This is a genomic window from Arthrobacter sp. Edens01, assembly GCF_001307035.1.
Taxonomy (GTDB): Bacteria; Actinomycetota; Actinomycetes; order Actinomycetales; family Micrococcaceae; genus Arthrobacter_B.
Genome location: NZ_LKIU01000006.1, coordinates 248398 through 363484 on the forward strand (window position 1 = coordinate 248398; position 115087 = coordinate 363484).

Genomic DNA, 115087 nt, shown 5'->3' on the forward strand with positions numbered 1-115087 from the left:
CAAACCAGCCGTAACTGGCCTCTCGCGTAAGTTGGGCAGTGGGCGCATCAGCCAATCGTCTGCCGGATCACACGAATCTTTGGCATGCTTGGATTTATGTCTAACCGAGCCGGAACACCCGCCCAGCCATCCGACCTTGTCGACCTCACCGCGCTTCTGGACGCCTATTACGACGTCGCGCCCGACACCGCTGATCCCGGCCAGCGTGTGGCCTTCGGGACTTCCGGACACCGCGGCAGCTCCCTGAAGGGCTCTTTCAATGAGCCCCACATCGCCGCCATCACGCAGGCGATCGTCGAATACCGGACAGGCGCCGGCATCACCGGACCGCTGTTTATGGGCAAGGACACCCACGCTCTTTCAGAACCTGCGCAGAACACCGCCCTCGAAGTTCTCGCTGGCAACGGGGTCAATGTCCTGATCGACTCCCGCACCGGTTTCACGCCGACCCCGGCGCTGAGCCATGCCATCCTCACGCACAACGCGACCCGCACCGACCAGGCTGACGGAATCGTGATCACCCCGTCCCACAACCCGCCTGCCGACGGCGGGTTCAAGTACAACCCGCCCTCCGGCGGACCTGCAGATTCGGAAACCACGGCCTGGATCGCCAACCGGGCCAACGAACTGCTGGAGAACGGGCTGCGCGGCGTCCAGCGTATTCCGCTGGGTGAAGCACGGCTGGCGGAGTCCGTGGGCGCCTATGACTTCCTGCAGCACTACGTGGGCGACCTCGGCTCAGTGCTGAACATGGATGCCATCAAGGCCTCCGGACTGCACATCGGGGCCGACCCCATGGGCGGCGCATCCGTTGACTACTGGGGTGCAATCGGCGAGCAGTACGGCCTGAACCTGACCGTAGTGAATCCCAGCGTGGACCCCCAGTTCGGGTTTATGACCCTGGACTGGGATGAGAAGATCCGCATGGACTGTTCCTCCCCCGACGCGATGGCATCTCTGATTGCCCAGGCCGGGCGGTACGACATCGCCACGGGCAACGACGCCGATGCCGACCGCCACGGCATCATCACCCCCGACGCCGGGCTGATGAACCCGAACCATTACCTCGCTGCTGCCATTGAGTACCTGTACGCCAACCGCACCGGCTGGCGCGGTGACGCGATGGTCGGCAAGACACTGGTCTCCTCCTCCATGATTGACCGTGTCACATCCAGCCTGGACCGCCGGCTCATGGAGGTTCCCGTGGGCTTCAAGTGGTTCGTCCCGGGCCTGTTGTCCGGCGAAGTGGCCTTTGGCGGCGAGGAATCCGCGGGTGCGTCCTTCCTGCGGCTGGACGGCTCGGTGTGGACTACCGACAAGGACGGCATCCTGCTGGCCCTGCTGGCGTCCGAGATCACGGCCGTCACGCAGAAGACGCCTTCACAGCACTACCGGGAGCTTACCGGCCGCTTCGGAGACCCGGTCTACGCGCGGGTTGATGCCCCGGCCACGCGCGAACAGAAGGCTGTATTGTCCAAGCTCTCGCCGTCGGACGTCACCGCCACCACGCTGGCAGGCGAGGAAATCACCGCCCGGCTTACCGAAGCCCCGGGCAACGGCGCACCCGTGGGCGGGCTGAAGGTCACCACCGAGAACGCCTGGTTCGCGGCCCGTCCCTCCGGTACCGAAGACGTGTACAAGATCTACGCCGAATCCTTCAAGGGCGCCGAGCACCTCAGCGAAGTCCAGGCCGAGGCGAAGGCCATTGTGGACTCCGTAATCTCCTAGCCCGTTCCTCCAACGACTTAAACGAGATGACAGAAACTGCCCGTATGAGCGTTCATACGGGCAGTTTCTGTCATCTCGAAGTTAGAGAAGGCGGCGGAGGATCCGCGCCTTGAACCCGTTGTACGGCGGGTAGGCCACGCGCAGGGTGTCCAGCAGTGTTGACTTTGAGAAGACCGGGCGTGCCTGGCTGAACGTGTCGAAGGACTGTTTGCCGTGATACGCGCCCATGCCGCTGGCACCCGCCCCGCCGAACGGCAGCTCCGGCACGGCCAGCTGCACAATTGCGGCGTTGTGGTTCACGCTTCCGGCACGGACGCCCTGCTCGAACTTCCGCTGCCGGGAGGCTGAGGACGTGAAGAGATAGGACGCCAGCGGCGCGGGGCGGGCGTTGATGATCTCCATTGCCTGGTCCAGGTCGCGGACGGTGACAACCGGAAGGATGGGCCCGAAGATCTCTTCCTGCATCACCGGAGCATCCAGGGAAACGCCGGTCAGCACTGTGGGCTCGAAATAGAGGTCCTCGCGGCTGGTACGTCCGCCCGACACTACGGTGCCGTCCGCCAGGTAGCCGGTGAGCCGGTCGAAGTGCCCCTCGTTGACGATCCGCCCGAAGTTGGCGCTGCGGGACGGATCCCGGCCCACAAACTCGCGGATCACCTTGCCGAGCGCCTTGAGGAGTTTGGGCGCTGCATCCTCGGTGACCAGCACATAGTCCGGCGCCACGCACGTCTGGCCTGCATTGATCAGCTTGCCGTAGGCCAGCCGGCGGGCAATGGCGGTCAGGTTCCCGTCCAGTACGACGGCGGGAGACTTGCCTCCCAGCTCCAGCGTTACCGGGGTGAGGTGCTCGGCGGCGGCACGCATGACAATCTTGCCCACCCGCTCACCACCGGTGTAGAAGATGTGGTCGAACTGCTGGGCCAGCAGCGCCTGGGACGCTTCCTGGGCACCCTCAACCACCACCACGGCCTCCGGGTCCAGGTACTCGGGCAGGATCCGGGCGACGGCGGCAGAGGTGGCCGGCGCCAGCTCGCTGGGCTTGAGCACGGCCGCGTTTCCTGCGGCAAGCGCGCCGATCAGCGGGGCGAGGAGCAGCTGCACGGGATAGTTCCAGGGCGCGATAATCAGCACCACGCCCAGCGGCTGCGGTTCAATACGGGCCGACGCCGGCTGCAGGCCCAGCGGCACCGGCACCTTGGTGCTCCTGGTCCAGTCGGTCAGGTGTTTCAGCGCGTGGCCTGCTTCGGACCGGGTGATGGAGATTTCGGTGAGGTAGGCCTCCAGCGGGTTCTTGCCCAGGTCTTCTCGCAGGGCTGCGGCGAACTCCTTCTCCCGTTCGGAGAGCATCCGCATCAGGGACTTCAGCTGTTCTTTCCGCCATGCCAGGGGCCGGGTGCGCCCGCTTTCATAAACCTTGCGGACCGCGGCAACCTGTGCCGGAATACTGCCCGCCGGGGACGCTGTCCGGATATCGGAGCTCATGCCCGGTTACCGCTTTCCTGTACAGGCTTCTCCGCTGCCTGGGCGGGACGCCCGGTGAAGTGGTCCATGGACTGGTAAACCTTGAAGACCTTTCCCGCCACAACGTCCCAGGCAGGCTGCGGCAGCAGGCCACGCAGCGCGCTGCCCAGCGGGACGGTCCAGGGCAGCTGGACCCGGGCCCTGCCTTCCAGCAGCGCCTTCCACGCCTTGTCCACGACGTATTCGGGTTCCATCAGCGGTGTCATCAGCGGACCGCGGGCACCTTCGAACATGCCGGTCTTGATGTAGCTGGGGATCAGGGTGGTGACCTGGACGTGGCCGTGCCCGGCTTCCTCCAGCTCCAGGCGAAGTGAATCGCTCCAGCCGATCACTGCCCATTTGGAGGCGGTGTAGACGCTCATCTTGGGTACAGACAGCGTCCCGGAGGCAGAGGCGACATTCAGGATCCGGGCCGGGGTGCGCCGCTCGATCATGCCGGGCAGGAACGCGCGGGTGATGTGCATCGGGGCCAGAGTATTCACGTCCATGACGGCGTCAATATCCGTTCCGGAGTGTTCCCAGAAGTACTTGCCGCGGACGATGCCGGCATTGTTGATCAGCACGTCCGGCGCACCGAGTTCCGCCAGTACGGCTTCGGCGTTTTCTGCCACTTCAGCCGCAGAGGAGACATCCAGCGTGTAGGGGCGGATCTCCGCGGATCCGAGACCGCGCAGCCGCTGCGCAGCAGCCTCCAGCGCCTCGGCATTCCGGTCCCACAGCACAACGGCCCGTGCGCCTTCGCGCACCGCCCGTTCGGCGTACAGGAGCCCCATGCCCATGGCCGCTCCGGTGATGAGTACTGTCCGTCCAGAAACTGAGATTCCCACGTATGATCCGTCCGTCACAGGCCGCCTTCGGCCCAACTGCTTTCCCGGTAAAATTCCAAGTGCGTGCAACATAGCGTGGCACAGTCGCCCCGCCGGTAACATTCTCCACGAATCAATCCCCCTTTGTCCTTTGGAAGGCACACGCATGAGCAGGTTCGGCACAGACTGGAAAATCCACGGGAACGGCAGGACAGTCACTCCCGGCTCATACGTCGCACCGGATGAGCGGCTGAGCTGGCCGCGGACCATTGGCATCGGCGCCCAGCACGTCGTCGCGATGTTCGGCGCCACCTTCCTGGTTCCGCTGCTAACCGGTTTCCCGCCCGCCACCACGCTGTTCTTCTCCGGCGTCGGCACCATCCTCTTCCTGATCATCACTGCCGGAAAGGTGCCCAGCTACCTGGGCTCCTCCTTCGCCTTCATCGCGCCGATCAGCGCTGCAGTAAACCAGCACGGTCCGGGCGGAGCCCTCGGCGGCATCATCATGGCCGGTGCCACCCTGTTCCTGATCGGGCTCGCCGCACAGCTGGCCGGAACCCGCTGGATCCAGGTCCTCATGCCGCCGACGGTCACCGGCGCAATCGTGGCGCTGATCGGGCTGAACCTGGCCCCCACCACACGCACCAACTACGAAGCCGGCCCCATCACGGCCACGGTCACCGTCGTCGTGATCCTGCTGACCACTGTCCTGTTCAAGGGACTCATCGGCCGCCTTTCCATCCTGGTAGGCGTCCTGGCCGGTTACGTCGCCGCCATCATTCAGGGCGAAGTGGACTTCTCCACCATCAGTGACGCAGCCTGGTTCGGCCTGCCCCAGTTCACCGCCCCGACCTTCCACTTCAACGTCATTGGGCTGTTCGTGCCGGTTGTCCTGGTACTCGTGGCAGAGAACATCGGCCACGTGAAATCCGTGGCCGCCATGACCGGGCGGGACCTGGATCCCTACACCGGCCGGGCGCTGATGGCTGACGGCGTGGCCACAATGCTGGCCGGCTCCGGCGGCGGCTCCGGAACCACCACGTACGCCGAGAACATTGGCGTCATGGCGGCCTCCCGGGTGTACTCCACTGCCGCGTACTGGGTCGCCGGCATCACCGCGGTGCTGCTGAGCCTCTTCCCCAAGTTTGGTGCCATGATCGCCACCATTCCCCCGGGTGTGCTGGGTGGTGCCGGAGTGGTGCTGTACGGCATGATCGGCATCCTCGGCGTCCGGATCTGGGTGGATAACCGGGTGAACTTCTCCAACCCGATCAACCTCTCCGTGGCCGGAGTTGCGCTGGTGGTTGGCATCGCGAACTACACCTGGAACGTTGGCGGCCTGACCTTCGAGGGCATCGCCCTGGGCACCGCTGCCACTCTGGTGATCTACCACGGCATGATGGCCATCGCCCGCTGGCGCGGCACCATGCCGGATGAACCCCAGGAAGACGTCGGCGCCACGCCGTCCAGCCTGGGCTAGGAACCTAGGCCCCTTCCAGGGCCGCCTGGGTGGCACGGGCAACGTAGAACGCTGCCCGTGCCATCGCATCCTCCGGGCTCTGGGCAAGGTCCAGGACGCTCACCGCTGCCTCAACCCCGTACTCAGCCAGGACCTTCGGGCCCAGCGTGATGGCCCCGGCCACCAGCACCACCGGAATACCCCGGTCAGCGGCCAACCGGGCTACCTCCAGGGGAGCCTTGCCGAAGCGTGACTGCTCGTCAATGGACCCTTCGCCGGAGAGAACCAGGTCTGCCCGCGAAAGAGCCGGCTCCAGGCCCACCAGTGCGGCAATGAGCTCAAAACCGGGCTCGATTCCGGCATCGGTGAACGCCAGGAAGGCTGAGGGGAATCCGCCGGCGGCCCCTGCCCCGGGGATATCGACGTCGATGCCCGTTGCCTCTTGAAGCAGGCGCGCCCAGTTTGCCAGGGCTTCATCCAGCAGCAGCCGTGCCGAGGAATCCGCTCCCTTCTGTCCGCCGAAAACGTGGGCTGCACCGTTGTGCCCGGTGAGCGGGTTGGTCACGTCCGCGGCAATCCGGATCCGGGTGTCCTTGAGCCGGGGGTCCAGTCCGGATGCATCGACAGCTGCTGCCAGGGCCAGCCCGGCCCCGCCCGGGGGTACCGGCTCACCGGCAGCGTCGAGGATCCGCAGCCCCAGCGCTGTCAGTGCCCCGGAGCCGCCGTCGGTCATTGCTGATCCGCCGATGCCCAGGATGATCTCGCGTGCTCCGGCGTCCAGCGCCGCCGTGATCAGCTGCCCGCTGCCAAAGCTCGACGCCGCCAGGGACGTCTGCACTGACGGTTCCACGAGCATCAGGCCGGAGGAGCGCGCGGTTTCCAGGACCGCCGTCGTGCCGTCCATCGCCCAGACTGCGGTCACTTCGCGGCCCAACGGTCCGCGGACCCCGGTGGAGCGCTCGACGGCGCCCGCGGCGAGAGCCGCCTCCAAGGTTCCCTCGCCGCCGTCGGCCACCGGAATCCGGGTAACTTCGGCGTCGGGGTAGACCGCAAACACCCCCTGCGCCATGGCGGCAGCGGCTTCCTCAGCGGTGAGGCTGCCTTTGAACTTGTCCGGGGCTATGAGCACGCGCATGGTTCCCATCCTGCCAGCCGCCGCCGGAGCAGGACAGTTCTACGCGCCGGCTCCCTGCGGCCAGGCTCCGCGGGCGGAGAGCACCGAAGCGAGCAGGTCCGCGCGGTCCGAGACCAGTCCGTCGACTCCCAGGTCCAGCAGTCCTTCCATCAGCGGGCGGGTGTTGATGGTCCAGACGTGCACCTCGATTCCGGCGGAATGGCAGCGCCGGACAAAAGCCGGCCGCACTACCGGCACCCCGCGGAAGCTCACCGGAACCTGCACCGCCTGAAATCTTCCCAGCCGCGCAATCAGCCGTCCCAGACCCAGCGGTGAGAGGAGCAGCAGTGCAGCCGTTGAGAAGGATCCGGCAGAACTCGCGGCCGGGCTGGAGAGCCGGCGCAGGCAGTCCAGCCGGCGCCGGTCCGAGAAGGACGTCACGAGCACCCGGTCATGGGCCTGGTGCTTTTCGATCAGGGCCGCCAGAGCCGCAGCTCCGGCGGCGTCCTTGATGTCCACGTTCAGGCGAACATCAGGCCAGCGGACCAGGACGTCCTCCAGCGTGGGGATCGGCTCGGTGCCGCCCACCCGGACTCCTGCCAGCTCGCGCAGGCTGTAGGCGCTCAGAGGTCCGGTGGAATCGGTAACCCGGTCAAGGGTCTCATCGTGGAACACCATGAGGACGCCGTCGCTCGTGGTGCGGACATCCGTTTCCAGGTAGCCGAAGCCCAGGTCAACGGCGGCTTCGAAGGAGGCCATGGTGTTCTCCAGCCCGTCCGGGCTGAAACCGCGGTGGGAGAGGCCAATTGGCTCCGAAGCCCCTGACGGGTGCGCAGATGCAGGAGCGGGCGGCATGAAGTACGGCAGTTTCTGGCTCACAGGGTGTACTTTATCTCCGGTTGCCGCCCGTCTTCGGCTTCTCCCCGGTCCGCCGGTGGGGTCCCGGAACTAGACTTGCTCCACCGAGGGCGGGGGCCTTCGGTGCCGCGCCGGCAAACCCTGGAGGTGCCCATGGAGCACGGTTCCGCACGGCAGGCAGCAGGCCGTTACCTCCGCTGGCCCGTGGATGGCCTGCGCGGGACCATCACACGGTCTCCGGTCACTGTTTCTGTCCTTGTGCTGTTCTGGTTCCTGGGAATCCTGACGTCCTCCATCATCACAGGACCGGAGGGTGAGCTTCTCCCGTGGGTGAGCGTCTCGGTCACCACGCTGCCGCAGTATTGGCCTGCCCTGATCCTCTCGGCTCTGTGGGCCAACGGGCTGGCAGGCTATCTCAGCGGTACCCTCCTGGCACTGGTGGTGGGGCTGCCGGCGGAACGCCTGCTGGGAAGCCGCCGGTTCCTTGCGGCCGCCCTTGGAACGCAGCTCGCCGGCGCCCTGCTGGCGATCGGCTTCACCGCGGTAACCCGCACGGTCTTCGACGCCTGGGGGCGGGAACTCAGCACAGATACCTTCGTGGGCCCGGTGGCGCTCTTCTGCGGCGTTGCCGGAGCGGCGTCGGCCGGGCTCGGAACACTCTGGCGGCGCAGGATCCGCCTGCTGCTCTACACCCTGCTGGTGGTGCTGGCACTCTTCTCGGGTTCCCTGCGGGACGTCATGGCACTGGGCAGCGCCGTCGTTGGCGGTCTGTGGGGTCCATATCTCTTCGGCAGGCGGCCGCGGCGCCCGCAGGGCTTCGTGTCCAGCCGCCGTGAGGCCCGGATTCTGGTGGCCCTCGCCGTGGCGGCCACTGCTGCAGGGCCGGTCATCGCTGCCCTGAACGTACGTGCCGTGGGGCCGCTGGCCATCCTCGCGTACTTGTTCACCAACGCGGAAACGCTGGACCCGGCGGCCCTGGCCAGCCTCTGCGCGGATTCCGCGCGGCAGGCTGAATGCCGGGCCGCAAAGCTGGAACTGAGCGCCGGCCCGGCAGGATTCTTTCTCGCCGTGCTTCCCCAGGTGCTGCTGCTTGTTTTTGCCGTGGGCCTGCGCCGTGGCCGCCGGTTCGCGTGGATCAGCGCCCTGACCCTGCAGGGCCTCATGATTCTTGCAGCCGGCATCCGGATCATCCTGTTCCTGTCCGGTGAACTGGGCCCGGTGTTCGGATTCGGGGCCTCGGGCCAGCCGTTGCCCCTGGTCCTTCCCATGCTCCTGCCGCTGCTGGTCTTTGTGCTCCTGGCGGTAAGCGGACGCCGCCTTTTCCAGGTCAGTGCACCGCCGGGCACGTACCGAAGGCTCTTCCTGACCTGCTTCGCCGCAGCCGTGCTGCTGGCTGGGGCCTGGGTGGGAGGCGGACTGCTTCTGCGCAGCGGTTTCACGCCCGCTGCCACCCTGTCCAGCCTACTTGCGGACCTCCCGCTCCGGTTCCTCCCGGTCTCCGAACTCACGGTCGGCGCCCCGCAGCTGCTGCCCGCCTACGCGCCCGCAACCATCCTTTACGAGGGTGTGGGTGTGGTGTTCTGGATCCTCGTGTGCGTTCTGGTGCTGCGCTCCTTCAGCCTGCCCGCCTACGCGCCGTATACCGAAGCCAAGGAGCGCGCCAGGTCGCTGCTCAAGGCCACGGGCGGGAGCACCATGGCCTGGATGACTCTCTGGAGCGGGAATTCCTACTGGTTTTCACCCACCGGCAACTCCTACATTGCCTACCGGCTGGGTTCCGGCGTGGCCCTCACAGTGGGGGATCCGGTGGGCCCGCCCCAGGAACTGCAGCAAAGCGTGGACGGTTTCGCCGCCTACTGCGCTGATTCCGGGGTGACGGCCTGTTTCTACTCCGTGAACGCGGCAACCCGGGAGGCCACTGCGCGGTTGGGACATACCGATCTTCAGGTGGCCGAGGAGACGATCCTGCCGCTGGGGTCCCTGGTCTTCAAGGGCAAGCGGTTCCAGGATGTCCGCACGGCGTTCAACCGGGCTGGAAAGGCCGGGATCCGCGCCGAATGGACCACCTACAGCAAGGCCCCACTGTCCGTTCTGGACCAGATCAACGCGATTTCCGAGGAGTGGGTGGCAGACAAGCAAATGCCGGAAATGGGCTTTACGCTTGGCGGGCTTGAAGAGATCGACGACGACGGCGTGCGGCTGCTCCTGGCGGTGGACCAGGACCGCACCGTCCACGGGGTAACGTCCTGGCTCCCCATTTACCGGGACGGCAGGATTGTCGGCTGGACGCTGGACTTCATGCGCCGCCGGGGCCGCGGGTTCCCTGCTGCAATGGACTTCCTCATCGCCTCGGCAGCACTGTCCCTGCAGGACGAGGGATTCAGCCTGCTGAGCCTCTCCGGCGCCCCGCTGGCCAGAAGCGCGGCTTCGGCGGCCGGCAAGAGCGCGGAACCCGACGCCGCCGCCCCTCCTCCGGCTTTGGACTGGGTGATGAACCGGCTGGGCGCTGCGCTGGAACCGGTGTACGGCTTCCGGTCCCTGCTGGCCTACAAAGCCAAGTTCCAGCCGCAGTACGTTCCGCTGTACATGACCTACCTGGACGCCGCCACTCTTCCGGCCATTGCCAATGCGCTCACCCGCGCCTATCTTCCGCACGTGTCGGTGGGGCAGACGTTCACCATGGCTCGGAGGATCGTGGGCAGCCAGCGATGAGCCTTTCCCTCACCACGGGGCCGGTACCGGCAGTGGTGTTCCTGCTGGGCCTGGCCGGCCTGTGCTGGCTGTGCTGGGGCACGCGGCGGTACCTGACCCGGCTGGTGCCACTGGCACTGATCGGCGCGGGAGCGGGCACCATCCTGCTGTTCCTTGCCGCAGAGGTGCTGCTGGAGTGGTGGAACGCCTCATTTCCGCGTTACCTCTACCTATATTCCACAGCGGGAATATTGGCCCTCCTCCTGGTAGTTCCGCGATGGAGGGCCAGCCGGCGGGCACTGTCCCGGATCGTGACGGCCGCGGCAGCAGCAGCGGTGCTCCTCGCTGCCGTCTCCGGGGCGAACATGGCCTACTCGCAGTATCCAACCCTTGAATCCCTGGTAGTGAACCCGGGCGAATCCAGCGGCCCGCTGCCAACCCGCAGCCCCCCGGCAGGCCAGGACCCGCCGCAGCCTGCCACGGAGACGAACTGGACCCCGCCCGCGGACATGCCCGCGCAGGGAAAGGTGTATCAGACGCGGATCCCCGAATCCGGATCCGGATACCAGGCCGGATCGGGACTGGTCTATCTTCCGCCGGCTTATCTTGCCTCCCCGCCCGCACAGAACCTGCCCGTAATCCTTGCGCTCCATGGGCAGCCGGGCTCTCCCGCCGACTGGTTCACCGGGGGCCAGCTCCAGTCCGTCATGGATGACTTCGCTGCCGGGCACAAAGGCCTTGCACCAGTCGTCGTTGTGCCTGATCTCTCCGGCGGCGCCAATGCCAACTGGTCCCTGTGCCTGGACTCCAGCCAGGGACGCGGTGCAACCTATCTCGCTGAGGATGTGCCGCGCTGGGTCCGGGAAAACCTGGCGGCTGGCCTCAGCAGCTCCCGGCAATGGGCGGCGGCAGGGTATTCCTACGGCGGCACCTGCGCGCTGCAGCTGGCCGTGAACTTCCCGGATGCCTATCCAACGTTCGTGGATATTGCCGGGGAGAATGCGCCCACGGTTCCGGGCGGGATCCAGTCCCTGCTCAGCACCTACTTCGGCGGGAACTCTGCGGCCTTCACCGCACAGAACGCCCTGGACGTCCTGAAAACCGGGTCCTTCCCGGACAGTGCCGGGATTGTGGTGGTCGGCAGGGATGACAGCACCTACGCGGACCAGGGACGCCAGGTGTATGAGGCGGCCAAGGCCGCCGGCATGGACGTCACGCTTCAGGAACTCCCCGGCGGACACTCCTGGGTGGTCTGGAAAGAGGGCCTGGCCGGCAACCTGAACTGGCTGAGCCGCCGGCTTGGCATACTGGACCAATGACCGACGCCGTTTCCGCCCGGATGAAGCAGCGGCTGGCCGGCGCCATGGAGGTGCTGGGCCGTCATGGCCTGCTGCTCCTAACCCTCGCTGCGGGGCTGATCCCCGCACTGCTGCTGGCTCTGGCGGCCGGCGGCGTGTACGAGGCAGTCGTAGAAGAAGACGGCGTTGCGGGCCTGGACCAGCCGGTTCTCGACGCAGCCATTACGCTGCGTTCTCCCGGCGTCGACACCGCAGTTACCTGGCTGACCAACCTTGGCGGGACCATCGGGCTCCCCGTGCTCGCCGCTGCCGCAGTTCTGGCGCTGTGCCGGTGGCAGCGGAGCTGGACGCCGCTGATTCTTACCGCGTCCGCCGCGGCCGGATCGCTGCTGCTCACGGTGGCCGGCAAGGCCCTGGTAGGCCGCTCACGGCCTCCGCTGTCCGACGCCGTGCCGCCCTACGAGCACTCGGCATCCTTTCCCAGCGGGCACTCCCTAAACTCCGTCGTGGTGATCGGAACGCTCGCCTACCTGCTGGTCCTGTACCTGAATACCCGCCGGAGCCGTTTCCTCACCGTCCTGGCGGGGGTGGTCTTTGTCCTGGCTATTGGCCTGAGCCGGGTCTACCTGGGCCACCACTGGCTCACGGACGTGCTGGTGGCCTGGATCCTGGGGCTGGCTTGGCTGGCCATCCTGATAACGGTGCATCAGCTCCTGCACGCGCGGCGCCTCAGGAGCCTGCCCGCCGGCTAGGGCTGCCTGCCGCGCAGCAGGTCTTCCAGGACCTGCGCCACGCCGTCCTCGGCGAAGGGCGGCGCCAGGTGCCCGGCTGCGGCACGGACCGCTGGGTGTCCTGAGGCCATGGCGTAGCCGCGGCCAGCCCAGCCGAGCATTCCCAGGTCGTTGGGCATGTCTCCGAAAGCAACAACGTCGGCCGCTTCTATTCGCAGCGAGCGTGCGTACTCCGCCAGGGTCACCGATTTGTCCAGTCCCGAGGCAGACATTTCCAGCAGCGGAACGGACGGCGCGGAGTGCGTGGTGGAGACCAGGTGCGCCACTTCGGGCTTGACCTTGTCCAGGAACTCGTCCGGATGGACACCCTTCACGCGGGCCAGGAATTTCACCACACGGGCGTCCCCGCCCAGTGAGTCCTTCAGCGGTTTGGGCGTGACGGCGCCAAGCATATCCGCGCCGGCGTCCTCTATGAATCCGGGCTCCAGATGGAATCCCTCCTCCGTCTCAGCGGCGAAGTGCACGGCAGGGTAGAGACCACGGATGATGCCTGCAGCTTCGAACATCCCGTCAAGCTCAATAGGCCGGGACCAGAGGATTTCCCCGCTCTTGAGGTCGTAGAGGATCGCTCCGTTGGAGCAGATGACCGTGCCGGTATGGCCCATCTGCTCGCGCAGCGGATCCAGCCAGCGCGGCGGCCTGCCGGTGACAAACACGATGGCGATACCGGCGTCGGCACATTTGCGGAACGCATTAACGGTCCGGTCACTGATCCTGTTGTCCGGGCCCAGTATGGTCCCGTCCAGGTCACTTGCTACCAGCCGCATATCCGCCCTTCCGTCGGCCTCCAGCCTAGCCGGAATCGGGGGCGTGAAACCTCAGGCGCTAGGGTGCCGGCCGTTCGGCTGTGCCGATGATTACCCCGCGTGCCAGCGCGTGGCTGCGCAGTGCCATGGAAAGCACGCCGGGCCGGGCATCCTCGGCGACATCGAGGAACGGAATGTCCACCGCGTGGACCATGACGAAGTACCGGTGCTTCCCGTGTCCCACCGGTGGAGCTGCCCCGGTGTAGCCCGTTTCGCCAAGTTCGTTAAGCAGCTGCAGTGTGCCCTTGGGCATTCCTGACCTGGAGGCGTTTTCCGTCAGCGATGTCTCCCGCACCGGAATGTTTACGGCGGCCCAGTGCCAGAACACCCCGGGTATGGGTGCGTCCGGGTCCACCATGGTGACGGCAAAGCTCTGGGTTGCTTCCGGCCAACCGGTCCAGCTCAGCTGCGGGGAGGCATCACGCCCGCCGGGAACGGCTCCGGTGGCGTATTGCGACGCTGCCAGCGGACCGCCGGCGGCAAAGTTGGCGCTGCTCACTTCAAGGGCGGGAACCTGGGGCAGGGATTCTGTGGGGTCGTACGCTTCCACGGGCACACTTCCTTTCATCTCCCGCCCCGGACGGGACGGGACGCTGCTAGAGCAGTTCACTCCGGTAGGGCGGATCGGCGCCAGGCCGGGAAACCGTAATGGCCGCAGCGCGGGCGGCATAGGCAAGGAGTGCCTCGAGGTCCCCGACGCCAATCCTGCGGAGCTCCGGACGGCGGGCAGCGCCGTCGTAATCCCGGTCCATCAGCCCGGCAATGAGTGCTGACATAAATGAATCACCGGCGCCCACCGAATCCGCCACGGTCACGGTCACTGCGGGTACTTCGCAGGTTCCCGCGGCAGCCACTGCCCACGGGCCCTTGGACCCGCGGGTAACAACCACGACCGCGGGACCCATTTCGAGCCAGCGCCGCGCGGAGTCTTCCACCGGTTCGTCCGGGTAGAGCCAGGCCAGGTCCTCGTCCGATGCCTTGACCACGTCGGCGAGACGGACGAATTTCTCCGCCTGTTCGCGGGCATAGGACACATCGGTGATGATGGTGGGCCGGCAGTTCGGGTCAAAGGTGATGGTTGCCTGCGGGTGCGCGCGTTCAACTGCGGCGAGGACCTCATGCGCCCCCGGAGAGAGCATGGTGGCAATGGACCCGGTGTGCAGCAGCGTGGTGCCCTGCAGCAGCCGCGGCAGCGCGTCCGCCAAACCAGGCAGATCCCATTCCAGGTCGAAGGTGTACCGGGCGCCGCCGGCCGGATCGAGCACGGCCGTGGCCACGCTGGTGGGCCGGTCGTCGGCCGGCTGGGCGCTGAGGACGGAGTTGGATTTCAGGTGCTCGGCGATCAGCACCCCATAGGCATCGGTGCCGTACCGGCCAACGAACTGCACCGGCCGTCCAAGCCGGGCCACACCCACCGCTACGTTGAGCGGGCTGCCTCCCGGGTGGGACCGGCGGGGCGCGGTGTCGCTGACAACTTCGTCGATAAGGGCTTCGCCGATGACTGTGATCACGCCCTCAACCTACCGATTACGGACCGGGCGGCGCTACCCGGATGCTGTTTTGGCGGCATCTTCCAAGGCCTGGATGACCTCATCCCAGGCCTGTGTGCCCGGAGTGATCATCTCGAAATGGTCGCCGGAGATCCGGCGGAGCTCGGCAGTTCCACCAGCTGCCTTCGCCGCCCGGACATAGGACTCGGACAGGTCAGCCGGCACGGTGGTGTCATCCCTGCCGTGCAGGACGAACACAGGTACCGGAGCCGGAACCCGCTGCACCGGATCCGCTGCCCGGTAACGTTCCGGCTCCGCGTTTGGCGCTGCGCCCAGGAAGTTTTCCACCGCCCCGTCACTGAGCCGCAATTCGTGGGCGAGCAGCAGGTCCAGCACCCCGGACTGGCTGACGACGGCGTCCAGCGGCACCCGCGGGGCGTCCCGGTTGGCTGCCCATACGGCCAGGTGCCCTCCGGCGGAATGCCCCAGTGCGATGACGGGACCCCGAATCCCTTCGGTGCCGGCAAACCCTGCCAGCTCTGCCAGGGCATCGATGCCGGCGGAAATGTCCTCAAAGGTCTCCGGCCAGCCGCCCCCGTTGCCGGCCCGGCGGTATTCCAGGTTCAAGGCTGCCCATCCCCGGCCGGACAGGTCCGCTGCCAGTGGCCGTCCCAGTTCAAGGGAGTAAAGCGAACGCCAGTAGCCGCCGTGGATGATGACTGCGGTTCCGCGCGGCGGCGTGCCGGGGGGCGGCAGGGTAAGTTCTCCGAACTGTTCCGGATGGCTGCCGTAGCTGAAGCGCTGGGGCATGGAGGTCCTCAATCTTTCCTGCGGGCTGCCGCGGGCTGCACACCATGTGCCGCCCTCCGTCCTAATCTGGAGATGAGCCTAACCGCCGCCGGCCCAGCCGGTGTCCGCGGCGTGCCCTAGGCTGGCAGAAACTGCGAAAGGACAGACGTGAGCACGTGGGACACCCTGGATGACCGGCTTCGCCCGGTGGTCCAGGCCAGCACGGATGAGTATGCCCGGGTCCGCCCGGCCCTTGAATCCGTGACGGCGGAGATGGAAGCAAGCCTGCGGGCCGTGTTCACGGACAGCTCCGTGAAACCGCTGTTCATCGCTTCCCGGACCAAGTCGGTGGAGTCCTTCCGGGACAAGGCATCACGGACACTGCCGCCGGAAAACCCGGACGAGGTGCCCACCCTGCTTTTCCCCGATCCGCTGCGGAACCTCACCGATTTGGTGGGCGTGCGTGTCATCATGACGCTGCCGCACGAGGTGGATGAGGCAGCGAACCTCATCAAGCGCCAGCGGGCCGAGTTCGACTGCCGCGGCGACCGGGAGAAAGACATTGGTTCGATTGAGTCCGGGACCTACGGGTACTCCAGCCGGCACCTGATCCTGCGCACAATCCAGAATGAAACGGTGCGGGAATTCCACCGTTTGCTGGAGCCGTCGCAGAAGCCCAATGGCAGCTATCTGTTCGAAGTGCAGATACGCACCGTTCTGGCGCACGCCTGGTCGGAGATTGAGCACGACATCCGCTTTAAGGCCGGCGACCCCCGGGCCTGGAGCCCGTACTTCGACCGGCAGTTCATCGCCACGGCGGCCATGCTGGAAACCGTTGAGAACGAGTTCGCGGAGCTCCATGAGCGCTACGAAACGGTGACGGGCTTCTGGGATGAGGAGGGGGAAGGCTCCGCTCCGCTGACACCAAACCGGATCAGGCACGTCTGGATGACCCTGCTGCCCCACGTCAACCGCAAGGCCGGGGACGACTGGGGATGGGCCGCTGAGCTGCTGGCGGCGCATGGGCTGAAGACCACCATGGACCTGGCCGGGCTGCTGCAGGCTGACGCTATCACCGAGGTCCGTGCCGCCCTGGACCACCGCTACTCTCCGGGGCCCGACCGGCTGCTTGACGATCTCCTGCTGTGGCGGTTCGGCAAAGCCCATATTGACCTGACTGCGGAACCTGAGGATGCGCCGTCCAAGCCGCGGCGTGAATCCCTTGGCCGGCGCTACCGGCAGATGCAGCTCTACCGGGCGCGGGAAAACTAGGGACGGACGCCTGCTGGGCTAAGCCGAGGCCCGGCGGACGAGGGTTACCGGCGGCAGGTTCTGTTCCGGGTCCCCGGTTATCCCGCCGAAGCTGCCAGGTTCCACCAGTGACTCCGTAGCCAGCTGGGCGAACAGCACGCCGATGCGGCGGGCATGCACGCTGACCGTAGTCAGGGGAGGCACAGCCAGCCGGGCCAGCGGAATATCTTCCGCTCCGATGACGGCCAGGTCTGCCGGTGCGGACAGGTTCAGCGCGGACAATCCCGCCAGCAGGGCGAACGCGTATTCGTCGTCGAAGGCGCAGGCTGCCGTCACCGGCTCGGCCGTGCGGACCCACCGGCCAATGATCCCCGAAGCCTGCTCCGGATCAAGATCGATCCGCTCCACGGCAGGCGGCAGCAGCCCGTGCCGGTCACACGCCTCCTCGATGGCTGCCAGGCGCGCCTCGGCCCGCCATTGATAACCGGAAGCGGCGGGCAGGGCGACGCCGATTCGCCGGTGTCCCGCAGCAGCCAGGTGCTGCACCTGCAGGGCGCCGATCCCAAGATCGGGTCCCAGCGGGTCGGCATGGTCCTGTTGCAGTGACGCCATGGGCACACCGGTGGCCTCCAGGGCGTCCAGATCCTTCTCCTGCAGCGGAGTGGCGAGGATCAATGCCGCCGGAACCAGGGAACGCACCAGCGGTGCAGCAGCACCCCCGTCCGGCAGGCGGTGCGCGATCAGGCGCAGACCGGCCTGTTCCACCTGGTCCGACGCCCCGTCCAGCACCATGGCCAGTGCCCGGCCCAGCGGTTCGGGCGGCAGCAGCATCAAGACCAGATCGCTGCGCCCCCGCCGCAGGGTGCGTGCAGCGTTCGACGGCGCGTACCCCAGTTCCTGCGCGGCAGCCAGGACACGCGCCCGGGTAGCGGCCGAGATGCTCTGGCCGGGGCGCCCGTTAAGCACGTAGCTCACGGTGGCCCGGGACACCCCTGCAGCCCGCGCCACATCAGCGGACGTCACCCGAGATGCCATAAGTGCGCCTTGCCTTCCGTTCCGTCCATGCGGGCTGGCCTGCCCTGCGACAGGAGCCCGAATTTGAGCTAATCTGACCTTACACGCGCTACTTACACGTGTAACCCAAGAGCGGCTGCACCCCGGCCGCCTCCGCTCCTGAAAGGACTACCGTCTATGTCCAATGCACCCCTGACAGCCCGCAACACGATCCAGGAGTGGCTGGACCACCCCGTGGGCGGACCTGTACTTCGCGGTTTCCTTGCCCAGACAGGAAGCGACGAAGCTTCCCTCGGCCCTGCACTCGGACTCAAGCTCCAGCAGCTCGTTGACCTCAGCCAGGGACAGATGCCGCAGGCCGCGGTTGATGAAATGGTCAAGGCTGCCAACGGCGGAGTGATGCCGGAGCTCGAAGAGACAGTGCTTCCCACCGTTCCGGGCCGCTTTGAGAACAAGACCGTCATCGTCACGGGTGCCGGCTCCGGCATCGGCCGAGCCACGGCCGCCCGCATCGCCCGCGAAGGCGGCCGCGTCATTGCCGTTGATATCGCCGAAACAAAGATCAATGAACTGGCCGAAGAACTCGGCGACGCCATTGTTCCGGTGGCCGCCGACCTCACGGATCTGGCAGCTGTGGACCGGATCATCGCCGCCGCCGGCGGACAGATCGACGGCCTGGCGAACGTCGCCGGAATCAATGACGACTTCAGCCCGCTGCACGAGGTGTCCGACGCCATGTGGCAGAAGGTCTTCGCGGTGAACGTGGACGGTCTGGTCCGCCTGACCCGCGCCGTACTGCCGGGCATGCTTGAGGCACACAAGGGCGCGATCGTGAACGTCACCTCCGAGGCGGGCCTGCGCGGCTCCGCTTCCGGCGTGGCCTACACGGCGTCCAAGCACGCCGTTGTGGGCATCACCAAGAGCGCCGCGTTTATGTATGCCAAGGAAGGCATACGTGTAAATGCCGTTGCTCCGGGCGGCGTCGCCACCGGCATCCCCATGGGCGGCAAGGTCTCCGAGTACGGCGAAGCACGCCTGACCCCCGCCCGCGTGATGATCCCCGGCCTGGCTTCGGCCGAGGACCTGGCTGCGTCCATCACGTTCCTGCTCAGCGATGACTCCGTGAACATCAACGGTGCCATCATGCCGTCCGACGGCGGCTGGTCCGCAGGCTAAACAGCACCAGACACTACGACGGCGGCCGGCTTCCTTCGATATAGGGAGCCGGCCGCTGCGCTCCACCCGCTGCCGGGCGGCAGCGGGCACCTAGCCGATCTACCAGGGAGAGACCATGAAATCCGTTTACGTGACCGGCCCGGGCACCAATGAGTGGGTGGAGGTGGACCGCCCCACCGCCGGCCCCCGCGATGTGCTGCTGAAGATGAAGGCCTGTGGTATCTGCGGCTCCGACGCGATGTACAGCCACATGGGCGGCATTCCACCCCGCCAGGGTGCCACCCCGCTCGGGCATGAACCCGCCGCCGAAGTCGCCGAAGTCGGAGCTGAGGTGGATGGCTTCGCGGTGGGCGACCACGTTGTCATTGACACCATGGCCTTCACCGACGGGCTCCTGGGCAGCGGCGGTGCGCAGGGCGGGCTGTCCGAATATGTCCTGGTCCGGGACGCAGTACCCGGCCGCCAGCTGCGGGTCATTCCCCAGGAGATTCCGTGGGAGGTTGCCGCCCTGAACGAGCCCATGGCCGTTGCCTACCACGCAGTGAACCGCACCAACCCCAAGGCGGGCGACAAGGTGGTGATCTTCGGTGCAGGCCCCATCGGACTCGGCGCGGTCCTGGGTTACCGCCGGCGCGGCGTCTCCCACATCGTCGTCGTCGACATCATTCCCTCCCGCCTGGAGAAGGCACTCGAGGTTGGCGCGGATGCCGTGATCAACTCAGCCGAGGAGGACGTGGCCGCGCGGCTCGTCGAGCTGCACGGCGACGGCGCCACCATGATGGTCCGAGGCACCCGCTCCGGAACCGACATCTTCCTTGACGCAGCAGGGGCGCCCGTGGTCCCCCAGACCGTGGCCGGCGTCGCGAAGTCCGGTGCGGTGCTCGGCATCGTGGCGGTCCACAAGAAGCCCGTCGAGCTGGACTTCGGCTCCATCCTGACCACCGAGCTGACGATCGTCTTCGCGATGGGCTACCCGACGGAGATCTTCGAGGTCACCGACGACATCATCGAGAACTGGCGGAAGTACGCGCTGATCATCAGCGATGTACTGCCCTTCGACCGCGCGCTCGAGGCCCTGGAGCTGGCGCAGACCCCCGGGGCCGCTGACAAGGTCGTCGTCCGTTTCGACTGAGTCCCGTTCGAAGGACATTACGACGGCGGCCGGCCCCCTTCTTAGCGAAAGGGGCCGGCCGCCGTCGTCGTGCGAGAAGGGTTAGGAACCCGACACCGCAGCAGCGAGCTTGTTGAGCGAGCCTTCGAGCTCTTCCTTGCTGACCATCGGGAAGGAGACCTTCTTGAGGGTTTCCTTGTCCGTGACCCTGCTCCAGTCATAGGTCAGGGTCACTTCGGTTGAATCCGGGCCCATGGACGCCAGCTCCCACATCCACTCCCAGCCTGCAGGCTCGGTGCCTGCGACGGCGGTCTGCCAAGCCAGGAGCTTGTTGTGGTCGAAGCCGGTGACGTGGTTGTCCGTCTTGTAGTCGCCCATCTTGGAGTTGTTCATGTTCATGGTGAACACATCGCCGACTTTGGCGATGCGGTCGGTCTTCTCATCCGAAACCACCATTCCCGAACCGTCCAGCTCATGGTGGCGCTCGGGGTTGGAGAGCAGGTGGAAGATGTCCCCTGCCGGTGCGTCAATGACGCGGGATACGGAAATGGTCGACTGTTCGTTGGACATAGTTCTCCTTCGTGTAGACGGATCATGCCATCCCGGCGGGCGGTAGCCCGCGGGAAACCTAGTCTTGCGTGGAGCGCTGGGCCTCTTCGAGTGTCCAGCCGCTGATGTAGGGCGGGTCCTGGCCCTCATCGCGGGTGTACTGCCTGCACCGCTGGCGCTCGTCCTGCAGCCACTGCCGGAAGCCGGCCTGGGTGGACCCCAGCGACGGTACGCGGTCAAGGACGTCGATGGCCAGCTGGAACCGGTCAATCTGGTTCAGCATCGCCATGTCGAACGGCGTGGTGGTGGTGCCTTCCTCCTTGTAGCCGCGCACGTGCAGGTTGCCGTGGTTCGTCCGGCGGTACGTGAGCCGGTGGATCAGCCAGGGATAGCCGTGATAGGCGAAAATGACCGGCCGGTCCTTGGTGAAGAGGGTGTCGAAGTCCCGGTCAGAGAGCCCGTGCGGATGCTCCGTGGAGTCCTGCAGCCGCATCAGGTCCACCACGTTCACTACCCGGATCCGCAGCTCGGGAAGCTGGTTCTTCAGCAGGGCCGCGGCCGCGATGGTCTCCAGGGTGGGGACGTCTCCGGCACAGCCCAGCACGACGTCGGGATCCGGCTTGGCACCCGGGGACTCGTCTTCGCTGCCTGCGAAGTCCCACACCCCAATCCCCCGTTTCACGTGCAACTTCGCCTGTTCGGGGTCCAGCCACACCGGAGCAGGCTGCTTGCCGGAGACCACCACGTTCACCCGGTCCCGGGTCCCAAGGATGTGCTGCGTGACCGCCAGCAGGGTGTTGGCGTCCGGCGGCAGGTACACCCGGATCACGTCCGCCTTCTTGTTCACCACGTGGTCGATGAAACCCGGGTCCTGGTGGGAGAACCCATTGTGGTCCTGCTGCCAGACGTGGCTCGAGAGCAGGTAGTTCAGCGAGGCGATGGGCTGCCGCCAGGACAGCTCGCGGCTGACCTTCAGCCACTTGGCGTGCTGGTTGAACATTGAATCGACAATGTGGACGAAGGCCTCATAACAGTTGAAGACTCCGTGCCGGCCGGTCAGCAGATAGCCTTCCAACCAGCCTTCACAGAGGTGCTCGCTGAGCACCTCCACCACGCGCCCGCTCCGGGCCAGATGCTCATCCACGGCCTCAATGCGCTGCTGCCACACCTTGTCCGTGACGCCGTAGACCTCCTGCAGCCGGTTCGACGCCGTTTCGTCCGGCCCGAAAATCCGGAAGTTCTCCGGGTTCAGCCGGATGATCTCCGCCAGGTACCTGCCAAGGTTGAGCATGGGGCTGACCCGCTCACTGCCCGGTTCCCCGATGTCGACGGCGAAGTCCGCGTAGGCGGGCAGGCGCAGGTCCTGCAGCAGGCGGCCGCCGTTGGCGTACGGGGTGGCACTCATCCGCAGGTTCCCGGCTGGAGCCAGGGCCGCGATCTCCCCGCGCAGCCTCCCCTCGGCGTCGAACAGTTCCTCCGGCTGGTAGGACTGCAGCCATTCCTGGAGCTGCGCGAGGTGTTCGGGGTTGTCGTGAACTTCGGACAGCGGCACCTGGTGTGCCCGCCAGGTTCCCTCCACCGGCTTGCCGTCCACGCTGCGGGGGCCGGTCCAGCCCTTCGGGGAGCGGAAAACGATCATGGGCCAGCGTGGAGCCTGCGGATCGCTCTCGGCCGGCCGCGGCGCATCGGCAGGTGCCGCGGACTTTTCGCCGGTGCGGTAGGGCTCCTGGATGGCATGGATTTCGGCCAGACAGGTGCTCAGGGCCGCGGCGAAGTCCTCGTGCGCGGCCATCACAGCGTCCGGATCTGAAACGGTCACGAAGTGCGGACGGTAGCCGTAGCCCTCCAGGAGCTTCACCAGCTGGGATTCGGGCATCCGGGACAGCACGGTCGGGTTGGCGATTTTGTAGCCGTTCAGGTGCAGGATTGGCAGCACGGCGCCGTCGGCGGCCGGATCGAGGAAGCTGTTGGAATGCCAGCTGGCGGCCAGCGGACCGGTTTCAGCTTCGCCGTCACCAATAACGGTGGCAGCAACCAGGTCCGGGTTGTCGAACACCGCTCCGTAGGCGTGGGCCAGGGAGTAGCCCAGCTCCCCTCCCTCGTGGATGGAGCCGGGTGTTTCCGGAGCCGCATGGCTGGGGACTCCTCCGGGATAGGAGAACTGCTTGAAGAGTGCGGCCAGACCGTCCTCGTCTTCGCCGATATGGCTGTAGATCTCCGAATAGGTGCCTTCCAGCCAGGAGTTGGCCACGTTGGCAGGTCCGCCGTGGCCCGGCCCGGTGATGAACAGGAACTGCTGCCCCGTGTCATTGATCAGCCGGTTGAGGTGGGCGTAAATGAAGTTCAGTCCCGGGGTGGTCCCCCAGTGTCCCAGCAGGCGGGCCTTCACATCGCCGGCCTCCAGCGGCCGGCGCAGCAGCGGATTGTCGCGCAGGTAGATCTGGCCCGCGGACAGATAGTTCGCCGCCCGCCACCAAGCGTCCACCGCCTGGAGTTGATCTTCCGGGGGCAGGGCCGTCCCGGGCAGCCGCTCTTCAGGGGTTCGGGTGTCGGTCATCGCTCTGCGTTCCTCCCGGTTGGGGATGGTGGACGGTCTCAGGGTTGCGCTGGAATTTCCGGTACGACGTCGGAGGGCCGTTTGTCGGGCCGCAGCCCGCGCCAGACGGGGTGGCGGAGCTTGCCGGTTCCGGTCCGTTCGGCGTAGGTCACTTCACCCACCAGGACCGGGCGGACCCAGCGGGCGTCGGATGCATCGGCACGCGGCACGTCGTCCAGCGGCGGGGTTTTGCGTGCCAGTTTCTTCAGGCGGGAGCCCACCAGGGCAAGGTCTTTTTCGCTCAGGCCGGACCCCACCCGGCCGATGTACTGCAGTTCGGTCCCGTCCGGGATGGCGACCAGGAGTGAACCGACCTTGTTCGCCCGGTTTCCCTGGCCGGGGCGCCAGCCCACAATGACTACTTCCTGGGTGAACTGGTTCTTCAGCTTGATCCAGCTCCGGGACCTGGTGCCGGCTGAATAGTCCGCCGACCGGCGTTTGGCCACGACGCCTTCCAGTCCCAGCTCCTTGCTGGCCTCAACGGCGGCGTCCATATCCAGGTCCAGGGCGGGTGGAACCTGGATGTGTCCGCCGGCGTCGCTGGGTTCAACAGCCTGTTCGAGGATTTCGCGGCGCTGTTCGTAGCCGAGGTCCAGCAGGGAGTTTCCATCCAGCCACAGCAGATCAAAGACCATGAACTGCACGGGTGTCTTGGCCGCGGCAGCTTCCGCGTCCCGGGCCCGGGTGAGGTGCATCCGGGGCTGGAGCAGTCCGAAGTCGGGGCGCCCGGCCTTGTTCAACGCGACGATTTCGCCGTCCAGCACTGCACGCTCGCCGTTCAGCGCACCGCCGAGTTCCTGCAGTTCGGGGTAGGCCACCGTCATGTCATTGCCGTTGCGGCTGATCAGCCGGGTTCCCTCCGGTGTCACCTCGGCGATGGCGCGCACGCCGTCCCATTTCATCTCGAACGCCCACTCGGCGTCGTCATTGATGTCAGCCCGGGAACCGAGGGTTGCCAGCATCGGCTTTAGCGACGGCATGCCGGAGTCCCTGATGTCCTTCTTCAGCGCCGAACCGTCCGGAAGCGGCAGCGGTTCCGGACGGGATTTGGCGGCGGTCTGGGCTACTTGGACGGGACTCTCCTTTTCTTTGGGCTTGGCGGCATTCTTCGCGGCAGGTTTCGCAGATTCTCCGGCTTCCTGTCTGGCCGGCTGCTCCTTCATGAGGTGCAGCAGCCAGTTGTTCTTGCCGTCCTGCCCCCCGGTGTGGATAAAGGCGAAGCGGCGCACTGCCGAACCGTCGCGGGCCAGGCCGCCGTCTGGCTGGCCGTGCACGGTGACGATCACTTCCTTGTCCGGCCGCCACTTTTCGGTCTCATACGCGCCGTGGTCCCAGATGGTCACCTCGCCGGCACCGTATTCCCCTTTGGGAATACTTCCCTCGAAGCCCCCGTAGTCCAGCGGGTGGTCCTCGGTCTGCACGGCGAGGTTGTTCTTGTCCGGCGTGGTGGGAGGGCCTTTGGGTACCGCCCAGGACACCAGGACGCCGTCGCGCTCCAGCCGGAAGTCCCAGTGCAGGCGCCGGGCGTGGTGTTCCTGGATGACAAAGCTGTTCCCGTCCCCTTCCACCGCTTTGGGCGCTTCGTCCGGGACCGGCTCGGGAGTCTTCGCCGCATCGCGCATGCTGCGGTACTTGTGCAGTTTGTCCGTTTCGGCTGCCGATTCAATCACCTCGGCGTCGGCTTCCCCTCCGTGCATACCGGCCAGCGGATCCCCGATGTCCTCCACGCGGTCCAGTACCTGCTCATAGTCGAGCTGGGCGAGGTCCGGGTCCTCCAGCTCCTCCCAGGTCCGCGGGGCGGCGACCATTGGATGGAACCGTCCGCGGAGCGAGTACGGGCAGATGGTCGTCTTGTTGGCGTTGTTCTGGCTCCAGTCCACCAGGACCTTTCCCCTGCGCAGCGACTTCTTCATGTCGCTGACCACCAGGTCCGGATGGTCGGCCTCCAGGGCGCGGGCCAGCTCGTGGGCGACGGCGCTGACCTCATCCGAGGTCTGCCCTCCGTCCAGTGCAGCGTAGAGGTGGATGCCCTTGGAACCGCTGGTGACCGGCCGGGCGTCCAGTCCCATGTCCGTGAGGATGCTGCGCGCCTGCCGGGCAACTTCAGCACAGTCCGCAAGCGTGGCGCCCTCCCCGGGGTCCAGGTCCAGGACCAGCCGGTCCGGGTTCTGCCGCACCCCGCGGGGGCCGAATTGCCACTGCGGTACGTGGATCTCAAGGGCGGCGAGCTGGGCAAGCCAGGTCAGCGTGGCGAGGTCGTTTACCAGCGGGTAGACGTTGTTGTGGTCCTTGTGCTCAATCGTGTACCGCTTGACCCAGCTGGGTGCGGAATCGTCAATGTTCTTCTGGAAGAAAACCTGGCCGGGGTCTTTGGGAGTGCCCACTCCGTTGACCCACCGCTTGCGGGTAGCGGGGCGGTTGCGGGCGTAGGGAATCAGGGTTGGGGCAATGGCTGCGTAGTAGTGCAGCACGTCGGCCTTGGTGGTTCCGGTTTCGGGGTACAGCACCTTGTCCAGCGAGGTCAGGCGCAGCCGGTGTCCGTCCACATTGACCGTTTCCCGCTGCTTCGGGGCCGTTCCCGTTGTCGCCATGCCCTCTAGTCTTACCGGGATTGGGCAGCAATTTCCAGTAGAAATCAGCATGCTTACAAAATGTCTGAGTGTTTTTGCGAGGGTTGGCGCAACTGCCCCCGGAGCGGGCCCCCGGGTGTGTATGTTGGGGAAATGACGGACACTCAGCGGGTCTTGGTCACCGGAGCGACGGGCTATATCGGCGGTCGGCTGGTTCCGCTTCTCCTGGCGGACGGCCACACGGTGAGGGTGCTGGTCCGCTCTCCCGAGAAGCTCAATGACGTCCCCTGGCATGACGACGTCGAAATTGTGCAGGGCGACCTTTCCGATGCCGAATCTGTGGAAGGGGCCTTCCAGGACGTGGACACGGTGTACTTCCTGGTGCATTCAATGGCCTCCGGAAAGGGCTTCGCGGCCCAGGAGGAGAACATCGCCAACATCGTGGCGGATGCTGCCGAGAAGGCCGGCGTCCAGCGCATCGTGTATCTGGGCGGGCTGCATCCAAATGAAGGCGAGCTCTCCCCGCACATGGCCTCGCGGACGGCCGTCGGCGAGATCCTGCTGAACGGGCCCGTCCCGGCGGTGGTGTTCCAGGCCGGAGTGGTGATCGGCTCCGGTTCCGCGTCGTTCGAAATGATCCGGCACCTGACCGAAACGCTTCCGGTCATGCCGGCGCCCAGCTGGGTGCGCCGGCGAATTGAACCGATAGCCATCCGGGATGTTCTGCATTACCTTGTCCGTGCCACGGATCTGCCAAAGGACCTTAACCGCACCTTCGACATTGGCTCCGGAGAAGTCCTGGAATACGCGGACATCATGAACGGCTACGCCGAGGTGGCCGGCCTGCCCCGGCGGCGGATCTATGCCCTTCCGATTCCCGCTCCCAAACTGGCAGGACTCTGGGTTGCCCTGGTGACGCCGATTCCGCTTTCAATGTCCCGGCCGCTGGTCGAATCGCTCCAGCACGACGCCGTGGCCAAGGAACGGGACATCAACGACTACATTGCCGCCCCCGACGGCGGCCTGACCAACTACCACGACGCCGTTACCCGGGCCCTCGGCAAAGAGGCGCGGAACGAGGTTGAAACCACGTGGGCCAGCGCGTCGAGCGCGGCCGATCTGGCCTCCGAGCCGCTGCCATCCGATCCGAACTGGGCCGGACAAACCGTTTACGTGGACCAGCGGCGGCGCGGCTCCGACGTTGACCCGGCACACGTCTGGCAGGTCATCGAGGGCATCGGCGGAAAGAACGGCTGGTATTCACTGCCCATGGCCTGGGCCATCCGCGGTGTCCTGGACAAGACAGTGGGCGGTGCAGGGCTGACCCGCGGGCGGCGGAACCCTGCCACTCTGCTCACCGGCGACGTCGTTGACTGGTGGCGCGTAGAGTTCCTGGAACGCGGGACGCTGCTTCGGCTGCGGGCCGAGATGCGTGTCCCCGGCAAAGCCTGGCTTGAACTCCGGGTGGATCCCGACGGCGACGGCAGTGTGTACAGCCAGCGCGCCATTTACTTCCCGCGGGGGCTGCTGGGACGGCTGTACTGGTGGCTGATCTATCCGTTCCACGGGCTGATTTTCCCGTCCATGGCCAAAAACATCACCCGGCAGGCCGCGCGGATGGCGGAACTTGACGCTGTGTGAACCCCCGGGCTGACCATTCTGCCGGCACGTTCGGCAGCAGTTTTAAAAGCTGATTGGCGGGCCGCAGTATCCCCGGGCTAGATTCAATGCAGTCCCGACCATCCTGCGAAAGCGATGCATTGCCCGCGCCTAGGTCTCTCCCCGTGTCCCGCCGTGCCCGGGAGCATGCCCGGGCACAGCACCGGCCGGGTGCCTTCCGGCATGACATCGAGGGACTGCGTGCGCTGGCGGTCCTGGCAGTCCTGGCCCACCACCTGCTGGCCTGGCCCGCGGGCGGCTACGCCGGCGTCGACATCTTCTTTGTTATTTCCGGTTTCCTGATAACCACCATCCTGGTTCGGGAGATCACCTCGCCGCAGAAACTGTCCCTGCCGGACTTTTACCGCCGGCGCGTGCGCAGGCTGGTTCCCGCCGCCGCAGCAGTCCTGTCTGCGACTTCGGCGGCGGCCTTCATCATTTTTGGGCCCGGCCGTGCGGTGACGATCCTGGAAGACGCCGTCTGGTCCTTCTTCTTCCTGGGCAACTGGCGCTTCGCGGCGTCCGGAACCGACTACCTGAACGCCGGCACGGCGGTGTCTCCGCTGCAGCACTTCTGGTCCCTGGGAGTTGAAGAACAGTTTTACCTTTTCTGGCCGTGGATCCTGCTGACCGGCATTGCGGTCACCGCAGCCCTGCGCTGCACCGACCGTGGGATGCGGGTCCTGCTGCTGCTGTTCATCGGCGCCTTCTGCGCTGCCAGTTTCGCCTTCGCAGTCTGGGAGACGCTTAACCGCCCCACAACCGCCTACTTTTCGACGTTCTCGCGCGCCTGGGAGCTTGGCGCCGGGGCAATGCTGGCCGTGGCTGCTCCCTGGCTAAGCCGGATCCCGGCACTGGGGCGTGCCGTCGCCGGCTGGGCCGGCCTGGCCGGAATCGCAGCCTCCTTCGCGGTGCTCTCGGCAGACAGTCTCTTCCCCGGGCCGGCTGCCGCACTCCCCGTGGTCTCGGCGCTGCTGGTGCTGGCCGCTGGAACAGGGGCCCGTGGACGAAGCCACAACCGTGCCATGTGGCCCCTCACCAATCCGGGCAGCCGCTACATCGGACGTATTTCCTACTCGCTGTACCTGTGGCATTTCCCCGTCATCGTGTTCGCCGACGCTCTCTTCCCGGACGCCTCACCGCTGCCCGTTCTGGCACTGACCGTTTTGCTGTCGGTTCTTTCATTTCACTGGGTTGAAAATCCGGTCCGGCATTCACGATGGCTGCAGCCGCGCTACGCATACCGGGAACGTGGCCGGCGGTACCGGCGTCCGGCAATGGAACCCAGGCCTGCCCGGCTCGCAGGCCTGGCGGCAACCGGCGGCTTCCTTTCCGCGGCCCTGATCGCCGTCGCACTCCAGACCACCCTGCACACAGCTGATACCCCTGCCGCAGCGGATCCGCCCGCTCTTGACGCGCGCGCACCTTCCGCCGGGGCAGTCACGGATGGTCCCGGACCTGACCCGCTGATTGCACATACTGCTGCGCTTCGGACCGCACTCGGAAGCAGTACGTGGCCGGATCTCGATCCGGACCCCGGCGCCTTCACGGAAGGCGGCCGCAATGCCAAACCAGCCGAATGGATCCAGGACGGCTGCCTGGGCGGCAACGAAGCGCTGGATCCAAATCCGGTGGCCAACGCCGGTCACTGTGTCTACGGGGGCCCGAAGGCAGACCGGGACCTGGTCCTGTACGGCGACTCCGTGGCCATGGGATACCTCCCCGCCCTCCGGGCAGCGCTGTCCGCCGATGAATGGCGGATTCATGTCTTTACGGCTGCCGGATGTGCGCCGGCGGATGTCCCGCAGGTACGGATCGGAGGCGAACCGTACCCCGAGTGCACTGAGTTCCGGGACTGGGCGGTCCAGCGCATCGGAGAGCTTGCTCCGGACCTGCTGGTGGTTTCGTCTTTCCGGTATGACCCGGCCCTGGCCAGCCGCGCCACCGGTGAAGCCGCTGATGCCGAGTGGAGCGCCGGTACACAGCTGATCCATCAGAGGCTGGCGGGAAAGGCAGCGCGCACAGTTGTACTCAGCGCACCTCCGGAGGCAAAGGACCCGGCCCAGTGCGTCACCCGTTTCAGCTCCCCCGGTGACTGCGAAAGCGCTTTGCCGGACAATCATCAGCTCCGCGCAGACATTGAATCCTCCGCGGCAGCCGCCGGGAACCCGGAGGCGGAATGGGTGGATACCACTGCGTGGTTCTGTGTAGAGGGAGGCTGCCCTGCCTTTGCAGGCAGCACCACACTGTATGCCGATGCCTACCACCTCAGCGCCGCGGGGTCCCGCCTGCTTGCCCCGCTGGTCGCTTCAGTGCTGGAAAAAGACGGGGTGGCCGGTTAGCCGGACAGCCCAGCTAACGTAGGATGACTTCAGTCAAAGAGAGACGTAGGGGACGGACAGAGTGCAGGAAAAGAGCAGCCGCAAGCGGCGTTTTGCCCTGGCCGCAGCGGCGGGGGTATTGCTGATCGGTGGTGCGGCCGGTGTCGCGGCGGCAACCGGAGTCTTCGACACAGAAGCACCCGGCGCCCAGCAGTCCACCACTCCCACGCAGTCCCCGACGCCCAGCGAGCCGGCTGTTCCGGTAGCTTTCACGGCGGAACCCGCAGATAACGCCGCTGAGGTAAATCCTGCGTCGACGCCGGTTCTCAAGGTGCAGAACGGCACTATCGAGTCCGTCAGCCTTGCACCGAAGTCGGGCGGCGGAGACGTCGCCGGTGAGCTCTCCGCCAACGATTCCGAGTGGACGGCCTCCGAGCCGCTGGAGTTCAACACGGAGTACACGTTCGCCTTCACGCTGGCGGACACCAACGGCAATACCACCAAGGGCTCGCAGACTTTCCACACAGTCACGCCGCCAAACGAGGCCAACGCCTTTATGGCGCCCATGGACAAGTCAGTGGTCGGTGTTGGCCACCCGATCGAAATCAACTTCAGCGAGCCGGTCCTCAACAAGCCGGCGGTTGAAGCTGCCATCACGGTCACCAGCACCAGTGCCCAGACGGGTGCGTTCTACTGGATCTCGGACACCAAGGCCCGCTACCGCCCTGAGACATTCTGGGAGCCAAACAGCACCGTCACCGTGGACATGAAGCTCTTCGGCGTGGACTTCGGCAACTCCATGATCGGCAACTTCAATGAGACACGCACCTTCCAGGTGCATAACAGCAGGGTCGCCGTCGTCGACAACCTCACCAAGACCATGCAGGTGTTCATCGACGGACAGCTCACCCGTTCCTTCCCCATAACCCTGGGTGACGCGGAATGGCCTTCCCCGAGTGGCTACCAGGTTGTCATGAGCCAGCACGAAACCCTGCCGTTCCGGGCAGAGAGCATCGGCTTGAAGCCCGGAGACCCGGCCTATTACGAGCCCTTCGACGCCTCATGGGCCAGCAGGCTGACCAACAGCGGAGTGTTCGTCCATCAGGCCCTGCCCGGCGCACTGGGAGCTTTGGGCGTCATCAACGTTTCGCACGGCTGCATAGGCATGTCCCCGGAAGGGGCCAAGTACTTTTACGACACGTTCGAGCCCGGTGATCTGGTGCAGGTACTGAACACCGAAGTGGGGCCGGCCGCTGTCTGGGACGGTTACGGAGACTGGAACATGCCCTGGGCAGAATATTCAACCCAGCCCAAGGCCTAAACCCCTAGGACCGACGCCGCCCGAACACGAAGTAGCTGATCGGGCCAATGAAGTTCACGGCGCAGGCGGCGCTCCAGGCGGCTTTCGGTCCGCGGATTTCGCTGCCCGGCCGGCGCCAGATGTCAACGAGTGCGGCGCCGGCGAGCAGGAACTGCACGCTGGAGAGGATGCCCAGGCCCTTCTTCTGGCCTGCTGTCAGGTCATTGAGGGTCTTTTTCTTGGCCATGAGTGCTCCTAGGTGTGGTGCGGCGGTTGGACCGGTAACTATTTACCCATCCGCAGCCGGAAGGTCTGCATCTGCTCGATGAAGACCTGGACGACTAGCGTCAGTATCCCCAGCATAATCATGTTCGGGGCGACCCATCTCAGCTTTTGGGTCCAGGGCTCAACCGGGTACCCGCTCCAGTTCGGCTGCGTGAGCTCCGGGTCCTGGGGGAAGATCGCGTCGGCAAACATAAAGAAAATACCCAGGACTACCAGCGCAGCTGCCAGGCTCCACGCCGCGAGCCGGTACTTGCGCTGCCGCTGTTCGAGTTCAGACCAGGGCGGCTGGGTGATACCCAGCTGCTGTGGCTCGGGCGAGTCACTGATCTCCATAATGGCCGGTGCTTCATCAGCACCCCGGGAGAGCTGCATTTCGCCGCCTCCGCGCTGGTAAGCCGGATCGTACCTCGGATCAATCTCGCCCTGCCTGCCAGCCACAACTGCTCCCCCTTCACTGGGCCGCCCTCCCAATAGGGCGCGCCTTCCGGTGGAGTTACTGTAACGGACCCGGCCCTGCGCTCACAGGGCCGGGTCCGCTGCAGTTCCTGCTACGCCTCGGCCGGAACCTCTTTGGTTTCCGGCTTGGTGTCCTGTGCAACGAATGCGAGCAGTGCTTCATTCACCTCATCCGCATGGGTCCAGAGGAGTCCGTGCGGGGCCCCTTCGATCTCGACGTACTGAGCGGAGGGGAGGGCTTTCGCGAAACGCCGTCCCGTCGCGTCGATGGGAAGGATGTTGTCTGCAGTGCCGTGGACAATCAGCGCCGGAACCTCGATCTTGGGGATGTCATCCCGGAAATCGGTGAGCCACGTCGGCTGGGCGGCCACCGAAGCGATCGGACTGGCCGAAGCGGCCAGATGCCAGCCGGCGTTCACCACTTCCTGACTGAGGCGCGGGGTACCCAGGAAGTCATCCGAGTTGTAGAAGTTCTTGAAGAACTCGGTGAAGAACGCATACCGGTCCGCAGTGGCGGCTTCGAGCAGCCCATCGAAGACTTCCTGCGGCACGCCCTCGGGGTTGTCTTCAGTTTGCAGCAGGAAGGGCTCCAGGGAGCCAAGGAAAGCAGCCTTGTCCACCCGGTCCGCCCCGTAGGTGGAGAGGTAACGGGCGACTTCCCCGGTTCCCATCGAGAATCCGACCAGCACCACGGAGTGCAGGTCCAGGGTTTCCATAACGGCGTTCAGGTCCGCTGCAAACGTGTCATAGTCGTAGCCCTCCGCGGGCTTGTCCGAGCGGCCGAAACCGCGGCGGTCGTAGGTGATAACCCGGTAGCCGGCCTGCAGCAGGGCTGCTGTCTGCTTCTCCCACGATGCTCCATCAAGCGGATATCCGTGGATGAGGACTACCGGCTGTCCTTTTCCGTGGTCTTCATAGTAGAGCTCGATCGGACTGCTGTTCTCCGTGCTGACGCTGATTCGTCCCATTGCTGTCTCCTAGTATCGACTGCAGCTGAGAATGGTCGTTCTCCGCTGGATTCCCAGCGTAGGGAACGATCGTTCTCATCGCAAGTACAATGCTGTTATGACTCTTGCTGATGAACGCGGACATGTGATTGAAGTTGCCGACCGGCTCTTCTACGAGCGTGGCATCCAAGCCGTCGGCATGGCTGAACTTCGGCGCGAGGTGGGGCTGCCGCTGAAGAAGCTCTATACCCTGTTTCCCTCTAAGCAGGCCATCCTATTCGCAGTCCTTGACCGGCGCCACAGCACCTGGACCGAGCAGCTGCAGCACCGGATAGACGCCGCACCCCAGCCCCGGGAGAAACTGCTGGCTGTCTACGACTACCTCTCCGACTGGTTCACCGAGGACTCGTTCCGGGGGTGCGCCTTCATCAATGCCTTTGGGGAACTGGGCAGCCAGTCCCCCGACGTTGCAGAGCGCACCCGCGCCCACAAGGAGTCCTTCCAGCAGGTGCTGGGTGAACTGGTGGCTGCTGCCGGGGGCAGCCCGGCACTGGCTCCACAGCTGGCACTGCTTGCCGAGGGCGCACAGACGACGGCGGCCATCTCCCGTTCTGCGGAACCGGCACGCCAGGCCCGTGAGGCGGCAGAGATCCTCATTGACGCCCAGCTGGAGCGGGCTGCCACGTAGTCCGCACCCGGCAAGTACCCAGGCCGGAGCTTCCCCGAAGTCCCTGCAGCCTAGTTGTCGCCGTTCGGGACACCGAGGCGCACCAGGACATTCTCATGGATCAGTTCGGAGTCCTCTCCGAGTTCCGCTCCGTCCATATACCCGTCAACCACGAGTGACGCTTGGCCCGCACGCCCGTCCAGGGTGGTCCCCGGGGAAGTTCCCGACAGTACAAAACCCTGGGTGAGGGGACCGCTGCGGCAGAAGGCAGAATAGCTTTCGCCTGGTCCTTCCCGCACAACTACGAGGCAATAGTCCGTGCTGTTCCGGGAAACATAGTAGCGGCCGGTACCGCTGGTGGTCAGGTACCGGACCTCCTCACGGCCCGTATCCAGTTCCACCCAGTCAGGCAGCACATCCTGCTCGCCCGGTTCGGTCTCGAACACTGCGAAGGGCGGGTCCGGGACTTTGTCAGCCCGCTGGGCAGAGCAGCCGACAAGCAGCATTCCCGCTGCCGCCAGAGCGGCTGCAGACACCAGCCCGCGGTGGAAAGACGGGACGGTTGATTGATGCCGCACCACGGGCTGCCTCCATACAGGGTCAGGGGAAGAGGATTACGGCGGACAATATCAGCCATAAGTCCCGGCGGGACGCGAAACCTGCAGGTTACAGGGATCCGGTTACGAGGGAGACGGCCAGCACGATCATAAAGACTGCAATCGCGAGGTCCAGGATCTGCCATGCCCGGGGCCGTGCGAACACTGGCGCCAGCAGTCGGGCGCCGAAGCCGAGCGCACTGAACCAGACTGCGCTGGCGGCAACTCCGCCCACCGCGAAGATCCACCGGCCATCAGGACCGTGGGTGGCCGCGAGCGAACCAAGCAGCACCACCGTATCCAGATACACGTGCGGGTTCAGCCAGGTGAGGCTAAGACAGGTTATGAGCGCCGCGGCCAGGGTTCCCCGCCCTGCGTCTGCGGCCCGGAGGGACTGCGGCCTCAACGCCCTTCGCAGGGAAAGAAATGCATACGCCAGCAGGAAAGCAGCACCGGCCCAGCGGATCACATCCAGCGCCAGCGGTGCACTCTGGGTCAGCCGTCCAACTCCGGCTGTTCCCGCCAGGATCAGGACTGCATCACTGAGGATGCAGACGGCCACCACGGCAGGCAGATGCTCGCGACGGAGTCCCTGCCGCAGGACAAAAGCGTTCTGGGCACCGATGGCGATTATCAGGGCCAGTCCGCTGACAAAGCCGGTAAGAAGCGGGGTAAGGATGTCGGTGCTCATGATCCAAAGTTAGGCACAGACGATTGTGAGGTCTAGCTAATCTTTCTACAGGTTCTTTAGAATTCCTTAATATGAACTTCAATGCGGACCAGCTTCGTGCCCTTGGGGCAGTTCTTGACCACGGCAGCTTTGAAGCGGCAGGTGCAGCGCTGCACCTGACAACGTCGGCGGTAAGCCAGCGGGTGAAAGCGCTTGAAGCCCGGACCGGGTGTGTCCTCCTCCGCCGGACGCGGCCGGTCACGGCCACTGAGCCGGGGGCTGTACTGCTGCGGCTGGCACGGCAGATCGCAGCACTGGAGGACGACGCCGTCGAACGCCTTGGCCTGGACAGTGCGGCTGGACGTCCCGCCGTGCAGCTCGTGATCAACGCCGATTCCCTCTCCACCTGGGTGCTGCCGGCCCTGGCGCGGCTGGATGGCATCAGCTTTGAACTGGCATTGGAAGACCAGGATTATTCGGCGGAAAGCCTAAGGAACGGAACAGCCATGGGCGCTGTGACGTCCAGTCCCGAACCCGTGCAGGGATGTTCGGTCACACCGCTGGGAACCATGCGCTACCGTCCTGCGGCCAGTGAAACCTTTGCACGCAGGTGGTTCCCACAGGGTTGGAACGCGGCCTCAGCCGCCCAGGCACCCATGGTGGTATTCAACCGCAGGGACACACTTCAGGAACGTTTCCTGGGGGAGAATTTCGGACCGGGCATAGACCCGCCGCGGCACTATGTGCCGGCTTCCTGGGACTTCCTTCAGGCGGTGCGGCACGGCCTTGGCTGGGGCATGCTGCCGGATCTGCAGTCCCGGGACCTGCTCGCGGACGGATCCCTGGTACTCCTGGACCGCGAAAGGCACATTGACGTTCAACTGTTTTGGCAGCAGTGGAGGGTGGACCTGCCGGCGCTGGCCCGCGTGGCGGAAGCACTCAGCGGAGCCGCGGGCGACGGCCTTCTTTACTAGGGCAGTTCGAGTGCCGAGTGCGATCCGAGCCGGTGGTACGTCCGGTCGTGGTAAACCAGCGGTTCGGCTGCGGGGCCGGCATGGATCTCGAGGACGGCTGCAGCCATCAGGGTGGAGCTGCCGGCCTGCGTGCGGGAGAGGATCCGGCAGACCAGTGCCCGCGGCACACCGCCAAGCAGCGGCTCACCGCCCGGGAGCGTGCTCCAGTCAAGGTCGGGGCCAAACCGCTCCGACCCGCGGGCCGCGAAGAGGGCAGCAAGCCCGGCATTTCCGGACCCCAGCAAATGGACCACGATCGTGTCCGAGGCGGCAATCACGCCTGCAGACCCCTGCGTTGATGCGAGGGAGAACGCCAGGATGGGGGGAACGGCAGAAACCGAGCTCACCGAGGATGCAGTCAGGCCCACCGGGCCTTCCGGGCCGGAAGCGGTAATGATTGCCACGCCCGCCGGGTGGCCCCGAAACGCATCCTTGAACTCATCCACCACAGGATTCCTCGCAGCCGTTGAAGTCATATCTCCACGGTAGAACCTCAACAATAGTTGAGGTCAAATCAGGAGTCAGGCTCCAGCAGCCGCGCACCGCGGTAATCCCGGCCGGAGGCATCGTCCGGGTTCACAAACCCGCACTCAGCAAGGGACAGACAGCCGCAGCCAATGCACCCGCCCAGCCGGTCACGCAGGGCTTCGAGCTGGCCGATCCTCTCATCCAGTTCCTTCCGCCAGGCTGCACTCAGCCGCTGCCAGTCCGCCTGGTCCGGGACCCCGTCCTCCGGGAGTTCGGCGAAGACGGATGCTATGTGCGAAAGCGGAATTCCGGCGCGCTGGGCTGCGCGGATGACGGCGACGCGGCGCAGGACCGAGCGGTCAAAGCGGCGCTGGTTGCCGCCGGTGCGGCGGCTCCGAATCAGTCCCTGCCGCTCATAGAAGTGCAGGGCGGAGACAGCTACGCCGCTCCGCTGGGAAACCTGTCCCACCGTGAGTTCTTCAAGAGCCCTGGGTTGACCATCCATTGGAGCTGCTTGCCGCCTGTCCGTCTGAGGACCGGCTGTCCTTAGCCGGCCGGTATGTCCATTAAACCAACCGGCGGTACGGCATGGCCGAAACGAAAGAGGTTCTGCGGATCCCAGCTCGCCTTGGCCGATTTCAGCACTTCATAGGCGGCAGGTTCCCAGGCACGTGCACGGTCCTGTTCATCACCCGCCGGCCCGTGGAAATTGATAAGGCTTCCGGCGGCGTAAGGTTCAAGCGCGACGGCGAGCCGCGCCAGTGCTGACTCCACCTGGTCGGGTGCGGGCAGGCCGGGAACCCCCAGGACGAAAAGGTGGAACGCCGCACTCCGGCCGGAGACGGTGTCAGGGAAAGGTGGTTCCTGGGCCAGTGCGCCGCCCATGAGGCGCAGCTCCAGCATGACAACCGGAGTCCCCGACCCGGGTCCGATCTGCCGCAGGAGTTCCGCCGCGGCATCTTCATCCAGATCCGCCAGGATCATGCCGCGTTCCATGGACGGGGCCGGATCGGCCGGGTCGCCGTGCACTGCATCCACACCGAGGTAATCCATTGGTCCGGCCGTGTCGCTGACCGCAGGGAGGGAACGCATGGGTCCGAGCAGCTGGTCACCCCACTCCTCATCGCCAAAGAGTCCGAAGCGCAGAATCACCGGCGCGGTTCCGCGGATTTCCGGCGGCAGGAACGGAACGTCCGGCATGTGCATGAAGGCCAGGGATGCCGAAGCTTCGTTGGGCAGGCCGGGCGCCCAGGAACGGAATGCGTCCAGGACATCTCCTGCGGCTTCTTCGGGATAAACCAGCTGTCCGCCGTAGAAGTCTCCCAGCGGCACGGCTGCCATCCGCAGCGCCGTGACTATGCCGTAGTTGCCTTTGCCTCCCCGCAGAGCTGTGAAGAGCTGCGGCTCGGTTTCTGCATCCACGTAGCGAAGTGTTCCGTCAGGGGTAACCACGTCGAAGCTGCGGACGTGGTCCGAGGCGAATCCCAGGGCCCGGCCCATCAGCGGCAGACCGCCGCCCACTGTGTAACCAACCACCCCCACCCGCGTGCTCGACCCGTGGGGTGCAGTGAGGCCCCGGGAAACCAGCTCCCTAAGCGCGGTGTCCCAGCGGACTCCTGCACCCACACTGAAGGTTCCCGATTCGGGATCCACGTGCAGGTCCTGGAGACGGGAGGTATTCACCAGCAGGCCTTCGTCCATGGGTGCGGCTGCGTTGTGCCCGGTAGCCTGCACAGCTACTGGAATACTGCGGTGGGCAGCCCAGACAACCGCGGACCGCACGTCTTCGGCGTCGACGGCACCCAGCACGGCGTCCGGATGGTGAACCTGGGCAAGGTTGAATGCAGCGGTGTCTTCCGCGTAAGTGCCTTCTCCGGGCAGGGACACGATGCCTCGGACGGCACCTTTCAGAGATTCCAGGTCTGGTTGTTGGATCATGGGCGCTCCCGGGATAGTCAGTTGAAACCGGCCCGAGCACCGGAGAATTGTTCACAGGGTAGGCAGGAGGTCCGGCTGCCCTCAAGGCCCTCGGGAAAGACGGCCGTTCGTGCCGCCGCACCCTCCCAAACCAAAGTCTGGAGATTCACAGCCTGCTTGGTGTTCACTTGGTACATGAGAGCCATCTGGAAAGGTGCCATCGCGTTTGGGCTGGTCAACGTGCCGGTCAAGGTGTATTCCGCTACGGAAGACCATGACGTCAGCCTGCATCAGGTTCACGAGAAAGACGGCGGGCGGATCCGGTATCAGCGCCGCTGCGAGATCTGCGGCGAGGTAGTTGAGTACAAGAACATCGCCAAGGCATATGACGACGGCGAGCAGACAGTTGTCCTGACCGATGAGGACCTGGCTTCCCTGCCGGTGGAGAAGAGCCGCGAGATCGAAGTGGTGGAGTTCGTTCCGAGCGACCAGGTGGACCCGATCCTGTTTGACCGCACCTACTATTTGGAGCCGGACTCCAAGTCCACCAAGTCCTATGTGCTGCTGCGGCGGACCCTTGAAGACACGGACCGCACTGCGATTGTGCAGTTCTCCCTGCGGCAGAAAAGCCGGCTTGGTGCGCTGCGGGTCCGCGGAGACGTCCTGACCCTGCAGACCCTCCTCTGGGAGGACGAGGTCAGGGAAGCAGCCTTTCCGTCCCTGGAGGAGAGTGTCCGCATTTCCGCCAAGGAGCTGGAGATGTCTTCGGCGCTGGTTGATTCCTTCAGCTCCGATTTTGATCCCTCGGAGTTCACTGATGAATACCAGGAACAGCTTCGCACCCTGATCGAGGCGAAGCTTGAAAAGGGCGAGGCACTGGACACCCAGGAAACCTTCGGTGAGGATTCCGAGGAGGAAGGCGGCAAGGTCCTGGACCTGATGGAAGCCCTGCGCCGCAGCGTCGAGAAAAACCGGGGCAGGAAATCCGCTCCTGCCAAGGACAAGGAAGAAAAGAAACCGGCGGCGAAATCTTCCGGCCGCAAATCCAGGAAAGGCGCGTAGACGATGGGTGTTACCAGCTACTTCCGTGACCGTCGGGGCAAGCAGACGGTAGTGCTGCCGCCAAACCTTCCGCTGCTGGCCTGGGCCGGGTTTGGTGCGGCCTCAGCCATGGCGCTGACTCCGCGCTACCAGGACCTGATGCGCCGGGCCAGCCAGGGGGCGATGATGTGGTGGGCAGCCGGTGAGACGTTCCGCGGCCGGAGTCCATTCCGCCGCACGCTCGGTGCAGCAACTCTCATGCGGTCGCTGACCCGCTAGGGCCGGACGCTACTGCCGGTATCCCTCGACTTCTCCGACGGGCCGAACTTCGGCTTCATCCGGGTCCTCGCCGGCGTCCATGCGCGCCCGCCGCTGCCGGAGCAGGTCCCAGCACTGGTCCAGCTGTTCAGCGACGCTGCGCAGCTGTTCTGCGTGGGCCTCTGCGTTATCTGACGGACCGGTGTCGCGGAGCTTTTGCTCCTGTTCCACAAGCCGCTGAATCTGTTCGTGAATCTGCTCGGAGTCCATGACCCAACGCTAGCCAGCCTGCGGCCCGCACACCACAGCGGAGCCTTAGTTCAACAGCGTCTGAAGGTAGCTGGAGAACCCGTCCGGGGCGCGCCCGTCCCGCCGGCCGGAGGTCACGGCGCGAATCCAGTCGGTGGCAACCCAGGACAGCCCGGCTGCTTTGATCCGTTCAACGAGCTCCACGTCCTCGTGTGAAACACCGGGCAGGAAACCGCCCCCGGCTCTGTAGGCCCGGGCGGAGAACCCCAGGTTGGCCCCGTGAATGTAAGGGTGTCCCTCCGCCAGGACATGCCGGTCCTGCCAGAGCGCCAAATGCCCGGACCGAAGATCACGGGCGTCGGGCACCACCGTGCCCAGGACAAGTCCGTACCCGGCCTCCGCCAGTTCGGTCTGGGTCCGGAGCCAGTTCCCGGGCACCACAGTGTCGGCATCCGTGTTCGCAATCCACTCCGCATTCAATTCCAGTGCGTATGCCACGCCCTCTGCACGCGCTGAACCGACGTTCCCGGCAGAGGTTTCAAGCAGATGGAGTTCCAGGCCCAGTTCTGCGGCCGTTCCGGCTGCGGCAGCTGTTGAACCATCAGTGCAGGAATCCAGCACCAGCACCACACTGACATGCGTACCGGTCTCTTCGACGATCGCGGCAGCAGCCGCCACGGACACAAGGCAGCGCGGAAGAAGCTGTTCTTCGTCCCGGGCGGGAATGACGACGCCAAGGCGGGCAGGGGTCAACGAATGCCCTCACGGCGGGCCACCGACTGTGCCGGCGGATGCACGAGGACATCGATCCGAAAGTCCTCTTCAACATGCTCGGAAAGGAGCTCCAGACCGCTGTGCTCACGGAAGGCGTTGTGAACGTCGTCCCCGGTCAGAGGCCAGCCCTCATTGGGGTGCCGCCAGTGGCAGAGCAGCAGGACACCGTCCGGAGACAATGTTTCGGAGGCCCGCTGTACGGCAGCCTGCAGCTGGCCCGGTGCCAGGAAATATCCAATTTCGGAGATCAGCACCAGGTCGAATTCTCCGTCCGGCCAGTCGGCGGGAATGCTACCTTCCACCAGCTCGACGCCGGTGACCCCGTTCAGCCGCTCAGCCGCAAGTTCAAGTGCCCTGCGGCTGAGGTCCATGGCCACCACAGAATCCGACCGGCGTGCCAGTTCGCCGGTGAGTACGCCGATCGAGCACCCCGGTTCAAAGATCCTGGCGAAGCGGTCCCTGGGCAGCATGGCAAGCGTAAGGGCACGCTTGCGGTGTTCGTAGAAGCTGCCTTCGAAGTTCCAGGGATCGGCAGAACGGGCATAGAGCTCCTGGAAAACCTCCCGGGGGCTCAGCGGCACAGTGACAGTGAAAGCCTCGAACGGACGCTCGAAATGTGCCAGTACCTCGGCGGCGAGCAGGACTTCATCTCCGGGTTGATCCGAAAGAGGGCGCACCTGGCTGTGGTGTGCTGCCATGGCCCGGCGCTTGGCGTCCGCGGCAGAGGGGCCCAGCTCCGCAACGCGGAGCGTCCCGGGGATGTCTTCCGGCGTTCCCCAGTGCCACAGCCAGATGGGATATTCCAGCAGGGGTATACGTGCCGCAGCGGCGAAGCCGGCAGCGGTTTCACCGGCGGTGTCGTGGTCGGTGTGCCCGTCGTTCCGCCATGGTGCGGCCAGCCAAAGGCCGGTGGTGTCGTCTCCGGCAATTTCCTGCAGCGCGCCCTGCAGCTCATCCCGGTGAGCTGCCAGTTCGCCGTCGGGCAGGCCCAGGAGGTGGAGGCGGGCCTGCGGCGCAACAACCGCCACAGCCTCCCGGACTTCTCTTTCCCGAACCTCCGCCAGCTGCCGGGGTGTGTGGGTCACCGAATCCGGATGTGATGCTTCTCCAGCGGTTGCCACAATCACGTCAATGCTGGTTCCGCCGGCGGCCAGGGCTGCCATCAGGCCCCCTGCACCCAGGGTCTCGTCGTCGGGGTGTGCAGCCAGCAACACGAGCCGGGCAGGCTTGTCCGGCAGAACACTGTCCAGGGCCGGAACACCTTCCAGTGCCGCAAGCCATACTGCCTCGTCCTGCGTGGTGTCGCGGTGGGTAAAACTCACCACGGCATTGCACCCCGCCCCAGGAGCATCTCCCCCAGTGCGGCCGCATCCCGCTCGGCGTGGTGCTGGCGGACGTATACCTGCAGGTCCGCGACCCGCCTGGCATGCTCTTCCTCACTTGTAAGCGGTCCCGGGCCCAGGCCGTGGGCCGCTGCTTCGAGTACTTTCTCGACGGTGGAAGCCACAACTCCGCGCACGCGCTGGGCCAGGACGGCTCCGTTCCCGCCTCCGGCACGTCCATCGTCAATGTCCGAGGCTGCTGATGCCAGCACACTGGCTGCCGCCTGCAGGGAAAGGTCGGCTTCGCCAAGAAGCATGTGGGCTATCTGGTCGGGGGTGCGTTGCCTGCTCGCCTCAAAGAGACGCCTGGCAAGGGCAACTGCACCGCCAAACCAGCACGCCGCAACGCCGATTCCGCCCCATGCGAAGCCGTCCCGCTGCAAATACCAGTTGTCCGCGCCCAACGGAAAAGCGGGTACTTCACGAAAACCCACGGCCGAGCTGTCCACGGCCGCCAGTCCACGGCTGACCCATGTTCCGCCGCTCAGTTCGATTCCCGGATGACGAAGGTCCACGGCGAACGCGCGCCGGTTCCCGGGCGTTGTGTGGGCCGTGACAACGGCATAGTCAAGCTGGTCCGCCAGCGAACACCACGGCTTCCGCCCGGACAGCTGCCAGGCGCCGTCGTGCTCCTCTGCGCGCAGCTCCTGTCCGGGTGCCTCCGCGGCGTATACGCCCCACGTTCCGGAGGCGAAATCGATTCCGCCGGGTGGACCTGCGTGACCCGCCGGCAGCTCGCCGGCCTGGGCCAGAATTGCACGGGCATCGAGGTGGGGCTCTACTACGCGTGCGGCAGTAAGGTCAGCGGCTCCAAGGGTAGCGAGCAGCTCCAACAGCCCCAGGGTCCTTCCGGACCCGGGCAGTTCAGCGGCGTCGGCTGCCGGTTTCAGCAGCAGCAGCGACGTGACTGCCGAGCCATTCGTGTCCGCGGCCATGGCCATGAGGTCTGACAGGGCATCCCTGTGCGGATAAGGGCCGGTGCCGGAAGCCAGCAGTACCGGGCGGTTCACGATGCAGCACCGGAAGGCTTCGGGACGGGCGAAGCCAAAGAGGTCAGTTGGTCTCGGCGGAACGACACTGGCCGCACCTCCTTCCTAAGGATGCTTCCTAAATTACAGCCTCGGCAGCCCCGGCAGTGAATTGCGGGCAACTGTTTCTTCCGTGCCGGACACGGCAAAGGCACGGCCCCGGGCGGGGCCGTGCCTTTGGATGCAGCCAGTTCTAGTTGGGGATGCTCCCCTCCCCGGGTGATCCCCGGCTCGGGCCGCGGCTGGAATCCGTTGAACGGTCCTTGCCAAGGACGAGTCCAAGAACGATCATCGCGACTGCAAGGATCAGATGCAGCCAGTTGTCAGCCCAGTTGAATGGCACAAAGTTGCCTGCTCCATTCAGGGGAACAATCAGGCCGTAGATGAACAGGAGTGCATACAGAACGCCAACACCCAGCAGATATGTGCGGGCTGACGAGTTTGTCCTGGCCATCCACAACCCTGCAAATCCCAGCAGCATATGGACTGCGTTGTGCAGGATGGAGACCTGGAAGAGGCCCAAGAGCGTGGCCTCAGACGTGTAGCCGGCGAAGAGAAGAGCTTCGTAATTGGTGGTAATGCCCGGTATGAACCCGAGGACGCCAATAGCCAGGAAGATAATGCCGAAAACCAGTGCGGCTATTTGGGCGCTGGTCCGGTGAGAGGAAAGTCCTCGGCTGCTGCTTGCATATGACATGGCCAACTCCTTATCTCCGGGGAGAATCACGGACTCCGGCCATACGGAGGCCTTAAACCTACGGTTAAACTGTGGCACAGTCATCCCAACATGGGAAGCATGCTTATCAACCAGCGGCCGGGGACTCCCAAGACGTAAAAGCCCTTGACGTCCGCCACTCCAGCCTGTGGGCTGAAGGCCGGCTCCGCGGAAGGACAAACATGGAATCGCTTTGGCTAGACACCTCACCCGCCATCCCAGCAGACCCCTTCGCTCCCGGGACGGTCTATGACACCGTCGTTGTGGGTGCCGGCCTTACGGGCCTCACGACCGCCGTCATGCTCGCACGCCGCGGACAGCGGGTAGCGGTGCTTGAAGCGCGGCGGACCGGTGCGGTCACCACAGGAAACACCACGGCCAAGATCAGCCTGCTGCAGGGCAGCGTGGTTTCCGAAGTTGCCCGGCACCACGACACCGGGACGGCGGCCGCGTACGTCGCAGCCAACCGCCGCGGACAGGAATGGCTCCTGGGCTTCTGTGACGCCTCCGGGGTGGGCTACGAGATCCGGGATGCCTGGACTTACGCCGCGACCGAGCAGGGTGCGGCCGCAGTGGCACAGGAACGGGATGCCTGCCGCGCAGCGGGGCTTCCCGTGGAGAGCACAACCGAGACGGAACTGCCTTTCCCGGTTCAGGCTGCGCTCAGGCTGCCGGGACAGGCCCAGTTCCACCCGCTGGAAGCCCTTGCTGCCCTGGCATCCGAGCTGAAATCGCTTTCCGGAACACTTGTTGAAGGGGTCCGGGTGACTGAGGTGCACCATACAGACGCCGGTGTGCGGGTTGTTACCCGTCCGGGTGACGTCCTTGCGGCACAGGTTGTACTGGCCACGGGCATTCCCATCCTGGACCGCGGCGGATACTTCGCCGTCGTGAAGCCCCAGCGCTCCTACGCATCAGCGTTTCCGGTCACAGGCGACGTTCCGGAAGGAATGTACCTCTCGGTCGATTCGCCGTCCCGGTCGCTGCGGACAGTGACGGCAGGGGGCACCAAATACCTCCTGGCAGGCGGCAACGGCCACCCCGTGGGACGGGAACCGCACACTCGGGACAAGGTTAACGGCCTGCATGAGTGGACCCGGGAACACTTCGCGGTGGACGCCGCCCGGTATGACTGGTCGGCCCAGGATTACCAGCCGGCATCGGCCGTCCCCTACGTGGGTGAACTGCCGGTGCTGGGGAAGAACATCTACGCCGCTACCGGTTTCAACAAGTGGGGAATGACCAACGGCGTCGCTGCCGCAATTACCCTGGCCGCCAGGATCCTGGGTGAACCTGATCCGGGGAAGGACCTGTACAAGACCAGGGTCAGCGTTCCCGATGCGGTGACCACAGTGCAGAACAACGCAGAAGTTGGACTGCAGATGATCAGCGGCTGGGCGCAGGGAATTGCCCGAACCACAGAAGCGGATCCGCCGGAGGGACTCGGAGTGGTGGTCCGGGAAAGCGGGTCGCCGGTTGCCGTCTGTACCGTTAACGGGGTGACCACACGGCGTTCGGCAATCTGCCCCCACCTCCACGGCGTCCTGTCCTGGAACGACGCCGAAGCGTCCTGGGACTGCCCGCTGCACGGTTCACGTTTCAGCGCTGACGGCGAAGTGCTGGAGGGGCCCGCAGTGAAGGGTCTGGATCCGGCTTAACCCGCCGCCAACACAAAGCCCGGTGTCCCTCCCGTTTCGGGGAGGGGCACCGGGCTTTGTGTCCTGGTCGGAAGGAAGGGCCCTAAACGGCTGCCCGCGGCCCGCCCGACTCGGGATCATCAAGTGAGGGATCGGCTGTTGGGGCAGCCTTCAGTCCAGGGCCGCCGGTGGCTGCTGTTGGGGCAGCGTCCACGTTGCCGCGCCAGGATCCAGTCTCAGAACCCCTTGACTCAATGAATTCCTTGAACCGCTTAAGGTCGCCCTTCACACGGTGATCGTCAGCACCGACTACGGCACCGACCTTTTCAGCAAATGTCTCCGGATCCCAGTCGATCTGTACGGTCACGCGTGTCTCGGTGTCGCTGAGACGGTGGAACGTAACGACTCCTGCCTGGGATTTGCCGTCGGTGCTCTTCCAGGCAACCCGCTCGTCCGGGTGCTGCTCGGTGACCTTGGTGTCGAAGGTGCGCTCAACGCCCCCAATCTTGGTGACCCAGCGTGACTCGGTGTCGGAAGTCTGCGTTACCGACTCGACGCCCTTCATGAAGTGGGGGAAGGACTCGAACTGCGTCCACTGGTTGTAGGCAGTGGTGACGGGTACTGCAACGTCAATTGATTCTTCTACGGTGCTCATACTGTCCCTTCGGTCGCGGATTGCGCTGTTCCTGACGGAACGAACCTCCGTTAGTAAGGGGGCTTAGTCCCCTTGGCCCTCCCACGGTAACGAAGTGGACAACAGATCACAAGCTGAAGGTAAGCTTACTTATATCCGAGTTCCCGCGGCGGTCCTTAGCCGGTCATCCAACGGTTCTCGCAGTCTTGGTTCGTCAACACAGGAGGAACAATGAAGGCATCACAGCAACTCACCACCAACCTGCAGGCCGTGCTGGTCGATCTGATCGAACTCCACCTTCAGGGCAAGCAGGCGCACTGGAACGTGGTGGGGAAGAACTTCCGGGATCTGCACCTTCAGCTTGACGAGATCATTGATGATGCACGGCTCTTCGCCGACGAGCTGGCCGAACGCATGCGCGCCCTGGAGGCTGTTCCGGACGGACGCAGCACAGCCGTAGCGGAGGGCACCTCCCTGCCCCCGTTCCCGGCCGGACTCGTGGACACAAAGGACACGGTGACCCTGGTGGTCTCACTGCTGCGCGGGACTGTACAGACCATGCGCGACGTCCACGATCAGGTGGATGAGGAAGACCCGACCACGGCGGACATCCTGCACGGATTCATCGGCAAGCTGGAACAGTACGCCTGGATGGTGGATGCAGAGAACCTGCAGCCAACCGCCAAGGTGGTCACCCCGGAAGGCGCCGAAACGGCAGCCACGACCTAAGCGGTTACTCCTGGCCCAGGATGGCTTCTTCAACCTCCACCAGGAGGCCTGCCATCCGGGCCCGGGCCCCGGCCGAATCCCTGTCCGCCACAGCCGCAGCAACAGCCTCGTGTCCATCCAGTGCCTCAGGCCTGGGCCTGGCCGGCATCAGGTTCTCCCGGGTCCTGCCGGAAAGCACCTCGGCAACTACCTCGCTAAGTGCCGTAAACATTTCGTTCCCGCTGGCCTGCAGCAGCAGGGTATGGAAGGCGATGTCGGCGGCCAGGAAAGCCTCCGAATCGGCGGCGCTCTCCCTCATTTGACGGGCAAGGTCCACCAGAGACTCCCGCTGCTCCGGCGTAGCCTTCCGGGCAGCCCCGGCAGCAGCCAGGGGCTCGACGGCGATTCTGAGCTCAGTGAGGGACCTGAACTGGGTTTTCCGGCCCGGGCCGGACAGCCGCCAGCGGATAATCCTCGGATCGTAGACGTTCCAGTAGACGGGGTCCTGGACCACAATGCCGATGCGGCGTTTTGAGTACACAAGGTTCATGGCTTCCAGGATTTGCATGCAGTCCCTCACAACCGTGCGTGAGACTGCGAACCGCTCCTGGAGACCGTCCAGGGTCAGCCGGGTTCCAGGCCCGCACGTCCCGGTGGCAATCTCCCGGCCCAGGACTTCGATGATCCGGCTGTTCATCACTTCTGCGGCAGGGCGGTCCTGCTCAATGACTGTATGGTCCTGCAAGGCGTCCTTTACGTTCCGTCGGGGGCATCACCGCTGCATCAAGCGTAGTCCGCAGCCCGAACCACAGCCAGCCTATGGTGATACCTTTATTCTCCGGCGAAGTGCCAGCACTCCTTCGTCAGACAACGGCGTCAAGAGGAGCAGTACGTGAGCCATGTGCCCCGCCACCTAGTTATTATGGGCGCTGCCGGATCCGGCAAAACCACCGTCGCCACTACCCTTTCAGAACACCTTGGCTGGATAGCTGCCGAAGCTGAGAAATTTCATCCTACGGCCAATATTGAGCGGATGACCGCAGGAACCCCGCTCTGCGACGATGACCGGTGGCCCTGGCTCGAGGCGATCCGCAGCTGGATGACCACGCAGGCACTCAACGGCCGGTCCACGGTCATCGCCTGCTCTGCACTCAAGCGAAGCTACCGGGATTTGCTTTCCGGCGCAGAAGGCCGGGTGCAGTTCGTACATTTGGACGGGGCACCGGATGTACTCGCCGAACGAATGGCTTCCCGCCGGGGCCACTTCATGCCCCTCTCCCTTCTCCCCTCCCAGCTCGCAGACCTGGAACCGCTGGCCCGGGACGAAGACGGGCTGACCGTCGATTCCCTGGGCGCCCCGGCGCAAATCTCCGCCCGGATCATGCAGGACCTCCTAACGGACCCCTAGCTCCGGGAACCTCCGCACGCTGATGTCAGAGGCAGCTGGGAGAATGGATGCATACCGGGCAACCGGATTATTTGGACTGCCCGGAAGGAAAGCAACACACCATGATGGGTGGCCATCACGCCGCGAGCGGCGCAGCGGCATGGGTAGCCGTAGCCTCAACTGCCCCCTATGCACTGGGCATCTACCCGGTGAGTCCTCTCGGCGTCGTAAGCGGTGCCCTGCTCACGGCCGGAGCAGCCCTTCTTCCGGATCTGGACCACCACAGCGGGACCATTGCCCATTCCCTTCCCCCGCTGACCCGGATCCTGGCCAAAATCACTGAACAGATCAGCGGAGGGCACCGGCGCGGTACACACTCCCTGCTTGGACTTGCGGTGTTCGTTGCAGTAGCGGGTGCACTGGGAGAACTTACCGCCGAGGTCCCGGGCTTTGGGACCGTTGAGGTTGGTGCGGGACTACTATCCGTGCTGCTCATGGGGTTCGCGCTGAAAGCACTCAAGATTGCCGGCGGGGCGGGCCGCAGCTGGCTGCTGGCCATCCTGCTCTCGGTGTTTATTGCGCTCTATGCGCCGGAAAATAACGGCTGGCTGCCCCTGGCGGTGGGGCTGGGCGTTGCAGTCCACATTGTCGGTGACCTGCTCACCCATCAGGGCGTCATGATTCTTTGGCCGCTGCGCATAAAGCGTCCGCGGAAGATTGCATCCATGCCGCTGCTGGCCAAGTTTTGGAAGACCAGCGGCTGCCTGTCACTGCCCATCATTGGCCGTGCCGGTTCCTGGCGGGAGTGGGCAATCATGGTCCCCGTGTCGGTCTACGCCGTGTACGGGGTGATCGAAGGCAGTTTTAATGCCCTCCGGGACTGGCTGACCTAGTACCGCCAGGAGTTCTAGCCACGGCCTTTGCCGGGACGGCGGCGGGCGGGCTTACCGCCCGGTTTGCCGGGCTTGCTGTGCGGAGCTTTGCCCCTCACCGGCTTTCCGCTTTTCCTGCCTCCCGAAGGCTTTGAACCTTCCCGGTCTCCGGATACCGGAGTGCCGCGTGTTTTCCTGGCCGGTTCGCCCTTCGCGGAGGGCTGCCGGGAGCTGTTGGCTGTACGCCCGCGGACTATGCCGATGAACTCTTCCACGTCGGGGTCTGTGGTGTCCTGGAGCCACGCCACCGCAATCCTGGTCCCCTCCACGCCGTGCACCGGGCGGGTCAGGACATCCCGGCGTGAATGGGCCCGGGCCACGGACATCGGCAGGATGAACAGCCCTGCCCCGGATGCAACGACTTCCAGTGCCGTTGCCGGGGTCCCAAGTTCCGCGGCATCCATAAGGTTTTCGCCCGCGAGATCGGCGAATTCAACCTCTTCGAAAGCCGCCAGGGGATGGTCCTTGGGCGCGGCGACAACAGGCTGTTCCCGGTACAGCGGGATCGCGTGCAGGTCCCCCGGACGCTCATAGCCGTCCTCGGGAATACGGATGAAAACCAGGTCCGCGGAACCGTTTCGCAGCTCCTCAAGCGCTTGTTCCTGCTCAGCCTGAACGGCTTGGACCTCCCTGCCGCGGCGCTCAGTCCAGCGGGACACCCACTTACCCGGCGTGACGCCGGGGACGTAGGAAATCCTCAGCGGAGGAACTGCGGAATGGGCCGGCTGCGGGGACTCGGAGGACACCTGTTCACACTAGCCCACCACACCTTGCGGGGGCTGCGGATACCCTTGAACTATGACCCCCGAAAAATCTTCCCAGTCCATGAAGCCTGCAACGGCTGCCAAGAAGCTGGGCATCTACCTTCCTGCGGCTCCCCAGGAGTTCCAGGACAACCCGGTTACCCGTGCCCAGCTGGACGAGATGCAGTCCACGCCGCCTGAATGGCTCTCCGAGCTTCGCCGCAACGGCCCCCACCCGCGGCCGGTGGTGGCCCAGAAACTGAACATCTCAATTGGCGGTCTCTCCCGCGGCGGTATCACCGAGGCGCTGACCACCGCACAGATCAACGAACTGCTGGCTTCTCCGCCGGAGTGGCTGGTGGCTGAACGGGCCAGCTTCGCTGCTGTCCGTGCCGAGAACCAGCGGGTCAAGCAGGAAAACGCCAAGAAGTCCCGCAGCTGACACTGCTGCCGCGCTGCACCCGTTTGGGTGCCGGCGCGGCACCGGTCCTTGACCGGCATAAAAAAAATCACCCCGGCTAACCGCCGGGGTGATTCTCTATAGTGTGCGCGAGGGGGGATTTGAACCCCCACGCCCTTTCGGACACTGGCACCTGAAGCCAGCGCGTCTGCCGTTCCGCCACTCGCGCAAAGTGATTTCCCTCAGCCTCGGACGCTCATTTGCTCACACCTTGATGTGAGATTCACATCCCGATTCCTCGGGAACAGCAGAATCAAGCATACCGGCATTTCCCCGAAACACCTAAACGGGCTCTGTGAGGCTCCTGAAACGGCGGACCCGCAGGTCCGCCGAGGGGTGTTCTCCCTTGCCAACAGGCGGGGAATCCGGGTCCCCCGGGCGGCTCCGGAACGCTTCGCCTGCAGAAACGGGGCGCACAGATTGGTAAGGGGACACCGTTAGGGTGTTAAGACAATTGCGAGCGGACCCCAGTAGTATCGGAATGGATAACCCGCGCCCTGCCCCCTGATCGGCCTGCTGGCCGCCCGCTGGCACCGCGCGGACTCAAGGCAAGCCAGGGAAGTTCTAGGAACAGGGAAGGAGGCGGAGATGGGCCTACTCGACAACGTTGAACGCGGCATTGAACGAATGGTCCGCGGTGCCTTTTCCAGCGGATCTTCCGGCCGTGTCGAACCCCTCGAACTGGCAATAGCGCTCCGCCGCGAACTGGATGAGAAGTCCATGACGCTGGGGCAGGGCCGCACCCTGGCCCCGAATGTCTTCACCGCACGCCTTTCCGACGACGATTTCGCCCGCGCCCAGGAATGGGGCGCCCCTCTTGCGGAAGAACTGTGCGACGTTGTCATCAAGCACGCACGCAGCCAGTCCTACACACTGCAGGGTGCAGTCCGGGTCTCCTTCACCCGTGATTCATCGCTGAAACCGGGTTCCCTGGAAATTGATTCAGCAACCGAGAAGTCCCATGCCGCGGCGACACGGCCCCCTCAGCCGCCTGCACCGCGCCAGAGTCCCACCCGCATGCAGCCCGTGCTGGACATTGACGGACAGCGCTATTCGCTGAACGCGTCCTCAGTTGTGCTTGGCCGCTCCTCCGAAGCGGACATCCTGGTGGACGACACGGGTGTTTCCCGCCGCCATCTGGAAATCCGTACCGACGGTGGAACCGTCCGTGCCATCGACCTTGGTTCAACCAACGGCAGCTACGTCAACGGCCAGAAAGTCCAGGGGGAAACCATCCTTACTGACGGCTCCACAATTGCCATGGGCAGGACGCGCATTGTGTTCCGTCTGCTTCCAGTTCGTTCCGGGGGGCGCTGATGGACGGTTCACTGACGCTGACCCTGCTCCGTTACGGTTTCCTCATCCTGCTTTGGGTCATGGTGCTCGGAGTAGTAGGGGCTATCCGGCGGGACCTTGTCCTCGGTGCGCGCAACCGCACCGGTACTCCCACAGCCAGGCAGGTGCGGAAAAACCCGGAACTTGAACGTGTTGCTGCGCCGCCTGCAAAGGTCCAGGCCCGGGAAATGGTTGTGACGGAAGGCCCGCTGCGCGGAACCACGCTGGAGCTGGCATCCAGCCCCATCCTGCTTGGACGTGCACAGGAAGCCACCCTCGTCCTCGAGGACGACTACGCCTCCGGCCGGCACGCACGGCTCTTCCCTCAGGGAAGCCGCTGGTTTATTGAGGACCTCGGTTCCACGAACGGCACTTTCCTTGGCGGTTCCCAGCTCACCCGCGCCCAGCCCGTTGACCCCGGGGTTCCGATCCGCATCGGTAAAACAGTCATTGAATTGAGGCCATAGCAGTGGCCCTGGTCCTTCGGTACGCTGCCCGCTCCGACGTAGGTATGGTTCGTTTCAAGAACGACGACTCTGCCTATGTGGGGCGCTATCTTGCCGTTGTCGCAGACGGAATGGGTGGTCATGCAGGGGGCAACGTGGCCTCCGCTTCCACTGTTCTGGACCTGGTCCACCTCGACCGCCCTGATCTTGACGACGTGGCCGTCACCGTCCTTGCTGATGAAATCCAGGCCGCAAATTCACTGCTCTCGGAGCTTGTCACCACGTCCCCGGATCTGTCCGGCATGGGCACGACGGTCACGGCCATGCTGCTTCAGGGCGACCGCCTGGCTTTGGCACATATTGGCGATTCCCGCGCCTACCGGCTCAAGGACGGCGTTTTTGAGCAGATAAGTGTGGATCACACCTTCGTTCAGCGGCTCATCGACGAGGGCCGTCTGCGGCCCGAAGACGCGGAAGTCCATCCCCATAAGAATGTGCTGATGCGCGTGCTGGGTGATGTGGACGCCAGTCCGGAACTTGATCTGGCTACCTTTGAGGTGGAACCGGGCGAGAAGTGGCTGCTGTGCTCAGACGGGCTCAATGCAGTCCTGCGGGACAGCGACATCGAGACCGTGCTGCGGGATTCCACGGATCTGGGCGCCGCCGTCGACACCCTCGTGGAACTAACCCTGGCGGGCGGGTCGCCGGACAACGTGACGGTGGCGATTATCGAGGTCGTTGAAGAGGCTGAAGCCCCCGCCCCGGCACCTGTCCGGGAACCTGCACCAGTCACGGCAGGGACCGCTGCCGTCAAGGCTGAGGGCGCTGCCGCCCGGCCACTGCCGGATCAAGCCGATACAACTGATGAACCGCATGCAGACGGCGAAGGCACCGGCACCGACGGCGAGGAGGCGAGAGAGGCAGACAGCCCCGCCCGCGCCGAACTCATCCGCAGGGATCTGGAGTCGAGGCCCCATGTGCTGGTCGGCGCCGCTTCGCTTGCCACCGAAACCGGACAGATTCCAATTGTCACCAAACGTTCGGCAGAACGGCGCGCGGCACGCCTGCTTATGCACAAGGCGGACGACGCTGGCAGCCCGGACGCGCCCGAGGATGCACCTGTTGAGCCGCGCAGGCGCCGCCGCTGGATCCTGCTGGTAGTCCTGGGAGTGATTGCCGCCCTGCTGGCCGCCGTCCTCTGGGTCGGTTACGCCTGGACGCAGACGCGCTACTACGTGGGATCGGCGGACAACCGGGTGGCCATTTACAACGGTGTGTCCCAAACCATCGGTCCGATCAAGCTTTCCCAGGTTGCGGAGACCACGAACATCCCGGTTGACAGCCTCCCCGAGTACTGGCGCAGCCGTGTCAACGACACCGTTCCGGCCAGGGACCTCGTGCACGCCGAGCAGATTGTTGACCAGCTCCGCGGAACCGCGAAGGCGATCCTTTGCCCTCAGCCGGCAGATCCTGTTCCCTCGCCATCTCCTTCCGTACTCGCTGAGGCACTCGATGCTGCCACCACCACCGAAGCACTTCCTCCCATAGACGCCTGCGGAGGGCAGCAGTGATGTCAGAACTCGCAGCTCCGGCCAAACCGCGCCGCAACATCGAAGCCGTCCTGCTGGTGCTTGCCCTGGGCGTGGGCGTCGGCGCCAACATGCTCGTGGGCATCGATGAGGACCGTGCCTTCGATTCCGATTTTTGGGTCCAGGGCGGGACCCTCGTGGCCCTGGTACTGGCTTTCCACTTTGTGCTGCGCTTCCGCGCCAAATATGCCGACCCGGTAATACTTCCGGTCGTGACGGCCCTGAACGGCATCGGACTGGCAATGATCCACTGTCTGGACATTGCCGAGGGGACCACGGCAGCGGACCGCCAGCTGCTCTGGAGCACACTGGCCGTGGCAGTCGCCATTGGCGTTCTGTTCCTCATCAAGGACCACCGGATCCTGCGCCGCTACACCTATATCTCGCTGATCGTGAGCGCCGTCCTCCTCCTGCTTCCCCTGACGCCGCTTGGGCTGACCATTAACGGCGCCCGGATCTGGATCAGTGTTGGGGGCGGCACCTTCCAGCCCGGTGAAATCGCCAAGATCACCCTGGCCATATTCTTTGCGGGGTATCTGTCCACCAACCGCGACCTGATTCTGCTGGCAGGACGCAAGGTGGGTCCGCTGCAGTTTCCCCGCTTCAAGGACATGGGTCCCATGATGGCTGCGTGGGCCGTCAGCATCGGGGTCCTGGTATTCCAGCGCGATCTCGGTTCTTCCATCCTCTTCTTCGGCCTCTTTATGGCCATGATCTACGTGGCAACCAGCCGGGTGAGCTGGGTCCTGATCGGCCTCGGGCTAATCGGTGCAGGCGGATTTGTGGCAACTCAGCTGTTCAGCCACGTTGCCCTGCGCATCGACGGCTGGCTAAACGCGTTCGACCCCGAAGTGATCGAACGTTCCCCGGGCGGAAGTTACCAGGTGGTGCAGGGTCTCTTTGGCCTCGCCAGCGGCGGCATGACCGGCACCGGCCTGGGGCAGGGACGCCCGGACATGGTCACGTATGCCAATTCGGACATGATTATTGCTGCGCTCGGCGAGGAGCTGGGCCTGATCGGAATCTTCGCAATCGTTCTTATGTACGTGCTGCTCGTTTCCCGCGGCTTCCGCGCGGCGCTGGGCACCCGGGACGGCTTCGGGAAGCTCCTGGCGTGCGGCCTCTCCTTCACCATCGCACTGCAGTGCTTCGTTGTGATTGGCGGTGTCACCCGCCTCATCCCGCTGACCGGCCTGACAACACCGTTTATGTCTGCCGGCGGTTCGTCACTGCTGGCCAACTGGATCATTGTGGCGCTGCTGCTGCTGATCTCCGACGCTGCCCGGCGCCCTGCTGCGACTGGACTTCTCACTGATATGGAACCTGCACTGGCCTCTCCCGCCGCTGGACGGGGACCGGGACGCAAAGGACGGAATGAGGTGACAGGAGTATGAACCAGGCAATCCGCAACAGCTGGATCGTGGCCCTCGCCATGTTCCTCGCGATTCTGGGCTCGCTGACCTACGTACAGTTCTTTGCAGCGGACGAACTCAACAAGAACCCGATCAACAGCCGGCAGCTCTACCAGGACTTCGGACAGAACCGCGGGTCCATCCTGGTGGACGGCGTTCCGATCGCAGAGTCCGTTCCTTCGAACGACCAGTTCAACTTCCAGCGGGTCTACAACAACCCCGAGGTGTATTCAGCGCTGACCGGTTACTTCTCCCTGGTACACGGCAGCAGCCAGCTGGAACAGGCCATGAATGACGAGCTGGCCGGCAACAGTGACCAGCAGTTCTTTGACCGGGTTGTACAGCTGCTTTCCGGTTCCCAGGCGGAGGGCGCCTCGGTGGAACTGACGATTGACCCACAGCTGCAGCAGATGGCCTACGACCTCATCCCTGACGGCCAGCGCGGTTCGATTGTGATGATGGATCCCAAGACCGGTGACATCCTGGCCATGGTTTCCAAACCGGCTTATGACACCAACCTGCTCGCCGGCCATGACACCGAAGAGGTAAATGCCAATATGGATGCGCTGCTCAGCGTTCCAGGCCTTTCCCCCTATCTGAACCCTGCCACGCAGTCCCTGCTGGCTCCCGGTTCCACCTTCAAGCTCATCGACGCCGCAGCTGCCCTGGAGACCGGCAAGTTCAACGCCGAGTCCGTGATCCCAAATCCTGCTGCCCTGCCGCTGCCCGGGACCAACATTTCCCTGCCCAACTACACCAACGGTGCCTGTGCAAGCCGCACGGAGGCGGACATCCAGTTCGCACTGGAACAGTCCTGCAACACGGTATTCGCGCAGATCGCCTGGGAGGTGGGACAGGATGCCCTCTCGGAGCAGGCTTCGAAGTTCGGCTTCGGTGAGTCCTTCAGCATTCCGACTCCCGTCACCGCGAGCCAGTTCCCCGAGACCGAAGACCAGGCCGAGCTTGCTCTCTCCTCCATTGGCCAGGGAAGCGTCACGGCGACTCCGCTGCAGGTGGCAATGATTTCAGCTGCCATAGCCAACAACGGCGTGCAGATGACTCCTAACCTCATCAAGACAGTCCGGGCTCCCGACCTCTCGGTGCTGAACGAGCCCGAGCCCACCGTGCTGAACGATTCGATCAGCCCCGGCACTGCCGCCCAGCTGACCGACTGGATGGTCAGCGTAGTAGACAACGGCACCGCCTCCGCAGCCAGGATCCCCGGGGTGAAGGTTGCAGGCAAGACCGGCACGGCGGAAGTCCAGGACCGCGGCGACAACGCCTGGTTCACCGGGTTCGCCCCAGCCGATGACCCGGAGGTAGTCATTTCCATCGTGATGGAAAATGTTGACCTGGCCACCGGATCCCAATTGACCACTCCAAGCGCGCAAAAACTCCTAGAGGCGGTGTTGAATAAGTGAGGCCTACTTCGGGAATCACCTTAGGCGGCAGGTTCCAGCTGACCGATCGTATAGCCATCGGCGGTATGGGCGAGGTCTGGAAAGCACGGGACCTTGTCCTGGGCCGGATCGTTGCCATCAAGATCCTCAAGGAGGAGTACACCGGCGACCCGGGCTTCCTGAACCGTTTCCGCGCTGAGGCACGCCACACCGCACTGTTGAACCACGAAGGCATCGCCAACGTGTTCGACTACGGCGAGGAGGAGGGTTCCGCCTATCTGGTGATGGAGCTCGTCCCCGGCCAGCCGCTCTCCACCATCATCGAGCGCGAGAAGGTCCTTTCCCCGGACCGCACCCTCTCGATCATTGGACAGACGGCCACTGCTCTGGCAGTCGCGCACCGGCAGGGACTGGTGCACCGGGACGTCAAGCCCGGCAACCTGCTGATCATGCCGGACGGGCGGGTAAAGATCACCGACTTCGGCATTGCGCGCCTTGCCGACCAGGTCCCGCTCACCGCCACCGGCCAGGTCATGGGTACGGCACAGTACCTCGCCCCCGAGCAGGCCACCGGCCAGCAGGCGACCGGTTCGAGCGACATTTATGCCCTTGGAGTCATCGGCTACGAACTGCTTGCCGGTACCCGCCCGTTCTCGGGCGAATCCCAGATCGCCATTGCGCTGGCACAGGTCAACGACACTCCGCCTCCGCTGCCGGAGTCGATACCGGCTCCGGTACGGGCGCTGATCATGTCCATGCTTGCCAAGGATCCGGCAGACCGTCCGGCCGACGCCGAGGCCCTTGCCCGCGCTGTTGCGGCCATCCGCCGCGGCGACATCAGCGCTGCTCAGCAGGCTGTACCCGGCATGCTGCTTTTCGGTTCCGGAGGCACAGCGGCAACCAGCACGGTCACCGCACCGGTGCCCATGCCCGGCGACACGTCTGCAACGCGCGTCGTGGACACCTCTCCCTCAACCTCGGCCCTGCCCATGGCCAACGCGGGTGAGCAGACCGGTGCCCTGGCAGCGTCACGTGAGTGGACCGATGAAGACGTAGACAGCGACGGCGACGGCTACGGAAATGACGGCTACGGAAATGACGATGCGGACCAGCCGAAGCGCAAGAAGTGGCTGATCCCGCTGATCGTTATCCTGGCTCTGGTCCTGGCGGGCATCATCGCCATGATCGTAGTGAACCTGAACTCCGACCCCGCCGGAGACAGCAAGCCGACGACGTCGCCGTCCGCCTCGGTCTCGAGCAGCCCTACCCGCAGCAGCGCCTCGCCGACGTCGAATTCCCCGTCTCCGACAACTTCAGAGCCCAGCCCGTCTACCGAGGCTCCTGAAATCACGATCAACGCTGCCCAGTACCAGGGCCGGAACGTAAACGAAGTGTCCCAGGAGCTCAGCAGCCTTGGGCTGGCGGTCAGCCGCAACCCGGTGCCGTCAGACCAGCCCGAGGGCACTGTCCTGGACGTTAACCCGGTTGGCCCGCTCTCCCGGGGTGACGCAATCGCAATTACCTACTCCAGCGGCCCTGAACTCGTCACCGTCCCCGGTGGACTCATGGACACCCAGGCATCCGCAGCGAGCCAGTCGATTGTAGCCGCGGGGCTCGTTCCCAACCGGGTGGAGCAGCCCGGCAGCCAGCCTGCGGGCACTGTTATCAGCGTGAACCCCCGTGAGGGCAGCTCTGTTCCGCGCGGTTCCACGGTGACCATTGTCATTTCCTCCGGCCCCGCCCCCTCCGCGTCGACACCTGCCGCCGGAGAAACCACGAATCCTGACGGACCGTAACCACCATGAGTTCGGACTTCCTAAAGGGACACCCAACGCTGAACACCGACCGGATCCTTGACGGCCGGTATGAAGTGGGTGAGCTTATCGGCCGCGGAGGCATGGCCGATGTTTACCTGGGCCGCGATTCGAGGCTCGGCCGGGCCGTCGCCATCAAGGTGCTGCGCCCTGACTTGGCGCGCGATCCGCTGTTCCAGTCGCGGTTCCGCAGGGAAGCCCAGGCCGTCGCCGGCCTGAACCACTCCGCAATCGTCTCTGTCTATGACACCGGCGACCAGGCCCCGGCCAGCGGCTCCCCTGACGAAGTACGGCTTCCTTTCATCGTTATGGAGTACGTATCCGGACGGACTCTTCGGGACCTCATCAAGTCCGGTGACGTCACCGTTGACGAGGCTGTCGATTACACCCTGGGAGTCCTGGCTGCCCTGGAGTACAGCCACCGTTCCGGCATTGTGCACCGGGACATCAAGCCAGCCAACGTGATGGTGACCCACGACGGCCACGTGAAGGTCATGGACTTCGGCATTGCACGCGCAATTGCAGACTCCGCGGCCACCATGACACAAACCCAGGCAGTTATCGGAACGGCGCAGTACCTCTCACCCGAGCAGGCCCGCGGCGAAACCGTTGACGCCCGCAGCGACCTCTACTCAGCGGCGTGCCTGCTGTTCGAGATGCTCGCCGGGCGGCCCCCGTTCATCGGGGACAGCCCGGTCTCGGTTGCCTACCAGCACGTGCGGGAGGCACCCCCCAAAGCGAGCAGCTTCAACCCCGAGGTGACCCCCGCCCTTGATTCTGTGCTCGGGCATGCCCTCACCAAGGACCGTAATGAGCGGTACCAGAATGCGCACGCCTTCCGCGAGGCCCTCCTGGCGGCACGCGCCGGCACGGTAGACCCGCATCCAACGGCCGCCACACAGGCTGTCCCTCGCCAGTCCGTGCGCTCTGAGCCCGTTCCCTCCGATGAGCCGCGCACCCGCGCCATGGCACGTGTGCTCGAAGGCGGCCCTCTCACAAGCATCTCCGCCAGCGATTTGGACGAAGAAGAGGATAATTCAATCCTTCCTCCGTCCAGCCGTGCGGACGGGAATCCAGAGCGCAGCGGACGCCGCAGGGCCTGGATCATCACCCTGTTCGCGGCTATTGCGCTGATTCTGGCCGGCGGCAGCATTTACGCCTACAACCTCGTGAACCAGCCGCCTCCGCCGCCCGCGGTGGCAAGCATCCCGGACGTGGAGAACATGTCCCAGACTGACGCGATCAATGCGTTGCTTGCCGAAGGATTCAGGGCGCCGGTGACCGAACCCCAGTACAGCGACACAGTTGAGCCGGGCCTGGCCATCGGCACTGAGCCGGAGGCTGGCAGCACAGTGGAGCTCGACAGCGACATAACCCTCCTGATCTCCCAGGGCCCGTCTGCAGTACAGATCCCGGATACGCTGCCCGGGATGAGCGAGGCCCAGGCACGCGACACACTCCGCCTGCTTGGCCTGCAGGGAGGGGACACGGCCACGGCCAATAGTCCCACCGTCCCGGAAGGCAGGGTTATCGAGACCAAACCTGGTGTTGGTACTTCCGTCCAGACGGGAAGCACCGTGGATTTGGTGCTGTCCACCGGCAAGGTCACGGTCCCGAACCTCGTGGACACCAACGTGGAAGAAGCAAAGGCCTACCTCGCCGATCCCGCCTACGGGCTGGGGGTAGAGGTGGAAGAAGTCGAGAACAGTGTGGTTGAGCCGGGTACCGTGACTGGCCAGAGTGCGCCCGCCGGAAGCGACGTGCCGCAGGGAAGCACCATCACACTGACGGTGGCCAAGGCTCCTGAGCCCTCGCCGTCGGCCTCGCCCAGCTCCTCCGCATCACCATCGGCACCGGGAAACCGCAGGGGAGGCAACGGCTGACCGTTCCGGCCGGCTCTTGACTGCGGTTCCTCAGCCTGCGGAACTGATCAGCGGGCTCAGCGTTGAAGCGTGCGCTGCGGCCCCGGTGAGTCCCAGGGTTTCCAGCCAGTTCCCCAGCATCTGGTAGCCACCCTCCGTGAGTACCGATTCCGGATGGAACTGGACGCCGGACAGGGGAGCGGTGCGGTGGCGCAGTCCCATGATGATGCCGCTTTGCGTCCTGGCCGTCACTTCCAGCTCTTCCGGTACTGATTCCGCCACCGCTGCGAGGGAGTGGTAGCGGGTAGCAGTCAGGGGGCTGGAGAGTCCTGCAAACACGTCAGTTCCCTCGTGCTGAATCTGGGAAGTCTTGCCGTGCATAAGTTCCGGTGCGTGCGTGACCGTACCGCCAAATGCTTCGGCCAGAGCCTGATGACCAAGGCAGATGCCAAGCATGGGCTTGTTATTGGTACTGCACCAGCGGATCAAGTCGATGCAGATACCCGCCTCTGCCGGGGCCCCGGGTCCGGGGGACACAAGGACACCGTCGTGCTCGGCAGCCATTTCCCGGGCCTGGTCGGCACTGAGGTCGTCATTGCGGATAACGGTTGTCTCAGCGCCCAGTTCCTGGAGGTACCCCACCAGGGTGTAGACAAAGCTGTCGTAGTTGTCGACCACAAGGATGCGGGTACTCATTGCGTTTCAGAACCGCCAATCGTTGAATCCGTGAGGGGTGCCAGGAAACTGAATTCCGAGAACCAGGGGAAGACGTACATCATCAGGACCAGCACCACTCCGGCTGCCAGCACGAGAGCCGTAAGAATACGAACCCACAGGGGCCCCGGAAGATGCCGGAAGATCCAAGCGTACATTTTATCCCTGTCCTGCAGAGTTACGGCTGACGACTGCGGCTATCTCTTCGGGCGGTCCAGCTGATGCCGGCTGCCACGAGTCCAAAACTGCGTAGGAGATGAAGCGCTCCTCCGAACCAAACCGCGGATTGCAGGTGGTCAGCGTCAGGATGCGTTCTTCAGGCGCTATACCCGGCTGCGTGGGCACGGGGGCCAGTACGTCCACCCGGTCCGGCAGGACAATCTGGCTGTTGCGGAACACGTAGGTGTAGTAGCCCTGGGCGGTCTGCACATAGATCCGGTCTCCGGGCACGAGGGTGTCGACGGCGTCCAGCACCTGCCCGTGGGTCTGGCGGTGTCCGGCCAGGGCAAAGTTGCCAACCTCTCCCGGCATTGCTGTTTCGGGGTAGTGGCCCAGCCCCAGTGTGTCCAGGACCTCGGTGCCCACGCCCTGTGTGACAGGACGGGCATGCTCGGCGCCAAACCGGGGAATATAGATTGCGGCAAAGGTAGTTCCGTCGGTTTCCGGGGCTGGAAGCACCGCAGGGTCACCGTATGATTCGGGAAGCGGGATGGCCGGTGCTGCGGGGGCGGGCTCAAACCCGGCAAACAGCTCCTCCATGGCTGCTTCCTGGTTCCGGTCAGCTTCGATGTTGGTCCACCAGAGTTCCCAGACGACGAACAGCACCAGAACCAGGCCAAGGGTAATCAGCAGTTCGCCCATCACCTGTACGGCCATGGCGCCTTTGCCCCGTCTGCGCCGGGGAACGCGTGGCTTGCCGGATGGCGGCTCCGCAGCCTCAACTCCCCCGATTTTGTTAGCGGTACTCTCCACCCGGTTCCGGTCCTCTCAATGGCTGGCCGCGCATCCGGGCACGCCCGGTCTGCTCATTCGCTACGATTGGATGAGAGGGACCTTACACAACCGCCCGGCCCACCGCAGATACCCCGTCAGGATATAGCCAGCGGACCAGCCCAGGCGAGCTGTGCGGGGAACCCGCAGACCATAACCGTGCCGGCGTCCAGAGCCGGTTCCGCTAGGAGGATCCGTGCCAGAGTCCAAGTCCCGCAAGAAGCCCCCGGCAGCGACAGGAGCAGTGCCCGCCAAGGCGAAGTCCGAGCCGAAGCCGAACCCGGTCTGGTACAAGCCCGTCATGTTCGGCCTGATGATCATCGGCCTCATCTGGATCATCGTTTTCTACATCTCTGAAGGTGTTTACCCCGTCCCCGCCCTCGGGGCCGGAAACATCCTCGTGGGCTTCGGGGTCGCCATTGTGGGATTCCTGATGACCACGCGTTGGCGCTAGCCGACTACCGAGTCTCTTCGACTCCCGGGTTGCCATGGCAGCCCGGGAGTTCTTTTTTGACCGGGGACGGGCGCACCGCCGGCTGTACCCAGACCGTCGCTGCGCGGCTGACCTCGGCAGACCGCGGACGCAGCAGTTTTTAACAGGGTTACCCACAGGGGTACAGGTTCTCCACACATAGTTATCCACAGGGGTGGATAACTATGTGTGTGATCTTGCAGATAGAGACACCGTGCACCTCAGTGCCGTCCCTGCCTTATCCACAGCAGCAGGTGGAAAAGCTGGGGATAAAGCGTGCTCCGTGCACAGGGGTTTATACCCACCTTGTGCAGATAGTTATCCACAACGGTGGATAACTCTGTGGCTAGTGCGGGCCTTTTTGGCGCCAGCGCGGGGATGCGAGTTATCCACAGCTGTGGAATTACATGTGTGTAACTCATACACAGCACTGGATAACTCTGTCGAAGAGTTACCCACCGGCTGTGCACAACTTCTCAGCAGGCCTGTGGATAACATCCGCGGTCTGCCCTGTCCCTCTATCCGGCGACCGTGCAGAACACCCCCAGGATCCGAGTTACACCACTGTAAGTTATTAACAATGTGGGTATCTCTGTGGATAACTGGGGGCGACCCTGTGGATGGACTGGTTGCCGCACAGCTGTGACCCGACTGCGGCGCTGCAGCATTTTTCCTCAGCGGAAGGAGAGCGCGGTCCGGCGGGGTTGTCCGCAGGAGCCGGCGTGTGTGTGGCCACGCACAGGAGAACGCCAAATAGGGCACGCCGCACGGCCGCCGGGAGCTGGACTAACTCCCGGCCGGGACGCGGGGAAAGAGTGCGGGGTAAGGTGGGAGCCGGCGCAAGGGACCGGACAAGCCGGCTGCTGGAGCCCGCCCGGAAGGCGTCTAAGGCTGGAAGCTGGGCGCCCAGACGAAGCTGAGAACCGCGAGCACCACTGTAATGAGGGCAAGTCCGCCGAACTGGAAGAGGGAACGACGCGGGCCCTTCGGTGCGTAGGCCAGGACGGCGCCGCAGGCTGCACCGGTTACCAGGCCGCCCAGGTGGGCCTGCCAGGAGATGCTGGGGTAGACAAAGCCAAGCACCAGGTTGATGCCGATTAGGATCAGCAGGGCTTTCACCTCACCGCCACGCTGCCGCTGGATGACGAAGAGGGCACCAAAGAGTCCGAAGATGGCTCCGGACGCACCAACTACTGCCTGCAGGCCCGGGGCAAGCATAAGCACGCCGATCGAACCGCCGAGTGCGGAGATCAGGTAAAGCAGGGTAAACCGCAGCCTGCCAAGCAGCGGTTCAAGCGACCTGCCCAGCAGCCACAGGGCATAGAGGTTAAAGGCGATGTGGAAGATGAAGCCGGGGGAGTGCAGGAAGGCGGCAGTGAGCATGCGCCACGGTTCGACTTGTGCGTAAACCGGGGCGAACCAGAACAGCTCCGTAAAGCCGGGAACAATCCATTGCAGGGCGTAGGCCACACCGCACAGGACCATGAGCGTAATGGTCACAACGGGTTTTCCGGCACGAACCGCGCCCCCGTATTGGGTCCGGTACGCCGGGGACTGGCGGCGGCTTTCCTGAAAACAGTCAACACACTGGATGCCCACCGGTGCCGTGTGCTGGCACTCAGGACAGGCGGCACGGCCGCACCGCTGACACCTTATGTAGCTGACCCGGTCGGGGTGCCGGGGGCAGACAGGCACATCGTGGGCAGGTGTTCCGGCAGGTACTCCATAGGACATGGTGTGTGTGCTCCAGGAAGTTCTAAAGAGGGATACCCCGGCCGGCGGTACCGGCCGGGGTTCCGGCGAAGCGGCTAGAGCTGCTCGACGGTGATGCTGTTGATAACAACATCTTCGGTCGGCTTGTCCCGCATATCGGTGGGAACGGCGTTGAGCGCGTCCACGATTGCCTTGGACTCGTCATCGGCAACTTCACCGAAGATGGTGTGCTTGCCCTGCAGCCAGGTGGTGGGAACAGAGGTGATGAAGAACTGCGAGCCGTTGGTGCCCCGGCCCATCTGGATGCCCGCGTTCGCCATTGCCAGCTTGTACGGAGTGGCAAAGTCCAGGTCCGGGCTGATCTCGTCGTCGAACTGGTAACCCGGTCCGCCCGTGCCGCGGCCCAGGGGATCGCCGCCCTGGATCATGAAGTCCTTGATGATGCGGTGGAAGATGGTTCCGTCATAGAGCGGACGGCTGGTCTTCTCGCCGGTTGCCGGATCAGTCCATTCGATCTCTCCGGTTGCCAGGCCGACGAAGTTACGGACCGTCTTCGGCGCGTGGTTGCCGAAGAGGTTGATCCGGATATCGCCCTTGGTCGTGTGGACGGTTGCTTTTGCGGTAGGAATAGCAGTCATAACGCTCATTCTTCCACGGCGGCCTTACAGGCGGCTGGAAAACGCTCTGTTCAGCGCACAGTGAAAATCCAGTGGCTGGCAGGGCTCTGATAGCACAGAACCGGCATTGCACGTAGGCTAAGGCTGAACCGTCACTATCCTGGGAGGTAGTTTTGAACAAGAAGGACCGCATTGCCCGTGACTTCGAAGCGAATGTCACCGCAGGCGTGGAAACGGCGCGTGACTGGGCAACCCCCAAAGTAGAAGCAGCCGTCGGATGGGCAGTTCCCCGCATCGAAAAGGGAATCGAAACCGCCTCTCCGAAGATCCAGGACGGACTCAAGCGCGCAGCCGATGAGATCGCGCAGGGAGTCGCAGTCGTGACTCCGCGGCTCCAGGACGGCCTGCAGAAGGTCGGCCCCAGGATTAGCCAGGTTGTCGACGACGCTGCGCCGAAAATCCAGACCACCCTGGATAAGGCTTCGCCGGCCCTGACCCACGCCAAGGACAAGGTTGTGGACAGCTACATCCCCACTCTGTCCACCCGTATTGGCGACGCGGCAGATTCAGTTACGCGCAGTCTCGGAACCGCAGCTGTTCCGGTACAGACCGCCGTTGCAAAGGCCACTGGCAACAAGAAAGCCCTCAAGCAGGCTCAGAAGGCTGCTGCGAAGGCCGCCAAGGAAGCCCGGAAGCAGAACAAGAGCGGTGGCAAGGGCTGGCTCATCTTCGGCATCATCGCCTCCGCTGTGGTTGCCGGCGTAGCAGCCTGGCGTGCTTCGCGTCCGGTCGAGGACCCGTGGAAGACCCCGGCTCCGGCCCAGCCGTCTGTTCCGGTCCCGGCACCTGCCCCGGCCGCTGAAGCAAAGCCCGCCGCTCCCGCAGCCAAGGCGGCAGATACTCCTGCTGACAAGGCCAAGGACACTGCTGCTACGGCCGCTGAGAAGGCCAAGGACGCCGCCCAGACTGTGAAGGAAGCTGCTGCTTCCAACACGCAGAAGGCCGGCACCAAGGCCGCTGACGCAGCCAACAACGCCAAGGACGCCGCAGCTGCGAAGTCCGGCGGTGCACACGCAGACACCTCGGCCAAGGCCGACAAGCCGCAGAAGTAGGCTTTAGCTGCAGGAAAGGGACCGGATGCTTCAAGCATCCGGTCCCTTCCGGTTTACGGCTTCGCAGGGTCAGCGCTCCACATCCCCGCCAAGCGCGGGCGGTGCAGGCGGCAGCGGTTCCCCGCATGGTGGGGGCGGAGTACTTTCACGCCGTTTAGCCTGGCCCAGCAGTACGACGGCGAGGCCGCCCAGGATCACAGCGAGCCCGGCGTAGGTTCCCCCAGGCAGTTCCTCGCCCAGGAAGATCGCGGCCAGGATCGCTGCCCCGGGTATTTCCAGCAGAATAATCATCGAGACAACCAGCGGGCTGATCACGGCCAGCAGGTGATTGAACACCGTATGTCCCAGCAACTGGGCCATGAGGGTCACGCCCAGGATTCCCGCCCAGGCCGCCGGCGGAAAGCCGATGACGGGCTGCCGGAAGGCCAGGCACATAACCGCCAGTACCAGGGCGCAGAACCCGTAGCAGAGCGTTGTATAGGTGCCCGTGGACATGGTGCGCCGGGCCTTGCCTCCGGCTATTGTGTACAGCCCGGCCAGGGCACCACCTGCCACAGCCAGCGCGTCTCCGAGCAGTGCCTGCGGCGAGAGCGCGATGTCGAACCCGGTGATGACGAGGACTCCCACGAAGGCAATGACAAGGCCGGCAAGCGTCTGTGCGGCAACCTTTCGTCCGCGGAAGACATCGAAGAGAGCAATCCACCCGGCCTGCAGGCAGACCAGAGCGGTTGCGACAGCCACGGAAGTCAGCTGCAGGGCAGTGATGAAGCAGGCGAAGTGCAGTGCCAGGGCGACCGATGCCAGGGCAGTCCAGCGCAGCTCAGTGCGGTTGAGGCTGAGGAACTGCTGCCGTCCGCGCACTCCTGCAGGAACTCCCATGATGAGCGCTCCGAGTGCATTGCGCCAGAACGCGATGGCGAGGGCCGGTGCCGCAGTGGCGGCCATAATGGGTCCGGACGCGGAGACGCCCAGCACGCCGACTACGGCGAGGAGAAAGGTCATTAGAAGAGGTTATTCCCTGTGTGCGCCCACCGGCTGTGGCCGCGCCGTGTGCGCGGAGCCGGGGAGCGAGGGAAACCCGGAAATCCGGGCGGAATGTTCGGACTGTGCGTAAGCCGTTAAAGCGGAAAGTCCCGGCCGTTACCGGCCGGGACTTTCTTTCGGTGGAGGCACGGGGACTCGAACCCCGAACCCCCTGCTTGCAAAGCAGGTGCGCTACCAATTGCGCCATGCCCCCGAAATGGAACTGCTTCAGTATATCCCACCCGGAAGGGTGTTCAAACCAAGCTGCTCCGGATGGAGCTACTCAACCTTGTCGGTCGAGGCCTTCCAGACAGATTTCTCCGCGGCAGTTTCCTGCCATTTCTTGAAGGCGAAGACTCCCGCTGCCGTCGCCGCTGCAATTGCAATCAGCTTCTTCACAGTGTCTCCTTGCCGTTGTGGTCAACCATTTTCATGGTTTTCCGTGGGCGTACCAGGACTTGAACCTGGGACCTCTTCGTTATCAGCGAAGCGCTCTAACCGCCTGAGCTATACGCCCCGATACCTCACCGGGCCGAGATAAGACTCTACCGTACCCTCGGCCACTTCAACAAATCGGGTTCATTCTTCCGGCGCGGGCCGTTTGCCCGCGCCGGAAGAGAGCCGTTTTTAGTCGTCGGTGAGGGTCACGCCGATGCCGCCCACCAGAGTGGAGGCAATGTTGTAGAGCACGGCCGAAAGCATCGACAGTGCCGTCAGGAGCAGGACATTGACGACGGCGATGATGGTCGCGAAGGAGACCACCTGTCCCAGCGAGGCGAACTCACGCAGGTCGAATCCACCGGATTCGGAGCCTGCAATTTCGCCCAGGAGACGGTTCACCTGGTCGAAGATGCCGGTGAGGTCCAGGACCGTCCACAGGACAATCGCTGCCACAACCGTGACCACACCAAGGGCCACGGAGAGCAGGAAGGACATCTTGAGAACCGACCACGGGTCGATCTTGCTTACCAGAAGGCGGGCCTTGCGGGCCTTGGCCTTGGGTGCCGGCTTGACCAGCGGCTGCCGGTTTCCTGGCGCGCTCTGACCCGTCCCAGGCCGCTGGGCGGGCCGGGCGGGGGTTTTTACCCGCGGGCCGCCGGACCTGGCATTAGAGTTGGTCGAGCTCACTCGCTACCTCCATCTTCAGCAGACTGCGCGTCGCGCCCAGCCGTTTCGTCTGTAGACAACGGTACTTCATCCACAGTTGCCTCCACAGACTCGCCTTCGGCAGCTGCGTCGTCCTCGTCCGCTTCCACGGCGAGGTCACGCTCGGAGTTCCGGGCCACAGCGATGATGCGGTCGTTCTTGTCCGGCTTGGCGAAGATGACGCCCATCGTGTCGCGGCCCTTGGCCGGGACACCGGAGACTGCTGAACGGACAACCTTGCCGCCCTGCATGACTACCAGGACTTCGTCCTCTTCCTGGACGATCATGGCGCCCACCAGGTGTCCCCGGTCTTCGTTGTACTTGCCAACCTTGATGCCCAGGCCGCCGCGGCCCTGGACCCGGTATTCGTCGACGGAGGTGCGCTTGGCATAGCCGCCCTCTGTCACGATGAACACGTATGAGTCCTCGGTGACGACGTCAGCTGCCAGCAGTTCATCATCCTCGCGGAACTTCATGCCGGTAACGCCGGAGGTGGCACGGCCCATGGGGCGCAGCGCCTCATCGGTGGCAGTGAAGCGCAGGGACTGGCCCTTGCGGGAAACGAGCATCAGATCATCGGTTTCGCTGACCAGCTGCGCCGAGACGACCTCGTCGCCTTCGCGCAGGTTGATTGCGATGACGCCTGCGGAACGGTTGGTGTCGTAGTCGGACAGCTGGGTCTTCTTGACCAGGCCGCGCTTAGTGGCGAGCACCAGGTAGGGAGCTGCTTCGTAGTCGGGCAGGTCCAGCACCTGGGCAATGTGTTCGCCGGGCTGGAAGGCCAGGAGGTTAGCAACATGCTGGCCCTTGGCATCGCGCCCGGCTTCAGCCAGTTCATAGGCCTTGGCACGGTAGACGCGGCCCAGGTTAGTGAAGAAGAGCAGCCAGTGATGCGTGGTGGTGACAAAGAAGTGTTCCACAACGTCGTCACCGCGCAGCTGGGCTCCACGGATTCCCTTGCCGCCGCGGTGCTGGGCACGGTAGTTGTCGCTGCGGGTGCGCTTGACGTAGCCGCCGCGGGTGATGGTGACGACCATTTCCTCTTCGGGGATCAGGTCTTCCATGCTCATGTCGCCGTCGTAGCCCATCAGGACCTTGGTACGGCGATCGTCCCCGTGCTTGTCCACGATCTCTGCCAGCTCTTCGCTGACAATGCTGCGCTGGCGTTCCTCGGAAGCCAGGATCGCGTTGTACTCGGCGATTTCAACTTCCAGCTTGGCGTGCTGGTCCTGGATTTTCTGCCGTTCCAGTGCTGCCAGGCGGCGCAGCTGCATGTCCAGGATGGCCTGGGACTGCAGTTCATCGATGTCCAGCAGCTGCATCAGGCCGGTACGGGCCTCATCGACGGTGCTGGACCGGCGGATCAGCGCAATGACTTCGTCCAGGGCGTCCAGTGCCTTGAGCAGCCCGCGGAGGATATGCGCCACTTCCTCCGCCTTGCGCAGGCGGTAGCGGGTACGCCGGACAATAACCTCGAGCTGGTGGGTGACCCAGTGGCGGATGAACGCATCCAGGCTCAGCGTGCGCGGCACCCCGTCAACGATGGCAAGCATGTTGGCGCCGAAGTTGTCCTGCAGCTGCGTGTGCTTGTACAGGTTGTTCAGCACAACCTTGGCAACGGCGTCGCGCTTGAGCACAATCACCAGGCGCTGGCCGGTTCGGCCGGAAGTTTCATCGCGCATGTCGGCGATGCCGGTGATCTTGCCGTCCTTGACCAGTTCGGCAATCTTGATGGCCAGATTGTCCGGGTTGGCCATGTAGGGCAGCTCGGTGACGACCAGGCATGTACGCCCCTGGATTTCCTCCACGTTGACCACGGCCCGCATGGTGATGGAACCGCGGCCGGTGCGGTAGGCATCCTCGATGCCCTTGTGGCCCAGGATGGTGGCGCCGGTGGGGAAGTCAGGTCCCTTGACGCGCTTGATCAGTTCCTCCAGCAGCTCCTCATTGGAAGCTTCGGGGTGCTCGAGGTACCACTGCACACCGTCAGCCACCTCGCGCAGGTTGTGCGGGGGAATGTTGGTGGCCATGCCGACGGCGATGCCCGAGGAGCCGTTGACCAGCAAGTTCGGGAAGCGGGCCGGCAGGATGGTGGGTTCCTGGTTGCGGCCGTCGTAGTTGTCCATGAAATCGACGGTTTCCTCGTCGATGTCACGGACCATTTCCATGGCCAGCGGGGCCATCTTGGTCTCTGTATAACGAGGTGCAGCAGCCCCGTCGTTACCGGGGGAACCGAAGTTGCCCTGTCCGAGCGCCAGCGGGGCGCGCATGACCCAGTCCTGGATCAGGCGGACCAGCGCATCATAGATCGCGGAATCGCCGTGCGGGTGGTACTGGCCCATGACTTCGCCGACTACGCGGGCGCACTTGTTGAACGAGCGGTCCGGCCGGTAGCCGCCGTCGTACATCGCATAGATAACGCGGCGGTGCACGGGCTTCAGGCCGTCGCGCACGTCCGGGAGGGCGCGCCCGACGATGACCGCCATGGCGTAGTCCAGGTACGAGCGCTGCATTTCAGTCTGCAGGTCGATCTGCTCCACGCGGTCGGAGAGGACGTTCCCGCTGAGGGGCTCGAGTTCGCCGCCGGGTACTTCCGGGGTCTCATCACTCATTGGTTGTGTTCCGTTCTAAGTTCTCGAAAAAGTCCGGGTAGCTGCGGCACTAGATGTCCAGGAACCGGACGTCCTTGGCGTTCTGTTGGATGAAGTTGCGCCTGGATTCGACGTCTTCGCCCATGAGCACCGAGAAGACCTGGTCCGCGGAGGCTGCGTCGTCCATGGTGACCTGCAGCAGGGTGCGGTGGTCCGGGTCCATGGTGGTGTCCCACAGCTCGGTGTAGTCCATCTCGCCCAGGCCCTTGTAGCGCTGGATGCCGTTGTCCTTGGGAAGACGCTGGTTGTTTGCCAGGCCGCGCGCCACGACTTCGTCGCGTTCCCGGTCGCTGTAGACGTAGTCGTGCGGGTGGTTGGACCACTTGATCCGGTACAGCGGAGGCTGGGCCAGGTACACGTAACCCTGCTCGATCAGCGGACGCATGTAGCGGAAGAGCAGTGTCAGCAGCAGGGTGGTGATGTGCTGGCCGTCGACGTCGGCATCGGCCATCAGCACGATCTTGTGGTAGCGGGCCTTCTCGACGTCGAAGTCTTCGCCGATGCCGGCACCGAATGCCGTGATCATTGACTGGACTTCAGCGTTGGAGAGCGCCCGGTCCAGCCGGGCACGCTCCACATTCAGGATCTTGCCGCGCAGCGGCAGGATGGCCTGTGTTTCAGGGTTGCGGCCGCGGACGGCGGAACCGCCTGCCGAGTCACCCTCCACGATGTAGATTTCAGACTTCGACGGGTCCTTGGAGGAGCAGTCCTTCAGCTTGCCCGGCATGCCGCCGGACTCCAGGAGTCCCTTGCGGCGGGTGGATTCGCGGGCCTTGCGGGCCGCCAGCCGGGCCTGGGAGGCCTGGATCGACTTGCGAATGACATCGCGGGCAGGACCGGGATTGCGTTCCAGCCAGTCACCGAGCTGGTCGGTCACGACGCGCTGGACGAAACCCTTGACCTCGGAGTTGCCGAGCTTGGTCTTGGTCTGGCCTTCGAACTGCGGTTCGGCGATCTTCACGGAGATGACGGCGGTGAGGCCTTCACGGATGTCGTCACCCGTAAGGTTGTCGTCCTTCTCCTTGATGATGTTCTTTTCCCGCGCGTACCGGTTGATCAGCGAGGTCATGGCAGCACGGAAGCCTTCTTCGTGCGTTCCGCCTTCATGCGTGTTGATCGTGTTCGCGTACGTGTGGACACTCTCGGAGTACGCGGTGGTCCACTGCAGGGCCATTTCCACGGCCATCTTCTTGTCATTGTCTTCGGTTTCGAAGGCAATGATGTCGTCGTGGATGACCTCCACCTTTTTGGAGCTGTTCAGGTGATGAACGTAGTCCAGCAGGCCGTTGGCGTACATGTAATCGACACTGCGGTGCTTCGGAGCATCGTCTTCGGCGCCGTCCTCGGCAATTTCCTCGGTCACGTCGTCGAGCTGGCGCTCATCCGTGAGCACGATGCGCAGGCCCTTGTTCAGGAATGCCATCTGCTGGAACCTGGCACGCAGGGTTTCGAAGTCGAACTCGGTGGTCTCGAAGATCTCCGGGTCCGGGTAGAACGTCTGGGTGGTGCCGGTTTCTTCGGTTTCCTCACCCTTGCGGAGGCCTCCCACCGGGTGGCCGCCGTTCTCGAAGGTCTGCCGCCAGACAAAGCCCTGGCGCTTCACCTCGGTTTCGACGCGGGCAGAAAGAGCGTTCACCACGGAGATGCCAACACCGTGCAGGCCGCCGGAAACGGCGTATCCGCCGCCGCCGAACTTGCCGCCGGCGTGCAGGATTGTCATGACAACCTGGACCGTCGGCATGTTTTCCGTCGGGTGCATGTCCACGGGGATGCCGCGGCCGTTGTCCGTTACCCGGACGCCGCCGTCGGCCTGGAGCGTGATGTCGATCCGGTCGCAGTATCCGGCCAGGGCTTCATCAACGGAGTTGTCCACCACTTCATAGACCAGGTGATGCAGACCGCGGGGTCCGGTGGAACCGATGTACATACCCGGGCGCTTGCGCACAGCTTCCAGGCCTTCAAGAACAGTAATCTCATTGGCGCCGTACTCGTGCGGTGCCAGAGCTTCGCTGTCTTCCTGGGGGGCGGGCTCCGTGTTGTCTAGCTCGTTGCCAAGCTCATTGTCGTTAGCCACAGGTGCTGTCGACTCCTCTTGTGTCGGTCAGAATTTGGCACCCCGTCCTGCAGGGGACAGAGCGCCTCTACTACCAATTCTACCGTGCTAAGGGTACCTTTGCTGGCCAAAACACCCCTCCAGAGGCCACTAAAGCCACTTTTGAGCCAGTTTTGAGTGCTCACACGGCTCCGGATACGTCCTCCGGGGTTTGCAGCCCGCAAACCCGCACGGAGGGCGTGTGAAGCCGAGCACAAAAAGAGCGAATTTTCAACAACTTTTTTCGCTCCTTTCACACGCGGTGCTATCCGTACGTGTCCCGGGGGCCCCGGCCCTTTACGCTCCTGAGTCCCTTGCGCCAGTTTGGTGCCGCCGGCCCAATAACTTCGATCCGCGTCACGACGCCGGAGCCGAGTTCGGCGTCGAACCGTTCAATCAGCGTCTGGCGCAGCAGCCGAAGCTGGGTGGCCCAGGCAGTGGAGTCGCAGCGGACCTGGACGGTGGTGTCGGAAAACGATTCGGGTTTGCAGTGGGCGCTGACCTCCGGGCCTACGAGTTCCTCCCACCGGGAGATCACGGACCCTACGGCCACGGGTGAATTCCAGCCCCGCTCATTCACGAACCGGCTAAATACCTTGCCCAGCCCCTGGGGGTCCCTTCCGGTGTACTCCCCCGGAACGAACCGGGGAGTTCTGCGTGCACCCTGCTTCCGCTGGCTGGCCGGAACCCGCTGATTGCCGCGCGCCTGGGCAGCCTGGCGCATCCGGTTGAGCTGTTCTCGGGCCGCGTCCGGAAGGTCGCTGCCGTCGGCGGCCGGGTCATCCGGCCCCTGGTTCTCAGCTGGAGGCTGCACGGATTCCTCCTGGCACAACATGGATCTGTTCTCCCGCAAGGGCTTCGGGTATGTCCTCCCCGACGGCGGCGGTAACGAGGACCTGCTCGGCGCCGGCAACAATCGAGGCCAGCCGGCCCCGGCGTCCGGCATCCAGCTCCGCAAAAACATCATCGAGGATCAGGATGGGACCTGAACCGGGTGTTGGGTCGTCGTCGCGAAGCAGGTAGTAGGACCCAAGCCGCATTGCCAGGGCAAGTGACCAGGTCTCTCCGTGCGAGGCGTACCCCTTTGCCGGAGCCTGGCCAAGAATCAGCTCAACGTCGTCCCGGTGCGGGCCAACCAGGGAAATCCCTCGGTCAATCTCCCGCTTGCGGTTTGCTGCGAATGCCTGCAGGAACCGGGCACGCAGTTCCTCCTGCGTCAGTCCCAGCAGCTCGGCCGAATCAGCGCCTCCCGGGGCGGCGCCGTCGTCATCCACCTCGCCGACAAGCGTTGAGCGGTACGTGCTGCAGGCCTTCTTGGATCCGTCTGTCAGGTCCTCGTAGGCGCCCTGAAGGTGGGGGGTAAGCCGGTCCAGCGCCTGCAGGCGGGCAGCAAGAAGCTGGGCGCCTGCTTCAGCCATGTGGTGGTCCCAGACCTCCAGTGTGGCCTCGTGGGCGGAGGTAAACCGCCCGCTCACGCGGGCGGACTTCAGCAGGGCATTGCGCTGCTTGAGCACACGCTCATAATCCGCCCGGGTCGCTGCGTGCCGCGGGACCAGGGAAACAATGAGGTCGTCCAGGAAACGGCGGCGTGCAGAGGGATCGCCCTTGACCAGGGCCAGGTCTTCCGGAGCGAAGAGCACCGTGCGGCAGATGCCGAGGATGTCGCGCGCACGCACCGGGTTGGCCCGGTTGATCCGTGCACGGTTGGCCCGTCCCGGATTGATTTCAACTTCCAGGGCGGTGGCCTGTGATCCACGGACGATGCGGGCGCGCACCAGGGCCTGCCCGGCGTCGAATCCGACCAGCGGGGCATCGGAACTGACCCGGTGGGAAGAAAGCGAAGCAAGGTAGCCGATTGACTCGACGATGTTGGTCTTGCCCGTGCCGTTGGGGCCGACAAAAACGCTGACGCCGGGAGTGAGGCTGAGGTCCAGCTGCGCGTAGCTTCGAAATCCGGTTAGTGAAAGGTAATCAACGTACACGCTGCTCCACCTGCTGTTACCTTCCTGTTCCTGCGTCTGTGCTGTAGTGCCGGGTCCTCTCCAGACTACCGCCGGTTATTCCGGAGCTCCGGCTTCACCGATTGCCTCTTCAGCCGGCGTCCGCGCCCGGGTTCCGGCTGATCCGTTTCCGTCGCCGGCAGCCTCCTTCACGGCGTGGCCGCCGAACTGGTTCCGCAGGGCAGCGACCAGTTTCATGGCAGCGGAATCATCCTGCCGGGAGGCGAAACGGGCGAAGATGGCTGCGGAGATCACCGGGACCGGGACTTCGGCTGCGAGGGCTTCTTCCACAGTCCAGCGGCCCTCGCCGGAATCCTCCACGAAGCCTGCGACACGGCTTAGCCCGGGGTCTTCCTGTACAGCTTTGACAGCGAGTTCCAGGAGCCATGAACGGATCACCGTTCCGTTTTGCCAGGCCCCGAAGATGCCAGGCACATCCGTAATGATGTCCTGGGCTTCAAGGAGCTCGTATCCTTCGGCATATGCCTGCATCAGTCCGTATTCGATGCCGTTGTGGACCATCTTGGCGTAGTGGCCGGCGCCGGTGGCCCCGGCATGGACAAAGCTGTCCGCCCGCGCACCTTCCGGGCGAAGGGCATCAAAAACCGGCATTGCCTCCGCGACGTCCGCTGGATCGCCTCCGACCATAAGCCCATAGCCGTTTTCCCTGCCCCAGACACCGCCGGAGACTCCGCAGTCCAGGTATCTAATTCCCTTGGCGGCCAGCCGCGCGGCGTGTTTCCCGTCTTCCGTGAACCGTGAATTGCCCCCGTCGATGACCAGGTCTCCCTCGGTCAGGACTTCGGACAGGTCCGTAATCACCGCGGATGTCACGGCACCGCTGGGCACCATGACCCAGACGATGCGGGGAACGGGGAGCATGGATGCCAGCTCTGCAAGCGACCCGGCATCGGAACGAACCGGGTCCCGGTCAAAACCGGATACCTGGATTCCTTTGGACCGCAGCCGCTCACGCATGCTGAAGCCCATTTTCCCGAGTCCAATCAGGCCAATGTGCATTTCGGTTCCTTCCTTCTCAGGTCCACGTCAGTGGACGGAAAGGCTCTCGAAACGCTGGCGAAAGCCTTACTGGTTCGGCAGCCGGACCGGCATCAGCAGGTACCGGTAGTCTTCCTGGTCATCTCCGGTGAGTTCTTCCTGGGCGGAAATGACAGCAGGCTTCGGCGGCGTTGTGAAGGAGAAACGCACGTACTTGCTCGGGAAAGCACCCAGGCCTTCACTGAGGTAGTGCGGGTTGAAGGCAACGGTAATTTCGTCACCGATCAGGGAAGCTTCCAGGGCTTCGGATGCCTGGGCATCTTCACCGGTGCCGGCGTCAAGGGTGACCTGGCCGTCTGTGAAGGCAAGGCGTACCGGAGTGTTGCGTTCTGCCACCAGGGAGACGCGGCGGACCGCTTCAACCAGGGCGTGGGTCTCCACGGTGGCGTGGATCGGAGTGTTCTCCGGGAAAAGCGACCGAATCTTGGGGTAGTCGCCGTCAACGAGCAGCGAAGTGGTGCGCCGTCCGCCGCTTTCAAAACCGATCAATTCGCTGTCTCCGGAAAGGGCGATGTTTAGGTCGCCGCCTCCGCCAAGGGTCTTGGCAACTTCATTCAGTGTTTTGGCCTTGACCAGGGCGGAAGTTGAGATTCCCGGTGTAGCCGGCTTCCACTGGAGTTCCCGCAGCGCGAGCCGGTAGCGGTCGGTGGCAAGGAAAGTGATGAGATCGTCTTCGATCTCCATCCGGACACCGGTCAGGATGGGCAGTGTGTCATCACGGCTTGCAGCGATGATCACCTGGGAGACAGCCTGCGCGAACGCGTCGCCGTCCACGACACCGCTGACGTCGGGAAGGGCGGGCAGCTCCGGGTATTCGGAGACCGGCATGGTGGCCAGGTTGAAGCGGCTGTTCCGGCAGGTGAGCGTGACCTTGGAGCCGTCAGTCTCGACGTCGACCGGCGCTGAGGGAAGGCTGCGGCAAATCTCCGCCAGCAGGCGTCCGGAAACCAGAATGGTTCCTTCTTCGGAGATGTCTGCAGGAATCTGGAGCCGTGCCGAGATCTCGTAATCGAAGCTTGCGATGCTCAGGGAACCGGATTCGGCCTTAATCAGGAGACCCGAAAGTACCGGAACCGGCGGGCGGGGGGAGAGGGACCGTGCCGTCCACGTAACCGCCTCAGCCAGGACATCCCGCTCAACTCTGAACTTCACTGCAGGGTGCCGCCTTTCACAACGTACTTATCAGTACTACTGAACTTTCATGAACACGCAAGGGAGCAATCGTGCTCCCTCAAAAGACAAGGCCGCCCGGCTGTCCGCCAGGGAATCACAACAATACCCTGTGCAAGCTTACCGCCAGGCGGGTTTACCCTGCACCGGCGCAGCAGGGTCGTTTGAAGGGTTGTGCAATCGCCCAAAGGCCTGCGAATCACCACTTCCCTCCCGGATCTGGCGTTCCCGGAGAACGTCGGATGTTTGGCCCGGAAGGTCAGATGTTATTTGGTGGAACCCAAATTCTTAAGATTCGTAGTGTTAATAACTCCTGTGGATACTGTGGACAACTCGCTCCACTCGCCCGAATCGGCGCTTTAAGGCTGTTGATAACTTGTGGATGGCCAGCCTACGCGCTGAGGCCGGGTGTTGGAAACTATTTTTCGGTTCCGCGTATCCACAGGGAAGTGCACGCTGTGCCGGGTTGTCCACCGAGTTATCCACACCCTTGTCCACATCTGTTAATTTCGAGCCCCTTCGGGGCCCTTACATCCCTGTACTGGCGCGGATTTTCCTAGGCTTCGCGCTGCTGCTGCTTGATCCGGTTTGTGAGCTCAGTGACCTGGTTGTAGATCGCCCGCCGTTCCGCCATGAGTTCGCGGATCTTCCGGTCGGCATGGATGACGGTCGTGTGGTCGCGCCCCCCAAGCTCCTGGCCGATCTTGGGAAGGGACATGTCGGTAAGTTCCCGGCACAGGTACATTGCGATCTGCCGGGCAGTGACCAGGGTCCGGGTCCGGGACTTGCTGCAGAGTTCCTCAAGGCTGATCTGGAAGTACGCTGCGGTCTGGCCCAGGATTGACGCCGCAGTAATCTCCTGCGCGCCGTCGTCAGTGATGAGGTCTTTGAGCACAATCTCGGCGAGCCCCACGTCCACCTGCTGGCGGTTCAGGCTGGCGAAGGCCGTGACACGGATAAGTGCGCCCTCAAGTTCGCGGATATTCGTGGAGATTTTGGAAGCAATGTACTCCAGGACATCATCCGGAGCGCTGAGCGAGTCCCCGATGGCCTTCTTGCGGAGAATGGCGATGCGGGTTTCCAGTTCAGGGGGCTGAACATCGGTCAGGAGGCCCCACTCGAACCTGGAGCGCATCCGTTCCTCAAATCCGGAGAGCTGCTTGGGCGGCAGGTCGGAAGTAATCACAACCTGCTTGTTGTGGTTGTGGAGTGCGTTGAACGTATGGAAGAACTCTTCCTGGGTTGCATCCTTGTTGGCGAGGAACTGGATGTCGTCAATGAGGAGGATGTCCACGTTGCGGTACAGCTGTTTGAAGCTGGCACCCTCGTCGTACCGGATCGAGTTGATGAAATCGTTGGTGAACTCTTCGGAATTCACGTACCGGACACGGATGCCGGTGTAGAGGTGCCTGGCGTAGTGCCCGATGGCATGGAGCAGGTGAGTCTTGCCGAGTCCGGAGTCCCCGTAGATGAAGAGCGGGTTGTAAGCCTTGGCGGGAGCTTCGGCCACGGCCACAGCTGCTGCATGGGCGAACCGGTTGGAAGAACCGATCACGAATGTCTCGAATACGTACTTGGGATTCAGCCGGCCAAACTCCTGCGAGGTGCTTGGCGGAGTAGGCGACGGTGCGCTCTCACCCGTGGGAACGGGGGACGGAGTGCTTTCTTCGGGCTCGGGCTCCGGCTCGGCCTGCACAGCAGGTGTGAGGTCAGCGTCAATGACGAAGGCACACTGGATGTCAGCCTGGAAAACAGTCTTTAGGACTTCATCGAGGATGTTCTTGAGCTGGGTCTGCAGGACTTCGCGCGTCAGTTCGTTGGGCACTGCGACCAGAAGGGTGGTTCCAATCAGTCCCTGGGCCTGGGCCAGGACAACAAATCCGCGCTGGCGGGGCGAGACCCTGTCATCGGACTCCAGTGTGCGGATGACCTTCCGCCAGGAGCTGCCGACATCGTTGATTTCGTCCGTACCCACAAAAACCTCTCGTGACGCCCGCGGAGGGCGGTCTAAGAAACCGGAAGCCAGGCCTGGATTCCGAAGGGCTCATCCACAGAGTTATGCACAGCCGTGGATAAAACGCCCCGGGGCAAGCCTAGATCAAGATTTACACAGTCGGTAGCTGGATTCCTGCGGCCAGGCGCCACTTGGGACATCACTCACAATGCCATGTACTAAAGCACACCGAACCACTTGTCCACAGGTGTTGATAGTCCGGTCCCCACAGGGGTGCGGACCCCCGGTTTGACTGGAATCGGGGTCTCACCTAACGTTGAGTAGTCCTTTGTGTCTGCTATCTGCACTCATTCATGCCCATCAGGGTTCTGGGAATCAGGGTCCAGGTCCGGGTTGAGCGTAGTCAGACACATGAAAACTTAGCGCCGCTTGTGCTTCCCCCTTGATGCAGCAGGCGCAGCGCATATTGTCTTGGAGTAACCACCGTGAGCAAGCGGACTTTTCAGCCGAATAACCGCCGTCGTGCCAAGAAGCACGGCTTCCGCCTTCGCATGCGTACCCGTGCCGGCCGTGCCATCCTTTCTGCACGCCGTTCCAAGGGCCGCACCGAACTGTCGGCATAAAACAGCCTTAGGTTTGCCGATGCTGCATCAGCAGCTCAGTCCCACCACCTTGGCGTCCTGAATGCTGGGCGCAAGGAACCGGGTACGGTCATCGGCGGATTTTTCCCATACCGTACGTTCCGGTGCCCGAAGTGGGCGCCGGAACGTAGTCTTATATGCAGTGCCAAACCCGGCCGCGCCCACGCGCGTCGGGTTCATTGTGTCGAAGGCGGTTGGGAACGCCGTGACACGCAACCTCGTTAAGAGAAGACTGAGAGAAGCAGCAGCGCAAAGCCTGGCAGAAAACCCCACCGGGTTGGACATAGTCGTCAGAGCGCTGCCGCCGGCAGCATCAGCGTCGTGGGCGCAGCTTAGCGCTGACTACGCCGGTGCCCTCTCAACATGCTTGAACAAGCTTTCCCGGCAAGATCCAAAACCATGAGGGAGGGGCAGACAATGGGCCGCACCGGACGTAATCCGGCGAAGGCCTCTGTTGGTGCTGCCATTTTCCGGGCGATCCGTCCGGTCCTGACGTTTTTCTGGAACCTTCCCCGGAACTTTCTCATCGGTTTCCTCATCGCCTACCGCAAGGTAGTTTCCCCGCTTTACGGGCCAGTGTGCCGATTCTTTCCATCCTGTTCGGCTTATGCCCTTGAGGCGATAACCGTTCACGGAGCGGTCAAAGGAACCTGGCTGGCTGCCCGGAGGCTGGTTCGCTGCCATCCGTGGAATGACGGCGGAGTGGATCATGTGCCTGCTGGCCGCCGGACCTGGCCCCAGGACTCAGTCCCCAAGATTATTGTGCTGAATCATCCCGTGATTCCGGCAGACGAAGACAGCCGCTCGGCGGCTTGAGGAGTGTAAATGGGTTTCTTCGACACGATACTGTTCCCCTTCAAGTGGGTGGTGTCATGGATCATGTGGATCTTCCACGAGGGATTCGTCTTCCTCGGAATGGATGCCGCATCCGGTTGGACCTGGACACTGTCCATCATCGGCCTCGTGATCGTGATCCGGGCTGCGCTGATTCCCGTCTTCGTCAAGCAGATCAAGGCCCAGCGCGGTATGCAGTCGCTGCAGCCGGACCTGCGCAAGCTCCAGCAGAAATACAAGGGCAAAACCGACCAGCTCTCCCGTCAGGCAATGACGCAGGAGCAGATGGCGCTTTACAAGAAGCACGGCACGAACCCCTTCGCGGCCTGCCTGCCGATGCTGATCCAGATGCCGTTCTTCTTCGCACTGTTCCAGGTCCTCAACGGCGTTTCCAACGCCAGCGCCGGCGGTGAGGGCATTGGCGCCCTGACACCCGCGGCGATCACCCAGTTCGACGAAGCCACCATCCTTGGAGCTCCGCTTTCCTCTTCGCTGCTTCACGGTTTCGGCACCGAGGGCCACACCTCCGTCGTCGTCCTTTCGATCATCATGATCATCGCAATGACGGCTTCGCAGTTCATTACGCAGAAGCAGATCATGTCCAAGAACATGTCTGAAGAAGCGCTGCAGAGCCCGTTCATGCGCCAGCAGAAGATGATGCTCTACGTACTGCCGCTCGTGTTCGGCGTCGGCGGCATCAACTTCCCGATCGGTGTCCTCATCTACTGGACCACCACCAACCTGTGGACCATGGCGCAGCAGTTCTTCGTCATCCGCCGCATGCCCACCCCCGGATCCCCGGCTGCAAAGGCCCTGGCTGAGCGCCGTGCGCGCAAGGGCCTGCCCATGGTGCCGCTGCTGGGCGAAAAGAAGGCCGAGCCGGCTGAAGAAGTACCCGTCCCCGTCAAAGGCCAGCGCCAGCAGCCCCAGCGCAAGAACAGGAAGAAAAGATGAGCACTGAGCACGTCGATGAAACCGTTGAAGAACTGCCTGAGCCGGGAGAAAGCGGCACCGCCAGCCGCCTCGAGGAAGAGGGCGACGTAGCAGCCGACTACCTCGAGGAACTGCTCGACATTGCCGATATCGATGGTGATATCGACATCGAGGTTCGCAGCGGGCGCACTTACATTTCAGTTGTTTCCGAAGAGGGAGACGACTCCGGCCTGCAGTCCCTGGTGGGCGAGGACGGAGAGGTCCTCGAAGCGCTTCAGGAGCTGACCCGGCTTTCAGTGCTGACGGCCACGGATAGCCGCTCGCGGCTGGTCCTGGACATCTCCGGCTACCGGCAGGAACGCAGCGAGGAGCTCCACCGGATTGCCGAAGACGCGGTATCCCGTGCCAAGACATCGGGCAAGGACATTGCCCTGGCTCCGATGAGTGCCTACGAGCGCAAGATCGTGCACGACGCCGTCGCGGACCTCGGTCTGGTCAGCGAGTCCGAGGGTGAAGGGGCAGGCCGCCACATCGTGGTGTCCCTCCCCGACGCTTAACCGCCCGCCGGCACCGATCGCACGCCAAGAGTTCTACGACAAGGATCAGTTTTCCGTGGTTGAAATTACGCCTGCCGAGCATACGGCGGCGGTCAAGGTATTCGGGGAGCGGCTGCCGCTGGCAGAGCGCTACGTTGAACACCTGGCCACCTCCGGGATGGAACGGGGCCTGCTGGGCCCGCGCGAGGTTCCCCGGCTTTGGAGCAGGCATGTGCTCAACTGTGCGGTGGTTGCAGACCTCATTCCTGCCTCAAGCAGGGTAGCGGATGTCGGGTCCGGGGCAGGGCTGCCCGGGCTGTGCCTGGCGATCGCGCGCCCGGACCTGTCAATGACCCTCATCGAGCCCCTGGAACGGCGTGTTACCTGGCTGAACGAAGTCATTGATGACCTTGGTCTGGATAACGTCGAAGTGATTCGCGGCCGCGCTGAACAGGTAATCGGCAAAGTGGACGTTGACGTCGTAACTGCCCGGGCTGTCTCGGCACTGTCCGGGCTTGCCGGCCTTACCATTCCGCTTCTCGCCGGCTCAGGAGAGGTCCTGGCCATCAAGGGACGCAGCGCTGCTGAGGAAATCGAGAAGGCAGCCAAGCAGATCCGGCGTCTTGGCGGCAAAGAGACCACCGTAGTCACCGCCGGGGAAGATGTCCTCGAGGAACACACCACAGTCGTACGTATTGTGGTCTAGGTCTGCACAGCGGTTATCCGTTGTGCACACACCCGAACCGATCCCGGCATATTGCGGGGCAGCCGATAGGCTAGAGGCAGTAATGCCTTATGTTGTGAAAGTGAGCATGTCCCGGTGAGTGTGCGCGATTCTGCCGCAAAACGAATTCCCCCCTTTGCCGCGCTCGGCTCTGCCTTCTCGTCGCCTTTCTCGAGGTCTCAACCTCAGGAGGTTGTTGAAGCAGCGGGCCACTTGCCTGTTTCACGTGAAACAGGAGATGCTGTTGCAACACAGTCTGCCGGCGCATTCGATGTGCCTGATTCCGAGACCAGCGAAGGTGGTGTAGCCGGCCAGGCGGTCCTCCCGTCCGAGTCGGTAGACGTTATGGACCTGATGGACGAGAGCACACCCCTGGCCCGCGAACTGGCCAGCGAGACCCGCCGCCGCGAGAAACTCCGCGGCCGCGTCCTGCCACGCCCCGCTGAAACCCGGATCATGACGGTGAGCAACCAGAAGGGCGGAGTCGGGAAGACCACAACGACCGTCAACCTGGCGGCGGCCCTGGCGACAGCCGGCCTGAATGTCATGGTGATCGACATTGATCCACAGGGCAACGCATCGACGGCACTGGGAATTGACCACCGGGCGGACGTCGAGAGCATTTACGATGTGCTCATCGAGGATCTGCCGCTGGGAAAAGTTGTGGCCCAGTGTCCCGATATCAAGAACCTGATCTGCGCTCCCGCCACCATCCATCTTGCCGGCGCCGAAATTGAGCTCGTTTCCCTCGTCGCACGTGAACAGCGGCTCCGCCGGGCAATAGATGTCTATGCCGCAGAGCGCAAGGAGGCGGGAGAGGAGCGGCTCGACTACATCTTCATCGACTGCCCGCCGAGCTTGGGCCTGCTCACCGTCAACGCTTTCGTTGCCGCCCGGGAAGTCCTCATTCCCATCCAGTGCGAGTACTACGCCCTCGAGGGCCTCAGCCAGCTGCTCAAGAACATCGAGATGATCCAGAAGCACCTGAATGCTGACCTGGTTGTCTCAACGATTCTGCTGACCATGTACGACGGCAGGACCAATCTTGCTGCTCAGGTGGCCGCTGAAGTCCGGGAGCACTTCCCACAGCAGGTTCTCTCGGCCGTGGTTCCGCGTTCTGTCCGCATTTCCGAGGCGCCGAGTTACCAGCAGACGGTCATGACCTACGATCCTTCGTCCACGGGTGCGTTGTCTTACCTGGAAGCAGCGGCTGAGATCGCACAGCGGTCTGTCTAGACACTCCCTCTGGGATCCCGGCCGTTCATGAAGCCGAACCGTAGAATACTCTCACAATCAATCCATGCCGCTTGCTGTGTGCATAAGGGAAGGACTTATCCATGACCGAAAAGCGTCGTGGTTTGGGCCGTGGGCTGGGCGCGCTGATCCCCAGTACTGCTGAGTCCGTTGAAGCTAGCGAGACGGGGCAGGCTACGCGTCCTGGCCGTCCTGTAGATCTTTTCTTTACCTCGGTTGGGGATGAGGCCGGACCGGGGCGTACGGCAGGACCGCGCCGAGGCGCCGGTATCAACAAGGATGCGTTGCGTGCCCCGGCTAAGAAGAAGCCGGCAACCCGTACAGCATCCACTCGTGCAGCAAAGTCCTCTACCAGCACGCCTGCAGAACCCTCCGCGTCGGCAGCTTCCAAGGCGGCAGCCACGGAGCCTTCAGAGGCCCTGAAACAGGATGCGGCGCCGTCCAAGGCCCGGACCAGGAAGCCGGCAGCCAAATCCTCGCAGAAGCCCTCCAGGCCCGCGCTGGAGGCACCGGAGACGGCCGTCGAGGACGAGAGGATCCAGCCTTCCGCTGCGGATGAAGTTCAGACTGAGCTCCCCGTCGACGACGCCGGGTCGGAGGACGTTTCACGTGAAACGCTGATGGAAGTTCCAGGAGCCCGGTTCGCGGAGCTCCCTATCGACTCGATCCACCCCAACCGCAAACAGCCACGCAGCGTCTTCGATGAAGACGATATGTCGGAACTTGTGCACTCCATCAGGGAGATCGGTGTTCTCCAGCCGATCGTGGTTCGTCCTTCTGCTGAAGGGGACGACGAGCACCCCTACGAACTGGTTATGGGCGAACGCCGTTGGCGCGCCAGCCGCGAGGCAGGACTGACGGCCGTTCCGGCAATCGTCCGGTCGACGCAGGACGTAGACCTGCTTCGGGACGCACTCCTGGAGAACCTCCACCGTAGTCAGTTGAATCCGCTTGAAGAGGCGGCCGCTTACCAGCAGCTTCTAGACGACTTCGAGTGCTCGCATGAGGAACTCGCCGAACGCATTGGTCGTTCCCGTCCTCAGATTTCCAACACACTGCGGTTGATGAAGCTGCCGCCGCTGGTCCAGCGTCGACTGGCAGCGGGAGTTCTCTCCGCGGGTCACGCGCGGGCACTTCTCGGCCTGAACGATCCCGCCGAGATGGAAAAGCTCGCCCAGAAGATCGTTGCCGAGGGTATGTCCGTCCGCGCGACTGAGGAAGTCGTTGCGCTATCGGATGGTATTCGACGTCCGGCCAAGGAGTCGAAGCCGAAGGTCGGTGCTCGGCATGAGCGCCTGGATTATCTGGCGAACTCTCTCTCGGACCGGCTGGATACGAATGTGAAGATCACCCTTGGTGCTCGCAAAGGCAAGGTCAGCATTGAATTTGCCAGCGTCGATGATCTCAATCGCATAATGTCTGTCCTGAACCCCTCGGATGGTCAGGCGCAGTAGATTGAACCAAGGGTTGGGCGGCTGTTTCACGTGAAACGGCCGCCCAACTTCTTTTAACGTCGCTAGCGTGGGTGAGGCACGACTGGTGACTCCCGAGACTGAATCACTGCTGCTACTCGAATGTTTACCGTCAACGGGGATAGAAGTCTCATGTTTCACGTGAAACACGATAGAGCCTATCTACGAGGGGGGTGAGCAAGACAGTCGTGTTGAGTCCCTTCATACGCTTCGGACGGCCCTCGCTTTATCTCCCGCTCACCAATCTTGGCTGGATAAAGCGGCTCGGTTTTGGATGGATCGCTTTCTCGGAGCGCATTCAAGCGGCTTACGGTCCATCACATGGCCGCTCATTCGATCACAAGACGGTCGCGGTCCTGTGCTCAACACCCTGGAGCAGCCACCAGATACCTCTTGGGCGATACATGGTGGCCGGACAGAGAGGAGTTGTCTCTCGATGTGACTTGTTTGGCCGCCAGATGGCCTTGAGGTTTCACGTGAAACAGCGTCTGTTCAGCAGAGAATGACACGTCCCGCGCTTCCGGCTGTCTGTTACGGTCCTCAGCTCCACTACACACCGACCGGCAATCGAGGGTAGGCCGCTGCAAACTCCCGGCTCTGCGGGTCAGCAAACTTTGCTAAGTCGTCTCTAACAAACGCACCATTGGCGCTTCCGCCACGCTGAGAACTCGCCTGGTCCGTGTCCCTCTGGGAGGACAGAAGGAGCCGAATGCGCCGAGGACTCGTGTAACAAACGTTCGGGGTTGTGTGGTAATGCCGCCAGGAGTCTCGATCGGGATGGTCCACGCGGCCATAAGACGCAGCTAAGCGACTGCCGGGCGGCTCGACTTCACTTGGTAGAACTACGTGTCGCAATACTGGGTTTGTCCTCTATTGGTCGGGGCGTTTCCGCCGGCCTGTGGACACACGTTTCACGTGAAACGTTGGTGGGCCTGTGCTGATCGGACGAGGGTACGGCCCTTTCAAGTCTCCTGTTCTCTGGTAGTCGGCGTCTCGGATGGAACCGAAACCCGTGAGTGCCCACACGGGCAGGGTGCTGGACAGCCGGGAAGTACGCTCTGCGCTGAGGCTCGTATCGGATTGCCTGTACGCTGAGATCCGATAGTCCCCATTGTGCCTGCTACGGATAGAAGTTGGAGCTCCATGTGACTCGCATGGTGACTGCCTTTGCCTGTGAGTCCGGGTATTGCGGCGTCTGGGCGAGCTGGCTGGGCAGAGGTGATAGCTGTCGAAGATCAACAAGACCTGGGCGTGAGAATGTCCTTCCGACTTTCTTATTCGTCGCCCACGTAGGCTGCACTCCTCCGGAAGGTGCTAAAGCCTGGTGCTCTCGCGGAACACTTTCGTCGGCATATCCTTTGGTCCGAGGCACGGTCTGTGACGGAAGGCCGTCCCTGTTTCACGTGAAACACGATCCACTGTGGTCTCCTCTAGGGCTGCTATCACTCCTTCCAGCCAGTTCGACGCTCTGTGCACCGTTCAGTAATCCACTTGAACGAGATCCTCAAGGTCGGGGTGGGGTGGACGCCTAGCCTTCAAGCCGGTTGCTTATGTGGTCCAAAGGCCTTTATGTCTGCATCTATGGAGGGCACGAGCCGCCTGATATCGAGCTATGCACACGAAGTGGTCGGCGGGAACGGCGTTGTTGCTCCAACTACGAGGGATACGCGGGACCGCCCCTGCTCTAAAGGAGCGTGTTTCACGTGAAACGGGACGGCCGCGATCGGGATCGGGATGAGGGCGGAGCTCACGTCTCGCGTTCTGCGCAGCATAACCGCAAGGTGACGAACTCGCTGAAGGGTAACTTAGAGACGACGGGTGCCCGGACGCCAGGAACATGTACGTGTCCCCACACTTGTCGGAACTAGTATTCTCCACGCCTCAGCCACAGAAGCCCGATGACAGTCCGACCGGACCGGGAAGTCTGGTCTGGAATCGAAGACCCTGTACGCCATGGGCAGTGGCTCTGAACGCCTCTAGCCCTAACCGCACCGCTGGGATGACGACTCCCAGGAGGCGGAAGCGTCGACCGGAGGGCAGCTGTCTTATCGTCCACCCTGCTCCGACGACCTAGCTTGCCCTGACAAACCACGACGTACTCAAGGGCGGAAACCCGCGCTGTCGAATGGGCGGCGACGAAACACTTTGTGTTCCCGATTAGAAACGGGACAACACAACTCGACTGCTTCGTACACGCCAGGAACGTCGCATACGGGAATTCAGTGTCATGCCGGCGTACCCGTAGAAACCGCTCCTTCCCGGTTTCGTGGAACTATCCCCGCGTGGGACCAACGACGACGAAATCAGCTCGCCGCGGTTTTGGCCAGGACCTGCACGACGTTGTTGACTGTGCGGGTTCAGAGCGAATCTCCGCGGATGGTGTTGCCTATTGCCTGCTACCGCAGCAGGTTGGATCCGTACCTGCGCTACCAGACCTTCGGTATGTTGCAGACCGCGGCATAGAGCAACCTCGTGTCTGCTTGGACCCTCCGCATGCGGCCGTGCTTTGTCTCGAAGGCGGATGAGAGATTCACGTCTGGGCGTCTCTATGGGATCAGAAGGTCATCGGCGTCCGCAATGTATTTTCTTTTTGGGGGGTGTATTCGCTCGCGGTTCAAGGAAGCGGGATCATTCATAAAGCGATCTACTTGTGGGCGCCGAGTATCCTGCTCCCTTCCGAGAGTCTGCAGCGCGTGAGCCGAGCCCGACTCTCCCGAGACTCCGACGAAGCGTGAGCAAGTTCGCTGTTATTGCGTTGTCACGGACTGCCATCTGATGGTCGCGACGCCGCGTGCTGTTGCCGGTATAGTCCGGCCGAAACAAACGGAGATTGCCCAGGGACTCTCCTTGCGGAGTTCGCACGCTGTTTCACGTGAAACCGCGCAAGCCGGCGGCGTGGAGGCGACAGGCCATGAGCGTGGTCCTGCTCTGGCAAACAGACGGACCGCCGAAGTGCTGAAGCCAAAAACACTGATCGAACGAACCCACATGGTGGCTCTGCCACCTGTGGACCGCAGCGAAAGCTTCGACTAAGGTCCAGCCAGTGTCAGAATCCAGCTCTCCGAAGGCAGACTGACGTATCGCCGGAAGCCTCATTTTCGTACGGAACGCCGACAGGAAGGCAGTTCATGTCCCGCAAAGAAGCCAGCGCTGCGGCCTTCGTTCTCCGCCGTCCCGAACCCGACGATGCCGATGAGCTGGCCGCCCTGCACGTGCAAACGTGGCAGGAAACCTACGACCATCTTCTTCCCGCCGGTTTCTTCACATCCGAATTCCTGGACGGCAGGTTGAGGTTATGGCAACACCTGACGTCGGCGACGGGCGGCGCCCGCTTAGTCCGACTCGCCGAGGTCGCCGAAGGAAATACCGGCGCGGTGGGGGAGGAATACCTCCACAAGATTGTCGGCTTCGCAGTAGCCGGGCCGGACACCGAGTCAGGTGACGGCAAAGACAATCGTCAACTGTTTAGCCTCTATGTGCTGCGCCGGCTTCACGGCACCGGAGTAGGGCAGACACTGCTCGATGAAGTGCTGGGCAAGGAGCCCGCCGTGCTTTGGGTGGCAAAGGACAACCCGCGGGCGGTGGCTTTCTACCGGCGGAACGGGTTTGAGTTCGACGGAACGGTAAGGTCAGACCCGGCGGCACCGGGACTGGTAGAGTGCCGGATGCTGCGCCCGTCAATGCTGCGCCCGTCAATGGTTCGCTGAGGCGGTGACGCAGGAGCCCATTCGGTTTGGCTCAGGACTCTTCCTGGAAGGTTCCGGACACGATTGTTTCGAGGGCGCGAATGTGGCCGCGGTATGCCCGTGATCCGGCCTTGGTCAGGCTCAACCACGTCTTCCTGGAATCCAGTTCCCCACGTTCCTGCCGCACATAACCGGCTTCGACCAGTGCGGCTACCTGCTTGCTGAAGGCTGAAGGGGACAACCCCAGGTGAGCTCGCAGTACGGATGACTCCACCGCCGTACCTGCGTCGAGCATCGCGCACAGCTGCAACCGGTAGAGCGGGTGTATGACCGGATCAAGCACAGGGTTCATCGGCGGGTCGCCCGATAGTGGAAAACGGAACCCGTTCCGAAACTCAGCACAGTGCCTGCAGCACAGACCCAGACAAGCCCCCACATTCCCGCCCAGGACGCCGCGAGGGAGGCAACCACGAACAACGTGGAGAGCACCACAGCCACGATAAATACCCGGCAGCGCGGGACAGCGAACGGCAGGCCCATCCTGGACCCCGCCCAGTAATTGAAGGCGCAGGCGGCAACGACCAGAACAGCCAGGAGTCCACTGCCGGGCCTGCCCAGGAGCGGGAGCAATGCAGAGACGCCCAGGAATAGGCCGTTGGAGACGTACAGCCACCACGGCCAGGGCTGGCTGCGGATTGAGTCCTGTGCACTCTGCGCCGCCGCCAGCGCGGCGGATGCCTGGCTACGGTTCGGGATCGGCGCATTAGTTTCCATGGCGGAAACCATACGGCAAAGTTTCCGCCATGGAAACCATTGGACGCATGAAACGTCGGCAGTGATGCGTTGGAGACGCCAGCGGGACCAGACCAGTGGGCCGAAGGCCGTCCGCGGGCCCGGGTGCTAGAGCCCGGAAACCCGGCGGCGGTCTTCTACGGGGTTGAAACGGCTCACGTCGTCCAAGGCCAGCGTCCCGGTGGGCTGGTCTTCCTCTTCGAGGAGATATAGCCGCTGAATGGCAATGACGATCGAATCCGCGAGTGTTTGGCGGAACACCGGATCAGCCAGCCGGTGGGCGTCATGGAAATTGCTCAGATAACCCAGATCAATTCCCACGGAGGGGATACCGGGCAGCTTCAGGGTGTCCCAGGTGCGGGCGTGAACCCCCAGGTTGGCCATATCCGTACGGGCTGCGAGTTCCTTCATCATGAGGATCGCTGCTCGCTGCCCGATGGGGGAGCGGGGTTCTCCCGTAACCGGAAGGCCCCAGTAGTATGCCGCCATGCCCGACGCGGCGGGCTGGTCCAGCCAGTCGCAATGGATGTTTACGTTCAGGCTGGGAGAGCGGCCGGAGACAGAGGCGGCAGCGGCGTCGTACTCCACAACCTCAGCTCCGAATTCACCGAGGATCCGTTCCACGCGGGCCCGGACGTCGGAAGCCACCAGCAGCTCGGTCAACGGCTGGCCGGTGAGGCGTTCGGTGACGTGGGCCGAGGAAATCTCCGACCGGCCCGTGTTAAGTGTGATGGTGCGGCCGCGCAGGGCGGCCGTGGAACGGTCAAGGCGCTCGTAGTCACGAAGCGCGAAGGCCTGGCTGGGGGAGATGGCCCGGTTGACCCGCGACATGGCCGTCATGGTGTCCCCGTCGCACACGCCGGTGCCCGGAATGCCGAGGTTCTCCTGCAGCTCTGCCACGGCATACCGTGTCCGGATGCCAAACTCGCCGTCGATATGGCCGTAGTAAAAGCCCAGGTGGGAGAGGTGCCGCTGGAGTTCGGCGACGTCGTCTCCGCGTACTGCCGGCTGGTCTTCCACGAACTCAAGAACGCGGTCACCGAACCGGAACTGCGCCTCTGCCAGAGCACGCTGGGTATCGGGACCCGCCACCCCGTCGACAATCAGGCCCCGGCTTTGCTGGAAGGCACGGACTGCCGCATCCACATGGTCGTCAAAGAACGCGGCGTTATTTACTGAATCGGGAGCGAGGTAGGACATGGAAATGCCGGCCCGCAGCAGCGCTTCACGAAGCGCCACCACGCGCCGGCTGGAGTCCAGCCTCCGCAGACTCTCGTCCGTCGGATGCATAGTGGGGACCTACTTCAGGTAGGCCGCGAATTCCTGCTCAAGGACCTGCTTCGGCTTCGCGCCGATAGACGTGGCCGCAACCTCACCGCCCTTGAAGACGTAAACAGCGGGGATGGAGGTGATGCCGTACTTGGCCGCGATAGCGGGGTTGTCGTCAACATTGACCTTCACGACGTCGACCTTGTCCGAGTACTCGGCGGCGATGTCGTCCAGGATGGGGGAAAGCATGCGGCACGGACCGCACCATTCGGCCCAGAAATCCACGATTACCGGCTTGTCGGCAGCCAGCACATCGGTGCTGAACGAGGAATCCGTTACGTCTTTGGCGTTGCTCATAGTTCTTGCTCCTTGTGGATCTCTAGACGGAAGCGTTTTCGGAAACGGTTTCCGACGCCGGGGTGGGAACGGTGGCAGCGGTCGCGGCGGAGGCGACGTCTGCCAGGTAGTGCTCGACGTCGAGCGCAGCCACGCAGCCGGAACCGGCGGCGGTGATGGCCTGGCGGTAGGTCGGGTCGATGACGTCTCCTGCGGCGAAGACACCCGGCAGGGAGGTCTTCGAGGTGCGCCCCTGGACGGCGATGGTGCCGGCCTCGGTCAGCTCCAGCTGTTCGCGGACCAGGTCCACGCGGGGATCGTTGCCGATCGCTACGAAGATGCCGGTAACGGCCAGCTCGGACTCGGCCCCGTCAACCGTGTTGCGCAGGCGCACGCCGGTGACCTTGTCTTCGCCGTGGATTCCAATAACCTCGGAGTCCCAGACGAAGCGGATCTTTTCGTTTGCCAGGGCACGATCCTGCATGATCTTGGAGGCGCGAAGGGTGTTACGGCGGTGCACGATTGTTACCGAGGCAGCGAACTTGGTCAGGAACAGTGCTTCTTCCAGCGCCGAATCGCCGCCGCCGATGACTGCAATGTCCTGGCCCTTGAAGAAGAAGCCGTCGCAGGTTGCGCACCAGCTCACGCCGCGGCCGGACAGCCGCTTTTCGTCTTCAAGTCCCAACTCGCGGTACGCAGAACCGGTGGAGATGATCACGGAGCGGGCCAGGAAGGTCTCCCCGGTGCCGATGGTGACCTTCTTGATATCTCCGGTCAGGTCCACCGAGGTGACGTCCTCGAAGAGGATTTCGGTGCCGAAGCGGTCTGCCTGCTTCTCGAGGCCTGCCATCAGGTCCGGGCCCATGATGCCTTCGGGGAAGCCCGGGAAGTTCTCCACGTCAGTGGTGTTCATCAGCTCGCCACCGGCGGTAACCGAGCTGGCGATCAGCAGCGGCTTGAGGTTCGCACGGGCCGTGTAGATGGCCGCGGTGTATCCGGAAGGACCGGATCCAACGATGATGACGTCACGGATTTCCGGGACGGATCCAGCGGCGTCGGGGCGAATTTCTGTGCTCACGTGCTGTGAACCTCTTTCCTTGGAGTTCCGGGGAGAACGGGTACTGACCGGTTGGCGGAGCACTTCGAACCGCTAACCACACCTCACAACACTGACACGGAACAGCTTATTCCGAATGCCTGCTGCGTCACATGATCAGCTGCCGGGCCGGTTCCCGGTGGCCGAAATGGGCGTGAATCAGGAGACTTCGATCTCAGCGATGCGAAGCCCCCACGGGTACTCAGCCTGTACTCCGCTGAGGCGGGGGAGCTGGGTGAAGTTGATGATCACATAGCTGGCGGACGCCGGCTCGCCGTCCGGACCCTTGGGTACCGTGATGGACGTGGTGGGCCCCGTGAAACCGCTCTGGGCCACGGTGGTGGCGCCGTCAAGAGACGGTGAATCGTTGAGCATCACGGAGAAGTTGCCGCCGCTGCCGTTGAGCTGGGTGATGTCCACCTTGCTGATGGCGGACTCTTCTTCCAGTTCCACCACGAGTGCCAGGCTCGGTGCCAGGCCGCCGAACGTATCCGAGGCATATACATAGCTGGACCAGTAGCTGGCATCGTTGCCGTCGATGATCTGCGGCAATGCGGCGTCGTTTACGGAATCGAGTTCCTGGTTGCCGGGAACGAGCCTGCTGATCCCGGCTGTCAGCGGATCCGGAAGTGCTGCGCCGGTCTCCTCTGCGGCGCCCGCGGACGTCTCAGGTGCCTCAGCGACGGGTGTGGTTGCTTCCTCGGCCGGGAACATATCCCGCACGCCGCCCAGACCCGTGAAGGCCAGGACCACGGCTACCAGCAGAACAACGCTGAGGATTCCGCCTACCAGTATGCGGCCGAACTTGCGGTTATCTCCCCGGTCCGGCTGGTCTTCCTCGTAGCCGTCGTACTCCTCTTCATTTTCGTACTCTGCGCCCAGGGCAGTGCGGGGGAAATTCGACGCCTTGCGATCATTTTGACCGGCAGTTGCGTAACCTTCTGCCGGGAAGTCGTCTTCTTCCTCCCAGCGCGTGACCTTGGGTGACTGGGCCGGGGTATCGCGGGTCGGCGCGGAATACTGGGCCGACCGGGGGCTCTGGCTGGGAGGGGGAGGCACAGCGGCGGCACCGGTCGCAGCTTCCGCGGGTGCTTCCTGCGGTCCGCCGAATTCAAGCTCACGTTCACCGGCGGCAGTTGCACCGGCAGCACCGGCGGCACCGGCGGCAGCACCGCGCCCGAAGCGCGGCAGGTGCGGCTTGGGAAGGTTGGAGAGCAGGGGCTTGCGTTCGCGCGGTTCGTACTCTTCCACGTAACGGTCTTCCTGGACCGTCTCAGGCTCGCGGGAACGGGGTTCTCCGAAAATCTCCGAGCCCAGCGTGTCCGTGAAGAACGGTTCCACGTAGGGGGCGTCCCGCTCGATCACCAGGTCGAGCAGGTCCGCGGCGTTGCCATTGGAAGTGACGAGGTAGGTACGGCCGTCGCTGACGCCCAGATCAAGGATCTGCACGGTCGAATGGCGTTCGCCAATGGCAATTTCGCGCGCGCTGGCGCTTACCTGGCTGGCGTTCTGCGGTGCGGCGACAAGGATGCTCACGGCACGGTTGAGTACCTGGTCCACGCCGTCGAGGACGAGGTCATTCTCTGCTGAAGCCAGGACCTGGGCGGTGACCTTGTAGCGGCCGCCCAGCACTGAACCAGCATTTACCGGCTGTGGCACGTGTTCCTCCCGTGGAAACGGCTATGACTGCAAACGAAATGTTGCTACCGGCGCCGGTAGGGCGGCCGGTGCGGTTAAACAGTACCCGCAGGCCGAGACCCACCCAGTACTGCCCACTTTGTACCCATGCTACCCGCGGCGGGCGGCAAAACCTGAGTTGGTCGTGTTAGGCCCGGCGCGCAAGCTTCGCCAGGACGGGTTCAAGCAGCTCGTCGAGTTCGCGCACTTTGAGCAGTCGCAGCATTACAAAATAGACCCCGGCCATCAGGGCAGCGCAGACAACCAGCACTACCGTGGCGCTGATGAGGGAACTCCAGGCAAAGCCGTCCGGGCTGTAGCCGCCCAGCACAGCCAGCGCGGCCACACCGGCGGCGGCCGCGGCAAGTGCCGCCACAGTGAGCCGGACGTGGACATCAAACACCCTGGCCGCTCCGTAGTGGCCAAGTTTACGGGTGAGGAAAATATGGCTGAGCACTACGGCGGCGATGTTCCCAATCGAGTAGGCCACAGCCAGGCCATACACGATGTGGTTCGCCGGCAGCGACGATGCGACCAGTGCAAGGCTGATTCCCAGGGCAGCGAGGATGAGCTGCATGACCATGGGGGTCTTTGCATCTTCGCTGGCATAGAACGCACGGTTCATCAGGAACGTGGCGCTGAGGAACGGTGAACTGACCGCGAGCAGGATCAGTACCTGCCCCTGGATTGCTGCCGTGGCGTTGGACCCGCCCCCGAACCACATGCCAATCGGGCCGGCCAGGACAACCATCACGGCAGCTGAGAACACAGTGGCCACACCAATGACACGCAGCCCGCGCGAAATGGTGGCCCGAACGGCGTCGAGGTTCCTCTCCACGTACGCATGGGACATGCGGTTAAAGAGGACGGTGGCGAGTGAAAGCGTGATTACCGAATGCGGAATGATGTACAGCATTGCGGCGGTTTCCAGGTTGACCTGGCCGGCGATGAGCTGGGGCGGATCCATTGCCAGGTAGGCCGGGCGGGCTTTGGTGGCAATGGACGCGACGTTTGTGTAGACGAGGTAGGCGCCGTTGCCCACCAGCATGGTGATGATGGTCCACTTGGCCACCCGGGCAGTCTCTCCGAGGCCCACTCCGCGGAACCCAAACGTGGGCCGCAGCCCCAGTCCGAGTTTCTTCAGCGGGAACAGCAGGACCAGAGCCTGCAGCGCCACGCCCAGGGTGGTGCTGCCCGCGAGGATGACGGTCGCCGAGTTCGTCCAGTTGTCAGGTGAAAACCTCTCGGTGCTCTCCCTGCCGATCAGGTTGATGAACAGGATGAGCCCGCTGATGGCGACGACGTTGTTGACCACAGGCGCCCACATATAGGCACCAAACCGCCCGTTGGCGTTCAGGACCTGGCCAATCACCGCATACGCGCCGTAGAAGAAAATCTGCGGAAAAAGCCAGTAGGCAAAAACTGTGGTGAGCGCCAGCTGCTGCTCGTCCAGCTCGACGACGACGGACAGGATCAGCGGTGCCGCCACAGTGACTACCAGGGCTATGACAGCCAGGAAGACGAGGCTCAGAGTCATGATTCGGGACACGTATTCCGCGCCGCGGTCTTCACGCTTGCTGGCCTTGATGATCTGCGGGACCAGTACCGCGTTAAAGACGCCGCCTGCCACCAGGAGGTAAATGAAGTTGGGCAGGACGTTCGCGATGCCGAAAAGGTCAGTGACTCCGAACGAGCCGCCGATCGCAACGGCCAGGAGGGAGGTGCGGACCAGCCCGAGCACACGGGAAACCATGGTTCCCGCTGCCATGACGGCGCTTGAGCGGGCAGTACTGGGAGCAGGATTCTGGACGGCCATTATGTCCTTATGCTCTCACCTAAGGACCCATTTCCTTGAAACCGCAGCACCGGGCGCCGCGGGGGCTCAGCGGTATTTCGGGAGGACTTCGCGGGCCAGGTCCGCTATGCGGCGTTCGTTCGGGAATGACAGGCGCCTGCCCAGGACCGCCAGCGGAACCCAGGCAACGTCCACGGCTTCGTGGTCCGGATCGTTTTCGATCGTGAGCTCCCCGCCCACTGCCTCCAGCAGGTAGTGGTGCACTGTCTTGTGTACCCGGTGTCCGCTGACCGTAAACCAGTAGTCAATACTTCCCAGCGGAGCCAGGATTCTGCCGTCGATTCCGGTTTCCTCGGCGATCTCGCGGACAGCTGCCTGCTCATTGTCCTCTGCGTGCTCCGGGTGGCCCTTCGGGAGGCACCATTCCAGGCGGCCGCCCCGGTTGAAGCGGGCGATGATGGCCACGGGCAGTTCCGGATCAGTGCAGTTGACCACAATTCCGCCGGCGGAGACCTCTTCCACCGTGGGCAGGGCGGCGTGCGCCGAATGCGCGGCCGAGCTGCCCATTGACGCTGTCAATGGGGTCCGCTTGGGCGCACTCGGGACGGGATGGGCCATACCCCCACTGTAACTATCTTTGCCAGCCGATGATGACCGGCGGGAGCTGTAGCCCGCAGTGCCGCGGCAACCCCGGCGTGTCCGTGCGCCGGAGGGGACGTATTGTCCGCGGGGGCTGGTTTATCTGGCACGCTTAAAGCACTATGGCGCACCTTTCCGACAGTTCATTCCCCACCACCAAGCTTCCTGACGTGATCCCGCAGCTGGGAGAGCTCTTCCAAGCTGCCGGTTTTGAACTCTCCCTGGTGGGCGGACCCGTGCGCGACCTGTTCCTTGGCCGGGTCTCTCCGGACCTGGACTTCACCACCAATGCCCGTCCGGACGACATCATCTCCGTGGTTCGCCGCTGGTGCGACACATACTGGGAGATAGGCAGGGAGTTCGGCACGATCGGAATGCGCAAGGACGGATTCCAGATCGAGATCACGACCTACCGTGCTGACGCGTACGACCCGGACTCCCGGAAGCCGGCCGTCGCCTTTGGCGAACGGCTGGAGGATGACCTCTACCGGCGTGACTTCACCATGAACGCCATGGCCCTGCGCCTGCCGCAAATGGAGCTCGTTGACCCATTCGGCGGCCTGCGGGACCTGAACGCGGGAATGGTGCGCACCCCCGGGGCATCGGCGTCGTCCTTCTCGGATGACCCGCTGCGGATGATGCGGGCTGCGCGGTTCGCTTCCCAGCTGGGTGTCACGGTGGCCCCCGAAGTCTTCGCAGCCATGAAGGACATGGCGGGGCGGATTGAGATTATCTCCGCAGAGCGCGTCCGGGATGAACTGGTAAAGCTCATCAACGGCAAGTCTCCGGCAGACGGCGTTGACCTGCTCGTGGAAAGCGGCCTGGCGGACTACGTTCTGCCTGAGGTTGCTGCCCTGCGCCTGGAAATCGACGAACACCACCGGCACAAGGACGTCTACCAGCACTCGCTGACCGTGCTCAGGCAGGCCTGCGGCCTGGAGACCGGCCCGGACGGACCTGTGCCTTCCCCTGACTTTGTGCTCCGCTTCGCGGCACTGATGCACGACGTCGGAAAGCCCGCCACGCGGCGCTTCGAAGGGACCGGGGCGGTCAGCTTCCTGCACCATGACGTGGTTGGGGCCAAGCTCACCGCCAAGCGCATGAAGGCGCTGCGTTTCGACAATGACACGATCAAGGCTGTGTCCAGGCTGGTGGAGCTGCACATGCGGTTCTACGGTTACGGCGATGCCGGGTGGAGTGATTCCGCCGTCCGCCGCTACGTTACGGACGCCGGACCGCTGCTTCAGCGCCTTCACCGCCTGACCCGGTCGGACGTTACAACCCGCAACCGGCGCAAGGCTGAGCGGCTGGCCTTCGCCTACGATGACCTCGAAGCGCGGATTGAGAAACTGGCAGAGCAGGAAGAGCTGGCCTCGATCCGCCCGGACCTCGACGGCAGCCAGATAATGGCTTTGCTGGGGATCCGTCCCGGTCCGGTGGTGGGACGTGCCTACCGTTTCCTGCTCGAAGAACGAATGGAGAACGGACCCGGGACTCCCGGTGAGGCCGAGGCGAAACTGCGCGAATGGTGGCAGCAGCAGCCTGAAAGCCGTGAAGCCGAAGAGCTTCCCTAAGTCCGCTCCGCTAAAGAAGGGATGTTCATGAGCACGGAGAATCTGGGCCCGGCAGTACCTGACCTGACGCCGGCCGGAACGCGGCTGCCCACGTTTTGGCTGGTCCGCCACGGTGAGACCGAGTGGTCCAGGGAGGGCAACTACACCGGCCTCACCGACATTCCGCTGACCATGGAGGGCGAAGCCCAGGCCACCGCGGCACGGGAAAAGATCGGCGACGTCCGGTTCGACCGCGTATTCAGTTCACCCCTCATCCGTGCCAGGCGCACTGCGGAGCTGCTGGGACACCCCAGCCCTGAAGTCCTCCCGCACGCCCATGAATGGGACTACGGCAAGAACGAGGGCCGGCGCAGCACCGAAGTCCGGGAAGAGAACCCCGGGTACATCATCTGGAACGACGGCGTTCCGGGCGGCGAAACCCTTGCACAAGTAGCTGCCCGCGCAGACCGCATTATTTCCACCGTGCAGGCAGGCTGCGGAACTGCCATGGACCGTGATCCCGATGCGGTGCCGCTGGAGCGTGCGCTCCTGGTCGCGCACGGACACTTCCTGCGGATACTCGCGGCCCGTTGGCTTGGGCTGGCCCCCGACGCCGGACGCCACCTGGTGCTTGGGACAGCAGCTGTGTGCGTCCTGGGCTGGGACAAGCACACGCCGGCCATACTGAAATGGAATATGTAGCAGGTTTTTTAAACTAATTCCGGAAAAGGCTTGGCAGCAGCTGGCAGTTCGGGTTATATTTTTTTAGCGCGCAAAGTTGCGGCGCTCACAGCCCCTGCGGACTTGGATGACTCCAACCCCGGGGATTAGAGCTAAACGAACCAGGAGGTGGAATGTGGTGTTTGATAACACGGATATGATCCGGTGGACAGCGGTCCCCGCAGCCATCTCCCTTCGACGGTTCCCGGGTGGAACAGGCCTTCAGGCCTAGGATTCTTTGCTTCCGTCCACCACGGAGCATCTAGGGGACGCAGCCGGCTCAGGTTCCCGGATTCATTCGCGAACCCTGGGCCAGTGCACGCCTCGAAGCTGCCGTGGCCCGCTGCGGACCACACCGGCATCTAACTGATTCCCTTTGGCGCCTAAACCGCGATGCCTGCCCATTAATTCCACGGGCATAATTCAGCATTCGTGGACGGTCTGGTCACCGGTTTCTATTTATTGCCATTAGGCACCCCATTTATCAGCACAGTTCCCGCCTTTTCCCTGTGCTTTTTCAGACATCCATTCCAGGAGTTTTGTCATGCCTTCTTTCAAGCTGCCCTCCGTGGGCGCGTACGCACCACCTTCTTCCTCAGCCGAGAGGGAACCGCCGTCATCTCCGGACAGGGAGTCCACGGCGTCTTCCACCAACTCACGCGGAGGCGTATCCGTTCGGACCCTGGCCTCCGGAGCATTCCAGCTGCTGCGCCGGGCCCTGGCTGCCAGGGTGGCCTCCAGCGGTGCCCTGGTTGACGAGCAGGAGCAGCGCCAGCTGAGCCTGCTGAGCCATTACTCCTTTCCCCCGGGCAAAGGGCAGTGAGAGACTGCACACCCTTCCCCGGTCTGCCGCGGATTTCCGCAGCAGACCGGGGATAAGGAAACAAAGCGGGCCCCGTTCGCGTTGTATGGTCGATAGGTAGGGAACACAGGCCAGCGACGAAGGGAGTGCTGTGCCCCAGGTCAACCGGGTGGCCATGCTCTCGCTGCATACCTCGCCGCTCGAACAGCCTGGTTCCGGCGACGCGGGCGGCATGAACGTGTACGTCCGATCCGTAGCCGTCCAAATGGCAAAAATGGGCGTTGAAGTGGACATCTTCACGCGTGCCTGCGCACCGGACCAGCCCCGCGCCGTCGAACTGGCTCCAGGCGTCACCGTCCACCATGTAGTCGCCGGTCCTCGTCGAAAGGTGGCCAAGGAACTGCTTCCCCGACTGGCCGGCGATCTGGCCGAGGGAGTGGCACGCTCAGCCCTGCACGGCGGGATCCGGTATGACGTGATCCATTCGCACTACTGGGTTTCCGGCGTTGCCGGCACCAGCCTGGCGCGCCACTGGGACGTTCCGCTGGTTCACACCATGCACACCATGGCGCGGGTCAAGAACCTTCAGCTTCAGCCCGGCCAGGCTCCCGAACCCCAGGTCCGGATCCAGGGCGAACAGGACGTTGTGCACGCGGCGGCCCGCCTCATCGCAAACACCACCACCGAGGCCGATGAGCTCGTGGCTTGGTACGGGGCCGATCCCCAGTCGATTGACGTAGTCGCCCCCGGTGTGGACCTTGACGTCTTCTCGCCCGCAGGCCGCACTGAGGCCAGGGCACGGCACGGCGTCCGCCGCGGGGAGTTCCACGTGGTTTTTGCCGGGCGGATCCAGCGGATGAAAGGTCCCCAGGTGCTTGTCGAAGCCGCTGCGCGCCTTCGTGCCTCCCGTCCCGACATCCCCTTGCGGGTGAGTATTCTTGGTGCGCCCAGCGGCTCCGAGATCCTGGATCTGGATGCCTCGGTCCGCGAGCTGGGACTGCGCGGCACCGTCCAGCTGCACCCGCCGGTGGAAGCTAACGGACTTGCCGGCTGGTTCCGGTCAGCGGACGTAGTGGCAGTTCCTTCCTTCAGTGAGTCCTTCGGACTTGTAGCCCTGGAAGCACAGGCATGCGGAACCCCTGTCCTGGCAGCCGACGTCGGCGGGCTGCCCAAGGCAGTCAGCTCCGGGCGCACCGGTGTGCTCGTCCAGGGGCACGATCCGTCCCTGTGGGCCGCTGAACTCGAAACACTCTTCGATCACCGCGCCTGGCGCAGCGACCTGGGTCGAAACGCCGCAGCGCAGGCCCGTTCCTTCGGCTGGGAGCGCACCGCCACCCTCACCACGCAGACCTACCGCCACGCAGCGGAGCAGCCGGCGGTCCACCCCGTCGGCAACTAAAAACTCGCTGCCGTAAGGCGGGTGTGCCGGATTGACGGGGGCCGGGGGTGGTGCCAGCGTGGAGTTATGGCCAATGACCTCGACATTTCCCGGGCTGCGACGCTGCAGCCCATCACCGACATTGCGCATTCTGCAGGCATCCCTGAAGACGCGCTGGAACTCTACGGCCGCTACAAGGCGAAGGTAAACCCGGCTCTGGTGCCTAAGAGTTCGAAGCCGGGCAAGGTGGTGCTGGTGACCGCCATGAGCCCGACGCCTGCCGGCGAAGGCAAGTCAACGGTGACCGTTGGGCTGGGGGACGCGCTGGCGCGTGCCGGGCAGAAGACGGTCATTGCCCTGCGTGAGCCATCCTTGGGTCCCGTGCTTGGCATGAAGGGGGGCGCCACCGGCGGCGGCTACTCGCAGGTGATCCCGATGGAAGAAATCAACCTCCACTTCACCGGGGATTTCCATGCCATCACGTCCGCCAACAATGCCCTGGCCGCGCTGACGGACAACCACATTTTCCAGGGAAACGCACTGGGTATCGACCCCCGCCGCATCACCTTCCGGCGGGTCATGGACATGAACGACCGCTCGCTGCGGCACATTGTGGTGGGCCTTGGCGGGCCGGGCCAGGGAACTGTCCGCGAAGATGGCTTCGACATCACCGTGGCTTCGGAAATCATGGCAATCTTCTGCCTGGCCACGGACATAGAGGACCTCACCACCAGGCTGGCGCAGATCACCGTCGGTTACACGTGGGAGCGGCAGCCGGTGACCGTAGCGGATCTGGGTGTCCAGGGGGCGCTGGCACTGCTGCTGAAGGATGCCCTCAAGCCGAACCTGGTGCAGACCATCGCGGGAACCCCGGCGCTGGTCCACGGCGGCCCCTTCGCAAACATCGCCCACGGCTGCAACTCGGTGATAGCGACCACGCTGGGCCGGAACCTGGCCGACGTCGTTGTTACCGAGGCCGGATTCGGTGCCGACCTTGGGGCGGAGAAGTACCTGGACATTAAGTCGCGGGTGGCAGATGTTGCCCCGGACGCCGTCGTGGTGGTCGCAACCGTCCGTGCGCTGAAAATGCACGGCGGGGTGCCCCGGGAGCGGCTGGATGAACCAAACCTGACCGGACTGGAAGCCGGCACGGCGAACCTTCGGCGGCACGTGCGGAACCTCGGTAAATTCGGTTTCTCACCGGTCGTCGCGATCAACCGCTTCACCACGGACACGGAAGAGGAAATCGACTGGCTGCTGCAGTGGTGCGCCCGCGAAGGAGTGGACGCCGCTGTAGCGGACGTCTGGGCGCACGGCGGGGGAGGCCCCGGGGGCGATGACCTGGCAGCCAAGGTGCTCTCAGCGCTGAAGAAGCCTGTGGACGTCCGGCCGCTGTACCCGCTGCAAATGAGTGTGGAGGACAAGATCCGCACGGTGGTCCGGGAGATCTACGGAGCCGACGACGTCGAGTTCTCCGTGCCAGCGCTGCGCAGGCTGGAGGAAATCAAGGCAAACGGGTGGGAGAACTTCCCGGTCTGCATGGCCAAGACCCAGTACTCGTTTTCCGACGACGCCGCGAAGCTGGGGGCGCCGGAAGGGTTCACCGTCCATGTGAGGGACCTGGTGCCGAAGACCGGCGCCGGCTTCATCGTGGCGCTGACCGGTGCGGTGATGACGATGCCGGGGCTGCCGAAGGAACCCGCTGCGCTCCGCATGGGAGTCGCGCCGGACGGCACGCCGTCGGGCCTCTTCTAGCCTGCCTGCCCCAACGAGATAGCAGAAAGTGCACGTCCCAGCGCTGGGACGTGCACTTTCTGCTATCTCGATTCTTGGGGGAAGGGAAGGGCTTAGCGCTCGACTTCTCCGCGGATGAACTGCTCCACCTTTTCGTGGGCGATGTCATCGTTGTACTGCTCCGGCGGGGACTTCATGAAGTAGCTGGAGGCCGAGAGGATAGGGCCGCCGACGCCGCGGTCCAGGGCGATCTTCGCTGCACGGACGGCATCGATGATCACACCCGCGGAGTTGGGGGAGTCCCAGACTTCGAGCTTGTACTCGAGGGACACCGGAGCATCACCGAAGTTGCGGCCCTCCAGGCGGACGAAGGCCCACTTGCGGTCATCCAGCCAGGCGACGTAGTCGGACGGGCCAATGTGGACGTCGTTGGCAGCCAGCTCGGCGGTAACGTTCGACGTCACAGCCTGGGTCTTGGAGATCTTCTTCGACTCCAGCCGCTCACGCTCCAGCATGTTCTTGAAGTCCATGTTGCCGCCGACGTTCAGCTGGTAGGTGCGGTCCAGTGTGACGCCGCGGTCTTCGAACAGCTTCGCCATCACGCGGTGGGTAATGGTGGCACCGATCTGGCTCTTGATGTCGTCACCAACAATCGGCACACCGGCCGCGGTGAACTTGTCCGCCCACTCCTTGGTACCGGCAATGAAGACGGGCAGCGCGTTGACGAAAGCCACGCCCGCGTCGATGGCGCACTGGGCGTAGAACTTTGCGGCCTGTTCGGAGCCAACGGGCAGGTAGCAGACCATGACGTCGATCTTTGCAGCCTTGAGCTCGGCAACCACGTCCACCGGAGCCTCATCGGACTCGCTGATCGTCTCGCGGTAGTACTTGCCGAGTCCGTCCAGGGTGTGGCCGCGCAGCACCTTGATACCGGTCGCGGGGACGTCGGCAATCTTGATGGTGTTGTTCTCGCTGGCACCAATGGCGTCGGCAAGGTCGAGGCCAACTTTCTTGGCGTCGACATCGAATGCGGCCGCGAACTGCACGTCATTGACGTGGTAGTCGCCGAACTGGACGTGCATCAGGCCTGGGACGGTTGCTGTCGGGTCTGCGTCGCGGTAGTAGTGGACGCCCTGCACCAGCGATGCAGCGCAGTTACCAACACCAACGATTGCTACCCGGATCGGGTTATTTGCCACGGTTCTCCTTTGAAGACATTCCTGTGCCGCCGCCCGCCGCTGACGCGTCAGTGTGCCGCCGCAGGCGGCGCAGGCAACTGACCTAGTCTACTTTGTCCGGCCGTCAATGCTCAGGCACCGTCCGCAGATGCGCGGCGCAGTGCAGACACCGGCCAGACTGGCCCTGCGGCAGCGGGTTTTCCCGGCAGGTAGATGGCAGGGCGGGCCACGGTGCCTACGCTGGAAAGACAGTGCCGGAGCCCGACCCTCCGCTAGGAGTGCGCCATGAAATCCCTGCCAGCAACCTTCCGCGGCCGAGCTGCCGCCGCCCTGGCAGCAGCCGGGCTTCTTGTGGGCGGAGGACTCACGGCCTGCACCCAGGACAGCGGTACGGAAAGCTCATCCCCGAGCCCGACGGCGGAATCCGGCTCTGCATCACAGCTCGCCGACGAGTGTGAGCTGCCGGAGCCCTCTGCCACACCCAGTCCGGAGAGCGGTGATTTCTCCGCCGCGGACCCGGACAAGTCCGCCCTCGAGGTGGGCAGCGGGCAGCAGCGCGCAGTGGGTGCGTCCACCATCAGCAAGTCGGGGGACAGCTCCAGCACCGATTCATCCAGCTTTTCCGGGCTCAATGCCGCCGTGCTCATCTCCGGGGGCGGATCCCTGTCCATGAACGGGACCACCGTCGAAACCGCCGGCAGCGGCGCCAACGGGGTGTTTGCGACCGGCACGGGTTCCTCGGCGTCCCTGCAGGACGTGAGCGTGAAGACCCAGGGCAGTTTCTCCCACGCCCTGGATGTTACCGACGGCGGGAGCCTCACGGCCGTGAGCCCGCAGCTGTCCACCGCCAGTGACCACTCCAGCGTGATCGCCACTGACCGCGGCGGGGGAGACATCCAGGTCAGCGGAGGGAACGCCACGGCAAGCGGTGATCTGTCCGCCGTCATCTACTCCACGGGGATCATCTCCGTGTGCGGCCTGACCGGATCTTCGGCGCTGGCGGAGGCTGCCGTTGTGGAGGGCGCCAACTCGGTGCGCACCACCAGTTCAGATCTGACCGGCGGCACCCACGGTGCCTATCTGTACTCCAGTACGCCGGGCAGCACCGGAGGCGGAACTTTCACCATGTCCGGCGGAACACTGACCGCCAAGGACGGCAACGCCGTTTTCGTAGACGGAGTGAGTGCCACCATTAACCTCAGCAATGCACCCAAACTGGACCCCGGATCCGGTGCGTTGATCAGCGTGTCCAGCAACGGCAGTGCTTCGGCCTCGCTGCAGGAAACGGTGCTGGAAGGACAGTTGACCGCCGACGCCGGGAGCACGTTGTCCGTGTCACTGACAGCCAACAGCCGGGTCACCGGGACGCTGAGCAACGTGGGCCTGGAACTGGACAACACCAGCATGGTGGAACTCGCCGCGGATTCCTCCGCCACTTCGGTGCAGGGCGCGCTGGTTACGGGCAACGAGATCACCAACATCACGGGCAACGGCCACACCCTCACCTACGATCCCGGGGCAGATGGAAACGGCTACCTCAACGGACAGGACTACCAGCTGGCCGGCGGCGGCACCCTGCAGGCATCCTGAGCACAGTTTCAGCCAGTCGGACGTGGCCGCGCGGGGGCCCACCGGCATACTGGTAGGCATGGATTCCACGCCCCGCCGCCGGCCGATGCGGATTGTTGTGCCAAGCCGAAACGACCGGCTGCTGAGCCGCTTCACGGAGGGACTCGGCGGTCCCATGGGGAAGTTCACGGCCCCGGGAATGGTGTCCCCGGGTTTCTTCACGGTGGAACGCGTTCTGATCCTGATGACCACGGGCGCGGCCCTGCTGGCGCTGCTGGCGAAGACCCCCTGCCGGGCAAACGGCTGGTCCAACCAGTTCTACCAGGCGTGCTATTCGGACTGGCCGGCCCTGTTCGGTGCCCGGGGGCTGGGAGAGGGGATCTATCCCTTCATCAGCGCCGGATCTGAATTCGAGTACCCGGTGCTGCTGGGACTGCTCGCCGGGTTTGTGGCCTGGCTGGTCCCCGCGGAGGCGGAATCCCGCTGGCTGCTCTACTTCGACCTCAATGCAGTGTTTGCCACCGCGGCCTGGATCGTCACGGTGATCGCCACCATGCGGATGGCCAACCGCCGCCCCTGGGATGCGGCCATGGTGGCCGTTGCACCGGCAATGATCCTGTCCATGTTCATCAACTGGGACATCTGGGCCGTGATGCTCGCTGCCCTGGGCATGCTGGCCTTCGCCCGCAGCAAACCGGCACTGGCCGGGGTGCTGATAGGCCTGGGAACGGCGCTGAAACTCTATCCAGTGCTGATCCTCGGTGCCGTGCTCGTCCTGGCGATCCGAACCTTCAAGTGGCGTCCCGCCGTCGTCACGTTCGCAGCCACTGCCCTGACCTGGCTGGCGGTGAATGTTCCCTTTGCCCTCCGCGACTTCGAGGGCTGGAAGTACTTTTACGAGTTTTCCCGGGACCGCGGTGCGGGGAATTCAAGCGTCTGGCAAGCCTGGAACATTACCTTCCCGGAATTTGAGGCAGATGCCGCATTCATCGGCTTTTGGGCTTACTTCCTCTTCGCCCTGGCCTGCGCCGGGATTGCCCTGCTGGCCCTCGCGGCGCCCCGCCGTCCGCGAATGGCCCAGCTGGTCTTCCTGATCGTGGCCGCGTTCATCCTCACCAATAAGGTCTACTCACCGCAGTTCGTGCTTTGGCTCGTGCCGCTGCTGGCACTGGCCCGGCCGCGCTGGCGGGACTTTTTGATCTGGCAGTTCTTCGAGGTAATGCACTGGTGGGCAATCTGGCTCTACCTCGCCGCAATCCTTGGCGGCGGACCCCCGGAGAACAACCTTGATTCAGGCTGGTTCGTGTTGTCAGTAGCGGGGCACATGGGCGCAACCATGTACCTGATGTTCAGGGTGGCCCTGGATATCTGGGACCCCCGCACCGATCCGGTCCGCCGCATGGGCATCGACGATCCGCAGGGCGGACCGTTCAACCAGGCGCCAGACCGCTGGCGGCTCAGGCTCGGCCGCCGCCCTCGGGTACCCTTGGAAACGGACGCAGCCCCGGCGAAAGAAGCACAGTGACCCCCGCTCCCTACCGTTTTCAGCAGCTGTCGCGCGAGGACTTTGAGTCCCTCGCCGCCGGGCACCCCGGCGTCGTCATTCCGCTGGAACAAACGCCCTACTGGGCGGATTTCGAGACCAGACTGGGCCGCGATCCCTACGGAATCTGGGCCTATTACGACGGCGGCAAGCTGGTTGCGACCGCCAGTTACCTGCGTTCACGGCGGCGCCTGCGCCCGTCCCTCGTAGTGGTAAACGGACCCACCTGGTTTACCGAACGGACGCCCGAGGCGGAAGCCCGGCTGGTCGCCACCGTGCAGGAGCAGTTCAGGGCCGACCCCGCCGTGGATCCGCTGTACGTCCGGATGCAGGTGGAGCATGTCCAGCCGCCGGTCGCCGGGCCGCTGGAACACGGCTGGTACGAGCGCGAAATCGTAGTGGACCTGACGCCGGATACGGACAAGATTTTCGCGGCGTTCCGGCCTAATGCCCGGAACCTTATCCGCAAGGCGGAGAAGCTGGGCGTGGAAGTGCGCGCTGTGGAGCGGGAGCAGTGGGCGGACGTTTTCCGCACCGAGCTCTTCCCGATCATGCAGGAGACTGCAGCCCGCGACGGGTTCTCCAGCTTCGATTCCGCGTTCTATGAAACCCTGCTCACCGAACTCGGAGACCATCTGCGCCTCATGGTGGCCTATGTGGACGGCAAGCCGGTCTCCTGGCTGATCACCACGGAATACCGCGGCTACGCGGTGTACTACTTCGCTGCCAGCTCACGCGATGCCCGGAAGACCAACGCGCCTTACCTGCTTCTCTGGGAAGCGTTCAAGATCCTCAAGGACGCGGGGAACACAGCCTGCGGCCTGACCGGCATTGAGAGCGAGAACTATCCCTCGCTGGCGAACGTCACCACGTTCAAACGCAATTTCTCGAAGACCGTGGTCACGGTTCCCACGACCTACGACATTCCGCTGCATCCGCTCCGCTACCGCGCACTCGCAACAGCCCTTCGGGTACGCCGGGACGCCCCCGGTCTCCTCCGCCGCGCCGCAGCGCGGATTCGGCGTCCGGATGCCAAGGCCGGCCGTGACTGACGTAACTGTGGTGGGTTCCGGGCCGAACGGCCTGGCTGCCGCCGTCACCATGGCCCGCGCCGGGTTGTCCGTGCGCGTCCTGGAAGCTGCACCCACCGCGGGCGGGGGATCCCGCACCAGCGAACTGATGCGTCCCGGTTACCGGCATGACGTTTGCTCCGCAGTCCATCCAATGGGACTGGCATCGCCCTTCTTCCGGGATTTCGGCCTGGCTGACCGGATCCGGATGGAGGTCCCCGAAGCGTCGTACGCGCAGCCGCTGGACGGCGGGCAGGCTGCGGTTGCCTACCGGAGCCTGGAACGAACCATCCAGGACCTTGGCCCCGACGGCAACGCCTATAAAAGGCTCATGGGCCCGCTGGTCCGGCACAGCGAAGCGATCACCCGGACGCTGATGGACCCGCTGCTGAAGGTTCCGCGGGAACCTCGCTCAGCGCTGCGTTTTGGACTGGCAGCACTGGACCAGGGAACCGCGGCCTGGAACCGCAGGTTCAGCGGGGAGGCCGCCCCTGCCCTGCTGACCGGGGTGATGGCCCACCCGGTGGGGCAGCTGCCCTCGCTGCCTTCAGCCGGCGGGGGACTGCTGCTTGCCCTGCTGGCCCACACCGTTGGCTGGCCGGTTCCGGTTGGCGGCTCGCAGGCGATTGCGGATGCGATGGTTGAGGACCTCCTCGCCCACGGCGGAGAGCTCGAGTCCGGGGTGCGAGTGGATTCCCTGGCCGAGGTCTCCGGCTCACGCGCGGTGATTCTCGATACCGCCCCTGCCGGTCTGCTGCGCATGGCCGGGGGGCGGCTGCCGGCACGCTATGAAAAGACGCTGCGCCAGTTCCGGTACGGCAACGCGGCCTGCAAGGTGGACTTCATCCTGTCCGGGCCGGTTCCGTGGAAGAACCCCGCGGTCGCCGCTGCAGGAACAGTGCACCTGGGCGGAACACGGACCGAAACTGCTGCGGCCGAGGCGGAGGTGGCAGCCGGCCGGCATCCCGGGGAGCCCTACGTGCTTCTTTCCCAGCCCAGCAGCTTTGATTCAACCCGCGCACCGGCGGGGCATCACATCCTCTGGACGTACTGCCATGTTCCGGCGGGCTCCAACCGGGACATGGCCGGCGAAATTACAGCCCAGATTGAGCGCTTCGCTCCCGGGTTCCGGGACGTGGTCCTTGAGACCCGGACTACGACGGCGCAGGGCCTCGCCGCGTACAACGAAAACTATGTGGGCGGGGATTTTGGTGCCGGGGCCGTCACACTGGGGCAAATGCTTCGCCGGCCGGTCCTCTCGCCCAGCCCCTGGCAAACCCCCCTGCCCGGCGTCTACCTGTGCTCAGCCTCCACCCCGCCCGGCCCCGGCGTCCACGGGATGGGCGGGTACCACGCTGCGCGCCTGGCGCTGAAGGATGTCTTTGGCCTCCCGGTCCCCGCGCTGGGACCCGCTGCGGGATCCTCCTGAGCGGGAAGCCCGCCGGCGGTTTGCTGCGAGGTTACGGGTTGGTTCCGGGTCCGCGCCGCACGGCGTCACCAACGGCCCGGAGGGGGAGAGAACTGTATCTTGGGACTCGGCATCCAAAGACAGTGGCATGGAAACGTCCCGCCACAGCACGACCGGGGGATCTTTCATGACGGTTACAGTCCAACCACGTCCGGGACGTCCAGGCTCTGCCACGCCGCCTGCCGGCGCGGCGCCCGGGCCTGTCCGCCCAGGCGCAGGGCGCGGCCGCGGCCGCCGTCGTCGGAGCGTTGGATCACCGCGCGGCCGCAGGGCAGCGTTTCTGGCGGCGGCCGGGGCAGCGGTGCTCGCGGCGGCAGCCGTACTGGGCTACCGGTTTGTCAGCGAGGACGTCCTGGGCCCCAAGGCAAAAGTCGAAGACTATTTGGCTGCTTTGGCATCGGGGGACCACTCCGCCGCCCACTCCCTGCTGCCGGCTGTTGAGGCGCTCGTGCCGCAGGAAGAAGCGGTGTACCGCGAAGCCGGCCACAGGATCACCGGGTTCTCGATCCTGGGACAGGAAATCCGCGACGGCCGCGCCGTCGTGCAGGCGGCTGTGGTGCAGAACGGCGAGACCAAACCCGTTGAGTTCCGGCTCAGGGATACCGGGATCCGAGCGTGGATCTTCACCGTCTGGCAGCTTGAACCGACCGCCGCGCGGACGGTGCAGGTGGACGTTCCCGCCGGGACGGAAACAATCCTGATCAACGGTGCAGAGCTTGCACTCCCGCCGGGCACCAGCCATGCCGAAGTGCTGCTGCTGCCGGGTTCCTACCTCATCCAGGGCCCGCCGCAGCGTTATCTCAGCTATGGACCGGGCCAGACGGTGACCGTGGAGCCGGGAATGGCGGGCGGCCCGGAAGGTGTGCGCCTCCGGCCCGCAGTTACGGGTGAGCTGGCGCCCGAAGTACAGCTGCAGGCAGAGGCTTATCTCTCGGATTGCCTTGCAGGGCACGAAGCAGCGCCCGCTGCCTGCCCCAATGCCGCCTATACCGCTTTCGGGCCGGAGCGGTACCGGAACCTGGAATGGAGCCTGGAGAAGGCGCCGCAGTACCGGATCGTTGGAACGCCCGAAACCGGACTCGCGGTGTATGCGACCGGCGGCAAGGCCCGTGCGGTGTATCAGGAGGACGTCAGCGGAGCAGGGCGCTGGGAGAACCGCACTGACCTGGTGAGCATCAGCTTCGGTTCGGAACTCGAACTGGCCGGGGACACCCCAGGGCTGAACTTCCGGCCCTGAACCCTTGCACTGAAGCGCACGCCATGGGGAACTTGAAGGAGGAGGTTCCCATGACGGACACACCAGAACACCTGAACAACCACCACCGGGACACACTGAACCAGATCCTGCGCCACCCCGTCTCCCACAACATCGAATGGAAGCGGGTCCGTTCACTGCTGGACACCGTCGCCGACACCACCCGTGAGCACAACGGTAAATACGAGGTGACCATCGCCGGCCAAACGGACTACCTGACTCCGCCGCGCGGCAAGGACATCGACGAACAGACCGTCGTGGACCTGCGCGAACTGCTGGAGCGCGCCGGATTCTCCCTCGAGGAATAACCGGCGCGCTCCGGCTGGTGTTACTTAACTTCCAGTTCGCCCATCCGTGACCATTCCTGGCCGTCGATGAGCGTATTGATGATGCGCGGGGTCTCGACCAGGGCGGGCTGCATGTCCTTCATGGCCTGCTGGAAGTGGTCGCTGTTGACGTGGGCAGCCGCGGCGTCGTCCTTGAACGCTTCCACGAGCACAAACTCGTTCGGATCTTCCAGGCTCCGGGACCAGTCGAACCAGAGGTTGCCGTCTTCCGCGCGGGTGGCAGCGGTGAAGGCCGCGGTGAGCTCGGGCCACCGATCGGTCCACTCAGGCTTGACCTTGAACTTAACGACGATGAAGATCATCTTTTTCTCCTGGTTTTCTGCGGTATTTCTGCGGTAATTGCCAACACAAAAGCCTATGCCCGCGGCGGACCGCCGTCACGCCGGCGGAAGTCCATCCCCGCGATGGGAGGATGGAAGCGTGGCTCATTTAGACGTATCCGGCATCGACTACTTCCTCTCCGACGGCAGGCAGCTGCTCAGCGGCGTCAGCTTCAAGGTGGGCGAGGGCCACAAAACGGCCCTGATCGGACCGAACGGCACGGGTAAGACCACTTTGCTGCGCATCATCGCCGAGGATATTAAGCCGGACGAGGGCACCGTTTCCCGGTCGGGGAACATGGGGATCATGCGCCAGTTCGTCGGCCAGGTCCGGGACGGGAGCACCGTGCGGGACCTGCTGGTCTCTGCCGCTCCGCCGGCCATCGCGGCCGCTGCCAGGGCCGTGGATGAGGCCGAAGAGGCCATGATGGAGAACGACGACGAGCCCACCCAGATGCGTTATGCCCAGGCCATTGCGGACTGGGGCGACGTAGGCGGCTACGAGCAGGAGACGGTCTGGGACGAAGTGACCACCGCCGCCCTGGGCATGCCCTTTGACGCTGCCCAGTACCGCCAGGCCAGCACGCTCTCCGGCGGTGAGCAGAAACGCCTGGTCCTGGAAGCGCTGTTCTCCGGACCTGACGAGCTGCTGCTGCTCGATGAGCCGGACAACTACCTGGACGTGCCAGGCAAGCGCTGGCTCGAGGCCAAGCTCGCCGAATCCAGAAAGTCCGTCCTGTTCGTTTCCCACGACCGGGAGCTGCTCGCCAACGCTGCGACCCGCATCGTCACCCTTGAACCGGGGATCAACGGGGCGTCTGCCTGGATCCACGGCGGCGGATTCGGCAGCTACATCAAGGCCCGGGAAGACCGCAATGCACGCTTTGAAGAACTGCGCCGCCGCTGGGACGAGGAGCACGTAAAGCTCAAGGAACTCGTCAACATGTACAAGAACAAGGCGGCGTTCCGGTCCGACATGGCCAACCGGTACCACGCAGCCCAGACCCGGCTCGCCAAGTTCCTGGAAGCCGGACCGCCCGAAGCGCTGCCGATCGAGCAGAACGTCAAGATGCGGCTGCGCGGCGGCCGCACCGCCAAGCGCGCCGTCGTGGCCCAGAAGCTGGAGCTGACCGGCCTGATGAAGCCGTTCAGCACCGAAATCTGGTTTGGCGACCGGGTTGGCGTTCTGGGATCCAACGGCTCCGGCAAGTCACACTTCCTGCGCCTCCTGGCCCTCGGCGGCAGCGATCCGGACAAGGAACACGAGCCGGTTTCCGAGGTGGAGATCGCACCGGTGCCCCATGAGGGTTCGGTCAAGCTCGGTGCCCGGATCCGTCCCGGCTTTTTCGCGCAGACCATGCTTCGCCCTGACCTGCTGGGCAAGACGCTGCTGGACATCCTGCACCGCGGCGACGAGCACCGCTCCGGCCTGGGCCGGGAGGCGGCTGCGGGGGCACTGGACCGCTACGGCCTGGCCTCCTCGGGGGAACAGAAGTACGACTCGCTCTCCGGCGGACAGCAGGCCCGCCTGCAGATCCTGCTGCTGGAACTCTCGGGTGCCACCCTGCTGCTGCTCGACGAACCGACGGACAACCTTGACCTGCACTCTGCCGAGGCGCTGGAGAAGGCCATCGAGGCATTCGAGGGAACCGTGCTGGCCGTGACGCACGACCGCTGGTTCGCCCGCAGCTTTGACCGGTTCCTGGTGTTCGGCTCCGACGGGCGCGTCTATGAGTCCGAAGAACCCGTCTGGGACGAAAAGCGGGTCGAACGGGCACGCTAGGCGCCACGCCGGACGGCATTTCCCTCCGGCGGCCCCGGGGCTCCAGAATGAGGGAGTGAACACGAAAACCCTGGACCGGGCCCTGCTGGCTGTCTTCGCCGTCTTCGCCCTGAACGGCCTGATCTTTGCCAGCTGGGCAGCGCGGATCCCGGCAGCAGCGCAGGCCCTGGACATCGGCTCCGCCGGTGTAGGGCTGCTGCTCCTCTTCTCAGCCGTTGGATCAGTTGCGGCCCTTCCGCTGGCAGGTGCCCTGGCACAGCGGGTGGGGACAGCAAATGCCGTCCGCACCGGGGGACTGCTGGCATCCGCCGCTGCCCTTGTGATCGCTGCCGGGCTGGCCTGGGCATCGATTCCCCTCACAGCCGGCGGCCTGCTGCTCTTTGGCGCCGGAATCGGGTTGTGGGACGTTGCCATGAACCTGGAAGGGACAGAGGTTGAACGCGGGCTGAGGCGGACGCTGATGCCCAAGTTCCACGGAGCCTTCAGCGGCGGAGCCTTCATCGGAGCCATGATTGGCGCCGGGCTTTCCGCACTGGGAGTCAGCCTCCCAGTCCACCTGCTCGGAATCGTGGTGCTGGCTGTAGTGCTCGTAATCCTGGTGCCGAAGGCCTTCCTGCCGGATTCCCCGGAGATGCTGCACGCCCACGACGACGACGGCGGCCCGAAGCCCTCCAGCTTCGGAGCCTGGAAAGAAGGACGCACGCTGCTGATCGGCGTCGTTGTCCTTGGTGCCGCCCTCACTGAAGGTGCCGCCAACGACTGGGTGGCGAAGGCGACGGTGGATGGGCTGGACGCCTCTGAAACCGCCGGTGCGGTGATGTTCGGGACCTTCGTGGCAGCCATGACCGCTACGCGCTGGTTCGGCGCCAGGCTGATCGACCGGATGGGCCGGGTGCGGGCGCTTCGGCTGTGCATGGGAGCTTCACTGGCGGGTCTGATTCTCTTTGTGTTTGCACCCAGCCTCTGGCTCGCCGGGATCGGCGTCATCCTGTGGGGGATTGGCGCCGCACTGGGCTTCCCCATGGGCATGTCCGCCGCCGGTGACGATCCGGCCCATGCTGCGGGCCGGGTTTCGGTTGTTTCTACCCTTGGCTACACGGCGTTCTTCGTCGGCCCTCCGCTGCTTGGTTTCCTTGGCGAGCAGTGGGGCCTGCGCAACGCGCTGCTGGTTGTGGGCGCGGCAATGCTCATGTCCATCCTTTTTGCGCCGGTCGCCGCCGAGCGGAAGCCGGAGGACCTGGGTACAGGGAATCCTGCCGCCTAACGGGCAATTCCAGCCAAGTTCCTCCTCCCCGCACAGTTGCGGACTGAAGCTGTCCGGAAAAGGCCTATCCAGCGCGTCCGCTCAGTCCTAACCTGAGCGCATGTCCTTTCCCCCCAACAATTCTTCCCCGCTTAATCCTGTGTCCGAAGGCCGCAGGGATCCCCTGATCCAGGCCCGCGGCCTGACCAAGGTTTACAAGTCAAAGTCCGGTCCGGTGTATGCCCTGAACGGACTGGACATCGCAGTTCCCCAAGGCACCGTCAAAGCCCTGCTGGGTCCTAACGGAGCTGGCAAGACCACCGCGGTCAAGGTCCTGACCACCCTGATCAAACCCGATGCCGGCACAGCCGTGATCGACCGGTTCGATGTCCTGCAGCGTCCCAAGGACGTGCGCCGGATCATTGGCGTTTCCGGACAGTACTCGGCCGTGGATGAGAACCTGACCGGTATTGAGAATCTGCGCATGGTGGGCAGGCTCTACCACCTGCCGGCCCCGGCAGCCCGCCGCCGGGCGGCTGAGCTGATTGAACAGTTCGACCTGGCCGATGCCGGCAACCGCCCCGTCAAGGGGTACTCCGGCGGTATGCGGCGCCGGCTGGACCTCGCCGGTGCCCTGGTCAACGAACCCCGGGTGCTGTTCCTGGACGAACCGACCACAGGGCTGGACCCCCGCAGCCGGCTGGCGCTCTGGGATGTCATCAAATCCCTGGTTGCCGCCGGAACCACCCTGCTGCTGACCACCCAGTACCTGGAAGAAGCCGACCAGCTGGCAGACAGCGTCGCGGTGATCGACGGCGGCAAAGTCATCGCCGAGGGAACATCCGACCAGCTCAAGGCCATGATCGGCGGACACCGTGTGGCAGTGGCACTGGTTGAAGGATTCGACGCCGGTGTGGCCCGTGACGTGCTTGCCCGGTACGGCAGCGGAGAAGTCCAGACCGCCAGTGACGGACGCAGCCTGGAGGTGGCAGTGACTGAAGGTC

At 64.1% G+C, this 115087-nt stretch carries 105 protein-coding genes, 3 tRNA genes and 1 pseudogene (1 of these 109 cut by a window edge); 52 read left to right on the forward strand and 57 right to left on the reverse strand.

All coding sequences use genetic code 11. The features are described 5' to 3' along the window. Window positions 1-96 precede the first annotated feature (96 nt). Complete coding sequence (gene pgm / locus AO716_RS15700; protein ID WP_055242693.1) at window positions 97-1728, forward strand: phosphoglucomutase (alpha-D-glucose-1,6-bisphosphate-dependent); 1632 nt, start codon at window positions 97-99, stop codon at window positions 1726-1728. A gap of 81 nt (window positions 1729-1809) precedes the next feature. Here pgm and AO716_RS15705 read toward each other — a convergent pair whose 3' ends face one another. Together AO716_RS15705 and AO716_RS15710 are read right to left on the reverse strand one after the other, a co-directional pair. Beyond that, entirely contained in the window at window positions 1810-3210 is a 1401-nt protein-coding gene (locus AO716_RS15705; protein WP_055242695.1) for an aldehyde dehydrogenase family protein, read from the reverse strand. After that, window positions 3207-4028, reverse strand: coding sequence for an SDR family NAD(P)-dependent oxidoreductase (locus AO716_RS15710; RefSeq protein WP_055243002.1), 822 nt, complete (start codon window positions 4026-4028; stop codon window positions 3207-3209). The genes AO716_RS15705 and AO716_RS15710 overlap by 4 nt, the downstream gene beginning before the upstream one ends. A gap of 193 nt (window positions 4029-4221) precedes the next feature. Here AO716_RS15710 and AO716_RS15715 point away from each other — a divergent pair, with 193 nt between their 5' ends. Next, complete coding sequence (locus tag AO716_RS15715) at window positions 4222-5535, forward strand: uracil-xanthine permease family protein (RefSeq protein ID WP_055242697.1); 1314 nt, start codon at window positions 4222-4224, stop codon at window positions 5533-5535. Window positions 5536-5539: 4 nt separating this feature from the next. Here the strand turns inward: AO716_RS15715 and AO716_RS15720 are convergent, their stop codons facing one another. Continuing rightward, window positions 5540-6649, reverse strand: a complete 1110-nt coding sequence (locus AO716_RS15720) for a glycerate kinase (protein WP_055242699.1) — start codon at window positions 6647-6649, stop codon at window positions 5540-5542. Window positions 6650-6688: 39 nt separating this feature from the next. After that, window positions 6689-7483, reverse strand: a complete 795-nt coding sequence (locus tag AO716_RS15725) for a glycerophosphodiester phosphodiesterase family protein (RefSeq protein ID WP_055243005.1) — start codon at window positions 7481-7483, stop codon at window positions 6689-6691. Between the two features lie 156 nt (window positions 7484-7639). On the opposite strand from AO716_RS15725, the gene AO716_RS15730 reads away from it, so the two are divergent. Genes AO716_RS15730 through AO716_RS15740 form a run of 3 tightly spaced genes read left to right on the forward strand, consistent with a single transcriptional unit; the run spans window position 7640 to window position 12227 of the window. Then, window positions 7640-10198 carry a bifunctional lysylphosphatidylglycerol flippase/synthetase MprF gene (locus AO716_RS15730; RefSeq protein WP_055242701.1) on the forward strand — a complete coding sequence of 853 codons (2559 nt, stop codon included), beginning with the start codon at window positions 7640-7642 and terminating at the stop codon, window positions 10196-10198. Next, the gene (locus AO716_RS15735; protein ID WP_055242704.1) at window positions 10195-11496 is read left to right on the forward strand and encodes an alpha/beta hydrolase; all 1302 of its coding nucleotides are present in this window, start codon (window positions 10195-10197) and stop codon (window positions 11494-11496) included. The genes AO716_RS15730 and AO716_RS15735 overlap by 4 nt, the downstream gene beginning before the upstream one ends. After that, window positions 11493-12227 carry a phosphatase PAP2 family protein gene (locus AO716_RS15740; protein ID WP_055242706.1) on the forward strand — a complete coding sequence of 245 codons (735 nt, stop codon included), beginning with the start codon at window positions 11493-11495 and terminating at the stop codon, window positions 12225-12227. The genes AO716_RS15735 and AO716_RS15740 overlap by 4 nt, the downstream gene beginning before the upstream one ends. Here AO716_RS15740 and AO716_RS15745 read toward each other — a convergent pair. The 4 genes from AO716_RS15745 to AO716_RS15760 are packed head-to-tail and all read right to left on the reverse strand — an operon-like array spanning window position 12224 to window position 15372. After that, window positions 12224-13033 (reverse strand): HAD family hydrolase, encoded by an 810-nt coding sequence (locus AO716_RS15745; RefSeq protein WP_055242708.1) that lies wholly within the window; start codon window positions 13031-13033, stop codon window positions 12224-12226. The genes AO716_RS15740 and AO716_RS15745 overlap by 4 nt on opposite strands. 58 nt (window positions 13034-13091) lie before the next feature. After that, window positions 13092-13622, reverse strand: coding sequence for a YbhB/YbcL family Raf kinase inhibitor-like protein (locus AO716_RS15750; protein ID WP_152970015.1), 531 nt, complete (start codon window positions 13620-13622; stop codon window positions 13092-13094). A 46-nt stretch (window positions 13623-13668) separates the two neighbouring features. Then, entirely contained in the window at window positions 13669-14583 is a 915-nt protein-coding gene (locus AO716_RS15755) for a carbohydrate kinase family protein (protein ID WP_055242711.1), read from the reverse strand. Between the two features lie 33 nt (window positions 14584-14616). Continuing rightward, complete coding sequence (locus AO716_RS15760) at window positions 14617-15372, reverse strand: alpha/beta hydrolase (RefSeq protein WP_055242713.1); 756 nt, start codon at window positions 15370-15372, stop codon at window positions 14617-14619. A 147-nt stretch (window positions 15373-15519) separates the two neighbouring features. On the opposite strand from AO716_RS15760, the gene AO716_RS15765 reads away from it, so the two are divergent. Further along, a complete protein-coding gene (locus AO716_RS15765) occupies window positions 15520-16623 on the forward strand; it encodes a GTP pyrophosphokinase family protein (protein ID WP_055242715.1) in 1104 nt (367 codons plus the stop codon). Window positions 16624-16641: 18 nt separating this feature from the next. Here AO716_RS15765 and AO716_RS15770 read toward each other — a convergent pair whose 3' ends face one another. Next, the gene (locus AO716_RS15770) at window positions 16642-17637 is read right to left on the reverse strand and encodes a LacI family DNA-binding transcriptional regulator (protein ID WP_082413653.1); all 996 of its coding nucleotides are present in this window, start codon (window positions 17635-17637) and stop codon (window positions 16642-16644) included. Between the two features lie 156 nt (window positions 17638-17793). Between AO716_RS15770 and AO716_RS15775 the strand changes: the two genes are divergently transcribed. Both AO716_RS15775 and AO716_RS15780 read left to right on the forward strand, forming a co-directional pair. After that, the gene (locus tag AO716_RS15775) at window positions 17794-18792 is read left to right on the forward strand and encodes an SDR family NAD(P)-dependent oxidoreductase (protein WP_055242719.1); all 999 of its coding nucleotides are present in this window, start codon (window positions 17794-17796) and stop codon (window positions 18790-18792) included. Between the two features lie 115 nt (window positions 18793-18907). Beyond that, on the forward strand, window positions 18908-19924 hold the full coding sequence (locus tag AO716_RS15780; protein WP_055242721.1) for a zinc-dependent alcohol dehydrogenase: 1017 nt from the start codon (window positions 18908-18910) through the stop codon (window positions 19922-19924). An 81-nt stretch (window positions 19925-20005) separates the two neighbouring features. On the opposite strand, the gene AO716_RS15785 is transcribed toward AO716_RS15780, so the two are convergent. From AO716_RS15785 to AO716_RS15795, 3 genes are read right to left on the reverse strand one after another with little or no spacing between them, the layout of a single operon-like run. Then, window positions 20006-20473 (reverse strand): SRPBCC family protein, encoded by a 468-nt coding sequence (locus tag AO716_RS15785; protein ID WP_055242723.1) that lies wholly within the window; start codon window positions 20471-20473, stop codon window positions 20006-20008. 58 nt (window positions 20474-20531) lie between these two features. After that, on the reverse strand, window positions 20532-23009 hold the full coding sequence (locus tag AO716_RS15790; protein ID WP_055242724.1) for a phosphoketolase: 2478 nt from the start codon (window positions 23007-23009) through the stop codon (window positions 20532-20534). Window positions 23010-23047: 38 nt separating this feature from the next. Further along, window positions 23048-25639 (reverse strand): ATP-dependent DNA ligase, encoded by a 2592-nt coding sequence (locus tag AO716_RS15795; protein WP_055242726.1) that lies wholly within the window; start codon window positions 25637-25639, stop codon window positions 23048-23050. Window positions 25640-25771: 132 nt separating this feature from the next. Between AO716_RS15795 and AO716_RS15800 the strand changes: the two genes are divergently transcribed. The 3 genes from AO716_RS15800 to AO716_RS15810 all read left to right on the forward strand — a co-directional run bounded on the left by AO716_RS15800 (window position 25772) and on the right by AO716_RS15810 (window position 30919). After that, window positions 25772-27259 carry an SDR family oxidoreductase gene (locus AO716_RS15800; RefSeq protein WP_055242728.1) on the forward strand — a complete coding sequence of 496 codons (1488 nt, stop codon included), beginning with the start codon at window positions 25772-25774 and terminating at the stop codon, window positions 27257-27259. A gap of 143 nt (window positions 27260-27402) precedes the next feature. Beyond that, window positions 27403-29619 carry an acyltransferase family protein gene (locus AO716_RS15805; RefSeq protein ID WP_055242729.1) on the forward strand — a complete coding sequence of 739 codons (2217 nt, stop codon included), beginning with the start codon at window positions 27403-27405 and terminating at the stop codon, window positions 29617-29619. Between the two features lie 61 nt (window positions 29620-29680). Beyond that, window positions 29681-30919, forward strand: a complete 1239-nt coding sequence (locus AO716_RS15810) for a L,D-transpeptidase (protein WP_055242731.1) — start codon at window positions 29681-29683, stop codon at window positions 30917-30919. A 4-nt stretch (window positions 30920-30923) separates the two neighbouring features. Here the strand turns inward: AO716_RS15810 and AO716_RS15815 are convergent, their stop codons facing one another. From AO716_RS15815 to AO716_RS15825, 3 genes are all read right to left on the reverse strand, one after another. Continuing rightward, window positions 30924-31145 carry a PLD nuclease N-terminal domain-containing protein gene (locus AO716_RS15815; RefSeq protein WP_055242732.1) on the reverse strand — a complete coding sequence of 74 codons (222 nt, stop codon included), beginning with the start codon at window positions 31143-31145 and terminating at the stop codon, window positions 30924-30926. A gap of 38 nt (window positions 31146-31183) precedes the next feature. Next, window positions 31184-31621, reverse strand: coding sequence for a hypothetical protein (locus AO716_RS15820; RefSeq protein WP_055242734.1), 438 nt, complete (start codon window positions 31619-31621; stop codon window positions 31184-31186). Between the two features lie 110 nt (window positions 31622-31731). After that, window positions 31732-32607 carry an alpha/beta fold hydrolase gene (locus AO716_RS15825; protein ID WP_055242737.1) on the reverse strand — a complete coding sequence of 292 codons (876 nt, stop codon included), beginning with the start codon at window positions 32605-32607 and terminating at the stop codon, window positions 31732-31734. A 97-nt stretch (window positions 32608-32704) separates the two neighbouring features. On the opposite strand from AO716_RS15825, the gene AO716_RS15830 reads away from it, so the two are divergent. Beyond that, the gene (locus tag AO716_RS15830) at window positions 32705-33274 is read left to right on the forward strand and encodes a TetR/AcrR family transcriptional regulator (protein WP_055242739.1); all 570 of its coding nucleotides are present in this window, start codon (window positions 32705-32707) and stop codon (window positions 33272-33274) included. A 50-nt stretch (window positions 33275-33324) separates the two neighbouring features. On the opposite strand, the gene AO716_RS15835 is transcribed toward AO716_RS15830, so the two are convergent. Continuing rightward, window positions 33325-33789: a hypothetical protein gene (locus AO716_RS15835; protein WP_152970017.1), complete on the reverse strand. Its 465-nt coding sequence runs from the start codon at window positions 33787-33789 to the stop codon at window positions 33325-33327. Window positions 33790-33919: 130 nt separating this feature from the next. After that, window positions 33920-34540: a LysE/ArgO family amino acid transporter gene (locus AO716_RS15840; RefSeq protein ID WP_055242742.1), complete on the reverse strand. Its 621-nt coding sequence runs from the start codon at window positions 34538-34540 to the stop codon at window positions 33920-33922. Between the two features lie 71 nt (window positions 34541-34611). Here AO716_RS15840 and AO716_RS15845 point away from each other — a divergent pair, with 71 nt between their 5' ends. Beyond that, window positions 34612-35493: a LysR family transcriptional regulator ArgP gene (locus tag AO716_RS15845; RefSeq protein ID WP_055242744.1), complete on the forward strand. Its 882-nt coding sequence runs from the start codon at window positions 34612-34614 to the stop codon at window positions 35491-35493. Here the strand turns inward: AO716_RS15845 and AO716_RS15850 are convergent. Genes AO716_RS15850 through AO716_RS15860 form a run of 3 tightly spaced genes read right to left on the reverse strand, consistent with a single transcriptional unit; the run spans window position 35490 to window position 37938 of the window. Then, on the reverse strand, window positions 35490-36008 hold the full coding sequence (locus AO716_RS15850; RefSeq protein WP_055242745.1) for a flavin reductase family protein: 519 nt from the start codon (window positions 36006-36008) through the stop codon (window positions 35490-35492). The two genes, AO716_RS15845 and AO716_RS15850, sit on opposite strands and share 4 nt — an antisense overlap. 38 nt (window positions 36009-36046) lie before the next feature. Beyond that, window positions 36047-36505: a redox-sensitive transcriptional activator SoxR gene (soxR, locus tag AO716_RS15855; protein WP_055242747.1), complete on the reverse strand. Its 459-nt coding sequence runs from the start codon at window positions 36503-36505 to the stop codon at window positions 36047-36049. Window positions 36506-36546: 41 nt separating this feature from the next. Further along, window positions 36547-37938 carry an FAD-binding oxidoreductase gene (locus AO716_RS15860; protein WP_055242748.1) on the reverse strand — a complete coding sequence of 464 codons (1392 nt, stop codon included), beginning with the start codon at window positions 37936-37938 and terminating at the stop codon, window positions 36547-36549. 174 nt (window positions 37939-38112) lie between these two features. On the opposite strand from AO716_RS15860, the gene AO716_RS15865 reads away from it, so the two are divergent. Both AO716_RS15865 and AO716_RS15870 read left to right on the forward strand, forming a co-directional pair. Next, complete coding sequence (locus AO716_RS15865; protein ID WP_055242750.1) at window positions 38113-38979, forward strand: Ku protein; 867 nt, start codon at window positions 38113-38115, stop codon at window positions 38977-38979. 3 nt (window positions 38980-38982) lie between these two features. After that, window positions 38983-39237 carry a hypothetical protein gene (locus AO716_RS15870; protein WP_055242752.1) on the forward strand — a complete coding sequence of 85 codons (255 nt, stop codon included), beginning with the start codon at window positions 38983-38985 and terminating at the stop codon, window positions 39235-39237. A 9-nt stretch (window positions 39238-39246) separates the two neighbouring features. On the opposite strand, the gene AO716_RS15875 is transcribed toward AO716_RS15870, so the two are convergent. The 5 genes from AO716_RS15875 to AO716_RS15895 form a co-directional block, all read right to left on the reverse strand. Then, entirely contained in the window at window positions 39247-39486 is a 240-nt protein-coding gene (locus AO716_RS15875; RefSeq protein WP_055242754.1) for a DUF2630 family protein, read from the reverse strand. Between the two features lie 45 nt (window positions 39487-39531). Next, on the reverse strand, window positions 39532-40218 hold the full coding sequence (locus AO716_RS15880; RefSeq protein WP_055242756.1) for a glycosyltransferase: 687 nt from the start codon (window positions 40216-40218) through the stop codon (window positions 39532-39534). Next, entirely contained in the window at window positions 40215-41561 is a 1347-nt protein-coding gene (locus AO716_RS15885; RefSeq protein ID WP_152970018.1) for a PIG-L family deacetylase, read from the reverse strand. Before AO716_RS15885 ends, AO716_RS15880 begins: the two co-directional genes overlap by 4 nt. Further along, window positions 41558-42631, reverse strand: coding sequence for an acyl-CoA dehydrogenase family protein (locus AO716_RS15890; RefSeq protein WP_055242759.1), 1074 nt, complete (start codon window positions 42629-42631; stop codon window positions 41558-41560). The genes AO716_RS15885 and AO716_RS15890 overlap by 4 nt, the downstream gene beginning before the upstream one ends. 211 nt (window positions 42632-42842) lie before the next feature. Next, on the reverse strand, window positions 42843-43346 hold the full coding sequence (locus AO716_RS15895; RefSeq protein ID WP_055242761.1) for a DUF4383 domain-containing protein: 504 nt from the start codon (window positions 43344-43346) through the stop codon (window positions 42843-42845). 200 nt (window positions 43347-43546) lie between these two features. Between AO716_RS15895 and AO716_RS15900 the strand changes: the two genes are divergently transcribed. Further along, window positions 43547-45022 carry an FAD-dependent oxidoreductase gene (locus tag AO716_RS15900; protein WP_055242763.1) on the forward strand — a complete coding sequence of 492 codons (1476 nt, stop codon included), beginning with the start codon at window positions 43547-43549 and terminating at the stop codon, window positions 45020-45022. 184 nt (window positions 45023-45206) lie between these two features. Here the strand turns inward: AO716_RS15900 and AO716_RS15905 are convergent. Continuing rightward, window positions 45207-45656, reverse strand: a pseudogene (locus AO716_RS15905) (SRPBCC family protein); the annotation flags it as partial. 210 nt (window positions 45657-45866) lie between these two features. On the opposite strand from AO716_RS15905, the gene AO716_RS15910 reads away from it, so the two are divergent. Further along, entirely contained in the window at window positions 45867-46364 is a 498-nt protein-coding gene (locus AO716_RS15910; RefSeq protein WP_055242766.1) for a Dps family protein, read from the forward strand. Window positions 46365-46368: 4 nt separating this feature from the next. On the opposite strand, the gene AO716_RS15915 is transcribed toward AO716_RS15910, so the two are convergent. Continuing rightward, complete coding sequence (locus tag AO716_RS15915) at window positions 46369-47088, reverse strand: FadR/GntR family transcriptional regulator (RefSeq protein WP_321164378.1); 720 nt, start codon at window positions 47086-47088, stop codon at window positions 46369-46371. Between the two features lie 177 nt (window positions 47089-47265). Between AO716_RS15915 and AO716_RS15920 the strand changes: the two genes are divergently transcribed. Both AO716_RS15920 and AO716_RS15925 read left to right on the forward strand, forming a co-directional pair. Next, window positions 47266-47751, forward strand: a complete 486-nt coding sequence (locus AO716_RS15920) for a gluconokinase (protein WP_055242767.1) — start codon at window positions 47266-47268, stop codon at window positions 47749-47751. A 101-nt stretch (window positions 47752-47852) separates the two neighbouring features. Beyond that, window positions 47853-48623 (forward strand): metal-dependent hydrolase, encoded by a 771-nt coding sequence (locus AO716_RS15925; protein ID WP_055242769.1) that lies wholly within the window; start codon window positions 47853-47855, stop codon window positions 48621-48623. 14 nt (window positions 48624-48637) lie between these two features. Here AO716_RS15925 and AO716_RS15930 read toward each other — a convergent pair whose 3' ends face one another. Beyond that, window positions 48638-49408: a substrate-binding domain-containing protein gene (locus AO716_RS15930; protein WP_055242770.1), complete on the reverse strand. Its 771-nt coding sequence runs from the start codon at window positions 49406-49408 to the stop codon at window positions 48638-48640. 79 nt (window positions 49409-49487) lie between these two features. Here AO716_RS15930 and AO716_RS15935 point away from each other — a divergent pair, with 79 nt between their 5' ends. Beyond that, window positions 49488-49847, forward strand: a complete 360-nt coding sequence (locus AO716_RS15935) for a DUF5997 family protein (protein ID WP_200907663.1) — start codon at window positions 49488-49490, stop codon at window positions 49845-49847. Between the two features lie 104 nt (window positions 49848-49951). Here AO716_RS15935 and AO716_RS15940 read toward each other — a convergent pair. After that, window positions 49952-50034: transfer RNA gene (locus AO716_RS15940), tRNA-Leu, on the reverse strand. Window positions 50035-50453: 419 nt separating this feature from the next. On the opposite strand from AO716_RS15940, the gene AO716_RS15945 reads away from it, so the two are divergent. From AO716_RS15945 to pknB, 7 genes are read left to right on the forward strand one after another with little or no spacing between them, the layout of a single operon-like run. After that, window positions 50454-51182, forward strand: coding sequence for an FhaA domain-containing protein (locus AO716_RS15945; RefSeq protein ID WP_055242774.1), 729 nt, complete (start codon window positions 50454-50456; stop codon window positions 51180-51182). After that, window positions 51182-51667, forward strand: a complete 486-nt coding sequence (locus AO716_RS15950) for an FHA domain-containing protein (protein ID WP_055242776.1) — start codon at window positions 51182-51184, stop codon at window positions 51665-51667. Before AO716_RS15945 ends, AO716_RS15950 begins: the two co-directional genes overlap by 1 nt. A gap of 44 nt (window positions 51668-51711) precedes the next feature. Then, entirely contained in the window at window positions 51712-53217 is a 1506-nt protein-coding gene (locus tag AO716_RS15955; RefSeq protein WP_082413678.1) for a PP2C family protein-serine/threonine phosphatase, read from the forward strand. Next, window positions 53217-54629, forward strand: a complete 1413-nt coding sequence (locus tag AO716_RS15960) for an FtsW/RodA/SpoVE family cell cycle protein (protein ID WP_055242779.1) — start codon at window positions 53217-53219, stop codon at window positions 54627-54629. Before AO716_RS15955 ends, AO716_RS15960 begins: the two co-directional genes overlap by 1 nt. Beyond that, window positions 54626-56068 carry a peptidoglycan D,D-transpeptidase FtsI family protein gene (locus AO716_RS15965; protein ID WP_055242781.1) on the forward strand — a complete coding sequence of 481 codons (1443 nt, stop codon included), beginning with the start codon at window positions 54626-54628 and terminating at the stop codon, window positions 56066-56068. Before AO716_RS15960 ends, AO716_RS15965 begins: the two co-directional genes overlap by 4 nt. After that, window positions 56065-57843, forward strand: coding sequence for a protein kinase domain-containing protein (locus AO716_RS15970; RefSeq protein WP_055242783.1), 1779 nt, complete (start codon window positions 56065-56067; stop codon window positions 57841-57843). The genes AO716_RS15965 and AO716_RS15970 overlap by 4 nt, the downstream gene beginning before the upstream one ends. A 5-nt stretch (window positions 57844-57848) precedes the next feature. Continuing rightward, window positions 57849-59744 (forward strand): Stk1 family PASTA domain-containing Ser/Thr kinase, encoded by a 1896-nt coding sequence (gene pknB / locus AO716_RS15975; RefSeq protein ID WP_055242785.1) that lies wholly within the window; start codon window positions 57849-57851, stop codon window positions 59742-59744. 30 nt (window positions 59745-59774) lie between these two features. Here the strand turns inward: pknB and AO716_RS15980 are convergent, their stop codons facing one another. Genes AO716_RS15980 through AO716_RS15990 form a run of 3 tightly spaced genes read right to left on the reverse strand, consistent with a single transcriptional unit; the run spans window position 59775 to window position 61313 of the window. Continuing rightward, the gene (locus AO716_RS15980) at window positions 59775-60419 is read right to left on the reverse strand and encodes an aminodeoxychorismate/anthranilate synthase component II (protein ID WP_055242787.1); all 645 of its coding nucleotides are present in this window, start codon (window positions 60417-60419) and stop codon (window positions 59775-59777) included. Then, complete coding sequence (locus AO716_RS15985; RefSeq protein ID WP_055242788.1) at window positions 60416-60595, reverse strand: hypothetical protein; 180 nt, start codon at window positions 60593-60595, stop codon at window positions 60416-60418. Before AO716_RS15985 ends, AO716_RS15980 begins: the two co-directional genes overlap by 4 nt. 1 nt (window position 60596) lies before the next feature. Further along, window positions 60597-61313: a class E sortase gene (locus AO716_RS15990; RefSeq protein ID WP_082413656.1), complete on the reverse strand. Its 717-nt coding sequence runs from the start codon at window positions 61311-61313 to the stop codon at window positions 60597-60599. A 310-nt stretch (window positions 61314-61623) separates the two neighbouring features. Between AO716_RS15990 and AO716_RS15995 the strand changes: the two genes are divergently transcribed. After that, window positions 61624-61881, forward strand: coding sequence for a cell division protein CrgA (locus tag AO716_RS15995; RefSeq protein WP_055242791.1), 258 nt, complete (start codon window positions 61624-61626; stop codon window positions 61879-61881). Between the two features lie 903 nt (window positions 61882-62784). On the opposite strand, the gene AO716_RS16000 is transcribed toward AO716_RS15995, so the two are convergent. Together AO716_RS16000 and AO716_RS16005 are read right to left on the reverse strand one after the other, a co-directional pair. Then, window positions 62785-63399 carry a rhomboid family intramembrane serine protease gene (locus AO716_RS16000; RefSeq protein ID WP_321164379.1) on the reverse strand — a complete coding sequence of 205 codons (615 nt, stop codon included), beginning with the start codon at window positions 63397-63399 and terminating at the stop codon, window positions 62785-62787. A 308-nt stretch (window positions 63400-63707) separates the two neighbouring features. After that, window positions 63708-64250: a peptidylprolyl isomerase gene (locus AO716_RS16005; RefSeq protein ID WP_055242794.1), complete on the reverse strand. Its 543-nt coding sequence runs from the start codon at window positions 64248-64250 to the stop codon at window positions 63708-63710. A 152-nt stretch (window positions 64251-64402) separates the two neighbouring features. Here AO716_RS16005 and AO716_RS16010 point away from each other — a divergent pair, with 152 nt between their 5' ends. Next, complete coding sequence (locus AO716_RS16010; protein ID WP_055242796.1) at window positions 64403-65341, forward strand: hypothetical protein; 939 nt, start codon at window positions 64403-64405, stop codon at window positions 65339-65341. Window positions 65342-65410: 69 nt separating this feature from the next. On the opposite strand, the gene AO716_RS16015 is transcribed toward AO716_RS16010, so the two are convergent. The 12 genes from AO716_RS16015 to dnaA form a co-directional block, all read right to left on the reverse strand. Beyond that, window positions 65411-66343 (reverse strand): DMT family transporter, encoded by a 933-nt coding sequence (locus AO716_RS16015; RefSeq protein WP_055242798.1) that lies wholly within the window; start codon window positions 66341-66343, stop codon window positions 65411-65413. 162 nt (window positions 66344-66505) lie between these two features. Further along, window positions 66506-66578, reverse strand: a tRNA-Ala gene (locus AO716_RS16020). A gap of 65 nt (window positions 66579-66643) precedes the next feature. Then, on the reverse strand, window positions 66644-66763 hold the full coding sequence (locus tag AO716_RS17780; protein WP_211372315.1) for a DLW-39 family protein: 120 nt from the start codon (window positions 66761-66763) through the stop codon (window positions 66644-66646). Between the two features lie 44 nt (window positions 66764-66807). Then, a tRNA-Ile gene (locus AO716_RS16025) sits at window positions 66808-66881 on the reverse strand. A gap of 110 nt (window positions 66882-66991) precedes the next feature. Then, window positions 66992-67492, reverse strand: coding sequence for a DUF3566 domain-containing protein (locus AO716_RS16030; protein ID WP_055242800.1), 501 nt, complete (start codon window positions 67490-67492; stop codon window positions 66992-66994). Further along, window positions 67489-70122 carry a DNA gyrase subunit A gene (gyrA, locus tag AO716_RS16035; protein WP_055242802.1) on the reverse strand — a complete coding sequence of 878 codons (2634 nt, stop codon included), beginning with the start codon at window positions 70120-70122 and terminating at the stop codon, window positions 67489-67491. Before gyrA ends, AO716_RS16030 begins: the two co-directional genes overlap by 4 nt. 49 nt (window positions 70123-70171) lie before the next feature. After that, on the reverse strand, window positions 70172-72235 hold the full coding sequence (gyrB, locus tag AO716_RS16040; RefSeq protein WP_055242804.1) for a DNA topoisomerase (ATP-hydrolyzing) subunit B: 2064 nt from the start codon (window positions 72233-72235) through the stop codon (window positions 70172-70174). Between the two features lie 283 nt (window positions 72236-72518). After that, window positions 72519-73088 (reverse strand): DciA family protein, encoded by a 570-nt coding sequence (locus AO716_RS16045; protein WP_082413657.1) that lies wholly within the window; start codon window positions 73086-73088, stop codon window positions 72519-72521. Beyond that, window positions 73051-74235: a DNA replication/repair protein RecF gene (recF, locus tag AO716_RS16050; protein ID WP_055242808.1), complete on the reverse strand. Its 1185-nt coding sequence runs from the start codon at window positions 74233-74235 to the stop codon at window positions 73051-73053. Before recF ends, AO716_RS16045 begins: the two co-directional genes overlap by 38 nt. 75 nt (window positions 74236-74310) lie before the next feature. Beyond that, on the reverse strand, window positions 74311-75273 hold the full coding sequence (gene gnd / locus AO716_RS16055) for a phosphogluconate dehydrogenase (NAD(+)-dependent, decarboxylating) (protein WP_055242810.1): 963 nt from the start codon (window positions 75271-75273) through the stop codon (window positions 74311-74313). A 66-nt stretch (window positions 75274-75339) separates the two neighbouring features. Then, window positions 75340-76464, reverse strand: coding sequence for a DNA polymerase III subunit beta (dnaN, locus tag AO716_RS16060; RefSeq protein ID WP_055242811.1), 1125 nt, complete (start codon window positions 76462-76464; stop codon window positions 75340-75342). Between the two features lie 574 nt (window positions 76465-77038). Then, window positions 77039-78457 (reverse strand): chromosomal replication initiator protein DnaA, encoded by a 1419-nt coding sequence (gene dnaA / locus AO716_RS16065; RefSeq protein ID WP_055242813.1) that lies wholly within the window; start codon window positions 78455-78457, stop codon window positions 77039-77041. 464 nt (window positions 78458-78921) lie between these two features. Between dnaA and rpmH the strand changes: the two genes are divergently transcribed. The 9 genes from rpmH (at window position 78922) to AO716_RS16105 (ending at window position 88537) form a co-directional block, all read left to right on the forward strand. Continuing rightward, the gene (gene rpmH, locus AO716_RS17120) at window positions 78922-79059 is read left to right on the forward strand and encodes a 50S ribosomal protein L34 (RefSeq protein WP_055854070.1); all 138 of its coding nucleotides are present in this window, start codon (window positions 78922-78924) and stop codon (window positions 79057-79059) included. Between the two features lie 61 nt (window positions 79060-79120). After that, on the forward strand, window positions 79121-79480 hold the full coding sequence (rnpA, locus tag AO716_RS17125; RefSeq protein ID WP_082413658.1) for a ribonuclease P protein component: 360 nt from the start codon (window positions 79121-79123) through the stop codon (window positions 79478-79480). Continuing rightward, window positions 79477-79893 carry a membrane protein insertion efficiency factor YidD gene (gene yidD / locus AO716_RS16070; protein WP_235472138.1) on the forward strand — a complete coding sequence of 139 codons (417 nt, stop codon included), beginning with the start codon at window positions 79477-79479 and terminating at the stop codon, window positions 79891-79893. The genes rnpA and yidD overlap by 4 nt, the downstream gene beginning before the upstream one ends. Window positions 79894-79902: 9 nt before the next feature. Continuing rightward, window positions 79903-80865 (forward strand): membrane protein insertase YidC, encoded by a 963-nt coding sequence (gene yidC, locus AO716_RS16075; protein WP_055242814.1) that lies wholly within the window; start codon window positions 79903-79905, stop codon window positions 80863-80865. After that, on the forward strand, window positions 80862-81401 hold the full coding sequence (locus AO716_RS16080) for a protein jag (RefSeq protein WP_055242816.1): 540 nt from the start codon (window positions 80862-80864) through the stop codon (window positions 81399-81401). Before yidC ends, AO716_RS16080 begins: the two co-directional genes overlap by 4 nt. Before the next feature lie 55 nt (window positions 81402-81456). Next, entirely contained in the window at window positions 81457-82086 is a 630-nt protein-coding gene (gene rsmG / locus AO716_RS16085) for a 16S rRNA (guanine(527)-N(7))-methyltransferase RsmG (protein ID WP_055242817.1), read from the forward strand. 363 nt (window positions 82087-82449) lie between these two features. Next, window positions 82450-83340, forward strand: coding sequence for a ParA family protein (locus tag AO716_RS16090; RefSeq protein WP_082413679.1), 891 nt, complete (start codon window positions 82450-82452; stop codon window positions 83338-83340). 101 nt (window positions 83341-83441) lie between these two features. Then, entirely contained in the window at window positions 83442-84812 is a 1371-nt protein-coding gene (locus AO716_RS16095) for a ParB/RepB/Spo0J family partition protein (RefSeq protein WP_055242819.1), read from the forward strand. Window positions 84813-87958: 3146 nt separating this feature from the next. Then, entirely contained in the window at window positions 87959-88537 is a 579-nt protein-coding gene (locus AO716_RS16105) for a GNAT family N-acetyltransferase (protein WP_055242823.1), read from the forward strand. A 31-nt stretch (window positions 88538-88568) separates the two neighbouring features. Here the strand turns inward: AO716_RS16105 and AO716_RS16110 are convergent, their stop codons facing one another. From AO716_RS16110 to AO716_RS16145, 8 genes are all read right to left on the reverse strand, one after another. Further along, window positions 88569-88868, reverse strand: a complete 300-nt coding sequence (locus AO716_RS16110) for a MarR family winged helix-turn-helix transcriptional regulator (RefSeq protein ID WP_055242825.1) — start codon at window positions 88866-88868, stop codon at window positions 88569-88571. Next, entirely contained in the window at window positions 88865-89290 is a 426-nt protein-coding gene (locus AO716_RS16115) for a hypothetical protein (RefSeq protein WP_152970019.1), read from the reverse strand. Before AO716_RS16115 ends, AO716_RS16110 begins: the two co-directional genes overlap by 4 nt. 126 nt (window positions 89291-89416) lie before the next feature. Then, entirely contained in the window at window positions 89417-90598 is a 1182-nt protein-coding gene (locus AO716_RS16120) for a peptidoglycan-binding protein (protein ID WP_055242828.1), read from the reverse strand. A gap of 9 nt (window positions 90599-90607) precedes the next feature. Then, window positions 90608-90934: a thioredoxin gene (trxA, locus tag AO716_RS16125; protein WP_055242830.1), complete on the reverse strand. Its 327-nt coding sequence runs from the start codon at window positions 90932-90934 to the stop codon at window positions 90608-90610. 22 nt (window positions 90935-90956) lie between these two features. Next, window positions 90957-91946: a thioredoxin-disulfide reductase gene (gene trxB, locus AO716_RS16130; RefSeq protein ID WP_082413680.1), complete on the reverse strand. Its 990-nt coding sequence runs from the start codon at window positions 91944-91946 to the stop codon at window positions 90957-90959. Between the two features lie 222 nt (window positions 91947-92168). Further along, the gene (locus AO716_RS16135; protein WP_152970020.1) at window positions 92169-93668 is read right to left on the reverse strand and encodes an ABC transporter substrate-binding protein; all 1500 of its coding nucleotides are present in this window, start codon (window positions 93666-93668) and stop codon (window positions 92169-92171) included. Window positions 93669-93834: 166 nt separating this feature from the next. Further along, the gene (gene murJ, locus AO716_RS16140) at window positions 93835-95502 is read right to left on the reverse strand and encodes a murein biosynthesis integral membrane protein MurJ (protein WP_055242833.1); all 1668 of its coding nucleotides are present in this window, start codon (window positions 95500-95502) and stop codon (window positions 93835-93837) included. A gap of 66 nt (window positions 95503-95568) precedes the next feature. Then, window positions 95569-96048 carry an NUDIX hydrolase gene (locus AO716_RS16145; protein WP_404322245.1) on the reverse strand — a complete coding sequence of 160 codons (480 nt, stop codon included), beginning with the start codon at window positions 96046-96048 and terminating at the stop codon, window positions 95569-95571. Window positions 96049-96242: 194 nt separating this feature from the next. Here AO716_RS16145 and AO716_RS16150 point away from each other — a divergent pair, with 194 nt between their 5' ends. The 5 genes from AO716_RS16150 to AO716_RS16170 all read left to right on the forward strand — a co-directional run bounded on the left by AO716_RS16150 (window position 96243) and on the right by AO716_RS16170 (window position 102328). Further along, window positions 96243-97694, forward strand: coding sequence for a CCA tRNA nucleotidyltransferase (locus tag AO716_RS16150; protein WP_055242837.1), 1452 nt, complete (start codon window positions 96243-96245; stop codon window positions 97692-97694). Between the two features lie 27 nt (window positions 97695-97721). Beyond that, window positions 97722-98375 carry a histidine phosphatase family protein gene (locus tag AO716_RS16155; protein ID WP_082413681.1) on the forward strand — a complete coding sequence of 218 codons (654 nt, stop codon included), beginning with the start codon at window positions 97722-97724 and terminating at the stop codon, window positions 98373-98375. A 562-nt stretch (window positions 98376-98937) separates the two neighbouring features. Next, complete coding sequence (locus AO716_RS16160) at window positions 98938-99216, forward strand: hypothetical protein (protein WP_055242838.1); 279 nt, start codon at window positions 98938-98940, stop codon at window positions 99214-99216. Window positions 99217-99346: 130 nt separating this feature from the next. Then, window positions 99347-100594: a D-inositol-3-phosphate glycosyltransferase gene (mshA, locus tag AO716_RS16165; RefSeq protein WP_152970021.1), complete on the forward strand. Its 1248-nt coding sequence runs from the start codon at window positions 99347-99349 to the stop codon at window positions 100592-100594. 66 nt (window positions 100595-100660) lie between these two features. Further along, on the forward strand, window positions 100661-102328 hold the full coding sequence (locus tag AO716_RS16170; RefSeq protein ID WP_055242840.1) for a formate--tetrahydrofolate ligase: 1668 nt from the start codon (window positions 100661-100663) through the stop codon (window positions 102326-102328). Between the two features lie 92 nt (window positions 102329-102420). Here AO716_RS16170 and AO716_RS16175 read toward each other — a convergent pair whose 3' ends face one another. Continuing rightward, window positions 102421-103506: an inositol-3-phosphate synthase gene (locus AO716_RS16175; protein WP_055242842.1), complete on the reverse strand. Its 1086-nt coding sequence runs from the start codon at window positions 103504-103506 to the stop codon at window positions 102421-102423. Between the two features lie 264 nt (window positions 103507-103770). Here AO716_RS16175 and AO716_RS16180 point away from each other — a divergent pair, with 264 nt between their 5' ends. Genes AO716_RS16180 through AO716_RS16195 form a run of 4 tightly spaced genes read left to right on the forward strand, consistent with a single transcriptional unit; the run spans window position 103771 to window position 109096 of the window. Continuing rightward, a complete protein-coding gene (locus AO716_RS16180; protein ID WP_055242844.1) occupies window positions 103771-105075 on the forward strand; it encodes a hypothetical protein in 1305 nt (434 codons plus the stop codon). Window positions 105076-105133: 58 nt separating this feature from the next. Then, window positions 105134-106579, forward strand: a complete 1446-nt coding sequence (locus AO716_RS16185) for a glycosyltransferase family 87 protein (RefSeq protein ID WP_055242846.1) — start codon at window positions 105134-105136, stop codon at window positions 106577-106579. Further along, window positions 106576-107649: a lipid II:glycine glycyltransferase FemX gene (locus AO716_RS16190; RefSeq protein WP_055242847.1), complete on the forward strand. Its 1074-nt coding sequence runs from the start codon at window positions 106576-106578 to the stop codon at window positions 107647-107649. Before AO716_RS16185 ends, AO716_RS16190 begins: the two co-directional genes overlap by 4 nt. Then, complete coding sequence (locus tag AO716_RS16195) at window positions 107642-109096, forward strand: phytoene desaturase family protein (RefSeq protein ID WP_055242849.1); 1455 nt, start codon at window positions 107642-107644, stop codon at window positions 109094-109096. Before AO716_RS16190 ends, AO716_RS16195 begins: the two co-directional genes overlap by 8 nt. A gap of 173 nt (window positions 109097-109269) precedes the next feature. Here AO716_RS16195 and AO716_RS17840 read toward each other — a convergent pair whose 3' ends face one another. After that, window positions 109270-109392: a hypothetical protein gene (locus AO716_RS17840; RefSeq protein WP_268235006.1), complete on the reverse strand. Its 123-nt coding sequence runs from the start codon at window positions 109390-109392 to the stop codon at window positions 109270-109272. A gap of 44 nt (window positions 109393-109436) precedes the next feature. Here AO716_RS17840 and AO716_RS16200 point away from each other — a divergent pair, with 44 nt between their 5' ends. Beyond that, window positions 109437-110372 carry a hypothetical protein gene (locus AO716_RS16200; protein WP_055242851.1) on the forward strand — a complete coding sequence of 312 codons (936 nt, stop codon included), beginning with the start codon at window positions 109437-109439 and terminating at the stop codon, window positions 110370-110372. A 50-nt stretch (window positions 110373-110422) separates the two neighbouring features. After that, window positions 110423-110698, forward strand: coding sequence for a hypothetical protein (locus AO716_RS16205; RefSeq protein ID WP_055242853.1), 276 nt, complete (start codon window positions 110423-110425; stop codon window positions 110696-110698). Window positions 110699-110718: 20 nt separating this feature from the next. Here AO716_RS16205 and AO716_RS16210 read toward each other — a convergent pair whose 3' ends face one another. Then, a complete protein-coding gene (locus AO716_RS16210) occupies window positions 110719-111039 on the reverse strand; it encodes a putative quinol monooxygenase (RefSeq protein ID WP_055242855.1) in 321 nt (106 codons plus the stop codon). Between the two features lie 118 nt (window positions 111040-111157). Between AO716_RS16210 and AO716_RS16215 the strand changes: the two genes are divergently transcribed. From AO716_RS16215 to AO716_RS16225, 3 genes are all read left to right on the forward strand, one after another. Beyond that, window positions 111158-112840 carry an ABC-F family ATP-binding cassette domain-containing protein gene (locus AO716_RS16215; RefSeq protein ID WP_055242857.1) on the forward strand — a complete coding sequence of 561 codons (1683 nt, stop codon included), beginning with the start codon at window positions 111158-111160 and terminating at the stop codon, window positions 112838-112840. A 55-nt stretch (window positions 112841-112895) separates the two neighbouring features. After that, window positions 112896-114104 carry an MFS transporter gene (locus tag AO716_RS16220; protein ID WP_055242859.1) on the forward strand — a complete coding sequence of 403 codons (1209 nt, stop codon included), beginning with the start codon at window positions 112896-112898 and terminating at the stop codon, window positions 114102-114104. Between the two features lie 100 nt (window positions 114105-114204). Next, window positions 114205-115087 carry the 5' portion of an ATP-binding cassette domain-containing protein gene (locus AO716_RS16225; protein WP_082413661.1) on the forward strand. 161 nt of this gene lie beyond the right edge of the window, so only the first 883 of its 1044 coding nucleotides appear in the window; the start codon lies at window positions 114205-114207; the stop codon falls past the right edge of the window.

Bases quoted from the DNA above. Each gene is read 5' to 3' on its own strand.
- pgm (WP_055242693.1), top strand. From the start codon at position 97: ATGTCTAACCGAGCCGGAACACCCGCCCAGCCATCCGACCTTGTCGAC.
- AO716_RS15705 (WP_055242695.1), bottom strand. From the start codon at position 3,210: ATGAGCTCCGATATCCGGACAGCGTCCCCGGCGGGCAGTATTCCGGCA.
- AO716_RS15710 (WP_055243002.1), bottom strand. From the start codon at position 4,028: ATGGGCATGGGGCTCCTGTACGCCGAACGGGCGGTGCGCGAAGGCGCA.
- AO716_RS15715 (WP_055242697.1), top strand. From the start codon at position 4,222: ATGAGCAGGTTCGGCACAGACTGGAAAATCCACGGGAACGGCAGGACA.
- AO716_RS15720 (WP_055242699.1), bottom strand. From the start codon at position 6,649: ATGCGCGTGCTCATAGCCCCGGACAAGTTCAAAGGCAGCCTCACCGCT.
- AO716_RS15725 (WP_055243005.1), bottom strand. From the start codon at position 7,483: ATGCCGCCCGCTCCTGCATCTGCGCACCCGTCAGGGGCTTCGGAGCCA.
- AO716_RS15730 (WP_055242701.1), top strand. From the start codon at position 7,640: ATGGAGCACGGTTCCGCACGGCAGGCAGCAGGCCGTTACCTCCGCTGG.
- AO716_RS15735 (WP_055242704.1), top strand. From the start codon at position 10,195: ATGAGCCTTTCCCTCACCACGGGGCCGGTACCGGCAGTGGTGTTCCTG.
- AO716_RS15740 (WP_055242706.1), top strand. From the start codon at position 11,493: ATGACCGACGCCGTTTCCGCCCGGATGAAGCAGCGGCTGGCCGGCGCC.
- AO716_RS15745 (WP_055242708.1), bottom strand. From the start codon at position 13,033: ATGCGGCTGGTAGCAAGTGACCTGGACGGGACCATACTGGGCCCGGAC.
- AO716_RS15760 (WP_055242713.1), bottom strand. From the start codon at position 15,372: ATGCCCCAGCGCTTCAGCTACGGCAGCCATCCGGAACAGTTCGGAGAA.
- AO716_RS15770 (WP_082413653.1), bottom strand. From the start codon at position 17,637: ATGGCATCTCGGGTGACGTCCGCTGATGTGGCGCGGGCTGCAGGGGTG.
- AO716_RS15775 (WP_055242719.1), top strand. From the start codon at position 17,794: ATGTCCAATGCACCCCTGACAGCCCGCAACACGATCCAGGAGTGGCTG.
- AO716_RS15780 (WP_055242721.1), top strand. From the start codon at position 18,908: ATGAAATCCGTTTACGTGACCGGCCCGGGCACCAATGAGTGGGTGGAG.
- AO716_RS15785 (WP_055242723.1), bottom strand. From the start codon at position 20,473: ATGTCCAACGAACAGTCGACCATTTCCGTATCCCGCGTCATTGACGCA.
- AO716_RS15790 (WP_055242724.1), bottom strand. From the start codon at position 23,009: ATGACCGACACCCGAACCCCTGAAGAGCGGCTGCCCGGGACGGCCCTG.
- AO716_RS15795 (WP_055242726.1), bottom strand. From the start codon at position 25,639: ATGGCGACAACGGGAACGGCCCCGAAGCAGCGGGAAACGGTCAATGTG.
- AO716_RS15800 (WP_055242728.1), top strand. From the start codon at position 25,772: ATGACGGACACTCAGCGGGTCTTGGTCACCGGAGCGACGGGCTATATC.
- AO716_RS15815 (WP_055242732.1), bottom strand. From the start codon at position 31,145: ATGGCCAAGAAAAAGACCCTCAATGACCTGACAGCAGGCCAGAAGAAG.
- AO716_RS15825 (WP_055242737.1), bottom strand. From the start codon at position 32,607: ATGGGACGAATCAGCGTCAGCACGGAGAACAGCAGTCCGATCGAGCTC.
- AO716_RS15830 (WP_055242739.1), top strand. From the start codon at position 32,705: ATGACTCTTGCTGATGAACGCGGACATGTGATTGAAGTTGCCGACCGG.
- AO716_RS15840 (WP_055242742.1), bottom strand. From the start codon at position 34,540: ATGAGCACCGACATCCTTACCCCGCTTCTTACCGGCTTTGTCAGCGGA.
- AO716_RS15845 (WP_055242744.1), top strand. From the start codon at position 34,612: ATGAACTTCAATGCGGACCAGCTTCGTGCCCTTGGGGCAGTTCTTGAC.
- AO716_RS15850 (WP_055242745.1), bottom strand. From the start codon at position 36,008: ATGACTTCAACGGCTGCGAGGAATCCTGTGGTGGATGAGTTCAAGGAT.
- soxR (WP_055242747.1), bottom strand. From the start codon at position 36,505: ATGGATGGTCAACCCAGGGCTCTTGAAGAACTCACGGTGGGACAGGTT.
- AO716_RS15860 (WP_055242748.1), bottom strand. From the start codon at position 37,938: ATGATCCAACAACCAGACCTGGAATCTCTGAAAGGTGCCGTCCGAGGC.
- AO716_RS15865 (WP_055242750.1), top strand. From the start codon at position 38,113: ATGAGAGCCATCTGGAAAGGTGCCATCGCGTTTGGGCTGGTCAACGTG.
- AO716_RS15870 (WP_055242752.1), top strand. From the start codon at position 38,983: ATGGGTGTTACCAGCTACTTCCGTGACCGTCGGGGCAAGCAGACGGTA.
- AO716_RS15875 (WP_055242754.1), bottom strand. From the start codon at position 39,486: ATGGACTCCGAGCAGATTCACGAACAGATTCAGCGGCTTGTGGAACAG.
- AO716_RS15895 (WP_055242761.1), bottom strand. From the start codon at position 43,346: ATGTCATATGCAAGCAGCAGCCGAGGACTTTCCTCTCACCGGACCAGC.
- AO716_RS15900 (WP_055242763.1), top strand. From the start codon at position 43,547: ATGGAATCGCTTTGGCTAGACACCTCACCCGCCATCCCAGCAGACCCC.
- AO716_RS15910 (WP_055242766.1), top strand. From the start codon at position 45,867: ATGAAGGCATCACAGCAACTCACCACCAACCTGCAGGCCGTGCTGGTC.
- AO716_RS15920 (WP_055242767.1), top strand. From the start codon at position 47,266: ATGGGCGCTGCCGGATCCGGCAAAACCACCGTCGCCACTACCCTTTCA.
- AO716_RS15925 (WP_055242769.1), top strand. From the start codon at position 47,853: ATGATGGGTGGCCATCACGCCGCGAGCGGCGCAGCGGCATGGGTAGCC.
- AO716_RS15935 (WP_200907663.1), top strand. From the start codon at position 49,488: ATGAAGCCTGCAACGGCTGCCAAGAAGCTGGGCATCTACCTTCCTGCG.
- AO716_RS15945 (WP_055242774.1), top strand. From the start codon at position 50,454: ATGGGCCTACTCGACAACGTTGAACGCGGCATTGAACGAATGGTCCGC.
- AO716_RS15950 (WP_055242776.1), top strand. From the start codon at position 51,182: ATGGACGGTTCACTGACGCTGACCCTGCTCCGTTACGGTTTCCTCATC.
- AO716_RS15955 (WP_082413678.1), top strand. From the start codon at position 51,712: ATGGTTCGTTTCAAGAACGACGACTCTGCCTATGTGGGGCGCTATCTT.
- AO716_RS15960 (WP_055242779.1), top strand. From the start codon at position 53,217: ATGTCAGAACTCGCAGCTCCGGCCAAACCGCGCCGCAACATCGAAGCC.
- AO716_RS15965 (WP_055242781.1), top strand. From the start codon at position 54,626: ATGAACCAGGCAATCCGCAACAGCTGGATCGTGGCCCTCGCCATGTTC.
- pknB (WP_055242785.1), top strand. From the start codon at position 57,849: ATGAGTTCGGACTTCCTAAAGGGACACCCAACGCTGAACACCGACCGG.
- AO716_RS15980 (WP_055242787.1), bottom strand. From the start codon at position 60,419: ATGAGTACCCGCATCCTTGTGGTCGACAACTACGACAGCTTTGTCTAC.
- AO716_RS15985 (WP_055242788.1), bottom strand. From the start codon at position 60,595: ATGTACGCTTGGATCTTCCGGCATCTTCCGGGGCCCCTGTGGGTTCGT.
- AO716_RS15990 (WP_082413656.1), bottom strand. From the start codon at position 61,313: ATGGCCGTACAGGTGATGGGCGAACTGCTGATTACCCTTGGCCTGGTT.
- AO716_RS16005 (WP_055242794.1), bottom strand. From the start codon at position 64,250: ATGACTGCTATTCCTACCGCAAAAGCAACCGTCCACACGACCAAGGGC.
- AO716_RS16015 (WP_055242798.1), bottom strand. From the start codon at position 66,343: ATGACCTTTCTCCTCGCCGTAGTCGGCGTGCTGGGCGTCTCCGCGTCC.
- gyrA (WP_055242802.1), bottom strand. From the start codon at position 70,122: ATGAGTGATGAGACCCCGGAAGTACCCGGCGGCGAACTCGAGCCCCTC.
- AO716_RS16045 (WP_082413657.1), bottom strand. From the start codon at position 73,088: ATGTTGTGCCAGGAGGAATCCGTGCAGCCTCCAGCTGAGAACCAGGGG.
- gnd (WP_055242810.1), bottom strand. From the start codon at position 75,273: ATGCACATTGGCCTGATTGGACTCGGGAAAATGGGCTTCAGCATGCGT.
- rnpA (WP_082413658.1), top strand. From the start codon at position 79,121: ATGCTGGGCGCAAGGAACCGGGTACGGTCATCGGCGGATTTTTCCCAT.
- yidD (WP_235472138.1), top strand. From the start codon at position 79,477: ATGAGGGAGGGGCAGACAATGGGCCGCACCGGACGTAATCCGGCGAAG.
- yidC (WP_055242814.1), top strand. From the start codon at position 79,903: ATGGGTTTCTTCGACACGATACTGTTCCCCTTCAAGTGGGTGGTGTCA.
- AO716_RS16080 (WP_055242816.1), top strand. From the start codon at position 80,862: ATGAGCACTGAGCACGTCGATGAAACCGTTGAAGAACTGCCTGAGCCG.
- AO716_RS16090 (WP_082413679.1), top strand. From the start codon at position 82,450: ATGGACCTGATGGACGAGAGCACACCCCTGGCCCGCGAACTGGCCAGC.
- AO716_RS16095 (WP_055242819.1), top strand. From the start codon at position 83,442: ATGACCGAAAAGCGTCGTGGTTTGGGCCGTGGGCTGGGCGCGCTGATC.
- AO716_RS16105 (WP_055242823.1), top strand. From the start codon at position 87,959: ATGTCCCGCAAAGAAGCCAGCGCTGCGGCCTTCGTTCTCCGCCGTCCC.
- AO716_RS16110 (WP_055242825.1), bottom strand. From the start codon at position 88,868: ATGAACCCTGTGCTTGATCCGGTCATACACCCGCTCTACCGGTTGCAG.
- AO716_RS16115 (WP_152970019.1), bottom strand. From the start codon at position 89,290: ATGGAAACTAATGCGCCGATCCCGAACCGTAGCCAGGCATCCGCCGCG.
- AO716_RS16120 (WP_055242828.1), bottom strand. From the start codon at position 90,598: ATGCATCCGACGGACGAGAGTCTGCGGAGGCTGGACTCCAGCCGGCGC.
- trxA (WP_055242830.1), bottom strand. From the start codon at position 90,934: ATGAGCAACGCCAAAGACGTAACGGATTCCTCGTTCAGCACCGATGTG.
- murJ (WP_055242833.1), bottom strand. From the start codon at position 95,502: ATGGCCGTCCAGAATCCTGCTCCCAGTACTGCCCGCTCAAGCGCCGTC.
- AO716_RS16145 (WP_404322245.1), bottom strand. From the start codon at position 96,048: ATGGGCAGCTCGGCCGCGCATTCGGCGCACGCCGCCCTGCCCACGGTG.
- AO716_RS16150 (WP_055242837.1), top strand. From the start codon at position 96,243: ATGGCGCACCTTTCCGACAGTTCATTCCCCACCACCAAGCTTCCTGAC.
- AO716_RS16155 (WP_082413681.1), top strand. From the start codon at position 97,722: ATGAGCACGGAGAATCTGGGCCCGGCAGTACCTGACCTGACGCCGGCC.
- AO716_RS16160 (WP_055242838.1), top strand. From the start codon at position 98,938: ATGCCTTCTTTCAAGCTGCCCTCCGTGGGCGCGTACGCACCACCTTCT.
- AO716_RS16170 (WP_055242840.1), top strand. From the start codon at position 100,661: ATGGCCAATGACCTCGACATTTCCCGGGCTGCGACGCTGCAGCCCATC.
- AO716_RS16180 (WP_055242844.1), top strand. From the start codon at position 103,771: ATGAAATCCCTGCCAGCAACCTTCCGCGGCCGAGCTGCCGCCGCCCTG.
- AO716_RS16185 (WP_055242846.1), top strand. From the start codon at position 105,134: ATGGATTCCACGCCCCGCCGCCGGCCGATGCGGATTGTTGTGCCAAGC.
- AO716_RS16205 (WP_055242853.1), top strand. From the start codon at position 110,423: ATGACGGACACACCAGAACACCTGAACAACCACCACCGGGACACACTG.
- AO716_RS16210 (WP_055242855.1), bottom strand. From the start codon at position 111,039: ATGATCTTCATCGTCGTTAAGTTCAAGGTCAAGCCTGAGTGGACCGAT.